This window comes from Orenia marismortui DSM 5156 (genome assembly GCF_000379025.1).
Lineage (GTDB): Bacteria > Bacillota > Halanaerobiia > Halobacteroidales > Halobacteroidaceae > Orenia > Orenia marismortui.
On sequence record NZ_KB900623.1, the window covers coordinates 161,677 to 247,226 of the forward strand.

At 31.2% G+C, this 85,550-nt stretch carries 76 protein-coding genes and 2 riboswitches; of the genes, 72 read left to right on the forward strand and 4 right to left on the reverse strand.

The window, feature by feature from the left end:
* Nucleotides 1-165 precede the first annotated feature (165 nt).
* The 28 genes from OREMA_RS0114480 to spoIIM all read left to right on the forward strand — a co-directional run bounded on the left by OREMA_RS0114480 (nucleotide 166) and on the right by spoIIM (nucleotide 29,707).
* Entirely contained in the window at nucleotides 166-843 is a 678-nt protein-coding gene (locus OREMA_RS0114480; RefSeq protein WP_018249966.1) for a fructose-6-phosphate aldolase, read from the forward strand.
* A gap of 542 nt (nucleotides 844-1,385) precedes the next feature.
* A complete protein-coding gene (locus OREMA_RS0114485) occupies nucleotides 1,386-2,321 on the forward strand; it encodes a sugar-binding transcriptional regulator (protein WP_018249967.1) in 936 nt (311 codons plus the stop codon).
* Nucleotides 2,322-2,475: 154 nt separating this feature from the next.
* Nucleotides 2,476-3,333 carry a bifunctional methylenetetrahydrofolate dehydrogenase/methenyltetrahydrofolate cyclohydrolase FolD gene (gene folD, locus OREMA_RS0114490; protein WP_018249968.1) on the forward strand — a complete coding sequence of 286 codons (858 nt, stop codon included), beginning with the start codon at nucleotides 2,476-2,478 and terminating at the stop codon, nucleotides 3,331-3,333.
* 1 nt (nucleotide 3,334) lies between these two features.
* A complete protein-coding gene (gene xseA, locus OREMA_RS0114495; RefSeq protein WP_018249969.1) occupies nucleotides 3,335-4,558 on the forward strand; it encodes an exodeoxyribonuclease VII large subunit in 1,224 nt (407 codons plus the stop codon).
* A gap of 502 nt (nucleotides 4,559-5,060) precedes the next feature.
* Complete coding sequence (locus tag OREMA_RS0114500; RefSeq protein ID WP_018247563.1) at nucleotides 5,061-6,131, forward strand: IS30 family transposase; 1,071 nt, start codon at nucleotides 5,061-5,063, stop codon at nucleotides 6,129-6,131.
* Nucleotides 6,132-6,363: 232 nt separating this feature from the next.
* Nucleotides 6,364-6,459: riboswitch (glycine riboswitch) on the forward strand.
* A gap of 153 nt (nucleotides 6,460-6,612) precedes the next feature.
* Complete coding sequence (locus tag OREMA_RS0114505; RefSeq protein ID WP_018249970.1) at nucleotides 6,613-7,986, forward strand: alanine/glycine:cation symporter family protein; 1,374 nt, start codon at nucleotides 6,613-6,615, stop codon at nucleotides 7,984-7,986.
* A gap of 402 nt (nucleotides 7,987-8,388) precedes the next feature.
* On the forward strand, nucleotides 8,389-8,625 hold the full coding sequence (locus OREMA_RS0114510; RefSeq protein ID WP_018249971.1) for an exodeoxyribonuclease VII small subunit: 237 nt from the start codon (nucleotides 8,389-8,391) through the stop codon (nucleotides 8,623-8,625).
* Nucleotides 8,625-9,506 carry a polyprenyl synthetase family protein gene (locus OREMA_RS0114515; protein WP_018249972.1) on the forward strand — a complete coding sequence of 294 codons (882 nt, stop codon included), beginning with the start codon at nucleotides 8,625-8,627 and terminating at the stop codon, nucleotides 9,504-9,506. The genes OREMA_RS0114510 and OREMA_RS0114515 overlap by 1 nt, the downstream gene beginning before the upstream one ends.
* A 159-nt stretch (nucleotides 9,507-9,665) precedes the next feature.
* Entirely contained in the window at nucleotides 9,666-11,540 is a 1,875-nt protein-coding gene (dxs, locus tag OREMA_RS0114520; RefSeq protein WP_018249973.1) for a 1-deoxy-D-xylulose-5-phosphate synthase, read from the forward strand.
* A gap of 1 nt (nucleotide 11,541) precedes the next feature.
* Entirely contained in the window at nucleotides 11,542-12,354 is an 813-nt protein-coding gene (locus OREMA_RS0114525; protein WP_018249974.1) for a TlyA family RNA methyltransferase, read from the forward strand.
* 46 nt (nucleotides 12,355-12,400) lie between these two features.
* Nucleotides 12,401-13,264, forward strand: coding sequence for an NAD(+)/NADH kinase (locus OREMA_RS0114530; protein ID WP_018249975.1), 864 nt, complete (start codon nucleotides 12,401-12,403; stop codon nucleotides 13,262-13,264).
* A 20-nt stretch (nucleotides 13,265-13,284) separates the two neighbouring features.
* Nucleotides 13,285-13,740, forward strand: a complete 456-nt coding sequence (gene argR, locus OREMA_RS0114535; RefSeq protein ID WP_018249976.1) for an arginine repressor — start codon at nucleotides 13,285-13,287, stop codon at nucleotides 13,738-13,740.
* 13 nt (nucleotides 13,741-13,753) lie between these two features.
* The gene (gene recN, locus OREMA_RS0114540; RefSeq protein ID WP_018249977.1) at nucleotides 13,754-15,451 is read left to right on the forward strand and encodes a DNA repair protein RecN; all 1,698 of its coding nucleotides are present in this window, start codon (nucleotides 13,754-13,756) and stop codon (nucleotides 15,449-15,451) included.
* A gap of 256 nt (nucleotides 15,452-15,707) precedes the next feature.
* Nucleotides 15,708-17,033 carry a SpoIVB peptidase gene (spoIVB, locus tag OREMA_RS0114545; protein WP_018249978.1) on the forward strand — a complete coding sequence of 442 codons (1,326 nt, stop codon included), beginning with the start codon at nucleotides 15,708-15,710 and terminating at the stop codon, nucleotides 17,031-17,033.
* A gap of 91 nt (nucleotides 17,034-17,124) precedes the next feature.
* A complete protein-coding gene (gene spo0A, locus OREMA_RS0114550) occupies nucleotides 17,125-17,910 on the forward strand; it encodes a sporulation transcription factor Spo0A (RefSeq protein ID WP_018249979.1) in 786 nt (261 codons plus the stop codon).
* Nucleotides 17,911-18,083: 173 nt separating this feature from the next.
* The gene (gene steA, locus OREMA_RS0114555; protein ID WP_018249980.1) at nucleotides 18,084-19,202 is read left to right on the forward strand and encodes a putative cytokinetic ring protein SteA; all 1,119 of its coding nucleotides are present in this window, start codon (nucleotides 18,084-18,086) and stop codon (nucleotides 19,200-19,202) included.
* Nucleotides 19,203-19,213: 11 nt separating this feature from the next.
* Nucleotides 19,214-19,807 (forward strand): copper transporter, encoded by a 594-nt coding sequence (locus OREMA_RS0114560; protein ID WP_018249981.1) that lies wholly within the window; start codon nucleotides 19,214-19,216, stop codon nucleotides 19,805-19,807.
* Nucleotides 19,800-20,471 (forward strand): glycosyltransferase family 2 protein, encoded by a 672-nt coding sequence (locus tag OREMA_RS0114565; protein WP_018249982.1) that lies wholly within the window; start codon nucleotides 19,800-19,802, stop codon nucleotides 20,469-20,471. The genes OREMA_RS0114560 and OREMA_RS0114565 overlap by 8 nt, the downstream gene beginning before the upstream one ends.
* Nucleotides 20,472-20,475: 4 nt before the next feature.
* Nucleotides 20,476-21,285, forward strand: coding sequence for a hypothetical protein (locus OREMA_RS0114570; protein WP_018249983.1), 810 nt, complete (start codon nucleotides 20,476-20,478; stop codon nucleotides 21,283-21,285).
* A gap of 139 nt (nucleotides 21,286-21,424) precedes the next feature.
* Nucleotides 21,425-22,942: a sodium-dependent transporter gene (locus tag OREMA_RS0114575; RefSeq protein WP_018249984.1), complete on the forward strand. Its 1,518-nt coding sequence runs from the start codon at nucleotides 21,425-21,427 to the stop codon at nucleotides 22,940-22,942.
* 1 nt (nucleotide 22,943) lies between these two features.
* Nucleotides 22,944-23,039, forward strand: a complete 96-nt coding sequence (locus tag OREMA_RS18950) for a MetS family NSS transporter small subunit (RefSeq protein ID WP_018249985.1) — start codon at nucleotides 22,944-22,946, stop codon at nucleotides 23,037-23,039.
* Between the two features lie 354 nt (nucleotides 23,040-23,393).
* A complete protein-coding gene (locus tag OREMA_RS0114585) occupies nucleotides 23,394-24,506 on the forward strand; it encodes a M20/M25/M40 family metallo-hydrolase (RefSeq protein ID WP_018249986.1) in 1,113 nt (370 codons plus the stop codon).
* Between the two features lie 187 nt (nucleotides 24,507-24,693).
* The gene (locus OREMA_RS18725; RefSeq protein ID WP_018249987.1) at nucleotides 24,694-24,855 is read left to right on the forward strand and encodes an aspartyl-phosphate phosphatase Spo0E family protein; all 162 of its coding nucleotides are present in this window, start codon (nucleotides 24,694-24,696) and stop codon (nucleotides 24,853-24,855) included.
* 652 nt (nucleotides 24,856-25,507) lie between these two features.
* A complete protein-coding gene (locus tag OREMA_RS0114595; RefSeq protein ID WP_018249988.1) occupies nucleotides 25,508-26,614 on the forward strand; it encodes a DUF3866 family protein in 1,107 nt (368 codons plus the stop codon).
* Nucleotides 26,589-27,125 carry an NUDIX hydrolase gene (locus tag OREMA_RS0114600; protein ID WP_018249989.1) on the forward strand — a complete coding sequence of 179 codons (537 nt, stop codon included), beginning with the start codon at nucleotides 26,589-26,591 and terminating at the stop codon, nucleotides 27,123-27,125. The genes OREMA_RS0114595 and OREMA_RS0114600 overlap by 26 nt, the downstream gene beginning before the upstream one ends.
* A gap of 1 nt (nucleotide 27,126) precedes the next feature.
* Nucleotides 27,127-28,293, forward strand: coding sequence for an endonuclease Q family protein (locus OREMA_RS0114605; RefSeq protein WP_018249990.1), 1,167 nt, complete (start codon nucleotides 27,127-27,129; stop codon nucleotides 28,291-28,293).
* Nucleotides 28,274-28,972 (forward strand): hypothetical protein, encoded by a 699-nt coding sequence (locus tag OREMA_RS0114610; protein ID WP_018249991.1) that lies wholly within the window; start codon nucleotides 28,274-28,276, stop codon nucleotides 28,970-28,972. The genes OREMA_RS0114605 and OREMA_RS0114610 overlap by 20 nt, the downstream gene beginning before the upstream one ends.
* Before the next feature lie 93 nt (nucleotides 28,973-29,065).
* Nucleotides 29,066-29,707: a stage II sporulation protein M gene (gene spoIIM / locus OREMA_RS0114615; RefSeq protein ID WP_018249992.1), complete on the forward strand. Its 642-nt coding sequence runs from the start codon at nucleotides 29,066-29,068 to the stop codon at nucleotides 29,705-29,707.
* Nucleotides 29,708-29,794: 87 nt separating this feature from the next.
* Here the strand turns inward: spoIIM and OREMA_RS0114620 are convergent, their stop codons facing one another.
* Nucleotides 29,795-30,106: a hypothetical protein gene (locus tag OREMA_RS0114620; protein ID WP_018249993.1), complete on the reverse strand. Its 312-nt coding sequence runs from the start codon at nucleotides 30,104-30,106 to the stop codon at nucleotides 29,795-29,797.
* 1,209 nt (nucleotides 30,107-31,315) lie between these two features.
* Entirely contained in the window at nucleotides 31,316-31,744 is a 429-nt protein-coding gene (locus OREMA_RS0114630; RefSeq protein ID WP_018249995.1) for a hypothetical protein, read from the reverse strand.
* A gap of 612 nt (nucleotides 31,745-32,356) precedes the next feature.
* Here OREMA_RS0114630 and OREMA_RS0114640 point away from each other — a divergent pair.
* The 3 genes from OREMA_RS0114640 (at nucleotide 32,357) to OREMA_RS0114650 (ending at nucleotide 36,031) form a co-directional block, all read left to right on the forward strand.
* The gene (locus tag OREMA_RS0114640; RefSeq protein ID WP_018249996.1) at nucleotides 32,357-33,532 is read left to right on the forward strand and encodes a phosphopentomutase; all 1,176 of its coding nucleotides are present in this window, start codon (nucleotides 32,357-32,359) and stop codon (nucleotides 33,530-33,532) included.
* 287 nt (nucleotides 33,533-33,819) lie between these two features.
* Nucleotides 33,820-34,644: a purine-nucleoside phosphorylase gene (locus OREMA_RS0114645; protein ID WP_018249997.1), complete on the forward strand. Its 825-nt coding sequence runs from the start codon at nucleotides 33,820-33,822 to the stop codon at nucleotides 34,642-34,644.
* A gap of 82 nt (nucleotides 34,645-34,726) precedes the next feature.
* Nucleotides 34,727-36,031, forward strand: a complete 1,305-nt coding sequence (locus OREMA_RS0114650) for a pyrimidine-nucleoside phosphorylase (RefSeq protein ID WP_018249998.1) — start codon at nucleotides 34,727-34,729, stop codon at nucleotides 36,029-36,031.
* 52 nt (nucleotides 36,032-36,083) lie between these two features.
* On the opposite strand, the gene OREMA_RS0114655 is transcribed toward OREMA_RS0114650, so the two are convergent.
* On the reverse strand, nucleotides 36,084-36,551 hold the full coding sequence (locus OREMA_RS0114655; protein ID WP_018249999.1) for a chemotaxis protein CheX: 468 nt from the start codon (nucleotides 36,549-36,551) through the stop codon (nucleotides 36,084-36,086).
* A 210-nt stretch (nucleotides 36,552-36,761) separates the two neighbouring features.
* Here OREMA_RS0114655 and OREMA_RS17910 point away from each other — a divergent pair, with 210 nt between their 5' ends.
* From OREMA_RS17910 to OREMA_RS0114840, 37 genes are all read left to right on the forward strand, one after another.
* Complete coding sequence (locus OREMA_RS17910; RefSeq protein WP_018250000.1) at nucleotides 36,762-39,731, forward strand: AsmA family protein; 2,970 nt, start codon at nucleotides 36,762-36,764, stop codon at nucleotides 39,729-39,731.
* A gap of 118 nt (nucleotides 39,732-39,849) precedes the next feature.
* Nucleotides 39,850-41,025: a D-alanyl-D-alanine carboxypeptidase family protein gene (locus OREMA_RS0114665; RefSeq protein ID WP_018250001.1), complete on the forward strand. Its 1,176-nt coding sequence runs from the start codon at nucleotides 39,850-39,852 to the stop codon at nucleotides 41,023-41,025.
* Between the two features lie 171 nt (nucleotides 41,026-41,196).
* Nucleotides 41,197-41,538: an anti-sigma F factor antagonist gene (gene spoIIAA, locus OREMA_RS0114670; protein WP_026189024.1), complete on the forward strand. Its 342-nt coding sequence runs from the start codon at nucleotides 41,197-41,199 to the stop codon at nucleotides 41,536-41,538.
* Nucleotides 41,539-41,542: 4 nt separating this feature from the next.
* On the forward strand, nucleotides 41,543-41,971 hold the full coding sequence (spoIIAB, locus tag OREMA_RS0114675; protein WP_018250003.1) for an anti-sigma F factor: 429 nt from the start codon (nucleotides 41,543-41,545) through the stop codon (nucleotides 41,969-41,971).
* A gap of 11 nt (nucleotides 41,972-41,982) precedes the next feature.
* Entirely contained in the window at nucleotides 41,983-42,759 is a 777-nt protein-coding gene (locus OREMA_RS0114680) for a SigF/SigG family RNA polymerase sporulation sigma factor (RefSeq protein ID WP_018250004.1), read from the forward strand.
* A gap of 132 nt (nucleotides 42,760-42,891) precedes the next feature.
* On the forward strand, nucleotides 42,892-43,065 hold the full coding sequence (locus tag OREMA_RS18955) for a hypothetical protein (protein WP_018250005.1): 174 nt from the start codon (nucleotides 42,892-42,894) through the stop codon (nucleotides 43,063-43,065).
* Entirely contained in the window at nucleotides 43,058-43,723 is a 666-nt protein-coding gene (locus OREMA_RS0114690; protein ID WP_018250006.1) for a stage V sporulation protein AA, read from the forward strand. The genes OREMA_RS18955 and OREMA_RS0114690 overlap by 8 nt, the downstream gene beginning before the upstream one ends.
* Before the next feature lie 11 nt (nucleotides 43,724-43,734).
* Nucleotides 43,735-44,166: a stage V sporulation protein AB gene (locus OREMA_RS0114695; RefSeq protein WP_018250007.1), complete on the forward strand. Its 432-nt coding sequence runs from the start codon at nucleotides 43,735-43,737 to the stop codon at nucleotides 44,164-44,166.
* A 365-nt stretch (nucleotides 44,167-44,531) separates the two neighbouring features.
* Nucleotides 44,532-44,978, forward strand: a complete 447-nt coding sequence (spoVAC, locus tag OREMA_RS0114700) for a stage V sporulation protein AC (protein ID WP_018250008.1) — start codon at nucleotides 44,532-44,534, stop codon at nucleotides 44,976-44,978.
* A gap of 13 nt (nucleotides 44,979-44,991) precedes the next feature.
* Nucleotides 44,992-46,095 carry a stage V sporulation protein AD gene (gene spoVAD / locus OREMA_RS17915; protein ID WP_018250009.1) on the forward strand — a complete coding sequence of 368 codons (1,104 nt, stop codon included), beginning with the start codon at nucleotides 44,992-44,994 and terminating at the stop codon, nucleotides 46,093-46,095.
* Nucleotides 46,096-46,098: 3 nt separating this feature from the next.
* Nucleotides 46,099-46,449: a stage V sporulation protein AE gene (gene spoVAE, locus OREMA_RS0114710; protein WP_018250010.1), complete on the forward strand. Its 351-nt coding sequence runs from the start codon at nucleotides 46,099-46,101 to the stop codon at nucleotides 46,447-46,449.
* Nucleotides 46,450-46,494: 45 nt separating this feature from the next.
* Nucleotides 46,495-47,082 carry a stage V sporulation protein AE gene (locus tag OREMA_RS0114715; protein ID WP_018250011.1) on the forward strand — a complete coding sequence of 196 codons (588 nt, stop codon included), beginning with the start codon at nucleotides 46,495-46,497 and terminating at the stop codon, nucleotides 47,080-47,082.
* Nucleotides 47,057-48,526, forward strand: coding sequence for a spore germination protein (locus tag OREMA_RS0114720; RefSeq protein ID WP_018250012.1), 1,470 nt, complete (start codon nucleotides 47,057-47,059; stop codon nucleotides 48,524-48,526). The genes OREMA_RS0114715 and OREMA_RS0114720 overlap by 26 nt, the downstream gene beginning before the upstream one ends.
* Before the next feature lie 26 nt (nucleotides 48,527-48,552).
* Nucleotides 48,553-49,473, forward strand: coding sequence for an acyl-CoA dehydratase activase-related protein (locus OREMA_RS0114725; RefSeq protein WP_018250013.1), 921 nt, complete (start codon nucleotides 48,553-48,555; stop codon nucleotides 49,471-49,473).
* A complete protein-coding gene (locus OREMA_RS0114730; protein ID WP_018250014.1) occupies nucleotides 49,474-50,571 on the forward strand; it encodes an acyl-CoA dehydratase activase-related protein in 1,098 nt (365 codons plus the stop codon).
* Complete coding sequence (locus OREMA_RS0114735) at nucleotides 50,568-51,518, forward strand: acyl-CoA dehydratase activase (protein ID WP_018250015.1); 951 nt, start codon at nucleotides 50,568-50,570, stop codon at nucleotides 51,516-51,518. The genes OREMA_RS0114730 and OREMA_RS0114735 overlap by 4 nt, the downstream gene beginning before the upstream one ends.
* A 248-nt stretch (nucleotides 51,519-51,766) precedes the next feature.
* Complete coding sequence (locus OREMA_RS0114740) at nucleotides 51,767-54,058, forward strand: TolC family protein (protein WP_018250016.1); 2,292 nt, start codon at nucleotides 51,767-51,769, stop codon at nucleotides 54,056-54,058.
* Nucleotides 54,059-54,076: 18 nt separating this feature from the next.
* Nucleotides 54,077-55,303 carry an efflux RND transporter periplasmic adaptor subunit gene (locus tag OREMA_RS0114745; protein WP_018250017.1) on the forward strand — a complete coding sequence of 409 codons (1,227 nt, stop codon included), beginning with the start codon at nucleotides 54,077-54,079 and terminating at the stop codon, nucleotides 55,301-55,303.
* A 16-nt stretch (nucleotides 55,304-55,319) separates the two neighbouring features.
* Nucleotides 55,320-58,472, forward strand: a complete 3,153-nt coding sequence (locus OREMA_RS17920; RefSeq protein WP_018250018.1) for an efflux RND transporter permease subunit — start codon at nucleotides 55,320-55,322, stop codon at nucleotides 58,470-58,472.
* A 57-nt stretch (nucleotides 58,473-58,529) separates the two neighbouring features.
* Nucleotides 58,530-60,371: a patatin-like phospholipase family protein gene (locus tag OREMA_RS0114755; protein WP_018250019.1), complete on the forward strand. Its 1,842-nt coding sequence runs from the start codon at nucleotides 58,530-58,532 to the stop codon at nucleotides 60,369-60,371.
* Nucleotides 60,372-60,483: 112 nt separating this feature from the next.
* Nucleotides 60,484-61,053, forward strand: a complete 570-nt coding sequence (locus OREMA_RS0114760) for a TetR/AcrR family transcriptional regulator (RefSeq protein ID WP_018250020.1) — start codon at nucleotides 60,484-60,486, stop codon at nucleotides 61,051-61,053.
* A gap of 574 nt (nucleotides 61,054-61,627) precedes the next feature.
* Nucleotides 61,628-62,011 (forward strand): RidA family protein, encoded by a 384-nt coding sequence (locus tag OREMA_RS0114765; RefSeq protein WP_018250021.1) that lies wholly within the window; start codon nucleotides 61,628-61,630, stop codon nucleotides 62,009-62,011.
* A gap of 131 nt (nucleotides 62,012-62,142) precedes the next feature.
* Complete coding sequence (locus OREMA_RS0114770; RefSeq protein WP_018250022.1) at nucleotides 62,143-63,081, forward strand: DMT family transporter; 939 nt, start codon at nucleotides 62,143-62,145, stop codon at nucleotides 63,079-63,081.
* Between the two features lie 82 nt (nucleotides 63,082-63,163).
* Nucleotides 63,164-63,337, forward strand: a riboswitch (Lysine riboswitch).
* Between the two features lie 107 nt (nucleotides 63,338-63,444).
* Complete coding sequence (gene lysA, locus OREMA_RS0114775; protein WP_018250023.1) at nucleotides 63,445-64,758, forward strand: diaminopimelate decarboxylase; 1,314 nt, start codon at nucleotides 63,445-63,447, stop codon at nucleotides 64,756-64,758.
* Nucleotides 64,759-65,137: 379 nt separating this feature from the next.
* On the forward strand, nucleotides 65,138-66,181 hold the full coding sequence (locus tag OREMA_RS0114780; RefSeq protein ID WP_018250024.1) for an extracellular solute-binding protein: 1,044 nt from the start codon (nucleotides 65,138-65,140) through the stop codon (nucleotides 66,179-66,181).
* On the forward strand, nucleotides 66,178-67,719 hold the full coding sequence (locus OREMA_RS0114785; RefSeq protein WP_018250025.1) for an ABC transporter permease: 1,542 nt from the start codon (nucleotides 66,178-66,180) through the stop codon (nucleotides 67,717-67,719). Before OREMA_RS0114780 ends, OREMA_RS0114785 begins: the two co-directional genes overlap by 4 nt.
* Nucleotide 67,720: 1 nt before the next feature.
* Nucleotides 67,721-68,380, forward strand: a complete 660-nt coding sequence (locus OREMA_RS0114790; RefSeq protein WP_018250026.1) for an ABC transporter ATP-binding protein — start codon at nucleotides 67,721-67,723, stop codon at nucleotides 68,378-68,380.
* 110 nt (nucleotides 68,381-68,490) lie between these two features.
* Nucleotides 68,491-68,937: a chromate resistance protein ChrB domain-containing protein gene (locus tag OREMA_RS0114795; RefSeq protein ID WP_166667941.1), complete on the forward strand. Its 447-nt coding sequence runs from the start codon at nucleotides 68,491-68,493 to the stop codon at nucleotides 68,935-68,937.
* Nucleotides 68,938-69,005: 68 nt separating this feature from the next.
* On the forward strand, nucleotides 69,006-69,758 hold the full coding sequence (locus OREMA_RS0114800) for a TolB-like translocation protein (RefSeq protein ID WP_018250028.1): 753 nt from the start codon (nucleotides 69,006-69,008) through the stop codon (nucleotides 69,756-69,758).
* A gap of 65 nt (nucleotides 69,759-69,823) precedes the next feature.
* On the forward strand, nucleotides 69,824-70,792 hold the full coding sequence (locus OREMA_RS0114805; RefSeq protein ID WP_018250029.1) for a hypothetical protein: 969 nt from the start codon (nucleotides 69,824-69,826) through the stop codon (nucleotides 70,790-70,792).
* Between the two features lie 2 nt (nucleotides 70,793-70,794).
* Entirely contained in the window at nucleotides 70,795-71,886 is a 1,092-nt protein-coding gene (locus tag OREMA_RS0114810) for a flagellar hook assembly protein FlgD (RefSeq protein ID WP_018250030.1), read from the forward strand.
* An 11-nt stretch (nucleotides 71,887-71,897) separates the two neighbouring features.
* Entirely contained in the window at nucleotides 71,898-74,912 is a 3,015-nt protein-coding gene (locus OREMA_RS0114815; protein WP_018250031.1) for a FlgD immunoglobulin-like domain containing protein, read from the forward strand.
* 75 nt (nucleotides 74,913-74,987) lie between these two features.
* The gene (locus tag OREMA_RS0114820) at nucleotides 74,988-78,743 is read left to right on the forward strand and encodes an RHS repeat-associated core domain-containing protein (protein WP_018250032.1); all 3,756 of its coding nucleotides are present in this window, start codon (nucleotides 74,988-74,990) and stop codon (nucleotides 78,741-78,743) included.
* 41 nt (nucleotides 78,744-78,784) lie between these two features.
* Nucleotides 78,785-79,303, forward strand: coding sequence for a hypothetical protein (locus tag OREMA_RS0114825; RefSeq protein ID WP_018250033.1), 519 nt, complete (start codon nucleotides 78,785-78,787; stop codon nucleotides 79,301-79,303).
* A 205-nt stretch (nucleotides 79,304-79,508) separates the two neighbouring features.
* On the forward strand, nucleotides 79,509-80,483 hold the full coding sequence (locus OREMA_RS0114830) for an RHS repeat-associated core domain-containing protein (protein WP_018250034.1): 975 nt from the start codon (nucleotides 79,509-79,511) through the stop codon (nucleotides 80,481-80,483).
* A 28-nt stretch (nucleotides 80,484-80,511) separates the two neighbouring features.
* Nucleotides 80,512-80,805: a hypothetical protein gene (locus OREMA_RS0114835; protein ID WP_018250035.1), complete on the forward strand. Its 294-nt coding sequence runs from the start codon at nucleotides 80,512-80,514 to the stop codon at nucleotides 80,803-80,805.
* Between the two features lie 13 nt (nucleotides 80,806-80,818).
* Nucleotides 80,819-81,049 carry a hypothetical protein gene (locus OREMA_RS0114840; protein ID WP_018250036.1) on the forward strand — a complete coding sequence of 77 codons (231 nt, stop codon included), beginning with the start codon at nucleotides 80,819-80,821 and terminating at the stop codon, nucleotides 81,047-81,049.
* Between the two features lie 158 nt (nucleotides 81,050-81,207).
* On the opposite strand, the gene OREMA_RS0114845 is transcribed toward OREMA_RS0114840, so the two are convergent.
* Complete coding sequence (locus OREMA_RS0114845) at nucleotides 81,208-82,257, reverse strand: IS30 family transposase (protein ID WP_018248379.1); 1,050 nt, start codon at nucleotides 82,255-82,257, stop codon at nucleotides 81,208-81,210.
* Between the two features lie 312 nt (nucleotides 82,258-82,569).
* On the opposite strand from OREMA_RS0114845, the gene OREMA_RS0114850 reads away from it, so the two are divergent.
* From OREMA_RS0114850 to OREMA_RS19085, 4 genes are all read left to right on the forward strand, one after another.
* Nucleotides 82,570-83,520: an RHS repeat-associated core domain-containing protein gene (locus tag OREMA_RS0114850; RefSeq protein WP_018250037.1), complete on the forward strand. Its 951-nt coding sequence runs from the start codon at nucleotides 82,570-82,572 to the stop codon at nucleotides 83,518-83,520.
* Between the two features lie 49 nt (nucleotides 83,521-83,569).
* On the forward strand, nucleotides 83,570-84,013 hold the full coding sequence (locus OREMA_RS0114855) for a hypothetical protein (protein WP_018250038.1): 444 nt from the start codon (nucleotides 83,570-83,572) through the stop codon (nucleotides 84,011-84,013).
* Nucleotides 84,014-84,176: 163 nt separating this feature from the next.
* Nucleotides 84,177-85,058 (forward strand): RHS repeat-associated core domain-containing protein, encoded by an 882-nt coding sequence (locus OREMA_RS0114860; protein ID WP_018250039.1) that lies wholly within the window; start codon nucleotides 84,177-84,179, stop codon nucleotides 85,056-85,058.
* Nucleotides 85,051-85,550 (forward strand): hypothetical protein (locus OREMA_RS19085; RefSeq protein ID WP_018250040.1); only part of this gene is annotated, 500 nt, incomplete at its 3' end. The genes OREMA_RS0114860 and OREMA_RS19085, both read left to right, overlap by 8 nt.

Genomic DNA, 85,550 nt, shown 5'->3' on the forward strand with positions numbered 1-85,550 from the left:
CAATTGCTGTCTAATTGTGATAGTTTAAGTGGTGAGATATCGTCGGTTCTAGGAGCTAGGTAAATAAATTAACTTGCCACCTGTTATTAGTCACTTGTTACTGTCACTTTATACCTGCTATATTCTATTTTAAAAATTGGATATTTATAAAAAGGAGGAGATTAAATGAAGCTTTTATTAGATACTGCAAATTTAGAAGAGATTAAAAAACTTGGTGATTTATATCCAATTGATGGAGTAACAACTAATCCATCAATCATTGCCAAAGAGGGAAGAGGTTTTATTCCATTATTGCAAGAGATAAGAGCAATAATTGGTGAAGATAAGATGTTACATGCTCAAGTATTAAGTACTAGTGCAGAAGAAATGGTGGAAGAAGCAGAGTTTTTAAATGATAAGATAGGTGGAAAGTTATATATTAAAATTCCTGTTATTCCACAAGGAATTAAAGCTATGAAGATTCTGAAGGAGAAAGAAATTAAGATAACAGCTACAGCGGTTTTTACAGCACAGCAGGCATTAATGGCAGCTAGAGCTGGAGCACATTTTGTAGCTCCTTATGTTAATCGCTTAGATAATATTGCTGCTGATGGTATTAATACTGTCAAGGAGATTATTAACTTATTTGGGATTTATAATTGTGAAACTCAAGTATTAGCTGCTAGTTTCAAAAATGTAAACCAAATTCACCAGTCTACTTTAGCTGGAAGCCATGCTATTACAGCAAATCCTGATCTTATTGATAAATTGATCTATCATCCAATGACTGAATTAGGAGTAGAAGGCTTTATTGCAGATTGGGAAGAAACTTATGGTAAAGGTAAGAAGGTTAATAATCTATAACTAAAGTATTAATTTCTTTTATTGTATATATTTTAGGTTGTTGAAAGAATATAAAGATATGTAGATTAATGGATGTATTGAGACATTTTTAGGTGATAGGAGTTAGGTTATAGGTGATAGTAAGGTCTTCCTACCTCCAATGTCCTAACGCCTAACTCCGAAAGTGTCGTTTTATCAATCTAATCTCTAAATAATAAAAGCTATATAAATAATAAGTTAATTATTCAACAAGCTCGTATATATTTAAAAATAGGGGAAACCATATATAGTATATATTTATTTGCTTTTTGCTACACAAAAATTAAGTTGATTGAAAGATTAGATAAGTAAATAATATATCTTTAATATAGTTCTTAAGGTTGATAAGAGAATTATTTATTGGAGATTACTAAGAGCGGACATCTTGTTCGCTCTTATATATTTTCTTGCTTGATATTTTAAGTGTAGGAAGAATATAAACTAAGATAAATATTTGACTAGACTTTAAAATTAATTAAAAAGGGCTTATAATAAGAGTAGATTGTATTAAGGAGTGGGTCGATATGGCGAGTTATGAACCAAAATTGATGGCTAAAGTAGCTGAATTATATTATAAGAATAATATGAGTCAACAAGAGATAGCCGATAGAATTAAGATTTCTAGAGTCAAGGTCTCAAGAGTGTTAACTGCAGCTAAGAAAGAAGGAATTATTGAAGTTAAGATAAATTATCCTAAAGATAATGCTACTAGGTTAGAAAGAAAATTTGAGGAATTATTTGGCTTAAAAGAAGCGAAAATCATTGTTAATCAAGATGCTTCTGAAGAAATTTATTTTAATGAAGTAGCTAAGACTGCTGCTAAGCATGTAAGTGACAAAGTTAGTGATGGAGATGTATTAGGAGTTTCTTGGGGGAGAACTTTACGTCGGGTAACTGATTATCTAGAACCTACTAATAAAAAGGTTGATATTGTGCAATTGATAGGTAATTTAGGTTCTAATGATGTAAGTGCTAATACTATTATCCATGATTTGGCTAGAGCTTTTGGTGGAGAATATAATATGTTATCAGCACCTGCTATTGTTGATAATAAAACAATTAGAGATGCTATAATATCTGATAGAAAGATAAAAGAAATTTATGAAATGATGAATAATATAACAGTAGGTATGGTTGGAATTGGAGGCTTAAGTCCAGTATCAACCTTTATCAAATCCGGTTATTTATTAGAAGAGGATATGGAGTTGTTAAGTGAGGTTGGTGCAGTAGGTGATATATGTGCTAGATTCTTTAATATTAATGGGGAAAGGTGTAATGCTAGCTTTGATAATAGGGTGATAGGTGTTGGCTTTGAGCAACTTGCTAAGATTCCTTATTTAATTGCAGTTGTTTCTGGTTCTCAAAAAGCAGAGGCTATTTTAGGTGTGATGAGAAGCGAGTTAATAGATGTACTGATAACAGATGAAATTACTGCCTTAGCTGTCTTAGAACTGATTTAATTTTTGTTCTCTAATTATTTCGCGGTAGAAGATATTAACTTAAAGTCAAAAAAGTAAGTATGGATTTTTAATATAGTCTTCTTATTTATTATTAAAGTTCTTTATGCTATAATATTTGTAATTAAAGATAGTATTTATCAAGGAGGGAATTAGAATGAGAGTAGGAGAGGATAAGATTTTAATTGGTAGAAAGGTTGCCAAAGCAGTTGAAAGTGATCTTAGTAAAGAAGTAGAAAGATTGAAAGATGTTGATATAAAACCAGGTTTAACAGTAATTTTAGTGGGAGATAATCCTGCTTCAGAAATATATGTTTCTTATAAAGAGAAGGCATGTAGGAGGGTAGGAATCAACTCTACTATAATTAATTTGCCTAAAAATATTAGTGAAAGCGATCTTTTGACAGAAGTTCAGAAACTAAATGAGGATGATCAGGTAGATGGGATTTTAGTCCAATTACCTTTGCCAGATCATATAGATGATGAAAAGGTAATTGCTACTATTAGGCCAGATAAAGATGTAGATGGTTTCCATCCGATAAATGTAGGAAAATTAATGATTAATAATAAGGGATTGCCATCTTGTACACCACGAGGAATTATGGAAATTTTAGCTAGATATAATATTGAACTTGAGGGAAAGAATGCAGTAGTTATTGGAAGAAGTAATATTGTAGGTAAACCTATGGCAACGATGTTATTACATCAGAATGCTACAGTTACTATTTGCCATAGTAGAACTAAAAATTTAGCAGAACATACTAAAAATGCTGATATTTTAGTAGCAGCAGTAGGCAGGGAGAAGTTTGTAACTGCTGATATGGTTAAAGAAGGAGCAGTTGTAATAGATGTAGGGATGCATAGAACAGAAGAAGGGTTATGTGGTGATGTTGATTTTGAAGGAGTAAAAGATAAAGTTTCAGCAATCACTCCTGTTCCAGGAGGGGTTGGACCAATGACAATTGCTATTTTACTTAAAAATACATTGACTGCCTGCAAAGAGAGAAGGGGCTAGAATGTGGGAAGAAAATAATTTTTTAGATAGGGCATGGTCTGTTACTCAAGTTACCAATTATTTAAAAGAGGTTTTAGAGACTGATCCAAATCTAAGTAAAGTCACGGTTAAAGGAGAGATTTCTAATTTTCATCATCATTCTTCAGGGCATATGTACTTTACTTTAAAAGATGAGAAAACACAGATAAGTGCAGTTATGTTTAAAGGTTATAATCATAAATTAGAGTTTGAGCCTGAAGATGGGATGGCAGTTATTGCTCAAGGGAAGGTAAGTATTTATCCTGCAAGAGGACAATACCAGATTTACATACATAATTTAGAGCCAGATGGAATAGGTAGTTTACATTTGGCCTTTGAGCAATTAAAGAAAAAGTTAGATCAAGAAGGATTATTTAAAGATGAATTTAAAAAGACAATTCCAAAGATACCTGCTAAAGTAGGGGTTATAACTTCACCAACAGGAGCAGCTATTAAGGATATTATCAGTGTAGTTAAAAGAAGATTTGCTAATATATCTTTACTGATTGCCCCTGCTGTAGTTCAAGGTGAAAAATCAGTAGCGAGTTTAGTTAAGGGCTTAGAACTTTTAAATAAGAGTGATGTGGATGTAATTATTATTGGACGTGGTGGAGGTTCAATTGAAGATTTATGGGCTTTTAATAAAGAAGAAGTGGCAAGGTCTATTTTTAAATCTAAAGTACCTGTGATTTCAGCGGTTGGACATGAGACAGATTTCACTATTTCTGATTTTGTAGCTGATTTAAGAGCCCCAACTCCTTCAGCAGCAGCAGAGCTAGTTGTATCTAATCGTGAAGAGATAGAAAGGTATGTGAAACGATTATATAGCAATTTAACAGTTGCTATAGAAAATAGATTAAATCGCTTAGGTGATAAGTTGAATAACTTAAAAGGGCGTAGAGCACTACAATTGCCTAAGGATCAAATTTTGGAATATACTCAAAAGCTAGATGAATTAACACTGAACCTTCAGGATAAATTTAAGAATAACTTGAGCAAGAAAAGAGAAAAATTAGAAAGTCTAGTAAGTAATTTGAATTCTTTATCACCATTAAATACTTTGGCTAGGGGTTATAGTTTGACTAGGAAAGCTGAAGGTGGTAGAGGTATCAATTCAATTTATCAAGTTAATAAAGATGATTTAGTTGAGATTTTATTAAAGGATGGTTATTTGTTATGTAATGTAGAGAAAATTTCCGAAAAATAAACTTTTAGAATATAGTTACTATCATAGTTGTTGCTGACTATGATTATTTTTTAGAGCATAAAGATATAATTAAAGATAAAATGCTTCGAATGTATTAAAAAGTAATAAGATAAACTATTATTTTTGATTTTTAATTGTTGAATAATATGAGTATAGTGTGACACTTTTAGGTGCTAGGAGTTAGGTTATAGGGGTTAGTAAGTTCTTCCTACCTCCTATTTTCTAACGCCAAACTCCGAAACTGTCGCTTTATCTTATATCTGTATATCCATTTGTTAAAGATATCGAATGCCATTAAGTTTTTAATTATCATACAAGCAAGAAATAAGTTTAAATAATTCTAAAACAAATAGAAAAGACTGTTTTGTTTATTTTATATAATTATTTTGAAAGGTGCATTGTATAATTAAATGCACGGATAGTTCAAAAAATAAAAAATGACACACATTAATACCTCATATATAATGTTAACTGACCAAAGCAAACATTGGAGGTATTAAATATGTGCCAAAATAATTATAACACAAAAAGTAGAAAAGGAAAACATTTAAAGTGGGAAGAGAGAAAGATAATAGAACATTTATATAATATACAAAACAAATCGAAGACAGCAATAGCAAGAGAGTTAGGGAGGCATAGGACGACAATAAGTCGAGAAATTGAAAGGGGAAAGCTTGTATTATTAAATTCAGATTACACTAAAAGAATAGAATACGATGCTGATATAGCTCAAAACTTATATGATAACAATGCGACTGCTAAAGGAGCTAAGATTAAAATAGGAAAAGATCATCAATTAGCTGAATTCATAGAAGAAAAAATAAAAGGAAATTATTCTCCAGAGGTAATTGCAGAGATGATTAAAGAGGATGATGGGTTTGAAATTAAAATACATTGGAAGACGATATATAATTATATAGATAAAGGCATTCTGTTTATAGATAGAGAAGATTTGGTTTATGGTAGATATAAAAAGACTAATAAATCTAAACAGAAAGAAAAAGAATCAACAAAAAGGAGAAAAGAGGGAAGAAAGATATCAGATAGGCCTAAGGAAGCTGATAAAAGGTCAGAAATAGGTCATTGGGAAATGGACTTAGTAGAGGGTAGGAAAGGTAAAGATGAGCCCTTTTTATTAGTTTTAACAGAGAGATATAGTCGCAAAGAAATAATAGAACTAATACCTAATAAGACTCAAGAATCTGTAATAAAAGGATTAGATCGCGTAGAAAGAAGAATAGGAGTTAGAAAATTTAGAGACTTATTTAAAACTATAACTACAGATAATGGTAAAGAATTCTATGATTATGAAGGGATAGAAACTTCCTTTACAGGAAGTGATATCTCAAGAACTAGTCAATATTATGCTGATGCTTATTGTTCTTGGCAAAGAGGTAGTAATGAGAATTTAAATAAAATGATTAGAAGGTTTTTACCAAAAGGAAGTAGCTTTAAGAATATTAGCAGAAATGAAGTTAAAAGAATTGAGCGATGGATAAATAATTATCCACGAAAAATGTTTGGGTTTAAGAATGCAAATTATATATTTGAAGAACAGTTAAAGGCAGCTTAAAATTTATGAGGTATTGAGTAATAAAAAACCGTGCATTTTATATTGCAATTTATATAATTATTTTGAAAAAAATAAATACTTGCTAAAATGACAAACATGTGTTATCATAGCTTTATAAAAGTGAATACGTTGTCGAAGGATTATTACAGGAGAAAAGTTTATGGCTTTGCCGACGGGGCAAATCTATAGTTGTCCGACTATAGATGAAACTCTCAGGTTAAATACTGTAATATGACGGCACTCTGGAGAGACTTATAAAAGAGCACCGAAGGAGTAACCTGAATAAATTTCAGGGTAATCTCTCAGGTAAAAGGACAGAGCAAAGGACAAATAGTAGTTGATTATTAGTTGCTAATTATTACTTCTTATCTAATGTTATGGAGCTAAGAACTCAATAGATCTATTTGTTTTTCTCCAGAGTCTAAACCTTAGGGTTTAGATTTTTTATTTTATAATTGAAATTTAAAGGGGAGGAAGAAGAATGGAAGCTTTATTGAATTTTTTTAGTGCAATGAGTAGTCTTGTCTGGGGACCACCAATGTTAATATTATTGTTGGGAACTGGAGTATATTTGACTATTAGGTTAAAAGGGATTACATTATCTAAAATTCCTTATGCTATAAGTTTGATCTTTAAAGAAGACAATGAGAGTGAAGGTGATGTATCAGCCTTTGAAGCATTGGCGACAGCACTTTCTTCTACGATAGGAACTGGTAATATAGCGGGTGTTGCTACTGCTATTGCTGTTGGTGGTCCAGGTGCTGCATTATGGATGTGGATTGCTGCCATAGTTGGTACAGCTACCAAGTTTGCTGAAGGTGTTCTAGCTGTAAAATATCGTGTTAAGAATGAAGATGGTGAAATGGCTGGGGGGCCAATGTACTATATTCAAGAAGGATTAGGAGAAAAGTGGAAGCCGTTATCAATCTTTTTTGCTGCTTGTGGTGTTATGGTTGCTTGGTTAGGAATTGGAGCTACAGTTCAAGCAAATTCAATGGCTGATGCTTTACAGGCTAACTTTGGAATTTCACCTATAGTTACAGGGGTAGTTATGGCTGCTTTAGTTGGAATGGTTGTTTTAGGTGGTATTAAAAGAATTGCTAAGGTTGCAAGTAAGATTGTTCCTTTAATGAGTGCTATTTATATTTTAGGAACTTTATATATTATACTTACTAATATTGTTGAATTACCAGCTGCTATTTCTTTAATTGTCAAATCTGCTTTTAGTGGTCAATCTGCTATTGGTGGTTTTGCTGGTGCAGGAGTGATGTTAGCTATAAGAAAAGGTATTTCAAGAGGTATCTTCTCTAATGAAGCTGGTCTAGGTAGTGCTCCAATTGCTCATGCTGCTGCTAAGACAAATAATCCAGTTCGTCAGGGGTTAATTGCTATGTTAGGAACATTCATTGATACAATTATCATTTGTAGCTTAACTACTTTGACAATTATTATGACTGGTGTTTGGAATAGTGGAGAGACTGGTGCTGCTTTAACAACTAAAGCTTTTAATGTAGGAATGCCTGGTCCTGGTGGTTTAGTAATTGGAATTGGAATCATATTCTTTGCCTTTTCTACAGCTTTAGGTTGGTGTTATTATGGTGAAAAATGTATTGAATATTTATTAGGGCATAAAGCTATTAAGCCTTACAAATTTATTTATATTTTATGTGTTCTATTAGGTGCTACTGTTAAATTAGAATTAATTTGGGCTATCTCTGATGTAGTAAATGGTCTAATGGCTTTACCTAACTTAGTTGCTTTATTAGGGTTATCGGGTATAGTTATTAGTTTAACTAAAGAATATTTTAATAACTTAACTACAAATGGAAAAGATCAAGCAGAGCATATAGCTTAACTAAATTCAAAGGTTGCCTTCGGGCAACCTTTTTGTTATTATAAAGTAAGATATTTGATTATGCTTAAGGTTATTAAGGAATATAGATTGATAATGCGACACTTTCGGAGTTAGGCGTTAGGACATGGGAGGTAGGAAGACCTTACTATCACCTATAACCTAACTCCTATCACCTAAAAATGTTTCAATACATCCATTAAGTTTTACTTTAAACTTGGATATATCACTTTCAAATAATGTAAATATAAATTATTATAAAATTAGTAATTTTAGGGATAATAAAATATACTTAACATCTAATTAAAAATAGTTATTTAAGTGGTAAGTTAAAGAGAGATGAAGGGAATAAAGATCGAATGTAGAAATATCTAAAGTGGATTAAGTATTAAGGAGTTGAGGCCTATGAGTCAGGAAATTAGCTTTGAAGAAGCATTAAAACAATTAGAAGATACTGTAGATAAATTAGAGCGAGGAGAACTATCTTTAGAAGATTCATTAACAGAGTTTGAAAAAGGAGTCAGGCTAACGAAATTTTGTTCAAATAAGTTAGATCAGGCTGAAGAAAGAATAGAAGTTATTAAAGAGGAGAATGGAGAAATAGGTGTAGAAAGTTATAATTATAGAGGTGAAGGAGAATAATGAATATTAAAGAATTTATTAATTGTAAGAGTAAAGTAATAAATAAAGAATTAGACAAGCATCTACCAGCTGAAGATATACACCCAATCCAATTAAATAAATCTATGAGATATAGTGTATTAGCAGGTGGAAAGAGGTTGAGGCCCATTTTGGCTTTAGAAGCGGCAAAATTAATAGGCGGAGAAGAGGAAGATATCTTAGCCGCAGCTTGTGCCCTTGAATTAATACATAATTATTCTTTGATCCATGATGATTTACCTGCTATGGATGATGATGATTTAAGACGAGGAAAGCCTACTAATCATAAAGTCTTTGGTGAAGCAATGGCTATATTGGCTGGTGATGCTTTATTAACTTATGCTTTTGAAATTATGACTAATATTGATAATGTATCAGTAGAACAAGTTTTGTTAGCGATAAAAGAGTTAGCTAAGGCTTCAGGATCTAAAGGTATGGTTGGAGGACAAGTTGCTGATATTTTAGCTGAAGGTCATCAAATAGATAGTAATGAATTAGATTATATACATAGGCACAAAACAGGAGCTTTATTAAAGGCATCTGTTAGAATTGGAGCTATCTTATCAGGGGCTAATGATGAGCAATTAAAGGCTTTGACTACTTATGCAGAAGAGATCGGTTTAGGTTTCCAAATTGTTGATGATATTTTAGATATTGAAGGAGATGCTAACAAGTTAGGAAAAGATGTAGGCAGTGATTTAGATAGGGATAAAGCTACTTTCCCAGCTATTTATGGTTTGGAAGAGTCTAAAAAGATGGCTTCTAAGACCTGTAAACGAGCAAAAGAAGCATTAAATATTTTTGGTGAAAAAGCAGAAGTCTTATTAAAGTTAGCAGATTATATTATACAACGAGACTATTAAGTAATAACTGACAATTGATAATATATAATATTCAGTGGGAAAAGAACTCCCCCATTCATGCTTCGCTACAATTAAAAATTTAAGTTCTTAAGATCTTAGTTTTAATCATAGATTGTCAATTGTACATTGTAAATTAGAAAAAGAGGGTGATATCTGATTATGGAAGAATTTTTGGCACAAATAGATTCACCAAAAGATTTAGAAAAAATATCAGCAGATAATCTATATAAGTTAGCTCAAGAGATTAGAGAAGAGATAATAGTGAATTTATCCAATACTGGTGGTCATTTAGCCTCTTCTTTGGGAGTGGTTGAATTAACAATAGCACTTCATTCAGTATTAAATAGTCCTAAAGATAAGATTTTGTGGGATGTAGGGCATCAAAGTTATGCTCATAAATTATTGACCGGAAGAAAAAATAAGTTTAACACATTAAGGCAGTTTAATGGTTTAAGTGGTTTTCCAAAACGTCAAGAAAGTATACATGATCATTTAGATGTGGGTCATAGTAGCACCTCAATTTCAGCTGCATTAGGTATGGCATGTGCTCGAGATATTAGGGGAGATGATGAAACTATTGTGGCTGTAATTGGTGATGGAGCTTTAACGGCAGGTATGGCTTTTGAAGCCTTAAATCATGCTGGTGATTTAGCTAAGGATTTAATAGTTATTTTAAATGATAATGAAATGTCTATATCAAAAAATGTAGGAGCTGTATCTAATTATTTAGATAAATTAAGGACTAATCCTAAAATACATAAGGCTAAAAAAGATGTAGGATATTTAATAAATTCTATACCTGCTTTTGGTGATCAATTGCTGAAGACGGCTAATAAAGTAAAAAACAGTTTAAAATATTTATTGGTTTCAGGACTTTTATTTGAAGAGTTTGGTTTTACTTATTTAGGACCAATCGATGGACATAATATTAAAGTATTACAAGAACATATAAAAGATGCTAAAAATATTGGTGGTCCAGTTTTGATACATACGGTGACAACTAAAGGAAAAGGTTATGCACCAGCTGAAAAAGAACCATCTAAATATCATGGTGTAGCACCATTTAATATAATGACAGGAGAGGCTAAAAGTAAAAGGACAAAAAAGACTTATACAGATATTTTTAGTCAAACATTAGTAGATCTAGCTAAAGAAGATGAGAGTGTTGTAGCAATTACTGCTGCTATGCCTTCAGGTACAGGATTAAATAAATTTGCTAATGAGTATCCTGATCGTTTTTATGATGTAGGTATTGCTGAGCAGCATGCATTAACTTTAGGTGCTGGTTTAGCTTTAAATGGTACTAAACCCTTTGTTACTTTATATTCTACTTTTTTACAACGCGGATATGACCAAATTCTTCATGATATCTGTATTCAAAACCTTCCAGTTAAATTAGCTATTGATCGTGCTGGATTAGTAGGAAGGGATGGAGAAACCCATCAAGGTGTATTTGATTATTCATTTTTACGCCACTTACCTAATATGACAGTAATGGCACCTAAGGATGAATCAGAATTACAAGTAATGGTTAGAACAGCTTTAAATCATGATGGGCCAATATCTTTTAGATATCCAAGAGGCGAAGTTGTAGGGGTAGAGTTAAGTGAGACTGATAATACTTTAGAAATTGCTAAGGCAGAAACTTTACGTCAAGGTAAGGATGGAGCTATTTTGGCTATTGGATCTATGGTACATCCAGCTTTGAAAATTGCATCTGACTTGGCTGAAGAAGGGATAGATTTAGAAGTAGTTAATATGCGTTTTGTAAAGCCTTTAGATAAGCAATTGATTAAAAATTTAGCTGATAGATTTAATCTTCTTTTTACAGTAGAAGAGAATGTCTTACAAGGAGGATTTGGTAGTGCTGTCGCTGAATTTTTAGTTGATCAAAACTTGAATGTTAAGTTAAAAAGAATTGCTTTGCCAGATGAGTTTATAGAGCATGGTTCTAGAGAAGAATTATTGGCTAAATACGGACTAGATATAGCAGGAATTAAAGCTAAGATTAGAGCAGTTATGCAGGAGGGGTAGAATGGCTAAAAAGGAACGATTAGATGTAATATTAACAGAACAAGGATTATTCAAGAGTCGTTCACAAGCTAAGAGGTCAATTATGGCAGGCTTAGTCTATGTTGATGATCAACAAGTAGATAAGGCTGGCACTAAGATAGATCCAGAAGCTAACATTAGAGTGAAAGGAGATTTGCACCCTTATGTTAGTAGAGGTGGTTTGAAGCTAGAAAAGGCAATAGATAGTTTTGAAATTGATCTTAAAGATAAATTAGTAATAGATATTGGGGCTTCAACTGGAGGTTTTACTGATTGTTCATTACAGAATGGAGCTCGTAAAGTATATGCAATTGATGTGGGCTATAATCAGTTAGCTTGGAAATTGCGTAGTGATGATCGAGTAGTTTGTATGGAAAAGACCAATGCTAGATATCTAAGTTTAGATGATATAGGAGAAGCTGGGGATATAGGTACTATAGATGTTGCATTCATATCTTTAACTAAGATATTACCTGCTTTAATAAATTTATTAAAATCTGATGGAGAGATTATTGCTTTGATAAAACCACAGTTTGAAGCAGGACCAGACAAGGTAGGGAATAATGGTGTAGTTAAAGATAAGACTGTGCATAAAGAGGTTATTAATAAAATTATGAATTTTGCATTAGAGATAGGATTAACTCCTCTTGGAATTGATTATTCACCGATTACAGGAGGTAAAGGTCATAATATTGAATATTTATCTTATTTTACTCTTGATCAAAGTAAGAAAGGTATTGTTGATTTAGATGAGAAGATTATTAATATTATTGATTCTGCTCATCAATCTTTATAGTTTTCTATGAATAATGATTTTTAATGAGTAGTTCTGGGGTGAATATATGGATAGAAATAAGGTTATTAAAAAAATAGGTTTAATTGCTAATATCAATAAAGCTCAAGCCTTTGAAGTTATGAATAAGGTTTGTGATTATTTGGATGGTCAGAATAAAAGTTATATTTTAGATGAAGCTAGTGCTTGTTTACTTGATAGAAAGGTTGAAAATAAAGCTTATGAAGTTTTAATTGATTTTGTAGATGTAGTAATTGTTTTTGGAGGAGATGGGACATTTCTAAAGGCAGCACGTACTTTTGCTAATAGTGACACCCCCATTTTAGGTATAAATCTAGGCCAATTAGGTTTTCTAACTGATATAGAAATTAATAGGTTGGAAGAAGGATTAAATAAGTTATTAGCTGGTCAGTATATTATTGAAGAAAGAATGATTTTAGAAGGAACTGTTATTAGAAAGGGTAAAGTGGTCAATAAGGTAATTGCTATTAATGACCTTGTGATTAACAAGGGTCCATTTTCTAGAATTATTAATTTGGAAAGTTATATTGATAATGAATATATTACTACATATCCAGGGGATGGATTGATAATAGCTTGTCCAACTGGTTCTACAGCCTATTCTTTATCAGCTGGTGGTCCAATTGTTAACCCTAAGATGAAATCTTTAATTATTACCCCAATATGTCCTCATACTTTGAATTCCCGTTCTATAGTAACTACAGAAGATGAGGAGATAATGGTTAAAGTAGATGCTGATCATAATGAAGTAATGTTAACTGTTGATGGACAAGATAGTTTTCCTATTTTGTCTAAAGATATTATAAAAATTAATAAGTCTGAATTAGTTGCAAAGATGATGAAATTAGAGGGCTATAATTTTTATAAAATTTTACATAATCGTCTACAATAATAAATTAAGGAGATAAATTAATGAAAAGTAAAAGACACATTAAAATCATGGAGTTAGTTGAGAATGAAGATATTCATACTCAAGATGAATTAACAACTAGGTTAGAAGAAGAGGGGATTGAAGTAACACAAGCTACTGTTTCTCGTGATATTAAGCAGTTAGGACTTATTAAGGTTCCTATAGAAGGAGGAGGTTATAAATACTATTTGCCGCCTCAACCTAAAGAGAAGGTTAATGTTACAAGTAGAATGAAACGTATGTTTGAAGATTCAGTAATAGATATAAATTTTAGTGAGAACTTGGTTGTAATCAATACATTACCAGGAACTGCACAAGCAATAGCCGCTTTATTAGATAATACCACTTGGGATAATGTAATTGGTACAATTGCTGGTGATGATACTATTTTAATGGTGGTTAAGCCTAAAAATGCGGTTGAGTCTGTAATTGATAAATTAGAGAATTTGACTGTGTAAGGAGGTAAAGTCAATGCTATCTGAGTTAGTAATTAGTAATTTTGCATTGATTAAGGATGTTAAGTTGGAGTTGAAGCCTGGTTTAAATATTCTAACAGGCGAAACAGGTGCAGGAAAATCTATTATTATTAAAGCTTTAGATATGTTGTTAGGAGGCAGAGCGTCAACTGACTATGTTAGATATGGTGAAGATAAAGCAATAATTGAAGGATGCTTTAATTTAAAAGATAATTTTCTTGCTAAAGAAAAAGTAGATGAATTAGGATTGGAACTATCAGATGACGAAAATATAATTTTAACCCGTGAGATCAGTGTTAATGGTAATAATAAATCCAGAATAAATGGACGCGTTGTAACCTTAGAGATGGTTAGAGGAATAACTCAATATTTAATTGATATTCATGGGCAGCATGAACATCAATCATTACTTAATGCTGAAGATCATCTTAGATTATTAGATGAATTTGGTGCTAAGGATTTAATGGAAGTTAAGGTTGGGTTAATCAATTTATATTCTAAGTTGCAAGAAAAAAAGAAGAAATTAGAGGAATTAAATTATGATGAGAGAGAAAGAGAAAGGCGAATCGATTTATTAGAGTTTCAGATTAACGAGATTGAAGAAGCAGAATTAAAGATGAATGAAGATGAAGAGTTGCTAGAAGAAAGAAAGAGGTTAAGTAATGCAGAGGAATTAAGTCAAACTATTGGTAAAGCTTATAGTCAATTATATCAAAGTGAATTTGAACAGAGTTCTATAATTGATCAGGTCAATCAATTATCTAAAGAGATTGATAGTTTGGTTAAATTAGATAATGAATTAGAGGAAGTTGCTGAAAATTTAAAAAGTATTAATTATGACTTAGAGGATGTTTCTTTTAAATTAAGAGATTATCATGATGAAATAGAGTTTAATCCTCAACGCTTAAATTTAATAGAAGAACGTTTAGATATTATTAGTAGGTTAAAGAGAAAGTATGGAGATACTATCTCTGAAATATTAGACTATCAAGATACTATTATTAAGGAATTAGACAATATAAAAAACAGCCAAATTAGAAAAGAAGAGCTAAAGGAGAATATTGATAAATTAGAAGAAGAATACTTAGCCTTGGCCAAAAAACTATCAAGTAAAAGAAAAGAGATGGCTAATATTTTAGAAAAAAATATTTCAAAAGAATTAAAAGATTTATCTATGATGCAAACAGTATTTAAAATAGATTTTAAAGAAAGAGATACTTATTCTAAGGATGGTATTGATAAGGTTGAATTTTTAATTTCACCAAATCCTGGTTCTAAGTTAAAGCCATTAGCTAAAATAGCTTCTGGTGGAGAATTATCTAGGGTGATGTTATCTTTAAAGACGATAACTGCAGATATTGATCAGATATCCACTTTAATTTTTGATGAAATTGATACTGGAATTGGTGGAAGAGTAGGAAAATTAGTAGCTGACAAGTTAGATTCTCTAGCCAAAAATCATCAAATAATCTGTATTACTCACCTTCCTCAGATAGCATGTATGGCAGATAATCATCATTTAATCATGAAAAAAATTGTTAATAATGAAACTGAGACAGTAATTCATCCTTTAAAAGACAATGCTAGAATCAGAGAATTAGCAAGAATGTTAGATGGTAGTTTAAGTGAGACTACATTGGATCATGCTGAAGAATTACTTAAATCAGCTATAAATAAAAAAAGAAATAAGTAAAGTAGAATTGAATAGATTTTATTTATCTAGGGCATCTTTATTAGTAAAGATGCTCTTTTTTAATTTCATATTCAAGAGAATTTTATAAATTCTTATATCTATAAAAGTATAACTATTTTTTAATTTATAGAATTCTCTTATTAATAGTAATGTCTTTTAATTTTACAAGTCTCTAATAGTTTATTAAGCAGATGAAAGTTGTAATTTGAATAGTTGGAAGATACTACACAGGTGGGGCTGTGTAGGAGTGTGGTTAATGAAAAATTATAAAAGAATAATCGGACTTAATTGTTTCTTAATAGTAATATTAATTTTATTAATGCCTCAGATATTAATTTTTTTAGGTTTACCAAATACTTGCCAAATTATAGAAGGTAATAAAGCATCATTAAAGATACATTTACCCTTTAATGTATCGGTTGAGTCTAATAATCAAGGAAGTTTAAAGGTTAATGGTAAAAATGTTTCTAGTCAAGAGTTAAATATTAATTTATCTAAGCCTTTAGCTTTGCAGGCATCTAATACGGGAAAGTATGACTTGAACTTTAAGTTGTTTGGTTTGATCCCCTTAAGAAAGATGGTAGTAAATGTTCTTCCGGAGATTAAAGTCATCCCAGGTGGACAAGCTATTGGAGTTATTCTAAAATCAGATGGAATTATGGTAGTTAGAAGTTCATATGTAGTAGATAGCAATGGGGAAAAACATTTTCCTGCTAAAGATGCAGGAATAGAAGTAGGAGATAGCTTATTAAAGGTTAATGATATTGGAATTAAGAATAAGTATCACCTGGCTAAATTAATAAATCAATATGGAAAAAATAGTAAGAAAATAAGATTTAAGATTAGAAAGCAGTCAGGTAAAGTTGTTTTTAAAGATATTCTTCCTATTAGAAATGAAGATGGTCATTATATGATAGGGATTTATGTTGATGATGGAGCCACTGGTGTAGGAACTATGTCCTTTTATGATCCCAATCAAGGTTATTATGGAGCTTTAGGACATATGATAACTGAAGCTAATACCCAATTAAAAATTGATGTAGGAGAGGGGGAGGTTGTTAGAGCTAATATTTCTGGTATTAACCAAAGTCAAAAAGGATTGCCAGGGGAGAAGTTAGGTACTTTTTTTAATGGGCAAGGGGTCTTAGGAAATATAATCAGAAATAATGATTTTGGTATTTACGGAAAATTATCAATTATTCCTAAGCATCCTTATTTTAATAAAGCTATACCTGTATCAAGCCCTTTAGAAGTTACAGAAGGTCCGGCAGAAATTTATACAGTTCTTCATGGTGGTAGTATTGAAAGGTTTAAAATAGTCATTGAAAAAGTAAAAAGACAGTATCAGCCTGCAGAAAAAGGATTAATTATCAGAATAACTGATCCTGATCTTTTAACTCAGACTGGTGGGATTATTCAGGGAATGAGTGGAAGTCCTATAGTACAAAATGGAAAATTGGTAGGAGCGATAACTCATGTCTTTGTGAATGATTCGACTCGTGGCTATGGGATATTGGCTCAATGGATGATCAAACAATCTGGTCTATTAGAAGAGAAAAACATCAAAAAATCTATTTCATAGATTTTTTGATGTTTTTTGTTTTTGAAAGGAGGAATTTGGAAATTAGCATAGAACTTCTAGTATAGAGTTACTATGAGGAGGAAAATTAAATATGAAAAAAGACATAATTAAGGTGTTGTTAGTAGATGATAATAAGGATTTCTGTAATCTGATTAAGGAGTATCTTAATCAGCAAGATGAGTTTGAAGTAGTTGGAGTAGCTAACGATGGAATTGCTGCTTTAGAGATGATTGAAGAAACTGAATTTGATGTATTGATATTAGATGTTATTATGCCACATTTAGATGGTATTGGGGTATTAGAAGAACTGTATAGTAAAGATTTAAGTAGTAAATTTAAAATTATTATGTTAACTGCTTTTGGACAAGAAGAATTAACCCAGAGAGTAGTAAATTTAGGTGCTGATTATTATATTCTAAAACCTTTTGATTTAGAAAAATTATCTGATAGAATTAGACAGGTAACCTTATCAAACTCTAATAGTAATACAGGATATGCTAAAAAAGTGCAACCGAATATCTATAAGAATGTAGAAGAGAGAATTACAGATATTATGCATCAGATAGGAATTCCAGCCCATATTAAAGGCTATTTATATCTTAGAAAAGCAATTTCTAAGGTAATAGAAGAGGTGGAATTATTAGGAGCAGTTACTAAAGAATTATATCCTTTAGTAGCTAAAGAGTATAATACAACTGCAAGTAGAGTAGAAAGAGCAATTCGACATGCTATTGAGGTAACTTGGGAACGAGGAAATACAAAGGCTATTAATAAACTTTTTGGACATTCAGTAACAAGTTCTACAGGAAAGCCAACTAATTCACAATTTATTGCTAAAGTTGCTGATAAATTAAGAATTGAGCTTAGAGTAAGTTAAAAATATTAAAATTAAGTTTGAACTCAAGCATCCTAACTAGGATGCTTTTTTATTTGAGACAATGAAGTTAGAAGTTCAATAATCAAGTTGACATTATTACCTTTAATTAGAAGTATGAGAGAGGATAAATCAAGCTATACTAAATATAGTAGTAAATTTAGGAGGCTCCCAAGATGCAATTAACTGGAAAAGTTAGATTAGGAATTAAGACAAAGAAATTAGTTAAGGAATTAGTTGAAGGGGAGATTGCAGTTATTGCACATAGAGATATTGATCAACTTGCTGCAGAGTCATTAATAGAGAAGAAAGTAAAGGCAATAATTAATCTCAATCCATCTATTAGTGGGAAATATCCTAATTTAGGACCTAGAAGATTATTAGAAGCAGGAATACCAATGATAGATAATGTTGAAAAAGATTTGTTTGAAAAATTAAATAATGGAGATTTAGTTCAAATTATTGACAATAAGATAATAAAGGATAAGAAAATAATAGCAGCAGGGGAAGTTTTAAATCAACAAAGGCTAGAAATAAAATTAGAGCAGACTAAAGAGAATTTGGAAGAAGAATTAATTAAATTTGTTGATAATACTTTAGATTATGCCAAGAAAGAAAAAGAGCTTATTTTGGGAATAGATATACCAAACATAGATACAGATTTAGAAAATAAAGATGTTTTGATTGTAGTTAGAGGAAAAGATTATAGACAGGATTTAGAAGCTGTAATTTCTTATATTAGAGAAACAAATCCTGTTTTAATAGGTGTGGATGGTGGAGCAGATGCCTTGGTAGAATACGGGTTTGAACCTGATATTATTATAGGAGATATGGATAGTATTAGTGATAAGATATTATCTTGTGGGGCAGAGATTATTGTTCATGCCTATCCTGATGGAAGAGCTCCAGGAATGAAGAGAGTAGAAAACTTGGGCTTAAAGGCTAAGCTTTTTCCTGCTCCAGGAACTAGTGAGGATATTGCTATGTTATTAGCCTATGAAAAAGGTGCAGAACTGATTGTGGCTGTTGGTACTCATACTACTATGATAGACTTCTTAGAAAAAGGTCGTCCAGGTATGGCAAGCACTTTTTTGGTCAGATTAAAGGTGGGAAGTAGATTAGTTGATGCTAAAGGGGTTAATAAATTATACCAAAGTCAGATTAAACCTAAATATGTTGCTGAAGTATTAATAGCTTCTTTAATTCCTATTATTGCTATTATAAGTGTCTCATCACCAATCCATCAATTGATAAAACTCATACTTATCAAACTAAGAATTAATATTGGTTTTTAGGAGGAGAAAAGATGCTAGTAGATATAAGATATCATATAATTACAGTTGTGATTATATTTGTTACACTAGCAATAGGAATTTTAATTGGTAGCAGTATGTTAGGAAATGATTTAATAATTGAAGAACAGAAAAACCTTGTTTCTAAATTAGAGGATGATTTTAGATATTTAAGAAGTGAAAATAAACAATTTGAAAGAGAGGTCAATACCTTAGAGGCTAGATTAGCAGATAATATAAAATTTCAAAAAATGATTATGCCTTTGGTTGTTAAAGGACAATTAGAAAAGCAGAGTTTATTATTAGTTGTAGGTGATAATATATCTTCTGATTTGAAAAATCAACTTATTAAAGCATTAAAATTAGCTAATGCAGAATCTATCAGCCTAGTAGATGGTATATCTGATATAGAAATAAAAGGTGAATTTAGCAGAGTATTATTTTTAGGACAAGTTAATAAGGAAATAAAAGATTATTACTCGAAGTTAAGTAAGGGGACTATAAAGATTAATTCTGATGAGCTAAATAATATTTCAGGATTGATTAAATTGGTATTTGAAGTTGCGTCAAAAGACTTAGCTGATATGAGAGGTGTGACTAGTGAATAAAACAGTTTCAGCTATAATCCCTGCTTACAATGAAGAAGATAGTATAGAGGCTACGATCAAAACTGTTAAATCTATAGATAAAGTTAAGGAAGTTATTGTTATTGATGATGGGTCAGAAGATGAGACCTATCAAAAGGCTATTAAAGTAGCTCATAAAGTAATTAGATTAGATGTAAACCAAGGAAAGGGCAGTGCTCTAAATTATGGCTTAAAAGAGGCTAAGGGTGATATTTTATTATTATTAGATGGGGATTTGGCTGAAAGTGCTTCTGAAGCTGAGAAATTAATAGAGCCATTGTTGGCTGATAGAGCTGATATGTCTATTGCTCAATTTCCTCCTAGCCAAATTAAAGGTGGTTTTGGTTTGGTTAAAGCTTTGGCAAATTGGGGTTTGAAGAAGATGACTTATCAGGAATTTTCAGCGCCCCTTTCTGGTCAAAGAGCATTATCTAAGGATGTAATAAAAAAGATAGATAGCTTTGCAGAAGGATTTGGTGTAGAAGTTGCTTTGACAATTGATGTATGCAAAGCAGGATTTAAAGTAGAAGAAGTTCCCGTTAATATGAATCATCGTGAAACTAAAAGAGATATTAAAGGTTTTCTTCATCGTGGTAAACAGTTTAAAGATGTGCTAAGAGTTATTCTTCTAAAAATGAGAAGGTGAGAAAATGATAGAATTAATACTTATAATTACTTTAAGCATTATCTTAAATAAAGTCAGCTTTAAATTGATTCCATCACTATTAATAGATGGTGATGCTGTTGCTAAAAATTATCGTGGTGAAGTAATCCCTCTAGGTTATGGTTTGGTATTTAGTTTAAACTTAGTTATCATTATGATAGTTGGAACTATATTTGGTTATTATGAAGTTTATCAGATTTATAATTTTATAATTCTGATTTTGGCTATGTCTTTTATTGGTCTTTTGGATGACACCATAGGAAATAAAGATAAACAAGGATTTAGTGGTCACTTTAAGGCATTATTATTTCAAAAAAAATTAACTACAGGGACAATAAAAGCCTTATTTGCTTTTATTGTTGTATTCTTTATCAATTTTTATATAAATCAAGATCTAAGTAATCTCATTATTAATGGAGTTTTGATTTTATTGATGACAAATTTTATTAATTTATTAGATTTGCGTCCTGGTAGAGCTTTAAAAGTGACATTGTTCTTTTTATTATTAATTTTAATATTGAGTTCAAAAAACCATTTATTAATCATACCTATAATAATAACGGTATTATTTGCTTTATCTTTTGATCTACAAGCTAAGGGGATGATGGGTGATATAGGATCAAATGTATTGGGGGTGATACTAGGTCTATTGATAGTTGGTAGTTTTTCTTTTATTTTACGGTTGATGATTATTAGTGCCTTAGTTTTTATTCACTTATATTCAGAATTTTATTCAATATCAGAATTAATAAAGCAGAATAAGATATTATCATATTTTGACAGACTTGGAAGGTGAAATGATTTTTATAAAATCTCATTATATTCTTGACTGAATAAATCAAAGCATATATAATAGACTAAAAGTTACTTATATGTGTCACGGTGAGTAGCTAGAAGTAGAGAAGAATGTAAAGATAAAAAGGAGGAGTTTGAGTATGGAGAAGAAAGAAACACAACGTGACCAATGGGGAAGTAGATTTGGTTTTATTTTAGCTGCCATTGGTTCTGCAGTTGGTTTGGGTAATATTTGGCGTTTTCCGTATATGGCATATGAAAATGGAGGAGGTGCCTTCTTAGTACCTTATTTCTTTGCTTTATTAACAGCAGGGATTCCATTATTAGTTTTAGAGATGGGATTAGGACATAAGATGAGAGGATCTGCACCTTTATCATTTAGAAAGATTAAAGAGAAATATGAAACTCTTGGATGGTGGACTGTATTAATTACTTTTGTAGTAACAGTATACTATTCTGTAATTATTGCTTGGGCAGTTAGCTTTGTTTTCTTTGCATTTAAACAAAGTTGGGGTGCTAAGCCAGATGAGTTCTTCTTTGGGGAATATCTAAAGATGACAAATTTCTGGAAAATTGGTGGTATTAGGTTTAATGTTTTAGCTAGTTTAGCCCTTGTTTGGGGACTGAATTATTTGATTTTATATAAGGGTATCAAAGAGGGAATTGAAAAAGCTAGTAAGATTTTTATGCCTTTATTAGCTGTATTAGTTGTTTTAATTACAGTTAGAGGTATTACATTACCTGGTGCTATTGAAGGAATCAATCATTTCTTAGAACCTGATTTTTCAGTTTTAAAAGACTCAAGTGTATGGGTTAGTGCATATGGTCAAGTATTCTTTACTTTAAGTTTAGGTTTTGGAATTATGATTGCCTATGCTAGTTATTTGCCTAAAAAATCTGATGTTGTTAATAATGCATTTATTACTGCCTTTGGAAATAGTGGATTTAGTTTCTTAGCTGGAATTGCTATTTTTGGGGTCTTAGGTTATATGGCACAAAGTCAAGGAGTTGCTTTTAAAGAGGTTGTAACTAGTGGAATTGGTTTAGCTTTTATTGCTTTTCCTAAAGCTATTAATTTATTACCTGGTTTTAATGGATTATTTGGAGCTTTATTCTTCTTATGTTTAGTTGTTTCTGGTTTGTCATCAACAATTTCCTTAATTGAATCATTTTCATCTTCAATCATGGATAAATTCCAAATGACTAGAAAGAAAGCAGTTACTATAGTATGTGGATTAGGATTCTTAGGAAGTGCAATCTTTGCTACTGGAATGGGATTAGTTATCTTAGATGTAGTGGACCACTTCTTAAATAACTATGGATTAGCTGTAGTCGGTTTAGTTGAATGTATTCTTCTTGGCTATTTCTGGGGATTACCTAATATCAAGAAGCATGTTAATGGAATTTCTGACTTTAAAGTAGGTGTTTGGTGGAATATAGCTATTAAGTCTGTTACTATTCCTATTCTAACTATTATGTTAGCTTTTAAATTTAAAGCTGAGGTAACTTCTTTGTATGGAGGATATCCTCTTAGTGCGATACTAACATTAGGTTGGGGAGTTGTAATAGGTTTAATTGTTCTAGCTTATGTTATGAAGAATATAAAATGGAATGAAGATGTATTATTAGATGCAGATATTGTAAAGGAGGAGATCTAAGATGTCAGCAGGAGCAATGGGAATGTTAGCTTTTGGAGTGACTGTATTATTTGGTGGTTTAGCAGTTTGTTTGAATATTGCTATGAAGAATAATTAATCTTAATATATATGAAATCCTAATTCGTATTTATGCGGATTAGGATTTTTAGTGTTTAAAGTAAAGTAGTATTAGTTTTATTTTTAAAAAGTATGATGATTTGAGTATAAAGTCATATTAAGCAGTGACTGCTTAACTTAGTTACTTGTTACTTAAGTATTATTATATTTATTGTCTTATGTACTTAATAATAGCTTAATTAACTGCAACTACATAGTTTATTTTTAAAATTTTAATTTTTTGCTTAAATAGAGGAATTATAATATTAATAATGTAATAAAGAAAAAATAGTGTAATCATATGCTAAGAGAATAATTGAAAATAATAAATCTGATATTTAAGGAGAGGGAGAAGATGAATCAGGATAGAATTGTGAATTTCTTTTTAGAGTTAGTTCAGATAGATAGTGTTTCTAAAGAAGAAGGTAATCTTGCTGAATATTTAGTAAAGGTTTTAGAAGAGCTAGGTTTAGAAGTTAGAAGAGATAATATTGCTCAAGAGGTTGGAGGCCAAAGTGGTAATATAATAGCAAAATTGGCTGGGGATCCTTCAAAGCCAACATTATTGTTAAGTTCTCATATGGATACAGTAACTCCTGGAAAGGGTATTAAACCAGTCATTAAAGATGGAGTTATTTATAGTGAAGGAGATACAATTTTAGGATCAGATGATAAAGCTGGTATTACAACAATTATTGAAGCTTTAAGAGTTATTAAAGAGGAAGAAATAGAACATGGAGATATAGAAGTTGTACTTACTATTGGTGAAGAGATAGGATTGTTAGGGTCCAAAAATTTAGATTATAATTTGATTGAAGCTGATTATGGAATAGTATTTGATTCTGGAGGTCCAATTGGTAGTATCTTTACTCAAGCTCCTACACAAGATAAGATTTATGTTAAGGTAAAGGGTAAAGCTGCTCATGCTGGGATGAACCCGTCATCTGGGATTAATGCTATCAAGGTTGCTAGTGTTGCTTTATCTAATATGAAATTAGGTCAGGTTGATGATGAGACTACAGCTAATATTGGAGTAATTAAAGGTGGTCAAGCAACTAATATTGTACCTGATCTGGTTGAATTAGAAGGTGAAGCCAGAAGTTTGAAAGAAGATAAATTGGATCGTCAGACTAAGCATATGTGTGATATATTTAATAAAGCAGCTAATAAATTTAAAGCAGAGGTAGATATTGATGTACAAAGAATGTATCCAGCTTTTGATTTAGCTAGAAATACTAAAATTGTTGATATAGCAATTAAGGCTGCTCGTAAGATTGGGATTAAGCCTTCGCTACAATCCACTGGTGGTGGAAGTGATGCTAATATATTTAATGGACATGGAATTCCAACAATTAATACTAGTGTAGGTATGAATGATGTACATTCAACAGAGGAGAATATCAAAATTGATGATTTAGTCTCTGCTGTTAAGTATTGTTTATCAATTATCGAAGAATCTGGGATATAATAGTAAACAAAACAAAAGATTACTTGATTTTTTTTACTTCTTTGTGTATAATTTATTTATATTGTTTAAAGAGGAAGCGTTTCCAAGATTCATTATATAATCTTATGATTCTTCTTTATAGGTGATTTATAGTATACTTCAATAAACAATATAAGGATGAGGATATAATTTTATAAGGAGGAACATAATGAATTGTTCAAGGATTTTACAATTGTCTAATAGAATTGATTACTTAAAAGAAGAGATGGATAGGTATAATCTCAGAGAAGATAAAGAAGAATTATTAGAGTTAAGTCAAAAATTGGATGAGTTAATTTTAGAATATATGAAAAATGGGATTCGAAATTAAATCTTTGTAGCCTCAGCAGTTAACTGCTGAGGCTACTTTATTCACAAATATATAAGTTGAACTAATAATTTTCATAAAAAACTTGTTTTGTTAGGAATTTAATCAATTTACACGAATAATTTAAAAAACTCAATTATATATAGAACATAAAGAATAATTTAAATTTAATTAGAAACAAATTGAAACCCTAAATTTTTTTAACGCTGATTAAAATCTAATTAGATTCTGACCTTGTTTATTAGCTAGTAACCGTTAGATAATAGCCAATAGCATAATAACCCAAGAGTACTTCTTCAGTCATTTCTCTTTGGGTTTGAACAGATTAACCCTTCGCAAGATTTTAATTCTTAAAAATTACTAGAATTTAAATTCTAAGTATATAATATAAAATCTTTATTAGTTGCTATATAAATTAATTCTTCAGTTCTTTATTCGTGTTAATTTGTGGTTAAAAGTTATTTTAGTAAGTACTTATGTTTTAATGAAATTCTTTAATTCAATCTATATAGATTGAATTAAAGAATTTTTTTTATTAAACTACAAATACTAGTTTAGGAGTTAGGATAAAGACTTCATTAATTTAATTGGATTATTTTGGAAGGTGTTTCTTCTTTTATGGTGAATTAATTATTTAGTTTATGGAGGATATTATATGTTAGAAATTAGACAAGGAAAAGTTATTGAAATTTTATCTCATAGAGATGGATTAACAGAAATAAGAATAGATATTAATGGTAAGGAAAAAAAGGGTATTTGTTATGATTATTTAAGTGGAAGAGTAGAGGTAGGTGATGAAGTTGTAGTTAATACAACTGCGACCTCTTTAGCTTTAGGAACAGGTGGTTACGATTTTGTGATAAATATTTTGGGCAAAGATAGTGAGTTAGAGGCTCAAGGCCATATTATGAAGATGAGGTATACTCCCTATCAGATACAAACCTTTAGTGTAGAGGAACAAGATAGTCCTTATCATGAAAGAATCAATAATTTTCATTCTTTAATAGAAACGCCAGTGATAGCAGGGACTTTGCATAGTATGTTAGTACCGATTACAGTTATGATTAAAAAGAAAGCTCCTCAGGCAAGAATAACTTATGTAATGACTGATGGTGCAGCATTACCTATTCAATTTAGTAATATAGTTCATTATTTGAAAAAAGAAGAGATTATTGATAATACTATTACCATAGGCCATTCTTTTGGTGGTGATTTAGAAGCAGTAAATATCTATTCAGCTTTAATTGCTGCTTATGAGATACAAGAAGCAGATATAATAATAGTATCTATGGGCCCAGGTATTGTAGGGACAGGAACTAAATATGGATTTACTGGGGTAGAACAGGCTGATATCTTGCATGCTACTAAAGTATTAGGAGGTAGACCAATAGCTGTACCAAGAATAAGTTTTTCTGATAAGAGAGAAAGGCATTATGGCTTAAGCCATCATAGTAGAACGAACCTAGGAGAGCTTGCTTTGATAAGAGCTAAGGTTGGTATACCTTATTTAACCCAAGAGAAGAATAGTGTCTTAGAGCAACAGTTGAGTGATTCGGAAATTATCAATAAACATGATATAATCTATCGTAAGGGAAAAGAGGTCTTAGAGGTGTTAGGGGAGCTAGATTTTGAAGTTACAACTATGGGCAGAAGAGTAGAAGAAGAACAGGAATATTTTATGGCTGCAGGTATAGCAGGAATAATTGCTAGTGAGGAACTAAGAAAGGAAGATGAGAATGGATCTAAGGGAGAAGACAGTTAATAGTAAGAAGATATACAAAGGGAAGATAGTCAATTTAAGGTTAGATGAGGTAGAACTGCCTAATGGTAATTTTTCTAGAAGGGAGATAGTTGAGCATAATGGGGCTGTTGCTATTGTACCTTATTATAAGAATAAGGTGATTATGGTAGAGCAATTTCGTAAAGCTACAGAGGAGATATTGTTAGAGATTCCTGCTGGTAAAGTAGAGAAAGGTGAAGATTTAGTTGAATCTGCTAAAAGAGAGTTAGAAGAAGAGATAGGTTATCAGCCTGCTAATTTGAAGTGGTTATGTAAGGCTTATACCAGTCCAGGTTTTACTAATGAAACTATAGATATTTATTTGGCAACTAAATTAGTAAAAACTGAGCAGAATACTGATGAAGATGAGTTTATAAATATAAGAGAATTTGATATTTCTACAGTTGGGGAAATGATGGCTAAAGGTGAATTTAGGGATGCTAAGACAATTATTGGGCTACAATACCTACTGGCTGATTTAAAGGAAGGATAAGATGAAAGAATATTTTATGGATTTGCACTTACATATAGGAAGAAGTAATTCAGGGCAAGCAGTAAAGATTACAGCATCAGATAAATTGACTATTGAGAATATAATTGATGAAGGAAAAGATAAAAAAGGGATAGATATCTTGGGGATTGTTGATGCTGCATCTCCAGAAGTAATTAAAGATATTGAAGTTTTGTTAGAGCAGGGTAAATTGATTGCTTTAGAAGATGGAGGATTAAGCTATAATCAAGAGATAACGATATTATTAGGTTCAGAGATGGAAGTGAAGTCAGAGTTTGGTCAGGCACATTTATTATCTTATTTTCCTTATTTAGAAGATATAAAGAAATTTAGTAGTATAATGTCTAATTATATTAGCAATATTAATTTAAGTACTCAAATGACCTATTTAACAGCTCAAGAGTTATTTGAAATTGTCGATGAATTAGGTGGAATTATAATTCCTGCTCATTCCTTTACTCCCCACAAGGGATTATATGGAAGTTATAGTGATAGTTTAAGCAGAGATGCCTTTGATAAGATAGCAGCTATAGAGTTGGGGTTGAGTGCAGATAGTGAGATGGCCGATCATCTATCAGAGTTAGCAGCTAAGACCTTTTTAAGTAATTCTGATGCCCATTCTTTGGGTAAGATAGGTAGAGAGTATAATAAAGTCTTAGTTAAAGAAGCGAGCTTTAAAGAGGTATTACTGGCCTTAAGAAGAGAAGGTGTGAGGAAGGTTTTGGCTAATTATGGGTTAAGTCCTAAATTAGGAAAGTATCATAGAAGCTATTGCTTAGAATGCAAGCAGAAATTAATAGCTAAGATTCCTGCTATAAAGTGTTATAATAATCCTAAGCATAAAATTGTTAAAGGTGTTTTAGATAGATTGATAGAAATAGCAGATAAAGAAGAGGCAATTCATCCAAAGCATAGACCAGCATATTATCATCAAGTCCCTTTACTGGATATACCAGGCATAGGACCTAAGACTTTAGATCAATTAATCGATTCTTTTGGTAGTAAAATGAATATTTTGCATAAGGTCTTTGATGAAGACTTAAAAGAGATTGTAGGGAGGAAGATTGCTAGTACAATAATTAAAGCAAGAGAAGGTCAACTAAATATTATTCCTGGAGGTGGAGGGAAGTATGGAAAGGTTAGCAACTAGTAGAGAATTTGCTCATACATTGAATATAACTTCGAATGCATCTGGGGCTGCTCAGGCTGCACGTAAAGGTGACATAATCGTAGTTGTAGATATTATTGATATGTCAACTACAGCTGAGTCAGCTTTAGATGCTGGAGCTTTAGAGGTTTTTGGGGCTAGTTCTGATAGGGTGTCAGTTCCAGTTACTGTTAATCCAGAAAAGATAGGTTATTTTGCAGGTAAGAAGGCGTTAAAGCATAATACCGAGTTAATAATAGTAGCTGAGCCTCGTTTGGGAAGTGAAGATGAGAGAATAGAGAATATTCAATTGGCTTTAGCTGGAGTGAAGCGGGCTGGGGCAAATATTGAAGCTATCTTGCCTAATGTAGGATCACAGGTATCATCTTTAGCAGATTTTAAGGATAAGGTAGTTTTGATTATAACTGATTCTGGTGGAGTTGCTTTTGATGCTGCCTATAATCATGGAGCACCTCAAGTGACTACAGGAACGATTGTAAGAACTATGAAGAAGAAAGGTATAAGACCGGCTAAAGACTCTGCTAAAAGGGCGATTAAATTGGCTAAAAAGTATAATACAGGGATTACCCTGGTAGCAGCTAGTTCTAACTCTTATGAAGATGTATTAGCTACAGAACATATTGCTAAATTAATTATAGAAGAGGGATTTTTGCAGGTATAATGTAATAAAATCATTCTTCATTAACATAATAATTAGTAATCTAGATTGATTAGCATTAGTTATAACATCTAAAGAGATGTTAGGAGGAGTAAAATGGCTAACTTTAGATATTTAAAGTTACAGCTAGAAATGTTCTTTAGAGATAATATCTTGATTTTGTTATTTATTATTATCTGCTTTATTGTCGGTGTGCTTGCTGGATCGATAGCTGCTAATACTTTAACTTATCAGCAAAAAGAGGTTCTGCTTGATTATTTATCAGGATTTATTACTGAGGTTAATCAGTTATTAACAGACCAACAGTCTTTGCTAGCTAAACAGGTTATTGCTGCTAATTTGAAGTTTGGGCTGTTATTTTGGATTTTAGGAATAACTATGGTCGGAGTAATAGTTATTCCATTTATTATTATATTAAGAGGTTTTATCATGGGTTTTACTGCAACATTTTTGATTAGAGAGATGTTTTTTAAGGGAGTGTTATTAGCTGTTACTTCAATCTTGCCACAAAATCTACTGTTGATACCAGGTTTTATCTTGGCTGGATTCTTAAGCTTTGTTTTTGTATTTAAGTTGGGGGCTGTAATGATGTCTAAGAGAAAGTATAATCTTAAATCGATGCTATTTCAATATTCCTTTTCGATGCTGGGAATTACTCTGGTATTATTCTTGGCAGCATTAATAGAGGTATATATAGTTCCGCCATTGATTAGATTGGTGGAGGGGATAATTATTTGAGCAGATGGGGAGTTTCCATCTGCTTTTGTGAGTTTAGAATTATTTATATTTTTTAGATTTGATATCTGCTATATAACACTACTCCTTTTATATTTCTTTTAATATTACTTGTTGAGCTGAAATCTTTGTTGCTGCATTACCAGTAGTATTTAATACTAAAAGATATTCATTTTCCTCAACTATTAAAATAGGATAACTTCCAATAGATTTACCTGAGAATTCACAATTCCTTCCCTCGCTTCTCAAGTGTTTAACTGTTTCTTTTGTTAACTTATCTAAATTAGCATACATTTCATCTAATTCCAAATTTATCGAATTTTTATTCCCAAAAGAAGTATGTAATAAGAAAAATATTTTTATCCCTTCTAAAAAATCAGATAAATCATCTTTACTAAGCATATAATCATCCTCCTAAATTAAATATTCTGCTAATATAACTGTCAATCTAAATATATTTAAAATGAAAATTAATTTTCTCAAGTAACACCCATTGATAATTATAAGTTGATTATAAAATAAATTATCTAATAAATAAGACTATTTTAAATTATATAACCAGATGTGTCTCAGGTTTGCAATGTTCTTATTTAGATAAAGGTATAAGAGGTACCCAATTTAAATATACAATTGAACTAGTTAAGAAACCAATTAGCAAAATTAATATTTCTAATAAAGGAAAAGCTATCAAGTGTTCTAGATGGTTTGAAATAAAAAATGGTAACATAGCAAGAAGTGATTTTTTAAATGGTACCCCTACTTTTTTTCTACAATTCTTACAAGTAGCTGGAAAAATAGGACCTAAACATAATTTTCTAAAAATTGAAATAGTTTTACCACAATGAGGACATTTATTATAGATATTTTTTCTCCTTTCTACTTATATATTTCAAAATTCTCTTTAAAATTTTATTAAATCTTACAATAAAAAATAGTTATATTAGATTTTGCTATGGTTTAATATAACTTATATATATCTATCTAAAGTCAAGCTAGATTTCTGTTAGTAGATGATACTTATACATTTCTAAACAATTTTTATTATTACTTAATGTATCCATTGTAATTTTTAGTGGTTTTATATAGATTATTGGGTAATCTTTTTCATCATAATGCTTACGTATTGAAAACGCTAACTGTTCTCTGTCTATAGAAAATTATGCATTAATACCTTCTTTATTACCTCTTGCACCTAATCTAATCCATTTGTTAATTTTTGATAAATGTACTACATTTAAAGCATGAATGCAGTAGCCTGTTTCTAGTTTTTATCCTAATATAAATCTTTGATAGCAAAAACCTGTTGGTATATCAATTCCTCTAAGTAATGCTGCTAATAAATTTGATTTTGCATAGACATATGCCTTCCTTATATTCTAATGCCTCTGAATATACCACATCTTGATTCTATCAGTTTAATTCCCCCTTTAAATTATTTAATTTTTTTTAAGATAATTCTATAGATACTTTTTTTCATAAAACATACTTTTTTTATACTCTAATATCAAAAATTATAACTATTTGTACTTGCACTTAGCGATTTCAGATAACTTAATTTAATCTCCACCAATCCCATCTGAATTACTAAATATAGCAATTTAATGATATCAATTAATCTTCATAAGATGAAACCAGTTCTCTTGTCATTTTCAAGTTAACAGGAATTCCACCTGAAGCAAACTCACAGTTATGTAATGGAACTATCATACACCATAGATTTCTACCATTCTGTGATTTTACTTTATCACTAATTGAAATGAAGGCATTAGTGATATCAGAAAATAGTTTCTTCTTAATCTCTTCATCAATTGCGTCTGAAAACAGGTGAATTTTTACTAAAGCTCTGTCATGATTTCCTTGTTCTCCCCCAACATAGAGGGAATTAAACTTCTTAATATCCAATAATGCAATTGATCTTGATATTGGATTGTCAAGCAAACCTTCAGTATCTAAAAGAATTTTCGTTAACTTCTTAGCAAGAATAGATTTTTCTTCCTCAGTGATAAGATTTTTAGTTATTGATACTTCTGCATAAGGCATAATTTTTTCCTCCTATCTAAATAAAAGATATAGATATATTAATTTAAAAATAAAAATTCAAATCCAAAGTCAAGATTATTAGCCACAGATAAGAGCATTAAAATATAAAAAGTACTTAAACTTAATTATTTAACCACTGGCTTTTGGCTAGTGGTAGAAGCTAGAATCTAGTAGCTGCTAAAAAATACTTTTATAGAAGTTATTTTTCTACACAAGCAAATAAATCCCTTGCCACAATATAAATATAATGTAAAATAATACAATGAAACTACAAAAGCAGGGAGAGAAGTTAACTTTTCCTTGAGTAAAAAATAATAGTGATGAAATTTATTTTTTTTCGCAATCAAGGAGGAGTTTCGAACTTAATCTAGAAATATGATATTAGAATTGGTCTGACGTCTAACGAAGTGAGAATAAAATTAATATTTGTGTAAAGATAGGTTAAACTAAGGTGTAGTTTATAATGTATAATTTACAATTTATAATTAAAAAATATCATTGGAGAGAAGAAAGTTTTAATTTAGAGGGAAAGCTAATTGGCCTATAGGCATCCTTGGATGAAGCTGTCTTGGGTTGGAAGCTATATAATTTTAAAAATAGAGGTGAAATTTAATGGATATTAAACGAGTAAATATAATTGTTTTGGATAGTGTTGGAATTGGGGCTTTACCTGATGCTGCTGATTTTGGTGATGAAGGGGCAGCTACATTACAGAATACTGCTAAAGCAGTAGGAGGATTGAACCTACCAAACTTAGAGAGCTTTGGCTTAGGTAATATTGAAGATATTGAAGGAGTAGCAAAGGTTGATAGTCCAAAAGCTGCTTTTGGTAAGATGGCAGAAGAGTCAAATGGGAAGGATACAACAACAGGGCATTGGGAAATAGCAGGACTTATTTCTAAAGATCCTTTTAGAACTTATCCTAATGGATTTCCTGATGAAGTGATGGATCAATTCCACGAAGCAATAGGAAGAGAGAGCTTGGCTAATAAGCCTGCTTCTGGAACAGTAATCATTGAAGAATTGGGAGAAGAACATATGAAGACTGGAAAGCCTATTGTTTATACTTCGGCAGATAGTGTATTCCAGATTGCAGCTCATGAAGATATTATCTCAGTTGATAAGTTATATGAGATGTGTGAAAAGGCTCGTAAGATATTACAGGGAGAGCATGCAGTAGCAAGAGTTATTGCTAGACCTTTTGTAGGTGAGCCTGGTAACTTTGAACGTACCGCTAATAGAAAGGATTACTCTCTAACACCACCTGAAAAGACTATTTTAAATCATCTTAAAGATGCAGGTCATAAGGTAATGGCAGTAGGTAAGATTGAAAATATCTATGCAGGCGAAGGAATTACTGATGCAGTCCATACTAAGCATAATATGGATGGAGTAGATAAGACTTTAGATTATTTAAAAAGTGAGAAGGAAGGTTTGATCTTTACAAACCTAGTAGACTTTGATTCTAAATATGGACATCGTAGAAATCCAGAAGCTTATGCTAAGGCATTAGAGAATTTTGATCAGAGAATGCCTGAGATTTTAGAGCAATTAGATGAAGAAGATTTACTAATTATTCTTGCTGACCATGGTTGTGATCCAACTCATAAAGGAACAGACCACACTAGAGAGTATGTGCCATTATTAGTTTATAGTAAGCAACTAGAGGGGGGAGCTGAATTAGGAGTTAGAAAGACCTTTAGTGATATTGCAGCTACTCTTGCAGAAGTATTTGGAGTTGAAGAAACAGGAAATGGAACTAGTTTCTTAAAAGATTTAACTAAGTAATATAAAAGCCAAAAATGATTGTTAGCCACGGATTAACACAGATGAAACACGGATAAATATCCAAGTATTAAATCATATTAAACAACACTTTGAAACCACGAATTGTCACGAATATACACGAATAAGAGAATTAAAGATAATAATTAATATTCTAAAAAGTTTTCAATGTTTGGGATCTTTAATTAGTGTTAATTCGTGTCCATCTGTGGCAAAAAATAATTAGATCTTTATAGGTTTATATACAGGTTTTAAAGGTTTTAATTATATAAAACAAGGGAGGAATTATTATGGCAAGTGAGACTATGAAGAAGATTCAAGAGAGTGTTAATTATATCAAAGATCAAGCAGGGATTACTCCTGAGATTGCTTTGATCTTAGGTTCGGGATTGGGAGTATTAGCAGATGAGATAGAGAATAAGACGGAAATACCATATGGAGATATTCCTAACTTTCCAGTATCTACAGTAGAAGGTCATGCTGGTCAGTTGGTATTAGGTGATTTAGAAGGCAAGAAGGTTGTAGCAATGCAAGGAAGATTTCATTATTACGAAGGGTATGATATGTCCTTTATTACCTTCCCAGTTAGAGTTATGAAGATCTTAGGTGCAGAGAAATTACTAGTAACCAACTCTGCTGGTGGGGCTAATCGTCACTTTAATGTAGGTGATTTTATGATTATTTCTGATCATATTAACTTCACAGGAACTAATCCATTAATTGGAGCTAATGAAGATGAATTAGGTCCACGTTTCCCAGATATGTCAGCAGCTTACAATAAAGATTTAATTGAATTAGCAGAAAGGGTAGCTGATGATAAAGGGATTACAGTTAAGAAAGGTGTCTATGTTGGATTTTCAGGACCAACTTATGAGACGCCAGCAGAGATTAGAATGATACAGGTCTTAGGTGGAGATGCAGTAGGGATGTCTACTGTACCGGAAGTAATTGTAGCAAACCATATGGGAATGGATATTTTGGGTATCTCATGTATTACGAATATGGCAGCAGGTATTCTGCCACAACCTTTAGGACATGAAGAGGTTATTGAGACAGCTAAGCGAGTTAAACCTAAATTTATTGAATTGCTTAGAGGAACAATAAAGAGTTTATAATTGATACTCTAGAATAAAAAAGATTAAATCTTTCAATTATCAAATTTGAATTATAAATTGTATATTAAGGAGGGGGTAAATAATGAGAGCTTATGATATTATCCATAAAAAACGTGATGCTAAGAAGTTGAGTGATCAAGAGATAGAGTTTTTAGTTAGGGGATATACAAAAGGTGAAATCCCAGATTATCAGATGTCAGCTTGGGCGATGGCTGTCTTCTTTCAAGGGATGGATAAAGAAGAGACTGCTAAGTTGACAGAGGAGATGGCAAACTCTGGTGATAATATAGATTTAAGTTCAATTGAAGGTATTAAGGTTGATAAGCATAGTACAGGTGGTGTAGGTGATACAACTACTTTGGTTTTAGCTCCCTTAGTAGCAACTTGTAGTGCACCAGTAGCTAAGATGTCAGGGCGTGGTTTAGGACATACTGGTGGTACAATTGATAAACTGGAGTCAATTGAAGGATTTAGTACAGCTTTGGCTATGGATAAGTTTATTGATAGTGTAAATCAGAATAAGGTAGCTATAGCAGGACAAACTGGGAATTTAGCTCCTGCTGATAAAAAACTATATGCTTTACGTGATGTAACTGCTACTGTTGATTCTATTCCTTTGATTGCAAGTAGTATTATGAGTAAGAAGATTGCTTCTGGAGCAGATGCTATAGTATTAGATGTTAAGACAGGTAATGGTGCTTTTATGAAAAGTTATGATGGGGCAGTAGACTTGGCAAAAACTATGGTGCAAATTGGTAAAGAAGTGGGGCGTAATACTATTGCTGTTGTTTCTGATATGGATCAACCTTTAGGATGGGCAGTTGGTAATGCTTTAGAGGTTGAAGAAGCCATTCAAACTCTTAAAGGTGAAGGACCTTATGATTTAACAGAGTTATGTTTAACTTTAGGTACTCAAATGTTATTGTTATCTGAAGTTGTAGATAGTGAAGAAGAGGCTAGAGAAAGATTAGAAAGAGCAATTAATGATGGTAGTGCTTTAGAGAAACTTAAAGAGTTGATTGCTAATCAAGGTGGAGATCCAAGTGTTGTGGATAATCCAAATCTATTACCACAAGCTCAATCTAAATTTGAAGTGAAAGCAAAGACTGCTGGTTATGTGCAGCGCATAGAAGCTGAAAGTGTAGGTATTAGTGCGATGTTACTAGGTGCGGGTCGTGAGACTAAAGAATCAGAGATTGATTTAGCTGTTGGTTTGGAATTGTCCAAGAAGGTTGGAGACAAAGTTGAAGTAGGAGAGGTTCTTGCTACTTTATATTACAACGATGATCAAAAATTAAAGGAAGCAGAGGATAAATTATTAAGTGCTTATCATATAGGAAGTGAACAATTAGAGATGAATCCTTTAATTTATGAGATTATCAGCTAATAAATAAGCATACAAATTAATATTAATAAAAAAAGTAAGAGGATTAATCCTCTTACTTTTTGTTTTCTTCTAAAGATACATTAATTTCAAAATCACCAATATCAGTTTTTAAAGGAATTACTAAGAATTTTCTTTGGTTTGTAGTAATTTGTACATTATCTCCATAGGTAATAGAAGGAGGGGTAATGTCACATTGATATCCTAGTTCAGATAAATTAGTAAGAGAATTTCCAGTAACTATATTAGCTAACTCTCCAATTGCAGAACTAACTAATTCATCAAACTTATCTGCTGACATACCTGCCATTTTAGCAAATACTTCTAAGGCTGTAGTATCAGCCATACTATAATAAATAAATCCCTTTAGATCTCCTGTAACTCCAATAGAAGCATTTACTTTTTGAGCTGCAAAAGGGCTTTTGCGTACTTCTAATTCACCTCGTTCAACTTCTACTTGTATCATATTCTGTAATACGCTTTTAGTAGCCTCAAATATTGGATTAATATATTCTTGTTTCATATTTTGCTGGCACCTCCTGGAATTTTAAACCTTGATTTTCTGCTATTAAGTAATGAATTCTATAAAAAAAATGATTATCCTCTATAATGTGAAAAATTATTATAAGTAGATATTATTTCAATTGATTTTATAAATTTTGAAAGAGGATAAATCAAAGCAAATGAGAATTTAATAGCTAAGTGTTACATTAATAGTGATAGGGGGATAGTTATGAAAAGTGAGTTGGAGAAAGATAAATTAAGCTTGAAAAAGATTAGTTTTTATTTGTGTATTATTATCTTTATTATGCTGTTGACAGGAGTCTTTTATTTAAAGAGCTATTTTGATTCAGATAAATTAGCAAGTTTAGTTATACCTAAATTAGAAGAGAGTTTGAGTAGGGAGGTTAAAATTAGAGATATAAAACTAAAGTTTATCGGTGGGATTGGTGTTAAGGTTGATGGAATTATTATTAGTAAGAGTTTAGATTTTGAGGAGGGTAATTTAGCGGAACTAGATAGCTTGAATTTGGACTTTGCTCTATTACCTTTATTAAATAAAGAGGTTAAGATTAAAGATTTAACTCTAGTAAGGCCCATTATTTATTTAGAGAAGGATAGAGTGAGCAAGACAAATCATAATTCTAATAGCGATATTTCAAAATCTAACTCTAAAAAAGGAGTAAACCCTGTTTTTAATTTAGATAAATTGGAAATAGTTAATGCTCAGATAAAGTATATAGATAGGCAGAAAGGTTCAGTAATTGAATTAGATAATTTTAGTTCTGAATTGACTATTAGCTTAGATCAGGATAATAAATTATCTACAGCAGGAAAATCAACAATAGGGAGGTTGAGTATTAATAATTCAAGTCAAACAGATTCAAATATTGAGGATCTAAATCTCTCTTTAAAGCATGATTTAATTTATAATCTAGCCAATAAGAAAGTAGAGGTTAGAAGATTTGATTTAGGCTTAGATCAATTAGATCTTAAAAGTCAATTTAATTTAATTCTAGGGAAGAATCAGCTGAAGATAGGAGATTTCAAAGCTAAAGCAGGAGATTCTAGCTTGAATTTTGATGCTGACTTACGTGAGACTGAAAACCCAAGCTTAGATATTAATTTAAATAGTGATATCTATTTAGAAGATTTGTTAGCAAAATTACCGATTGAATTTGCTAAAAACCTTTCTGGTAATATTAAAGCTGATTTGAGTCTTAAAAATATTAGAATCAATCAAGTTAAAGATAATCTCCAGAATATGAAATTATCAGGAGATATTAGCCTAGATAAGTTTAATCTAGATGATAAATTAGCTATCAAAGATATTTCTGCTCTCGTTCAGATTAGTGAGCAAGAAATTAAAAGTGATGATCTTAAGTTAGCTATAGCTAAGGATATAGTTAATGCTAAGATCAAGATAAATAAATGGAAAGAGCTATTAGCTGATATTTTAAATCAGAGAGAAGAAGTATCGGGAAGTATTAATTTAGATTTAGCAGCAGAAGGTCTGAATTTAGACAAAATCTTAGACAATAAGAAAGATAATCAAGCCAAAGTAGATCCTTCTAAGGCTGAAGAAAAGAAAGTCTATCTTCCTAAATTGAACTTATATTCTAAGATTAATATAGATAGCTTGGAGTATCAAGAAGATGAATATGAAGATATTATGGCTACTATAGAATTAGAAGATTCAATAGTCAATCTAGAAGAATTGAGCCTAAGTCAAGGTGATTCCAATTTACTTACTAGTGGAACTGTTGATTATAGTCAATTTAGTCTTACTAATGATTTTAAGTCGATAGATTTTGATTTAAATGTAAATAGTGATATCAATTTAGCTAAGATTAGAAGGAATCTGCTTAAAGTTGTGCCAAAGTTGAAGAGATATGATTTTTCTGGAAGATTAAATTCTGACTTAAGTGCTGAGTTTCTCTTAAGTGATATTATGGAAGATCCACTCTCTAATTTAGATAAGATAAATATATATGGCGATATAGCAGTGAGTGGAAATAATATTGAACTTCCTCAAATGGAAAATACCATAGAGAGTTTAAAGGGGAAATTTAAATTTAATAAACAGAGCCTTGAAGTAAGAGATTTCAATTTCAATTTAGCTAAATCGGATCTATCAGCCAAAGTTTCTATCGGAGATTGGCGGGATACTTTGCTAGTCTTATTAAAGAAGAAAGAAGCTACTAATTCAAAAGCAGTTATTGAATTAAATTCTAAATTAATTTCAATTGATGAGTTTTTAGCACTTCTATTTAATAATAGTCAAGGGGTCCAAAAGGAAGAAAAGGATAGCGGAGAAGTAAAGAAATCGACTCCAAAGATACCTATAATAATGCAGGCAGATATAGATGCTTTAAGGTATAGTAGCCTAGTAGTGAGTAATATTAATACTAAAGGAAGATTAAGTAATGAGTTACTTGAAGTTGATAAGTTAAATTTAGGAATTAATGGGGGAAGTATTACTGCTAAAGGTCAGCTTGATTTTAGCCCAAATAAGCCAGAATATCAAGGTGATCTGAAGATTGATCAGATTGAGATTAATCAAGTTTTAAGTCTATTTACCAACTTTAATAATAAATTATATGGAAAAACTAATTTAACTACTAAATTTGGAGGTAGAGGTTTTTCTTTGGAAGATATACTAAATTCTCTTACATTGCAAGGAACAGCTTTGATAAAAGATGGAGAGCTAAAAGGTTGGGGATTAGTTAATAAATTAAATAATAGCTTCAACCTTTTTGATGAAGAGAGTTTAGCTTTTAAGGATCTTCAAGGAAATATTGATTTAAGAGATGGGAGATTATATTTAGATGACTTTTCAGCCGATACTAAGCTTGGAGATATTAAGCTTGTTGGTTCATCAACTTTAGCAGGTAAAGTGGACTATCAATTAGATTATTTACTCTCTAATAAAGAGTCTAAGGAGTTAAATTTGAATCATAAAGAATTATTCTATGCTCCAGATACTACTAGAGTTGAGTTGAACTTTAAAATTAAAGGAAGCGTCTTAAAGCCAGAATTTAGATGGGATAAAGGTGATATTGAGAAGAAAATTAAGGAGAAGGCAAAAGATAAAGTAGAAGAAAAGACCAAAGAAGAGATAGATAAAGCTAAGGATAAAATTAAAAAGGAATTAGAAGATAAGAAAGACGATTTAAAGGATATTTTTAAAGGGTTATTTTAAAAGATAGGAGAAGAGGCTAAATTTAGCCTCTTCTCCTATCTTTTATCCTTTTTTTTACAATCATACTTCATAAGCTATAGTAATACATATTACTAAGAATGTGGGGTGAGTTTAATCTATGAAAAAATCTAAAAGGATTATAGGCTTAAGTCTATTATTAGTTTTTATTTTTTCTCAAGTCATTTTAGCTATAGATAAGCCTGAATTTAATTTAGAGTCTAAATCAGCAATTTTAATGGATGCTAAGACTGGTAAAATACTTTATGAAAAAAGTCCACATCAAAAGTTACCACCAGCTAGTATTACAAAAATCATGACTATGCTACTGGCTATGGAAGCAATAGATCAAGGAAGAGCAGATTGGAAAGATAAGATTAGTACCAGTGAATTTGCTGCACAAATGGGAGGTTCACAAATTTGGTTAGAGCCTGGTGAAGAAATGACTTTGCAGGATTTATTAAAAGCAGTAGCAGTGGTGTCAGCAAATGATGCTTGTGTAGCAATTGCAGAGTATCTTTATGGAACAGAAGAGAATTTTGTAAAGGCGATGAATGATAAAGCTAAAGAATTGGGAATGAAGAATACTTATTTTTATAATACTAATGGTTTACCACCAACAGATCCCAAGGTTGAAGGAAATCATACAACTGCCTATGATATATCATTGATGTCAAGGGAATTATTAAAGCATAAGAAGATACTCGAATTTACATCTATTTGGATAGATCATTTGCGTGATGGAGAAAGTTTTTTACGTAATACAAATAATTTAGTTAGATTTTTTAAAGGGGCAGATGGATTGAAGACAGGATACACTCAAGAAGCAGGATTTTGCTTATCATCAACAGCGAGAAAAGGTGGGATGAGATTTATAGCTGTGGTAATGAATGCCCCAAACTCAAAGTTACGTTTTAAAGAGGCGCGGGAGCTATTATCTTATGCCTTTAGTATTCATAAGTCGATCGATATTGTAGCTAAAGGGGCAGAGGTTACTAAAGTCAAAGTCTTCAAAGGTGAAAGTGAAGAGATAGATGCTATTGCTAAAGATGATTTACAGGTTGCTGTTATAAAAGGAGATGAGCAAGAGGTCGTAAAGCAGACTAGAATCAATAAAGATGTTGTAGCACCAGTCAAATCTGGAGATAAGGTAGGAGAGATTGTAGTATTAAAAGGGGAAGAGGTTCTAGGTAGAGTAGATCTTGTAGCTAAGCAAGGAGTAGAGAAGGCTAACTTCTTTAAGATTATAGTTCAGATATTTAAGAGGTTTATTAGTAAGTTGATGAATGTTTTTTAAGTTGATTTAGTAGTAATAAAGTTAGGTTAATAGTTTATAATGGCAGCTTTAGGGCTGTCTTTTTCTTTGGATTATAATTTATTAGTTATTCAAAGAGGAAAAATATTTTCAGTTAATAGCAGGAAAAAAATGGTTAATATTGAATCATTAATAGAGAAAGGAGTGATAATAATGAAATTATCCTTTAAAAAAATTAATAATAGCTTAATTATAAGATTGGAAGGAGAATTTGATTTACATACCGTTGATCATTTTAAAGAGAAATTAGAAGAGAAAATAAATGATAGAATTAGAAATATCATTTTAAACCTAGATGGTATTAAATTTATTGATAGTTCTGGATTAGGAGCAATTTTAGGGACATATAAGCGAATTACTAAAACTGGAGGAAGCTTGGCTATGGTTAAAGTCACTCCTCAAGTCGAAAGAATATTTGAATTATCGGGAATTTTGAAGATTATAAAGATTTATTCATCAGAAGAAGAAGCATTAGATAAAATCTTGGGGAGGTAAGAAGATGGAGAATAAAGCTAAATTAACTATAGATAGCTTATCTGATAATATTGGATTGGCTAGAGTAACAGTAGCTTCCTTTGCTTCACAACTAAACTTTACTTTGGCAGAGTTAGAAGAGATAAAAGTTGCTATTTCTGAGGCGGTATCCAACTCTATTATTCATGGATATGCAGAAGAAAGTGGTGAGATAGAAATAGGAATGAGAGTTTATGGGGAGCAATTAGAGATAATAGTTAAGGACCAAGGCTGTGGAATTGAAGATATTGAAGCTGCTTGTGAACCTGCTTACACTACAGCAGGAAGAATGGGATTAGGATTAGTTTTTATTGATTCTTTTATGGACAAGTTTGAGATAGAATCTAAAGTTGCTAAGGGGACAACTTTAAAAATGATAAAGATACCAGCTCAGGAGAAAAAACAGGTTAATTAGGAGCTGACATTATGAATAGCTTATTAAATGTAGATATCAAGAATCATAAATTATTAACTCAAAAGCAGATAAAAGAATTGATATTTAAGAGTCAAGAAGGTGATAGATCTTCAAAAGAATATCTAATTGAGAATAATTTAAGGTTAGTTTTAAAGATTGCTCATCGTTTTAAAAATAGTGGATATTCTTTAGAAGATATATTTCAAATAGGTACTATAGGATTGATTAAAGCAATAGAAGGCTTTGATTTAAATAAGGATGTGAAATTTTCAACTTATGCAGTTCCATTAATTATTGGAGAGATTAAGGTTTTTTTACGAGATGATAATGTTATCAAAGTTAGTAGAAGTATTAAGGAGACAGCTTATAAGATAAAGAAAGTTAAAGAAGAATTAACAAATAAATTAAATCGAGAACCTACAATTCATGAATTGAGTATAGAAGTAGGATTATCTAACGAAGAGATTGTATCTGCTCTAGAGGCTGTACAAGCTCCAACCTCAATTTACAAATCGGTTTATCAAAATGAAGGAAGTACTTTAGAATTGATTGATCAATTAGTAGATTCTAATAATCATTATGATGATAGATTAAATCAGCTAGCTTTGAATACTATCTTAAAGAAGTTAGATGACAGGTCACAGCTAATCATTAAATTGAGATATTTTCAAGAAAAGTCACAAATTGAGATTGCTAATATTATTGGGGTATCTCAGGCACAGGTTTCTAGGTTAGAAAAGAATATTCTAAAAAAAATAAAAGAAGAACTATTAGATAAGCACAGGTGATAATCCTGTGCTTTTTGTATTGAATTTAAATAATTTACATATAATAGATTTAGAAAATATAGATTAGTAAAAGAATCATTCAAACTTCACAAATATTCTTTATTTTTTATTCGTAAAGAAAGGAAGTGAACTATGTTTAAAATTAACCTCAAAAGGATAATCTATTTAATAGCTTTTCTCTTTCTTGTCATAATTAATTTTTATTTATGGACTAATATCTTTACAGAAGAAGAAATATCACCAAGAGCCAAAAAGGTCTTTAGTAATCAGGTTGATTTAGGTTTAAGAAGTGTAAATTATGAATAATACTAAAGATATTAAGGAAGAGATATTTTTAAGAGTTAAAAGGGTAATTAAAGCTCAGCCAAATCAAACACTATTAATAAATGACTTAGCAGAAGTGATTACAAATCAAGAATTACAGGATAAATTAGAAAAAATTCAGGTAAAAGAGGTTACAAAAAAAGCTGGACAATCTATGATAATTACTGCTTTAGAAATTGTACAAGCAATTAAAAGAGAGTTTCCTGAAGCAAGAATAGAACATTTAGGTGAAGCAGATTTAATTGTTGACATAGAAGATAATTCGCAACAATCCTTTAATAAAAATAAACCATCTAGATTATATGTTTTAGCAGTAAGTATAATACTATTTATAGGATCAGCAATGGCAATTATGAATTTTCATGCCGATGTAAGTATGGTAAAAGTTCATCAACAGATTTATGCATTAGTTATGGGGAAATTTACGAAACGTCCTTTATTATTACAAATTTCTTATTCAATAGGTCTAGGATGTGGAATGATTATCTTCTTTAATCAGATTTATAAATATAAATTTAATAAAGAAGATCCTAGCCCACTAGAGATAGAGATGTACTTATATAAAAATAAAGTTAATCAGTTTTCCTTGTATCAAAAAACTAAGCAGGCTAAGAAAGGAAATCAGAATAAACATTATTAGGTGGGGATTAGATGAAGGGGCTTATCTTACTTTTAATTGGGTTTTCAGAGGGATTGATAGTTGGAATAGCCTTAGTTGCCTTTTTAATGGTTTTAGATGTTATTCCTCGTCTAATACACCTTAGCAGATCAAAAAAATATAGTAGACTATATCAGATATCTATAATTTTAGGAGCTGTAGTTGGGACAATTATTGATTTTTTTAATTTGAATTTACCACAGCTTTTTTTTATTAATAAGCTATTAGTTATAATTCTAGGGCTAATATTTGGAATCTTTGTAGGGTTGATAGCAGCTGCTTTAACAGAGACCTTAAAGGTTCTACCTATTTTAAGTAAAAGGTTAGGTTTGAAAGATGAAATGGATAAATTACTGTTTATCATTATATTAGGTAAAGTAATTGGATCTTTAATTTATTGGTTCTTTCCAAAATTATGGTCCTAATAACTTTAATTGCTAGCTATTGATTAATATCGAATAGTAAAGAAGAATATTTAATTTGAAAATATAGATTGAAATAATTTTTTACATTTTAAAAGTGAAGCTTAATGGATAGATTGAGAGATTTTTCGGTGATAGGGGTTGGAGGTTATTAAGGTCTTCCTACCTCCTAAGTCCTAACGCCTAACTCCTGAGCTGTCGTAATCTATATATATTTAATTTTGATTTGTGATATCTGAGTCTAACAATCTTTTGATTTTATTCAATATTAATTTCTATAAATAGTGTGAGTATATCTTATATGAAAGCAATTACCTTAAGCAATGTAGAATATTAAAATTTTTTCTAGCAGTTATGGAGGGAATTAAATGGGAACAATAGATAAAACACCAGATGAATATCAAAAATTGATAAAAAAACATCAGCCTACAGATTCAAAGTTGAAGAACTTCTTTTTGGCTTATTTAATTGGGGGATTAATCTGTTTATTTGGGCAAATAGTCATCAATTATTTCACGAGTAAAGGTATATCTCTTAATGATGCTGGATCTTATACAACTATTCTTTTAATATTTATTGGTGGATTATTAACTGGATTAGGGGTTTATGATGAAATAGCGCAGTTTGCAGGGGCGGGAACTATTGTTCCAATTACAGGTTTTGCTAATGCTATTGTTTCACCAGCTATGGAGTATAAACAAGAAGGATATATTTTAGGATTGGGAGCACAGATATATTCGATAGCAGGACCTGTTTTAACATATGGGATGTTATCAGCATTCTTAATTGGTGTTATAAAATTATTAATAGTTTAGAGGTGTAGATATAATGGAAAAACAAGGAAGTCAGACGATAAAATTTAATAATCCTCCTCAAATTATTTCTGCTGCATCTATTGTTGGAGATAAAGAGAGCAAAGGTCCTTTAGGGGAATACTTTGATGAGATAATTAGTGATGGCTACAATAACCAGAAGACTTGGGAACAAGCACAGATAAAAATGGTAGAAGATGTTATAAATAATGTGCTAAAGAAGGTAAAGTTATCTGAAGATCAGATTGATTGCTTATTAGGAGGAGATTTATTAGATGAGACTATAGCTTCTAATTTTGCTGCCCGTAAATTTCCAGTTCCATTTTTAGGTTTATTTGGTGCTTGTTCTACGATGATTGAAGCTATGGCTATTGCTGCGATGATGATAGATGGTGGAGCTGCTAATAAAGTGATTAGTTTTACTTCTAGCCATTATCAAGCTACAGAAAGACAATTTAGAACACCTAATGAATATGGAGATAAATATCCACCTTATAAGCAACTAACTGTAACAGGTGCAGGGGCTACAATTTTAAGTAATCAGCCTGGAGGGGTGCAAGTAAGAGAAGCAACTTTAGGTAAAATAGTAGATTTAGGAGTAAAAGATCCAAATGATATGGGTTCAGCTATGGCACCTGCAGCTGCTGATACTATTTTGCAGCATCTGAAGGATACTAATCGTAGCCCTAAAGAGTATGACTTAATTGTAACTGGTGATTTGGGCAAAGTAGGTAAATCATTAACCTTGGAGTTATTATCTGAACAAGGATGTGATATTACTAAGAATTATGATGATTGTGGGGTAATGATTTACAACTCTAATCAAAAAGTAGGGGCTGGAGGAAGTGGATGTGGTTGTTCAGCTGTTGTAGTAGCTTCTTATTTATTACCTGAGTTAATGCATGGGAATTTTAATCGAATATTAGTTTTAGGAACAGGAGCATTATTAAATCCATTGACCTATTTGCAAGGAGAAAGTATTCCTTGTATTGCTCATGCAGTAACTTTGGAGGGAACTGGTCACCTAAGTGAAGGAATTGGCCGCCCAAGTATTAGAGATAATTTAGCTACAAAGATTGAAGTCCCAAGAATAGAAGATCTAACTGGAAGTGAGGGATAGAAAATGAACTTATTAATGGCTTTTTTAGTTGGAGGATTTATTTGTGGACTTGGTCAGTTATTTTTAGATTTTACAAATTATACTCCAGCCCATTTATTGGTATTGATGATTGTTATGGGATCTATATTAACTGGTTTAGGGTTATATCAACCTTTAGTTGATATAGGAGGGGCAGGAGTAACTGTACCAGTTATGAATTTTGGAAATATTTTAACTAAGGGAGTATTAACTGAGACAGACCGAGGCGGATTTTTAGGTTTATTCGCTGGAGTTTTAGAAGTAGGTAGTACAGGAGTAAGTGCCTCGATAATTATTGGTTTCTTAATGGCAGCTATTTTTAGACCTAAAGAATAGTGTATATTAATTTTAAAAATCCCAATAATAAGGAGAGAACATATATTGCAGAAAAAAAGAGTAATAATTGTTAGTGATGGTGATAAGACTGCCCAAAAAGCAGTAGAAGAAGCAAGTCAAAATTTGGGTTTAAGAGTAATTTCAAAATCTGGAGGTAATCCAACACCTTGTTCTGGTAAGGAATTAATAGAGATGATTCAAGAGTGCCCTGCTGATCCAATTGTTTTAATGGTAGATGATGAAGGAAATTTTGGTTATGGTAAGGGTGAAAGGGCTATGGAAAGAATAATAAAATCAGAGAAAGTTGATGTTTTAGGAATAGTGGCAGTTGCATCTAATGCTAAAGATGTTGAAGGTGTAAAGCCAGAGATTTCAGTAACTAGAGATGGAAAATTAGTCTCTGGACCAGTCAATAAAGGAGGAGAATTAGAAGCTAAGGGGCATCATATTTTAGAAGGTGATACAGTTGATATAGTTAACAACTTTGATGGAATAGTAATCGGAATAGGAGATATAGGTAAGATGTCTGGTAAGGATTATTTTGAAATTGGAGCTCCTATTACAACAAAAGCGTTAGAAGAGGTATTAAAGAGGAGTGGAGTAAAGAATGGACAAGAAAAAGAAGATCAGTAAGGAGTTAGGTGAAAATCTACAGGTTATTAAAGACATAGTAGATGGTCCTAAGACCTTTGATTTTATTAATCGAGATTTTAAGATAGGGGGCAAAGATGCTAGTTTAATATTTATTGATAGTATGATTAAAGGTGGTCTTTATAATCGTTTGTTAGAATATTTAATGGAAATAAAGAGAGAAGACTTAAGTGTTGATGTAATAAAGAAGATACTAGAAAGTAAGTTGCCATGGGTTGAGGTATCTACTGTAGACAATGTTAATGACTTAATGAATGAGGTTCTAGCTGGTCCTCAAGCATTATTAATTGATGGGGCAGATCAAGCAATTATTATTGATGGTAGGACTTGGATGTCTCGTGGTCCTGCAGAACCTGAGTTAGAAAAATCAACTCGTGGTCCAGAGGATGGTTTTATAGAGACTATGCTCTTTAATCTACAAATGATTAGAAGAAGGATTCGTGATCCCAAATTGCGGGCTGAAGCTTTGAGGGCTGGAAAGAGGTCACAAAATGATATTGCTGTAGTTTATATTGAAGATATTGCTGATCCAGAACTAGTAAAAGATGTGAAGGATAAAATTAAAGATATAGATGTAGATGGTCTGCCCTTAGCTGATAGAACTGTAGAAGATTTCTTAACTCGTAATACTTGGAATCCATTACCGACAGTTAGATACAGTAATCGTCCAGATGTGATCACTTCTAGTATTTTAGAAGGGAAGGTTTGTGTTATAGTTGATAATTCCCCAACAGCTTTAATTCTACCTGCTACTTTTTTTGACCATACACAGAATATCGAGGAATATCGTCAATCACCACTTCCTGGGACTTATTTAACTTTACTTCGCTTTGCTGCTGTTTTATTGTCTTTAATATTACCTCCATTATGGTTAGTTTTAGCTTATGGACCAGAATGGTTACCTAAAAGTTTAGACTTTATAGGAGTTAGAGAGATGGGAAAAATTCCAATAGGGATTCAATTTATTTTAGCTAGTTTTGGTATTGATTTAGTAAGGATGGCATCGATACAAACTCCCAGTTCTTTGGCAACGTCTTTAGGTTTAATTGGTGCTTTAATGTTAGGAGAATTTGCAGTTAAGGTAGGAGTATTTAGTACAGAAACGATTCTTTATATGGCTATAGCTGGAATCAGTAATTTTACTATACCTGGTTTTGAATTTGCTTTAACAATCAAGATTTTACGTTTAGGACTAATAGTTTTAGTAATCTATTTTAAATTGGCAGGATTGATTGGGGGGATAATATTAATCTTCTTATTATTTGCTATGAGCAATTCTTTTGGAACCCCATATTTGTGGCCTTTAATTCCATTTAATGCCAAAGCCTTGAAGAGTTATCTGATTAGGCAATCTATTTTGAACTTAAGTGATAGAAGGCCTAATATACGTCGAAGTAAAGATGCTGATCGTTTATCAGATGAATAATAGATTTTAATGTAGGGAGTGATTTGGTGAAAACAAAGATAGGTATACCACAAGCTTTGTTGTATCATAGATATTATCCTGCATGGAATAGATTTTTTAAAGAGTTAGACTGCGAAATTGTAAATTCTAAAGAATCTACTAAGAATACAGTAGATGCTGGAATAAGGTTAGCTGTAGATGAGGCTTGTTTGCCTGTTAAATTATTTCTAGGTCATGTACATTATTTGAAGGATAAGGTTGATTATTTATTTATTCCAAGAATTGTTAGCATAAACTCTAAAGAGTATTTATGTCCTAAGTTCATGGGCTTACCTGATATGGTTAAGTATAATATTTCAAATTTACCACCAATAATAGATACAACGATAAATTTGAGAAATAATAGGCTTAACTTAATTAAAGCAGCTAGAGAAGTTGGTGATATATTAGGTAAGAATTTTTGGCAAGTTAATTTAGCTCTTTGGAAAGCATGGAAAGAGTTAAAAGCTTATCGATGTCAGATCAGATCTAGAGTTAATGATAACTCCAAATATAAAATTGGAGTACTAGGCCATGAATATATTATTTATGATAAACATATTAGTATGAATTTGATTAATAAATTAAAGGATATGGGAGTAGAAGTAATAACTGCTGAAATGTTATCAGAGTCTTGTTTGAAAGATGGAACTTCTAATTTATCCAAAGATTTATTCTGGACTTTGAGTAAAAATATGATGGGAGCTGCTTATCATTTTTTCGATCGGAATGATATAGATGGTATTATTCAATTGACTGCTTTTGGATGTGGTCCAGATTCATTAATTGGAGAGATGATTGAAAGAGAAGCAAAACGAAGAAAGAAACAACCTTTTATGACTCTTAATTTGGATGAGCATACAGGTGAAGCTGGATTAGTTACTAGATTAGAAGCTTTTGTAGATATGATACAATGGGAGGGGGTATAGATGAAGGTTACTTTTCCTCATATGGGAACAATGTCAATTCCAGTGAAAACATTATTAACAGAATTAGGATTAGATGTTATTGTTCCTCCAGCCATTACCAAAAAAACTTTAGATTTAGGTGTAAAATATTCTCCTGAATTCGCTTGCTTACCTCTGAAATTAAATATTGGAAACTATATAGAATCCCTGGAAAAAGGTGCTGATACTATTATCATGGGTGGTGGTGTTGGTCCTTGTCGTTTTGGATATTATGGTGAGGTACAAAAGGATATATTAAATGATCTAGGTTATAATTTTAATATGATAATATTTGAGCCTATTCAAGGGCACTGGAAAGAGTTTTATAAGAGTTTGAAAATGTTACTAGGAAATATTTCTATAATGAAAATCAAAACAGCTTGGGAACGGGCTTGGGTAAAGGCTAAGGCTGTGGATCATATTAATAGATTAACTAATCAACTTAGACCTTATTTAGTTAATAGAAAAGAGGCAACAAAGCTTTACAATCAGGGATTAACTATGATTGATAATGCTAATAATATTGATGAGACTAGAAAAGTTACAGATAAGATAGAAAATAGATTGAATTCTCTAGAACAGGTTCAAGGTTATACTCCTTTAAAAGTAGGGCTAGTTGGAGAGATCTATGTCTTATTAGAACCTTTCACTAATTTACATATAGAGGAGAAGTTAGGAGAATTGGGTGTTTTAGTTGATAAATCGGTCTATTTAACAGATTGGATAGAAGAACATCTATATATATCAATTTTTAGAAAGGATAAGAATCGTCGTAGAATTGCGAAACTAGCTAAACCATATTTGAATTATTTTGTAGGAGGACATGGAGTAGAATCAGTAGGAGAAGCAGTATTATACTCTCAAAAAAATTTTGATGGAGTTGTTCATTTAGGTCCTTTTACTTGTATGCCTGAGATTATTGCACAAAGTATTTTGCCTACTGTAAGTAAAGATTTAGATATACCTATATTATCTTTGAGTGTAGATGAGCACACAGGGGAAGCAGGCTATATTACTAGGTTAGAAGCTTTTGTTGATCTATTATCTCGTAAAGATAAAAAGAAGGAGAAGATAATATGAAAGAAGGCTATATGGGAATAGATGTAGGTTCAGTTAGTACTAATATTGCGATTATTGATCAAGATAGAAAGGTATTAGAGAAATTGTATATTAGAACTGAAGGACAGCCAATTAGAGCTATTCAAGAAGGATTGATGAGAATAAAAGATTCAATAGATATAGAAATTCTAGGGGTAGGTACTACAGGAAGTGCTAGAAATTTAGCTGGAGTTATTGTAGGAGCAGATATAACTAAAAATGAGATAACTGCTCATGCAGTGGCTGCTTCAACAGTTGTACCTGAAGTTCAAACTGTACTAGAAATTGGAGGGCAAGATTCAAAAATAATAATTTTAAGAGATGGAGTTGTAGTTGATTTTGCTATGAATACAGTCTGTGCAGCTGGAACAGGTTCTTTTTTAGATCAACAGGCAAGCCGCTTAAATATACCTATCCATGAATTTGGTAAAATTGCTTTAAAGGCTAATAATCCTGTAAGGATAGCAGGTCGCTGCTCTGTTTTCGCAGAATCTGATATGATACATAAGCAACAATTAGGGCATAATTTAGAAGATATAATAGCCGGACTTTGTCAAGCTTTAGTAAGGAATTATCTTAATAATGTAGGTAAAGGTAAAGAAATTCTGGGTCCAGTTGTCTTTCAAGGTGGGGTAGCAGCTAACAAAGGGATTAAAGAATCTTTTGAAAGTGAATTAGGATTAAAGGTGATTGTCCCTGAATATCATGATGTTATGGGAGCAATTGGCTCAGCAGTTTTAGCTTATGAAGCAGTCAAAGAGAAGGGGAAAAGCAATTTTAAAGGATTTGATACATCTGATTTTAATTATCATGTATCTAGCTTTGAGTGTGAAGGATGTCCAAATCATTGTGAGATTATCAATATTCATCAAGAAGATGAGGTTATTGCTCGTTGGGGATCAAAATGCCCTAAGTGGGAAGCTGTATAAATATAATGTGTCTTGTATTTTTCAAAATGATTTCTAGATTATAAATTTCTTGACAATGGTACTATAATTATTTATAATATAAAACAACAGAACTGACTAGTCAGTTCTGTTGTTTTGATTAATTTTCTAGTTTGAAGTATATCTTCTATAACTTATATAAGACTGTAAGGGGTGAGATAATAGTGATATAGTTGAATTTTAATAAAGAAGATAACTAATAATTAAGATAAAATGGAGGTGCTCTTTTGATGAGAAAAAATATAGTATTAAGTCTAGTATTTTGCATGTTATTTAGCTTAATAATATCAAATTTAGCTTATGCAGAAGAAAGTTATCAATCTGAGTTTGATAAAGTAAATATTGGTATAATTTATGAAGGCAATGATAAATTTAATTTAAAATTAAAAAAGAGGATTGAAAAGGAGGTATTAGAATTATTATCTGATAAATATCAAGTTGAATTCAGTGAGTTTAGAGCTGATGATTTAGCAGTTCATAATATAGTAATGGATAAGTTATTGGCTAATCAGGAGATAGATGTTATTATCACAGCAGGAATTTTGGGTTCTTACTCTGCCATAAGTAGAGATAATTTTAGCAAAGCAGTTATAGCTCCTTTTATAATTGATGATGATACTGTCAATTTTAGTATCAAAGAAGATAAGAGTGGAGTTGAAAATTTAAATTTTATAACTGTTAATTCTTTTTTGAAAAGGGATATTAAGTTTTTTAAGAGATTAACTAATTTTGATAAGATGACTTTTATAACTCCTAAGAATCTTATTATGGGAAATGAAAAAATAGTGGAGCTATTAAATCAAGAAGCAAAAGAAAATAATATAAAGGTAGATTACATATATACAAACAATTCAAAAAAAGATATTATAAAAGAATTAGATAAGGTTGAAGTAGCTTATATTTTCCCACTTATATCAGAGGATAAAGGATCTTTGCTACTTGCTGAATTGAATCAACGAAAAATTCCTACCTTTACATTAGCAGATATTATGAGGTATAAAGAAGGATTTTTAGCAGGATATTCTCATAATAAAGAAATAAATGCAAGGGCAAGAGCTGCAGCACTTAATCTAGAACTGATCTTGGCAGGAGAAGAAGCTGCTGATTTACCGATTTATATTGATAAAAGTGATGAGGAATTTGTTATCAATATGAAAGTGGCACATGAGATAGGATTTTTACCTGACTGGGATATTTTAGAGACTGCTAAGTTAATTAATCAGGATAATTCAGTCAAAGAAGAATTAACTTTACAAGAATCGATAGAAACTGCTCTTGATAATAATTTAGATTTACAAGCAGCAGAAAAAGATTTAGACATAGCTCAAGATAATTTAAAACAAGCTAGCAACAAAAGAAAGCCGAAATTTGATTTAAATACTACCTATGCTCAGGTAGATGAAACTAGAGCAGGAAAAGGAATTGCATCAGAACAGAAGTTAACTGGTGGGCTAAAGCTTGAACAAGTCTTATTTAGTGAAGATCTAAATGCTAATATAGATATCAAGGGAGATTTATACAAACAAAGTAAAGTAGAGTTAAAGAAGAAGAAATTAGATTTGATTTTAGATACTATTAATTCTTATATTCAAACATTAAAGGTAAGGGCAGATATGAGGTTACAGGAAGAGAATATTCAATTAATTAAAGATAATCTAAATATAGCCAAAACTAAAAATGAAATTGGGGTTTCAGGACCTGCTGATATATATAGATGGGAAAGTCAACAGTCAGTAGGGTTAATGAACTTATCACAAGCAGAAAGTCAATTAAGGATGGTTAAGGATAATCTAAAAAGAACTTTAAACCTACCTTTAACAGAGGATATTGAACTAACAGAAATAGATCAACAGAACCTATTCCAAGAATTGTATAAAGAATTTAAAATTGATAATTCCTGGGAATTAGAAAATTTAAGTGAGAAACTGGTTAAAGAAAGTATTCAAAATTCACCAGAGGTAGAAAGTATAGATTATTTAATCAAAGTCAAAGAGAGAGAATATCAAATGAAGAAAAGAAGATATTACCTACCTCAAATAGGATTATCTGCACAATATGATACTTATTTAGAAGAATGGGGTATAGATGGTCCAAGTGGGGCAGATGCTCATGGTGAAGATGAGTGGAGTATTGGTATTCAAGCCTCTTTTCCATTATATGATGGTGGTAACAAGAAGGTAGAACTTTCTAAGGTTAAAAAAGAGATTCAACAGTTAAAAACAACTAAAAAATCTTTGGTAGATAAATTATCACAAAATCTTAGAAATAAACTAACAGTTGTTAATACAGAGTATAGAAAGAATAAATATGCTAAGGATGCAGTGGATACAGCATATAAAAATTTAGAGTTGGTTAAAGATGCTTATTCTAAAGGTCTTGTGTCAGTTGCTGAACTTTTGGATGCTCAATCAGCAGTAATAAATGCTAAGAGGCAAGAGTTTGTAACCAAATATAATTTCTTGAATTCAGTAGCTGAGGTACAAAGAGCACTTGGAAATTTTGATATTATTGATATTAACTAGTTTTAAAGGAGGAAGAAGATGAAAAAAATAAAAGCTTTATTAATATTATTAACATTAGCTGTTTTATCCTTGATAATAGCAGGATGTGGCAATAGTGTAGCAAAGGAAGCAGCAGTTAAGAAGGTTATCAGGCCCGTTGAGTATCAGAAAGTAGAATTAAAGAAGGTGGACTTCACTTACGGTTATTCTGGAACTTTAGAGCCAAATGTAAGTATTAATGTTAGTTTTAGGATACCAGGGAAGATAGAAAATATATTTGTAGAGGTTGGTAATAAAGTAGATGAGGGTCAATTATTAGCTGAGTTAGATAAGACCGATTATAAATTACAAGTAAAAGCAATGGAGTCTAACATAAGTCAAGCTAAAGCTGGAGTAAGTAGTTCCTTGGCAAAGGTTTCACAAGTAGAATCTGCGATAGCTAGTGTAGAAGCACAGTATAGTGAAGCAACTAGTAGCTTTAATAGAATTAAAAGATTATATCAAAATAATAATGTATCTAAAGCAGATTATGATAAAGCTAAAGCTGCCAAAGAATCTGTTGAAGCAAAATTAAAACAGGTTAAAGCTCAATTAGCAGAAGCTAAAGAAGGTGTGGAAAATGCTAGAGCAAGAGTTGATTCCTATCAAAGTCAATTGGAATTAGCTAAATTAAAGTTAAGCTATACTGAGCTAAAGGCACCTATGTCAGGAACTATTGTCAAGAAAGATTATGAACCAAATGAGAATATAAGTGCAGGTAGGCCTGTATTTACACTTGATGGTAATGGTGGATTTGAGGTAAAGGTATTTGTTGATGAGAACTTAATCTCCAAGATAGAGGAAGGTCAGCAAGTAGCAATAGAAGTTTTAGCTCTTAATAAAAGTAATTTGCAAGGAAGAGTAGATGAGATCGGAAGGCAAATTAAGGGTTATAAAGGAAACTATCCACTAACTATAAGAATCACTAAAGGTCTAAAAGAACTAAGAGCTGGAATGACAGCAAAGGTTTATTTTAGTTTTTCAGAGGATAAAAACAAATTGATTTTACCAGTATCAGCAGTAATTGCTAATGATGAAGGTAATTTTGTATATACATTAAGCAAATTTTCTGATGGATATGCAAAAGTAAAGAAAGTTAGAGTAGAGACAGGAAAACTTAACTCTAAAGGTATAGAAATTTTAAATGGATTAAAGATAGGAGAACTTGTAGTAACTAAAGGTGCAACTCAAATAGTAGACAATCAAGAAGTTCGATTACTAAACTAGAAGGGAGGGCAAATAAATGGGATTTACTGAATTAGCAATTAAGAAGAAGTATGTAACTTTTACTCTAATAGCCTTATTGATTATAGGTGGAGTTGGAGCTTATTTTAATCTGCCAAAATCTGAAAATCCAGGTTTTATTGTTAAAACAGCTACGATAATAACTTATATGCCAGGAGCAAGTCCTGATAAAATTGAAAATTTAATTTCTGATAAAATTGAGGAAGCAGTCAAGGAAATACCAGAATTAGATTATGTAGAAAGTACAAATAAAACCGGTTTTTCTTTAGTAAAAGTAAATATAGAGTCACAATATAAAGATTTGAGACCAATCTGGGATAGCATGAGAAGAAAGGTTAATGCAATTAAATCTCAATTACCATCAAATAGCATAGGGCCTATTATTAATGATGAGTATGGAGATGTTTTTGGAACTATAATCGGAATTACTGGAGAAGATTATAGCTATGCTGAGCTTGAAGATATGGTTGAAGATATGCGTGATGAACTCTTAACTATAGATGAGGTTGCTAAAGTAGATATAGTTGGACAGCAAGACAAGAGAATTTTCATAGAATATGATAATGATAAGTTATCTGAGATGAATCTTTCTCCATATCAGTTACAACAGATGTTAGCAGGAAGAAATATTATATTATCAGGGGGGAATATAGAATTAGGATCAGAAAGGATTCCTCTAGAGCCAACAGGTGATTATAATGATGTAGAAGAGATTAAAAATACTTTAATTTCACTTCCTGATGGTAATATGATTTATCTAAAAGATATAGCAGATGTTAGAGAAGGATATATAGATCCAGCTCGTGCTAAGATGAGAGTAGATAATAAGCCAGCTTTAGGATTGGCTATCTCTATGAAAGATGGAGGTCAAATTACTAAATTAGGAAAGAAGGTTCAAGACAAGGTAGAGTATTTCAAGACTCAGTATCCAATAGGTGTAAATTTTGATTTTATCTCTTTACAATCAAAATTAGTTGAAAAGAAGGTAAGTAGTTTTACTGCAAACTTAATTCAAAGTACCTTAACAGTTATAGCTGTATTACTAATATTTTTAGGATTAAAAGAAGGAGTTTTAGTATCTACCTTAGTTCCGGTAGTAATTGCTATTACCTTTCTTTTGATGTCAATCTTTGGAATAGGAATAGATACAATCTCCTTAGCAGCTTTAATAATATCTTTAGGAATGTTAGTTGATAACTCTGTTGTTATGGCAGAATCAATTATAGCTAAATTAGAAGAGGGAATGGGTAAATTAGAAGCAGCTATTTCTTCAGCTAAGGAGTTAAAGGTTCCATTATTAGTAGCTTCTTTAGTAACTTGTGCTGCATTCTCTCCAATTGGATTTGCTCAATCTAATGTAGGAGAGTTTGCTGGTGGAATCTTTAAGGTAGTAGCCTTAGCTTTAATGACATCTTGGGTATTATCTTTGACTATGGTTCCTTTGTTTGCCGTCTTATTTTTGAAGATTGATAAGAAAGAAGAGGCATATAATGGGAGAATATATAAAGGTCATGGTAAATTACTATTAAGTCTAATGAAGCATAAAGTGTTATTTGTAATCTTAATGATCTTCATAGTATTTTTAGGAGTTAAAGGAATGGGCTTAGTGCCTAAAGTATTTATGCCTAAAGATAAGAAGACTGTGATGACCTTTGAAGTTAAGATGCCTAAAGGGACTTCAATTAGAAGAACAGAAATGGTTGCCAGAAATATAGATGAGTATATAGAAGATAAATTAAAAGTAAAGCCAGAACAAGAAGAAGTAAGCTTCTTTAAACAGCTATTATCTGGTGGAACTACAGTAAAATATAAAGATGAGGGAATATTAAATTGGGGAACTTTTATAGGAGAAGGTGCTCCAAGATTTACCTTAGCTTATAGTGCTGAATTAAATAGCCCTGAATATATTTACTATTTAATTAACACAACTTCTGTAGAGGTAATTAAAGATTTAATTCCTAAATTAGAAGGATATACTATTAATAAATTTCCTGATAGCGAAGTTAAAGCTCAAGAATTAGAGATCATGCCTGTGGGAAAACCAATTCAAATTAGAGTCTCTGGTAGGGAAATGGATAAGCTTTATGATATAGTTCATTCTGTCAAAGATAAGCTTAGAACAATTGATGGAGTTGAAGACATTAGTGATGATTGGGGATTGAAAACTAAGAAACTAACTATAAATATAAATCAAGATCGACTAGAAAAAGCTGGTCTAAGTAATAGAGATGTAGCAATTTCTTTGCAAACAGTCTTAGATGGTATTCAGTTAACAGAATATAGAAAAGATAATGATATAATACCAGTATTATTAAGAGATAAGCAGAGTAAAAATATTGATATCTCTACTTTAGAGACTACTAAAGTTTATTCTCAAAGAACAGGAAAATCTGTTTCACTAAAACAGATAGCAGAAATCAAGAATTTATGGGAGCCTTCTATGATTTATAGAAGGGATGGTATTAGAACGATTACTGTCAAAGCAGATACGAAGGAAGGTTATACAGCAGCAGAAATTAATAATCAATTAAAACCATGGCTTGATCAGGAGAAATCAAGTTGGGGAAGAGGATATAACTATGCTTTTGGTGGAGAATATGAAAGTTCTACAGAAGCTAATGAATCTATTGGAGCACAGCTACCTATAACTGGATTAGTTATCTTGTTATTGCTTGTTATTCAATTTAATTCTTATAAGAAACCATTGACAATTATATTAATAGTACCACTTACAATTATTGGAGTAGCTATTGGTTTGCTAGTTACTGGAAAAGCTTTTGGATTTATGGAAATATTAGGGCTTATATCTTTGGTGGGAATAATTATTAATAATTCGATTGTACTCATTGATAGAATTGGTATAGAATTAGATGAATTTAATAGAAGTCCACAAGATGCTATTTTAGAAGCTGCTAAAAGAAGATTACGTCCAATCTTCTTGACTAGTGCAACAACTATTTGTGGTTTATTACCACTTTGGTTTAGTGGTGATGCACTATTTGGTGGAATGGCGGTATCTTTAATCTTTGGATTAGCCTTTGGGTTATTAATAACTCTTGTAGCAGTTCCTGTAGTTTATTCTATAGTTTTTAATATTAATTATAAGAACTATGAGTATAAGATTGATGATAATATCTCTATAGAGGGATAAATAAATCAGAAAAGAGACCTAGCTAGGTCTCTTTTCTAACATGGGGGTGATGTTATTATGTCAAAGAAGTTTAGAATATATTTAACTGTTTTATTATTAGTTTCTCTTAATTCAACTTATGTTTTGGCAAATATAAATGCAGATAGTAATTTGACTAGAGTGGTCAAAGATGAGGAAATATATTTAGTAGAAGATTATCAGCGCTTTAAATCATCTTCCCGTCCAAAAGTTGCAGTCGCATTGACAGGTGGAGGGGCTAAAGCTTTTTTTAATATAGGTGTGATTAAAGCTTTAGAGGAGGAAGATATTCCAATAGATTTAATTGTAGGAACTAGTATGGGATCGATTATTGGAACTATGTATGGTAGTGGAATTTCTATTGAGCAGATTGAAGAGATAGTAACAGAAGCTCCCTTTACTAATTTATTGGAAATGAATTTTATAGATAATGACTCTTTTTTTGAGACTGCTAAAGTTAATAAGTTTCTTGAGAATATAGCACCTTATAAGAGGTTAGAAAAATTTCCTATACCTACAGCCTTATTAACTTTAGAAGTAGATAGTGGGCATAAGTATATAATTACTACCGATAGAATATCCAAAGTAGTACAAGCTTCCTATGCTATTCCTCATTTCTTTCCACTTTATCAGATGGAGGATAAATATTTTGCTGATCCTGGTATTTTAGAAAATTCCCCTGCTAAGGCAGCTAAAGCTTTAGGGGCAGATTTTGTGATTGCTACTACGTATACAGCTGATAAAAGTCATGATAGTTATGAAACTCCAAATAAGATAATTAATCGATATGTAGATATAGTCTCAGAGAAGAATAATAAGAGAATACTTAACAATTATTCAGATATAATAGTTGAAGCTGATATTAGTGGTTACTCTTTTTTTGATTTTAGTAGTGCTGGTGAATTAATTGAAATTGGATATCAAAGCACTAAAGATCAGATTTCAAAACTAAAAGTGGCCTTAAAATCTAAAAGAATTCCTTTGAGAAAAAGAGTAGCTAGAAAGAAGTTAGCTTTAGATCAAGAGTTTAATGATATAAAATATGATAGAATTTTAGTTTCTTCTATTATATTTAATCCAGTTCTTCATTATGGGCAAGACTATTCTTTCTTTAAACAAGATTTGTTAAGAAGTTATTTAAATATTCCCCAATATGGCTTTGAGTTTGAAAAAGATAAGGTTGATTTTAAATTTCTAGCAACTAATAATGTTACTAATGATTTAGAAGCAGAACTTAGGTGGAAGAAGTTAACTCAAAACACTGATCTTATAGCTAAGACCAGAATTGAGTCTAATGAGACTGATGATGGAGAGATAGGGATTAGATATTATGAGGATAATTATTTTTGGAGTGCAGGGGTAGGAAGTATTAATAATAATAGTTATGTTTTTGCAGATGCTAAGTATGAGCTAGGTTTTAATAGATTAGATTTAGAAGGAGAAATTGATTTATTCTTTGATGAAGCTGGTAAAGTTCCTAAAATTTTAATTTCTAAGAAGACAGTTTCTAAATTAAGCGATTCTTGGCTTTTAAAACCGAAAGTAGTATTTAATAATAGTGAGCTTATAGAATCTCCTCTGATTTATCGAGGATCTACTCCAGATGATTTTAGTAGGTTTCAATTTTCTTTAGATTATGCTTATACCCATCAGTTTGTTAAAAGCATAAAATTGACAAAAATTATTGATATTAAAGATATTGGCGCTTATTTATTCACAGATTATTTAAATGATAAAGAATCCTCTCTAGCTTATGGGGTTGGTTTTAATGGAGATTTTTATTTATTGGGACTGAAACCCTTTAGGTTGGATTGTTATCTATCTTATGATCAGAATAATGAGGAGTCTATTATTAGGGCTAATTTAAATTATAACTTTTAAATTATCTTAATTTCTTTTATAATTTAATTAGTAGTAGTTTATTTATAATATAAAAAAACTGATTGTTTAATAATTTTTGTTAATTATAATTAAAAGTTAAGGAGTTGATATAATGCATCCCAAAAAAGAGAAGATATTTGAGGCTGCGATAGAGAAGTTTGCTAAAAAGGGTACAACTTCTACAACGATGCAAGAGATTGTGAAAGCAGCAGGTATAGGAAAAGGAACTTTATATCGTTATTTTGAAAATAAAGAAGATCTAATTTTTTCTTTGATTGAGTTTAGGTTTAATATAATATTTGAAAAGGTTAAGGCTGATATAATTAAATTAGATGATCCTATTCAAAAAATAGAGAAAGTAATAGATGCACATTTGAACTTTTGTGCTATTCATGGAGCAAATAAATTTTTAATCCGAGAAGTTTGGGGATATAAAAGTAAATTTAAGAATGCTATTCAAGAGATGATGTCGCTTTACACTGGATTTATTAAAGATATTATTGAAGAAGGGATAGAACAGGGTAAATTTAAAGAAGTAAATGCGCTTAATGCAGCTACTGCTTTAATTGGGATGATTGATATAACTATTATACGTTGTATGATGTTTGAAGAAGATTTTTTAACAAATAAAATTAGAGAAGATATTGTTGAAATTTATTTAAATGGAATGGTTATAGACTAAAAAAAATTTAACTTAATTATAATTTTTATTACAAGATATAGATTTAACAGAAAGCAGCTAATGCTTTCTTTTTTCTTATTGTTATTTAGATCTAATTATGTTTTAATATAATAGATAGATACTGATACAGTTCAGGAGATAGGGGATAGGAGATAAGAGATAAGAGATAAGAGATAAGAGGATCTTAGTAGGCATCAATCCTTAAAAAATTTATTGCAATAAAGCACTATAAAACAGCACATTTCTTAGATTATTTAATTATAATACAGGTGACCATCCTTATAAGAATTAATATATGTAGGGAATGGTCGCGACCATTCCCTACATATATTAATTTTTTATTTTGAATTAGACTTTGAAGAGAGTAATTGTAGCGAAGCGTTAATAAGACTTGACCTCTAAATCTGATCAATCAATTGTTGTCTAATTGCGATAGTTTAAGGGGGAAATATAGGTTTTATGATCTAGGTAAACAACTTAATTTATCACCTGTTACTCGTCATTTGTTACTGTTTCTTTATATTTACAATGTTTTAATAGAAATCTATAATAAAATAAGTGGAGGGATTAAGCAATGGCAAAAAGGATTATTAATACTGATAAAGCACCACAGGCTTTAGGAGCTTATTCTCAAGCAACTGAGCTAAATGGTACATTATTTGTTTCAGGTCAAATTGCTATTGATCCAGAAAGTGGAGAAGTAATTACTGCTAATGTGGGGATTCAAACTAGACAGATTATGGAGAACTTAAAGGCTATTTTATTGGAGGCTGGATATGATTTTGAAGATGTAATGAAAGTAGAAGTGTTCATCTCTGATATGGATGATTTTGAACAAATCAATGAAATTTATGGTGATTATTTTAAGCGAGAAGAACCTGCTAGAGCTTGTGTAGAGGTAAGTCGATTGCCTAAAGATGTAAAGGTAGAGATAGCTTTAGTAGCTATGAAGGGTTAAAAGTAGTAACGAGTGATGAGTGAGTAGTAAGAAGTTAGTAATTAGGAATAAAGAGTAGGGTCAAGTTGTTACTCGACCTTTAGTTTAATAATATAATAACGTATAATTTCTAGAAAGTAAGGTGCAAACAGATGGGAGAAAAGAATAGTTACCTGCCTATTTTGGCAGGTCTTGGAACATCATTTATCTTTGGGTTTTCTTTTTTATTTACTAAACAAGCTTTGGATTCTTTAGATGTATTTCATTTATTAGCTTTAAGATTTAGCTTTGCAGCAGTATTATTAACTATACTAAAGTTACTAAGAATAATCAAAATAGACTTTAAAGGAAAACGATGGGGGTTATTAATTTTATTGGGGTTTTGCCAGCCAGTAGCATATTTTATCTGTGAAACTCTTGGCTTAGAATTGACTACTTCTTCAGAAGCTGGAATGATGATAGCTCTAATTCCAGTAGTAGTAACTATTTTGGCTTCAATCTTCTTAAAAGAGATTCCTAATAGAAATCAGCTTCTATTTGTTATTATTTCAGTAGCTGGAGTTATTTTTATTGTTACTATGAAGGGGAATACAGAGGTTAATGGTAATCTACTAGGAATATTTCTGTTACTTGGAGCAGTATTTTCAGCTTCCTTCTTTAATATAATATCTAGGAAATCATCCTTGCAGTTTAAACCTGTAGAGATAACTTATATTATGATGATGATGGGAGCAATAATCTTTAATGTGATTTCATTATTTTCTCATATTAGAGATAATAATATTAATAATTATTTTGCTCCCCTAGCTAATTTGAATATATTATTTGCTATATTTTATTTGGGGATAGTATCATCAGTAATTGCTTTCTTTTTAGTTAACTTTACACTAGCTAAGATGGAGGCTTCTCGTTCAGCGGTATTTGCTAATCTTACTACAGTAATTTCTGTAATTGCAGGGGTCTTATTGAGAAATGAGCCTTTCTATTGGTTCCATCTTCTAGGAGGGATGATGATATTATTAGGTGTATGGGGAACTAATTATTATGGACAAAATAATAAAGCCTTCGAAGAGAATCAGATCGATTATTAAGGCAATTTTTAGTTTTGAGATTAATTCTCAAAAACCATTGACAATTATTAATAATTATGTTATTCTAGTTTCAAATAAATAATAAAATGATAGAGGAGCAATAATTAATAATAGCTTTACAGAGTTCGTGTAAACAAAGAAGTAAAGTGAAAGGGGTTATTGCCGAAATCTTAGAGTTAGCACAAGCTTTAAGATTGGGACTATGATTAATATTCATAGTACTGTCACTAGATTGTAGTGAAGAGCTATCTTATATCCGGATAAAATCTTAAAACGGTTATGGGGTGGACTCATAACCGTTTTTTTATAATATTTTAGATGAATAAATTATAAAATAAGAGTAGTGAGAGGGGAGAAATTAAGATGAAATTACAAGGAAATATGGGGATTAATGAACAAGGTCAATTAGAGATTGCAGGCCATAATCTAGTTGATATAGCAGAGGAGTATGGAAGTCCATTATATATTTTAGATGAGGAAGAGATTAGAACTAATTGTCGTGCTTATAGGGAAGCTTTTGAGAAATTTTATCCTAATTCTATGACTCTTTATGCTAGTAAGGCATTTTTAAGTTTAGCTATGGCAAGAATTATAGATCAAGAAGGATTAGGATTAGATGTTGTATCTGGTGGAGAACTATATACAGCTTTAAAGGCCAATGTTCCAGCTGATAAGATTTATTTCCATGGAAATAATAAGACTTTAGAAGAGCTGGATATGGCTTTAGAGGCAGAAATTAATGCTTTTGTAGTAGATAATAGATATGAATTAGATATGTTAAATCAGATGGCTGGGAAAAAAGATATGATAGCTGATATTCTAATTAGAGTAACACCAGGAATTGAAGCCCATACTCACAGTTATATTCAAACTGGTCAAACCGATTCTAAATTTGGTTTAGGTATTCAAAATGGTTTAGCTTTAGAAGCTATAAAAGAAGCAAAAGAGTTAGAGAACATAAATCTAAAAGGAATTCACTGTCACATAGGTTCACAAATCTTCAAGCTAGAATCCTTTGCTAAGGCTGTAGATGTAATGTTAGAGTTTGTAGAGGATGTTAAAGAAGAAGCAGGAGTTATTTTAGAAGAGTTGAATTTAGGTGGAGGAATTGGAATTCCTTATACTGATGCTGAAGAGAAGCCAGATATTGAAGAGTATGCTAAGATTGTAGCAGAATCTATTACGGCTAAGTGTGAAGAGTTGGATATTCCATTACCTAAAGTGATTAATGAACCAGGCCGTTCAATTATTGCGACAGCAGGTTCTACTTTGTATACAGTAGGTTCTATCAAAGAAATTCCAGGAATTCGTAAATATGTAGCTGTAGATGGAGGAATGACTGATAATATCAGACCTGCTTTATATGAAGCAGAGTACGAAGCAATTTTGGTAAATAAGGCAGATCAAGCAGAGGAAGAGTTAGTAACAATCACTGGTAAATGTTGTGAATCAGGAGATATCTTAATTAGAGATATTCAATTGCCTCAAGCAGAAGCAGGAGATTTATTATTAATTTCTTGTACAGGTGCTTATGGATATTCTATGAGTAGTAATTATAATGGAATTACTAGACCAGGTGTCTTGTTATTAAGTGAAAATAGTATTGATTGGGCTGTTAAGCCACAAAGTTATGAAGATTTAATTGCAAATGATGTAGTAGCAGAAAGATTGAAATAATAATCGAATAATATAATAATATCCCCTAATGCTTAGATATTAGTTCTAAGTATTAGGGGGTTTTTGTGTTTTTTGGAGTTATTAGGATAGAAAATATTTAAAATATATTTTTATTGATGTCGAAATTAGTCTTAATAAATGACAAAAAGAGAGATTTTGTAGAAATTATTAACATTATATCTTTTTATTTATTTATAAGGTTGAATTTTACTTAAAATTCTAGTAAAATCTAATTAGTATATTTCGAATGAATAATATACTATAATATGTAATTATATGTATTTTATAATTGTTGAAGAGAGGTGGATACTTGATTTAGAATTATTAATTTGCTAGCTTATAACAAACATCATTAATAATACTTAAAGGAGTGATAAATATGATGAATTTTAAGCACTATTTAACTTTAGCAATTTTATTCATTTTGACGTTTTCTATGATCGGTTGTAGTAATAATCCAGTAAGTAATAATCAAAATAGTAATGAGGTTGTTATTTATACTTCATTGGATCAAATTTATTCAGAGCCAATTATAAAAGAATTTGAAGAAAAAACAGGTATCAAAGTAAAAGCAGTCTATGATACTGAAGCTACTAAAACTGTAGGCTTAGTTAATAGATTAATAGCTGAAAAAAATAATCCTCAAGCAGATGTCTTCTGGAACTCAGAGGTAGGTCGAACCATTGTTTTAAAGAATAAAGGGATTTTGACCCCATATCAATCAGACAATGCTAAGTCTATACCAGAATATTTTAAAGATAAAGCTGGGTATTGGACAGGTTTTGCTACTAGATCAAGGGTTTTAATTTATAATACTAATCTTATTGATGAGAGTGAAGTACCTACAACCCACCAAGAAATATTGGATCCTAAATGGAAGGGGAAAGTTGTTATGGCTGATCCCTTATTTGGAAGTACAGCAACAGAGTTTGCTGCTTTTTTTAGTAGTTTAGGAGCAGAAAAAACCAAAAGCTATGCTCGAAAATTAAAAGAAAATGGAGTTGTATTAGTAGATGGTAATTCTGTAGTTAGAGATAAGGTAGGAGCTGGAGAATATCCAATTGGCTTTACAGATACAGATGATGCTAACTCTGGTATTGAAAATGGCCTTCCTATTAAAATGGTCTTTTTAAATCAAGAAGAGGGTCAAAGAGGAACTTTTGTAATGCCTAATACAGTGGCTATGATTAAAAATGGTCCTAACCCAGCAAATGCTAGAAAGTTAATGGATTATTTATTAAGCCCTGAGGTAGAACTTAAATTAGCTAAAGGTCCTTCTATGCAAATACCGCTACATCAAGGAATAGAAAGTGAAGGCACTTTATCTATAGATGATATTAAAGCTATGCCAGTTGATTTTGAGGCTATAGGAAATAAGCTAGAGCAATCAAGTCGATTTTTACAGGAGTTGTTCCATCAATGATAGGCAAATCATTTTATAAAAAAGCTACTATTTTAAGTAGCTTTTTTTCTCTTGCATACATCTTTTTTGATGAAAAATTAATAAATTTTGGTCATGATTTATTAAATATTATGAGTGATGAACGAGTAATTACTATTTATATGAGAACATTTTTAATGGCTTTATTTACTTCAAGTGTAACCTTTATTGTAGGAATAATCCTAACTTTTTTTCTTAATGAGGTTAATTTTTTAGCTAATAAATTTTATAGAAGAGTTTATTATTTACCGTTTGTTTTACCAACATATTTTTTACCTACTGCTTGGATTAGCTGGATTGGAGATATGGGATTGTTCAAGTTACTGAAATTTGATATTTATAGTTTTGGAGGGTGTTTATTTTTATTCACATTATATTATTTACCTTTAGTAATCATTGCAATAAGTAATACTTTATATAATAATAACTCTGAAATCAAAGAAGCTGCTTTATTGATGGGAGGATATAAAGGATATTTAAGAAAGATTTGGCTACCACAGATATTTCCTATTGCTATAAGTAGTAGTTTATTGGTATTTATTTTAGTTATTAACAATTATAGTATACCATCAATTTTGGGAGTAAGTACTTTTAGCACAGAACTTTATGCTGAATTTGGTGCTTTTTATAACTATTATAATGCTGTAGTTAAGACGACAGCAATTTTTATATTTTGTTTTGTTATATTCTTATTTATTAGAAAGTCTTTAGTCCGTACTTTTAAAAACCTAAGTTTTAGTTATAAAAATAATTTAAAGGAAGATAATCTGTTTTTGGGAATATTAGGGTCTATCTGTTGGGGTATTTTCTTCTTGTTAACTTTAGTTATACCGATTTTTGGATTGATACTTAAAATTGAATCTATATTTAATATTTGGGATGCTATTGTATTAGCTAAGGAGCAGATTGTTTTTAGTTTATGGTTTACTTTTCTGGCAGCATTTATAATTGTGATAATTGCTATTTTTTTGGCTTATATTTATCTTAGATATAATCTAAAGATGATTTTAAATTATTTAATTAAATTTTTAATTTTACCCCCGGTATTTATAGGAATTATATTACTTTTTCTTTTGAACAGAAGAGGTTTAGACTATTTATATTCCCAGGGAATATTGCTTTATTTGGGTTATATGATTCGATTTTTACCTTTAATCTTTATTCTCATGATACCAGTAGTTAATTCTATTCCTAAAGAACTAGAAGAAGCTTCATTGATGACAGGAAAGAGTTATTTAGAAACTAAATTAAGAATATTTCTTCCTCTTGTAATGCCTGGTTTGTTATTAGGTTGGATAATTACTTTTTTCTTCTGTCAAGGAGAAGCAGAATTATCAATCTTACTCTATCCGCCTGGAGCAGAGACAATATCAATTAGAATTCTGTCATTATTACATTATGGAAGTAGTGAAATTGTTAATGGACTTGTATTGTTGCAGATTATTTTACTGATGTTTGTAACTTTAATATTTTACTTAATTTATAAATTCATTTTTAAGTTTACAGAAATGAGGAGATAATTTGAAAGATAATCAGCAAAATATAGAAAAATTTATTTTAACTTTGAATATGATTAATAAGAAATTTGATGGTGTAGAGATCTTACGTGATTTTAATTTAAAGGTGAAAAGGGGAGAAATTCTAGGGATTATGGGGCCTTCAGGCTGTGGTAAAAGTACGTTATTGAGGCTAATTGCTGGGCTAGAAAGACCAGATGGTGGTCAAATTTATTTGGAAAGTAAGTTAATTTCTAGTAATGATAAAATTGTTCCACCCAATAAAAGAGAAATGGGAATGGTATTTCAGAATTTAGCACTTTGGCCTCATCTGACAGTAGAACAGCACTTATGCTATGGAATCTCTAATTTAGATAAAGATGTTCAATCTCAAAAGGTTAAAGAGATGTTAGACTATCTTGATTTGAGTAACTTAGCTAAGAGATATCCTGAACAATTATCAGGAGGTGAGAGACAGAGGGTATCTTTTGGACGGGCTTTAATAATGAAACCATTGATTCTATTATGTGATGAACCTTTTAATAGTCTTGACCGGGAATTGAGATGGAAGACAAGAGATCTATTTTATGAGATTGTAAAAGAAGAAGAAATAACTACTATATTTGTTTCTCATGATCCTGAAGATTTAATCGAAGTAGATCGAATCTATAGATTAGATAATTAATTATAAATTACTTGAATATTAACTGAGAAAATATTAAACAAATCATGGAGGTGGAGAGAATTTCACGTTATTTATTTTTGTTCTTAGTAATTTTTTTAATAGTGTTAAATTTGAATTCAGTTGTAATGGCTAAGAATTCTAATCAATATGTATTGTGGGAAGGATTAGAGCCTGACCAATGTGGTGTTGCTTGGTTAATTAAGAGGTTTGTTAATCCTGAGGCTAAATTTAAATTTGTTAAGAAGGGAACTATTGTTAAGGAGGGGATTTCTTTAGATACACCTTATTCCAAAATTCAACGGAAGCATAATCAACCTGCTTTTGAGGTGGCTATGAATAGATTTGAGTTAAAGGATCCAGTTTTGCAGAGGATAAGTAAAATTATTTGGGATATTGAGATAAATAAATGGGATAAGAAAGTGACTGATGAAGCAGCTGGATTGTCTGCAGTGATATATGGACTAGCAAAAGTTGAAAAAGATTATAATCAGGCTTTAAGCAAGAGTTTTATAATTTATGATGCTTTGTATGCTGGATTAGGAGGTGAAAAAAAATAAAGAAAATAATTATTACTTTAGCTATTTTTATGATTTGTTCTATTTTAACTTCTGCAAGCTACGCGCAGATGGGGAAAATTGTTTTCTCCCGCAATCTTAATAATAATTGGGATATCTGGATTTATGAATTCAATAGTGGCAAATTAGAACAAGTGACTTCTACAGTAGAGGATGAGGTTAATCCAGTTTGGTTAGAAGAAGGCAAGATAGCTTATTTAAGAAATGGTGATATATATATAAAGGATAAGCAAGAAATAAGAATTACAGATACTGGGAAATATCGTTATTTAACCTTTGATTATGATAATAATAGGTTATTATATTCTTATTATCATGAGGATGAAAGCTGTAACATAGGGTATTATGATTTAGAAACAAAGCAGGAAGGTATTTTATTTGAATTGGAAGGGCAACAGATTCATCCATCTATTGCAAACAATAGACTTTATTTCACACAGGCTTATACTGTTAAAGGGGAAATTCGCCAAGAAGTTTATAATTATTCTTCAAATAAAGGTATAAGACCGGTAGTTGTTGATGAAGATTATTATTTTTACCGACCAGCTATTTCAGCTAAAAGAAAAAGTCTTCTTTTTGGTAGTAATTCAGGCTTATATATAAGTAATAGTAGGGGTAAGAAAATTAAAAAGCTTAATTTACATAGGGATTATATTGAATACCCAGCGTGGGGTAGTGGAGATTATATTATTTTTACGACTTTTGCAGAAAATAAATTATCTCTTGCTATTTATAATTTGAGTTCAGAAAAAATGGAGATACTTGATATAGCAGGAGATTGTAGAGAGGCTGACTGGCAGTAGATTATTTAAGAAGAGATTTAAGTAATTATCAAATAGTAGTTGCAATTATTTATGGGGGTGAGAGTTTGAAAGGATTTTTAAATGTTTTTCTAATAATATTAATTATTTTGATAATACCTTGTCAAATAAGTGCTAAAGGGATAGAGGTATTGTGGCAAAAAAAGATGGATGAGGGATATCTGGGAGATTTCAAACTTGCTAATAATGGAACTATAGTTTTTTTATATAAGAAAGATGTTTTGGATAAAGTTGTTGATCTGGTAGGAAGTGATAAGGGTGGTTATTATTTTTGGTATAATCGGAATATTAATAAGATAACCGATTATAAAGTTTCTCCTACAGGAAGTAATATTGTTTATACTTATCTTCAGAAAAAGCAAGTAGGGTATCGACCAGTAGTCGTGTTGGTTAATAAAGGCCAAGAATTATGGGAGGTATATGGTGGTGAGTCTAATTTCTTCTCTCCTGATGAAGAGCGAATATTAAGTGTATCAGAAGGTGAATATTTTAGGGGAGTTTACTTATATGATGATGCTGGCAATATTATTTGGAAGGAAGATAAGCTGGCTTTAAAAGCAGGTAAGCCAGATAATGAAAGATATATTTATGGTGTTAGTGATTCTTGGGTTTATTTCATAGATATAAAATTAGATAAAATAGAACGATATAGTTATGATAAGAAAATTATTCTTCATTCTTTTGATCTGATTAACAATAAAATATTTATATATGACGGTGATAGTATTATTTGTTTTGAAAGAGGAAAAGGAAAGGTATGGCAATTACCGCTAGAGGAAGAAGTTTATAAGTTAAGGATTGATAGCGAAAACCGTAATATTCATGCTTATAGTACTGAAAAAAAGTTTGTTATTTCTTATGATGGGATGACAGTTTATAATCAAAAAAATAAAGAAGAGGAAATAATCAAGTCGATTATAAATTCAGATGTGAAGTATTCCTTTTCTAAAAATTTGAATTATCTAGCTACCTTTAAGAAGAAAATTTTGACTTTATATAGGATAGGAGGAGAGTGATTGTGAAGAGAGTAAAATTATTTTTATTATTAATTTTCTTAGTTGTGATTTATTCTAATCATATAATTGCAGCTGAAGAGATGATTACTAAAGTTCAGGTTAAGTCAAGCAATTTTAATCCTTCTTCAGGTGAAGAATGTCAGTTAGTTTATAATTTAGCAAAAGAAGCGAAGGTTTATGTTAATGTATATACAGCTGATTTTCATCTGGTAAATCAGATAGCTAGTGGGGTTTTTCAAGAAGAGGGTGAGCATAAGGTAAGCTGGGATGGCAGAGATATTAATAATCAAGTAGTAGCAGATGAAGCCTATTTTTTCTATATTAAAGCTAAGTTTGATGATGGTTCTGAAGCAATATATGATCCTACTACTTTTTCGGGAGGAGAAGAATTTGAAGTAACTGATGTAGACTATAATTCAGAAGAGGGAAGTTTTACATTTAACTTAAAAAGACCAGCTAGAGTACTAATGAGAGTGGGGATAGATAATGGTCCAATGATAAATACTCTGCTAGATTGGAAACCTCGACCAGCAGGGCATAATATTCTTTATTGGTCAGGTTTTGACAAGGATGGAGTTTTAGATGCTAGAGAATTCTCAGGATTAAAACTAGTAACCATTGGATTTTATTTGCCAGAGAGTAGTGTAATTACATATGGCAATAATAAGTCTAATTATTTTAAATATATTAATAGCTTAAAGACGAAGAAGAAAGTATTGAGAGAAGAGAAATTAAGGAAGGTAAAAATTTCTCCATATTACTACTTACAGTTAAGAGACTATAGAACACCACAGTTTAGTGTGGAATTACCTCAATATAATGAAGCTAACTATAATATTAAAAAAGATAGTAAATTACTGATTAGAATTCTAGCTAAGAACGAATTCAAGAGGTTATTAATGAAGAATAGATTTGAAGTTATTCTCTTTTTAGATGCTAAGTTTATTTATGAAGAAGAAGAAGGATATATACCTTTTAATATTCCTTGGAGTACTAAGGGGTTAGATCCAGGTGAACATTATTTAACGGTTGTTTTGGCAACATATAATGGACAGGTAGGTAGTAGAAGTTTAAAGATTAATATAAAAGAATAGGGGGGATTAGATTGAAGAAAAGAGCAGATAAGTATTTTTTACTTGTTCTTATTTTGTTAATTGGAGTGGTTTCGGTGGTGGATGTCTCAACTGCCCAAGAAAGCGATTCGGTAATTACTATCGGAGCATCTATCTTTGCTAAAGAAGGTAGCTTAGGATTATCAGGGGATAACTATGATTTTGATAAATGTATTTATTCTACTGGAGATTTAATTTATCTTAATAAGTGGGGAGATCCTTTTAAAGAGGATGAAGTAGTTGTTAATGTAGATGATAATGATCTTCCTAAACTGGATTTTGATTATTTTAAGAAGAATGCAGATACATATTCAGCTAGCATGGATGAATTCTTAGAAGGCTTAAAAGATGGTAGGATTAATTATCATCGTAAAATTCCTGGGGGAATACACTTCATTGATATACCTGAAGGTGTAGATTATCAGGAATTAAATCAAAGAGTTAGGTTAGATTGGGAAGTGGATAAGAATGATCCAGTTTTTCTAGTAATAAATGGTGATGTTGATATTAAAAGATTTTCTATTAGAGCATTAAATAATGTTAATTTTCTTGTTAGAGGTAACTTATCAATTGATACAACTTTTAGTTTAGGTTCAATACCTTTCTTTTATGATTATGGTAATTTAATTTACACTGAAGGAGATTTGAAATTTGTTAGAAATACCTTTAAATCTAGTCATGACTATATTTGGGGAGAAGACCTTCATAGGCACAATAGATTTAATAAATGGTTTAATGGAGTAATTATCTCAGGGGGAAATGTAGATATTGGTCGAGCACTTTCTTGGCGCTATATGAAACTAAATCCGATCACAATAGATACTGTTCAAAAAGCTATCAAAAAGAAAGCTGATTTAGTAGGAAGGGCTCCATTGAAAGTTTATTTTGATAATAATGCTGAAAGTGAAGTAGGAACTATAACAACATATAAATGGGATTTTGAGAATGATGGTAATTATGACTGGACTTCATATGTTTCCGATACTTTCAGTCATATCTATGATGAAGTAGGTCTATATGAAACTAAGTTAACAGTTTTTGATAATCAAGGAAATAGTGCTTCTAAAATATTTAAGCTAAAGATATTAGCAAAGCCAGCAGAAGTGGACTGGTCTGTCTATCCTTTGGAAGGTAGGGCACCTTTGAATGTTAACTTTGAGATAAAGGTTAGTGATGATATTAAGAAGTGTGTAGTTGATTTTGAAGGTGATGGAAACTATGACTACTCTAAGTTTGAAGAAATTCTTTCTTTTGATGAAGAGTATCAGAATAGTAATGATAATTGGATAGCTGAAGGTAGCTGGGGTAAGAGTGATTCTTTATACTATACAGAGCCTGATTCTTGGACAGATTCACCTGCAGGAAATTATGGAGATAATAATGATTCTAGTTTGATAATCAATGAGGTTGATTTAAGTGAAAGTGAAGATCCTGTTTTAGAATTCTACCATAGGTATAATGTTGAGTCTTATGATGATTTCTGTTTTGTAGAGATATCAGAAGATGGAGGTAATAGTTGGAATAGATTAAAACAATATACTGGTAGTAAACCATCTTTTGGGAAGGAAGAAGTACTATTAGCGGATTATGTGGGAGAGGTTGTTAGTATCAGATTTAGATTAGTAAGTGATGGTTATCGTAATTATGATGGTTGGTATTTAGATCAGATTAGAGTTTATGATAATAGAAGTGAATTTACACATAGTTATGAAGAAGTTGGAAGTTATAAGCCGACTTTGAAAGTGATTGATAGCTTAGGTAATGAATTTATTAAGACTAAAGAGATTAGAGTTAAAGATAGAGGTAGCACAGATTTAAGTGTTGGTATATCTGTGGATAAAAGCAAGGGGGATGCACCATTAACTGTTAATTTTGATGGTGTGATATATAGTTATGGCAGTGAAGTAGTTTTATATGAATGGGATTTTGATGGTGATGGTATGGTTGATTGGAGTGGTGAAGATAAAGAAGAAGCTTTGAATGCTTCATATACTTATGAAAATTCTGGTTTATATCAGCCAGAACTTAAGATTACTGATAATAATGGGAATAGTGCTAAGATGGAAGTTGAAATTAGAGTTAATCTTGATCTTTCTTTTGATAGTGTTGATAGATATTTCAATCCTTATCAGGATGAAAGTGTAAGAATTGATTATAATCTTGATGGACCGGCTGATGTTTCGATTGATTTAGTAAAGAGGGATGGAAGTATTGTTAGGAGTTTGCTTGAAGAAGCGAGTAGGAATGCAGGGCTAAATAGTGATAGCTGGGATGGTAGAGATGATAATGGTAATTTATTAGAGCCTGATGTTTATTATGTAGTTATTAAGGCTAATAATGGCTTTTCTAATGATATTGTTGATAATAGAGATCAGTTTGATAAGCTATCATATCCTGGAATTAATTTTTCTAATTCATTGACTCCATACATGAGTAAGTTCTGTGATGTTTCATGGTATATGGGAGAAAGAGCCTTAGTAACTCTTTATATTGGTGATTATAGAAGCGGAGAGAGAGTAAGGACATTTCTAAATAAAGAACCTCTTTTAGCGGGTAATCAAAGTCTTCTGTGGGATGGGATTAATGATAGTGGAGAAGTAGCAGCTGAAAATTCTTATGTCTTTGCTATTCATTTAGAGTCGATTCCAAAGACAGGTATTATTCTACAGCCAATGAATGCTTATGTGAAAGACTTTAAGGTGAGTCCTTATTACTTTAATGCAGAGGATAATCCCTATCAGGCAGTACCTGGAATGAATGAGACAGAATTTAGTATTACTTTGACTGAAGCTGCTAAGCTAAAGGTAGATATATATGATAAAAGTGGTAATAAGATTAGATCATTAGTTAGTGATAAGTATCAAAGTAATCATTTGTTGACTTGGGATGGAGTTAATGATGAGGGAGAAAGTCTTGCAGAAGGATTGTATAGTGTGGAGGTAAGACCTATCTCTGAAGCTGGTTTAGAATCAGAGACTTTTAAAGCTTATATTTATCTCTTTTATTAAAAAGAAGTGGAGTAATGAGTAATAAATCAGTAATAAGTATTGATATAAAATTAAGAAAGAGAGGTAAACTTAGTTATGAATAATAGAAAAAGTAGGTTATTAATAGGGATGATGGTGGTAGTTTTACTCTTATCCTTTTCTGTAATAGGGCAGGCATATAATAAACCCTGGGATCAGGGGCATAATGGTACTAATCTGGATGATGAAGGACCTTCTTCACCAGGAGATAAAGCTACAGATAAGAATAATGAATGTAAAAATGGAGATCCTGTTGATTTATATACTGGGAACTTTGATTATGATACTGTAGATTTTCAAGTGGCTAGTCGTGGTATAAATATGATCTTTCAGCGTTCTTATAATGCTGTAGATTATTATGATGGCCCCTTTGGTCCAGGTTGGAATTTCTCTTATAATATTAGATTAATAGAAATCCCCAAAAAATCATATAGAATAGAAGGAGAAAATGGAGAAGTTCGTATTGTTATTATCCCTAAGAAGGTTATTATTCGTCAAGGCAATAGCGATAGGCTGACTTTTGTAAAAGGCGAAGATAGTTATAGTTGTTTATCAAATGAATTTCAAGGAAGTTTAGAGGAAGAAATTAATGGAAGCTATATTTTGCGTCAAAAATCAGGATTATATCAAGTGTTTAGCTCTGAAGGTGTGATTAAAGAAGAGGCTGATAGAAATGGAAATAAGATTTCATTTAGATATGATGGAAGTGGTCGCTTAACTAGTATCAATGATACAGTAGGTAGAGTTTATAGTCTTATCTACAATAGTTCAGGTAAGGTGAGCAGGATAATTATTCCAGGTAATCAGAGATTTAGGTATAATTATGATAGACAAGGTAGGTTAACAGAGTTTGTAGAGCCAAATGGAGCAACAACTAGATATACCTATAAGGGTGATACAAGATTATTGACTAAAATTATCGATCCTGCTAGGGTAACTAGAGTAGAAAATCATTATGATGAGCAGGATAGGGTTTTAAAACAGTTTTATGATGGTGGTAATTTTAAATTTAATTATAGTAGCGGTGATTATCGTGAAGTGACAGATAGAAAAGGTAGTATAAGTAAATACTGGTTAGATGATGGAGGACGCCCATTAAAAAAAGAGGATCCGCTAAATAATAGAATCAAGTATAGTTATAATGGGGCTGGAAAAGTTAGCTCAATTATTAATCCTAAAGGTGCTACAACTAAATTTCAATATGATGATAATCAAAATTTAGTTAAAATTATTAATCCATTAGAGCAAAGTATAGGTATAGAATATAATAAATTTGGTGAACCGACAAGTCAGAGTGATTTAACTGGTGATAAGCAGATAGAGTATATCTATGATGAAGATGGGAATATAAGCAAAGTTAAGACAGCAGCAGGGGTAAGTAGTGATTATGAGACTAATGAATATGGTCAGGTAATTAAGGTGACAAATAATAATGGAGAGAGTTATCAATTTGAGTATGATCAATATGGATATTTAGATGCTGTCATTGATCCTCTAGGAAATAGAAGTGAGTATCAATATGATGCCTTAGGTAGATTAACAAGCCAGACTGATGCTAAGGGTAATGTAACTATTTATGAGTATGGTTACTATGGAGTTACTAAGGTAAGAGATGCCAAAGGAAATGAGACTAAATATGAATATGATAGTAAGGGTAATCTAATCAAAGTAACTGATGCTTTAGGAAATAGTACAGAGTATCAATATAATGACTGGGATAATCTAGTTAAGATAATTGATGCTTTAGGCAATACTGTGGTTAGTTATAGTTATGATGCCAATGAGAACCTAAAACAGATCACTGATGCTAAAGGAAATACAACTACTTATCATTACGATGAATTAGATCGAGTAATAAAAGTAGTAGATGCAGTAGGTAATGAGGTAGAGTATGGCTATGATGCTGTCGGAAATATGATTGAGTTTAGTGATACTAAGGATAATAGTTATAATTATGAGTATGATAAGTTAGGAAGGTTAATTAAAGAGGTAGATCCTCTTAATCATCAGAAGACTTACAGTTATAATGAGGAGGGATTATTGGATCTAGTCAATGAGGCTGATGGTGATATAATCGATTATGATTATGATGACTTTAATAGATTAACTCAAGTCGATTATTCAGGGGAGCTAAGTAAAAGCTATAGTTATGATAACTTAGGAAGAACAGCGAGTATCAGTCGAGGGATGGATAGTATCTCCTTTGCTTATAATAGCTTAGGGCAGGTAAAGGAAATAATAGATATGATGGGTAGAAAGCTAAGCTATAACTATGATGCAGTAGGCAATCGGACAGGGCTGACTCTACCTAATACTAAGAGCTTTGTTTATGCTTATAATCAACTGAATCGACTAACAGCAATTACAGCACCTAATGGTGATCAATTCAGCTATGAATATGATGCAATCGGTAGAAGAACGAAGTTAAGCTATCCTAATGGCAAGATAGCAAGCTATGACTATGATGCTTTAGGTAGATTGACAGAATTAAATAATGGAATCAATAATTATAGTTACAACTATGATGAAGTGTCTAATATTAAGAGTATAGTCTCTTCAACAGGCAGAACTAACTACAATTATGATAAGTTGAATCGCTTAACAGGAGTTACTTATCCTGATGGAGAAAATATATCCTATAGTTATGATGCCATGGGTAATCGTACTAGAATGACTACTGCTCAAGGTACAACCAGCTATAGCTATAATCAGTTAAATCAGTTAGTATCAGCAGGTAGTATAAATTATCAATATGATGGAGAAGGAAAACTAATTCAGAAGACAGACGGAAGTGAAACTTTTACTTATAGTTATAATGCTTATGATAGACTGGCTCAAGTAACTAAGAATAACACAGAGCTTGCTAGTTATGGCTATGACCCTATGGGCAGAAGAGTAAGTGTCACTGAAGATGGTCAACAGCGAGATTATCTCTGGGATGGGAATAGTTTACTTGCTACTTATCTAGGTACTTCGATGGAGAATCTCTATGCAGTAGGCTCAGGAATTGATGAAGTCTTAGGAGTCTATGGTGAGCAGAGTCAATATTTGCATAGTAATCACCTAGGTTCAATCACAGGTATTACTGGAATAGATGGAAGTGTGTTGGGTACACAGAGCTATACACCATATGGTATGGTGAGGAATACTACAGGTAACTTCCATACTAGACTAGGCTTTATAGGTCGTGAGCATGATACTACAGGACTGACTTACATAAGAGCTAGATACTATGATGCTAGTGTCGGTAGGTTTACGAGAGTGGATCCGGTGAGAGATGGATTGAATTGGTATGGGTATGCTGGTGGGAATCCAGTTAATTATTATGATCCTTATGGATTATTTTCTATGTCATGTCCAATCGTACAAAGTGCTCTAGAGCGACTGGCAATGACATGGGGGGCAGCTTTTGCTGAACCGACTTTTTTAGGTGAAATTGCTGCTATAGGAATTTCAGGTGGGATTATAATTAATGGTGCATGGGATATATATACTTATAATAAGGATAAAAGTGGTGAGGGTGATGAACGAAAAGGAAAAACCCCAGAAGATTTAATTGAGGAAGGATGGAAAGATGTAACACATCCTCAAAAAAAGAAAAATACTGATATGACTGATTTATCTAAGGATGGAGAAAAAATAGAACACCATCCTGGTAAACCAGGGAAACCAGGTTGGGAGGGTAAAGACCATTATCATAGGCATAATCCTAATAAAACTGGTAAAGGAGATTATTATCTTGATAAAAATGGAAATCCAGTTCCTAAAAATTCAAATCCGTCTCATCTTAATCCTTGGGAATTACCATTTTAGTTATATTGTTTATGTTACTTTTATGAGAGGAGATAGTGCAAATGAAATCAAATAAAGAAAAAGTTTTCTTTTATAATAAGATAAATAATGAAGATATAATTTTTTCATTTGACAATTGTAGTTGTTTAGAGTTTATTAAATTATTGCCTATGGATTTAAAATTAAAAATTGTAAATTTTAGTGGAAGTAAACTTTTTAATGAAGAAATTTATATTGGAGTTGAGGAAGTAAATCATATAAATTCTATAGAAAAAATGAAAGAATTTTTACAAACAAATATTAATTTACTTATAGATGATATAGATTTTATTTTGCAAGATGCTATTGAAGTAAGTATCCATGATGATTATGAAGTAAATTTAACTTTTTCCTTAACTTCTTTAAAAATAAAATATGATTCTTTTATTGAAAGTATTTTAAGAAAAATAGGATATAAATCTATAGCTTTTGATTATCTAAAACAAAATATCGGAAAATATGTTTTAATAGAAAAAGAAGCTCAGATTAAAAAAGTATATGATTCTTTTGATGATTATATAGATGATATTAGGAAGAAGTAATAGGGATTCCAGAAGAATTTATTTGTAAAGTAATCAGGTAATAATTATTACCTGATTACTTTATGTAGTAAATAAAAATAGTACTGAGATTGCCAGTTACGCTTATGACCCTATAGGCAGGAGAGTAAGTGTCACTGAAGATGGTCGACAGCGAGATTATCTCTGGGATGGAAATAGTCTACTTGCTACTTATGTGAGTAGTTCGATGGAGAATCTCTATGCAGTAGGAAGTGGAATCGATGAAGTCTTAGGAGTCTATGGTGAGCAGAGTCAATATTTGCATAGTAATCATTTAGGTTCAATCACAGGTATTACTGGAATAGATGGAATTGTGCTAGGTGCGAGAAGCTATACACCATATGGAATGGTGAGGAATACTACAGGAAGCTTTAATAGTGACTTAGGATTTATCGGAAGAAGTCAAGGTGGCATAACAGGACTGACTTACATAAGAGCTAGATACTATGATGCTAGTATGGGTAGATTTACTAGAGTTGACCCGATTAAGGATGGGTTGAATTGGTATGGGTATTGTGGTGGGAATCCAGTTAATTTTTATGACCCCACTGGATTGGTTAGATGGGGACAACTTGCATTAGGTTCATTACAAGCTGTAGGAGGCGGATTTGAGTTTGCTGCTGGTTTTGGTTCAGAATTTGGAAGTGGAGGATTATCAACACCTGTAAGTATTTTAGCAATGGCAGACGGAGCTTCTAATGTATCAGAAGGTTTTGCAAATATATGGGATTCATTTAGCGATTCAGATGTTAACACGGATAAATATAATCCAATTAAATATGGAATGAAAGAAGCTGGAGAATATGTTGGAGGAAAATATGGTAGATATAAATGGGGGAGTGAATGTGGCGAAAATGCAGGCAGAAAAATAGGAAGAGATTTAGGAGGTTTAGGATATACAATTTTTAATACAGGATTAAATGCTGCAGCAACTATTGATGGAGTAAGGAACTTTAGTGATGATTTACTTAGAAAGAGTCCTACTAGAACAATAGAAAATATTGGATCTTCATTATTTAATGCTAATAAAAGTGCTCAATCTGGTTGGATGGCAGTTGAACAGTCATATCATAAAGTCAGATTAGGAGGTCATATAGCTGGTTTTGTTAATGATTCATATGGATATGGTTCTTTGGGATATCATGCTTATAAAGGATACTAATATCTATTTATAAAAGGGATGTGATTATATGAATAAGAAAGCTTTAAGAATATCAGTATTAATGACAACGATTTTTATATTAATGTTAATGATTTCTACGAGAGAACCTTTTTTTTCAACAGTCATGTATATCCCTATTTTTTCCCTTGTTTATTTTAATGGTAAATATGTTCTTGAAACTAAAGATAATCCTAACATGCCTCCTATAAGTTTAGAAGCTTTGTTTAAATCTCTTTTAATAGCATTTTTATGGATAATGTTAATAATTTCAATCTCTTTAATATTAGAGAGACTACTAGGCAATAATTTATGGTTAAAATAGGGAGGAAATACAAATGAATTTAATAATTTCAGTTGGTAAAATAGATCTTAATTTCTTTAAAAGAGTTAACTTAATATTAAAGTTTTTTCCTTTAATATTGATGTTTATAGGTGGATATAGATTTATAAAAAGAAATTATGAACAAGCTGAAAATAAATTATTATTCTGGCTGATAGTGTTTATTGTAGTATTTGTTTTAATATCTCCCTTTATTGTTCTTCTTGTTACTGAACCAACAAAATAATTATAGAAAGGGAAGAATGAATGAATTTGGGTAAAGTTTTATATTATATCTTTAATTCTATAATGCTAATAATATCTATTAGATATTTTATTAAAAAATATTAATTCTTAAATTGCAATAATAAATTGAACATTTTCAAACTGTAATAATTTGGTTATTTAGTCATAAAGAATTTGTTTTAATTTATCTTCAAATATTTCATCAGGGGTTAGGTAATCTAAGATTTTTCTTGGTAAAGTATTGCACCAGTTTTGGACTCTAGCAATAGATTCAATAGAGAATTGGTTTAGACTATTACCTTTAGGGATAAAGCGTCTTATAAGACCATTATGACGCTCATTAGTTCCTCTTTCCCATGATGAATATGGATGTGCAAAGTATACTTTAGTATCACTAATTTGCTCTAAAAATGACATTTGAGCAAACTCAGAGCCATTATCACAAGTGAAGCTTTTAAATACTTTTGGAAAACAATCTCCTGCTTCATTAACGAGCTTTAAAATAGCATCTTGAACTGCTTGAGCAGTCTTGGCAGGGATTTTACGAATAATTTCTTTACGAGTCATACGTTCTGTCATAGTAAGTAAAACTGATTCATTTTTAGTCTTTTTGCCTATCATAGTGTCAATTTCCCAGTGACCAAACTCACTACGATTATTAATACTTTCAGGGCGTTGATCTATACTTGTACCAAGCTTCTTTTTATTATTTTTAGTGTGCTTTCTTTTTGAAGAACGCTTAAGCTTCAAAGGTAAATCAATGTTTTTAATTGTCAATAATCCAGCGTTGACGTAGTTATAAAGCGTTTTAGTAGATACCATCTCTGGCTTTGGAAATTTATTATGAAGTTTTGCTGCACCACATATAGCATCAAGAGAATGTCCTTTTTCGTAGAACTGTTCTATAACATAATCAATGAACTCTTCACATTGCAAAAGTTTAAATTTAGGACCACAATTCTTGCGATTAGATTCATAAACTCTTTGACCAGTGTCAGGGTAATAGACCATAATCTTTTTATTAGCTTTAATTTGAGAAACTGTACCACGTTTTAGTTCGTTTCTAATGGTATTAGAAGCTCTACCTAAACGTTTTGCAATAGCATTTGGATTCATTCCTTCGGAATGTAATAATGCAATTTGACCACGTTCATAAGCATTTAGGTGTTTATTTTTTCGGGATTTTGGTGTATCATTTAAGTAAGTCATAGTGTGCACCCTCCTGTAACTGGTTATTTTGTGGTGATTTAATTATATTACAGGTTGGTGCCCTATGGCTATTTTTATTTTGTTCAATTTGATTTTACAATGAAGCAAAAATATTAATTAAGTTATAAATAAAGATTAGCTAAAATGGCTAGTCTTTATTTATAGCAACTAATATAGAATTATCTATACTAGAAAGAATATAATTAAAAATTAAAAAATTCTTGAAGAATTTTTTGGTTAAGAAGGGATATTTTTATTTGCTATAATATAGAAAATAAAAAGTTATATAATTATTACAATAGATTATCAGCAGTGAATAAAAATAGTACTGAGCTTTCTAGTTACGCTTATGACCCATTTGGAAGAAGAACTAGTGTTACTGAAAATGGGCAGTCAACAAATTATCTCTGGGATGGAAATAGCTTACTTGCTACTTATGTGAGTGGTTCAATGGAGAATCTATATGCAGTAGGTTCAGGAATAGATGAAGTCTTAGGAGTCTATGGTGAGCAGAGTCAATATTTGCATAGTAATCACCTAGGTTCAATCACAGGAATAACAGGAACAGATGGAAGTGTGCTGGGTATGAGAAGTTACACTCCTTATGGAATGATGAGAAATACTACAGGAAGCTTTAATAGTAACTTAGGCTTTATAGGTCGTGAGCATGATGACACAGGGCTGACTTATATCAGAGCTAGATATTATGATGCTAGTGTGGGGAGATTTACTAGAGTTGACCCGATTAGAGATGGATTGAATTGGTATGGGTATTGTGGTGGGAATCCGGTTAATTACATTGATTTTACTGGTTTAAATATAGCTATTGTAGTCAATCCAGAAGGAGCAGGAGGTAATGGACACACATCTTTATATTTTCAAGATAGTAGTGGCAACTGGTATAAATATGATCAAGGAGCTACTAAAATACCGTTTTTAGGGAATATAGGTTTTATATCAGGTAGCAATGCCGATGCTGGAGTGAGTATTACCCCTGTTTCAGAGCCGCCAAAATGTGCTGAACAAATTGAAACAACCTCAAATCAAGATAGTCTTATTACTAAAAGTGCTAAAGCAAGTCAAAAAAGACATAATTCTGGGGAAGCTAAGTATAATATTTATACAAATAATTGTACTGATGCAGTAGTTGATGTGATCAATAATTCTGGGGCGGGAATTGAAATTCCTAATCCACCATTACCAGTTAAACCAAATAGTTGGAATGATATTTATCAAGACTGGCTTTTTAAAAATATAAAATAAAAGAGTAAGTTCATAAAATATTTGTTTTATAATAAGGAAGGAGTTGCTAATGAACATAATATTTAATAGTAAGGGTATTATTGTTTTTATGTTTTTTATTTTATCTTTTTTTATTTTATCTTCTTGTGATAATAAGAAAATGAAGATAGATAAAGTCTTGAATTATAGTAATGATAAAATAAAATTTACTGTTAATATAGAAAAAGTTATTTTCAAAAAAAATGATAATCGATTAAAAACATTTGTATATGGAAAAATAATAATTGATAATATTTCTAAAACAGACTCGATATATAGTTTAGAAGATATATTCTTGATTTTAGGAGATAATGAAATTAGTAGTAATGCTTATATTGATAGTGTAGGTTCAGTTATTATTCAAGATAATAATATAAAGAATGATAAGCAAAAAGAACATAAGGTATATTGGGTTTTTAATAGAAGACTAAATTTACATAGTATAAAGAATTTGAAATTATTATTTATAGACTAAATATATTTAATAACTTTTTTATTAATCACAAGTTTTATTATTTTGATGCAATTAAAATAGATTAATTGATTAAGTCGGGTTAAAACCTGACTTTTTTAATATCTAGAAAGAAACAGGAATTATATTACAATATATAGAAGATGTAACTTATGCTTACGATCCTATGGGTAGAAGTGTAACTGAAGATGGTCAACAGCGAGATTATCACTGGGATGGGAATAGTTTACTTGCTACTTATGTAAGTGGTTCAATGGAGAATCTATATGCAGTAGGAAGTGGAATCGATGAAGTCTTAGGTATCTATGGTAATCAGACTCAATATTTGCATAGTAACCAACTAGGCTCTATTACAGGAATAACAGGAACAGATGGCACAGTCCTTGGAACTCAAAGCTATACACCATATGGAATGATGAGAAATACTACAGGAACTTTCAATACTAGCTTAGGATTTATCGGAAGAAGTCGGAGTAGCATAACAGCACTAACTTACATCAGAGCTAGATACTATGATGCTAGTGTGGGTAGGTTTACGAGAGTGGATCCGATTAAGGATGGATTGAATTGGTATGGATATGCTGGTGGGAATCCAGTTAATTATTATGATCCTTATGGATTATTTTCTATGTCATGTCCAATCGTACAAAGTGCTCTAGAGCGACTGGCAATGACATGGGGGACAGCTTTTGCCGAACCAACTCCTATAGGAGAAGTTATAGCCATAGGTGTATCCGGTGGAATTATAGTTAAGGGTGCATGGGATATATATACTTATAATAAGGATAAAAGTGGTGAGGGTGAGGATAAGAATAAAGGTTATGACCCTGATAAAGGTGCATTAGACCAACTAGGAAAAGAATTAGAACATGATTATAAAAAGAAAGGAAAAGTAATTAGTAAAGAAGAGGCTGATATAATAGATGATTGGTGTGAAGAATATGATGTACCACAGCATCATGATTCTAATTATCCAAATAGTGGTGATCATTGGAAAGAAGGAAAAGATCATACTCATATAAGAAGGAGACATATTCCCTATGAATAAAAAATTAAAATTTTATAAAAATGGCTTTATAGTTAAAAGAGTAGATGGAAGTTATGGTAGAAAATTCGGTAATTATTTAGGGATAGAAGGTGATGTATGGCCATTATATAAAGATATTCAATTAATTGAACAAAGCAAATTAAAATATTTATGTGATTTTATTGATGAAAATGTTTTAAAATCCTATTTTGATAATAGTAGGGTAGATGTATGTTCCAATATTCAATTTTTAAATGAATATGTTTCTACATGTAATAAATTAGATTTTAATATAGAAATTTTATTATGTGAAACTTTAAGAAAAAAACCATATATTAATATTGAGGAGTACGTGATTGATAATCAGTTTGAATTTTTAGGTTATGATTATGGTTATCCGGGAGATAATTATTATTCGTGTGTTTATAATGACATAGGAAGAGTGTCAGAAATGGATAATATTAAACTAAATAAATATGGTTTATTTAATTCTGAGGAACAAGTTGTTAATTT

Excerpts from the sequence above, each read along its gene's own strand:
- OREMA_RS0114480 (WP_018249966.1), top strand. The coding sequence starts at position 166 with ATGAAGCTTTTATTAGATACTGCAAATTTAGAAGAGATTAAAAAACTT.
- OREMA_RS0114485 (WP_018249967.1), top strand. The coding sequence starts at position 1,386 with ATGGCGAGTTATGAACCAAAATTGATGGCTAAAGTAGCTGAATTATAT.
- folD (WP_018249968.1), top strand. The coding sequence starts at position 2,476 with ATGAGAGTAGGAGAGGATAAGATTTTAATTGGTAGAAAGGTTGCCAAA.
- xseA (WP_018249969.1), top strand. The coding sequence starts at position 3,335 with ATGTGGGAAGAAAATAATTTTTTAGATAGGGCATGGTCTGTTACTCAA.
- OREMA_RS0114500 (WP_018247563.1), top strand. The coding sequence starts at position 5,061 with ATGTGCCAAAATAATTATAACACAAAAAGTAGAAAAGGAAAACATTTA.
- OREMA_RS0114505 (WP_018249970.1), top strand. The coding sequence starts at position 6,613 with ATGGAAGCTTTATTGAATTTTTTTAGTGCAATGAGTAGTCTTGTCTGG.
- OREMA_RS0114510 (WP_018249971.1), top strand. The coding sequence starts at position 8,389 with ATGAGTCAGGAAATTAGCTTTGAAGAAGCATTAAAACAATTAGAAGAT.
- OREMA_RS0114515 (WP_018249972.1), top strand. The coding sequence starts at position 8,625 with ATGAATATTAAAGAATTTATTAATTGTAAGAGTAAAGTAATAAATAAA.
- dxs (WP_018249973.1), top strand. The coding sequence starts at position 9,666 with ATGGAAGAATTTTTGGCACAAATAGATTCACCAAAAGATTTAGAAAAA.
- OREMA_RS0114525 (WP_018249974.1), top strand. The coding sequence starts at position 11,542 with ATGGCTAAAAAGGAACGATTAGATGTAATATTAACAGAACAAGGATTA.
- OREMA_RS0114530 (WP_018249975.1), top strand. The coding sequence starts at position 12,401 with ATGGATAGAAATAAGGTTATTAAAAAAATAGGTTTAATTGCTAATATC.
- argR (WP_018249976.1), top strand. The coding sequence starts at position 13,285 with ATGAAAAGTAAAAGACACATTAAAATCATGGAGTTAGTTGAGAATGAA.
- recN (WP_018249977.1), top strand. The coding sequence starts at position 13,754 with ATGCTATCTGAGTTAGTAATTAGTAATTTTGCATTGATTAAGGATGTT.
- spoIVB (WP_018249978.1), top strand. The coding sequence starts at position 15,708 with ATGAAAAATTATAAAAGAATAATCGGACTTAATTGTTTCTTAATAGTA.
- spo0A (WP_018249979.1), top strand. The coding sequence starts at position 17,125 with ATGAAAAAAGACATAATTAAGGTGTTGTTAGTAGATGATAATAAGGAT.
- steA (WP_018249980.1), top strand. The coding sequence starts at position 18,084 with ATGCAATTAACTGGAAAAGTTAGATTAGGAATTAAGACAAAGAAATTA.
- OREMA_RS0114560 (WP_018249981.1), top strand. The coding sequence starts at position 19,214 with ATGCTAGTAGATATAAGATATCATATAATTACAGTTGTGATTATATTT.
- OREMA_RS0114570 (WP_018249983.1), top strand. The coding sequence starts at position 20,476 with ATGATAGAATTAATACTTATAATTACTTTAAGCATTATCTTAAATAAA.
- OREMA_RS0114575 (WP_018249984.1), top strand. The coding sequence starts at position 21,425 with ATGGAGAAGAAAGAAACACAACGTGACCAATGGGGAAGTAGATTTGGT.
- OREMA_RS18950 (WP_018249985.1), top strand. The coding sequence starts at position 22,944 with ATGTCAGCAGGAGCAATGGGAATGTTAGCTTTTGGAGTGACTGTATTA.
- OREMA_RS0114585 (WP_018249986.1), top strand. The coding sequence starts at position 23,394 with ATGAATCAGGATAGAATTGTGAATTTCTTTTTAGAGTTAGTTCAGATA.
- OREMA_RS18725 (WP_018249987.1), top strand. The coding sequence starts at position 24,694 with ATGAATTGTTCAAGGATTTTACAATTGTCTAATAGAATTGATTACTTA.
- OREMA_RS0114595 (WP_018249988.1), top strand. The coding sequence starts at position 25,508 with ATGTTAGAAATTAGACAAGGAAAAGTTATTGAAATTTTATCTCATAGA.
- OREMA_RS0114600 (WP_018249989.1), top strand. The coding sequence starts at position 26,589 with ATGGATCTAAGGGAGAAGACAGTTAATAGTAAGAAGATATACAAAGGG.
- OREMA_RS0114605 (WP_018249990.1), top strand. The coding sequence starts at position 27,127 with ATGAAAGAATATTTTATGGATTTGCACTTACATATAGGAAGAAGTAAT.
- OREMA_RS0114610 (WP_018249991.1), top strand. The coding sequence starts at position 28,274 with ATGGAAAGGTTAGCAACTAGTAGAGAATTTGCTCATACATTGAATATA.
- spoIIM (WP_018249992.1), top strand. The coding sequence starts at position 29,066 with ATGGCTAACTTTAGATATTTAAAGTTACAGCTAGAAATGTTCTTTAGA.
- OREMA_RS0114620 (WP_018249993.1), bottom strand. The coding sequence starts at position 30,106 with ATGCTTAGTAAAGATGATTTATCTGATTTTTTAGAAGGGATAAAAATA.
- OREMA_RS0114630 (WP_018249995.1), bottom strand. The coding sequence starts at position 31,744 with ATGCCTTATGCAGAAGTATCAATAACTAAAAATCTTATCACTGAGGAA.
- OREMA_RS0114640 (WP_018249996.1), top strand. The coding sequence starts at position 32,357 with ATGGATATTAAACGAGTAAATATAATTGTTTTGGATAGTGTTGGAATT.
- OREMA_RS0114645 (WP_018249997.1), top strand. The coding sequence starts at position 33,820 with ATGGCAAGTGAGACTATGAAGAAGATTCAAGAGAGTGTTAATTATATC.
- OREMA_RS0114650 (WP_018249998.1), top strand. The coding sequence starts at position 34,727 with ATGAGAGCTTATGATATTATCCATAAAAAACGTGATGCTAAGAAGTTG.
- OREMA_RS0114655 (WP_018249999.1), bottom strand. The coding sequence starts at position 36,551 with ATGAAACAAGAATATATTAATCCAATATTTGAGGCTACTAAAAGCGTA.
- OREMA_RS17910 (WP_018250000.1), top strand. The coding sequence starts at position 36,762 with ATGAAAAGTGAGTTGGAGAAAGATAAATTAAGCTTGAAAAAGATTAGT.
- OREMA_RS0114665 (WP_018250001.1), top strand. The coding sequence starts at position 39,850 with ATGAAAAAATCTAAAAGGATTATAGGCTTAAGTCTATTATTAGTTTTT.
- spoIIAA (WP_026189024.1), top strand. The coding sequence starts at position 41,197 with ATGAAATTATCCTTTAAAAAAATTAATAATAGCTTAATTATAAGATTG.
- spoIIAB (WP_018250003.1), top strand. The coding sequence starts at position 41,543 with ATGGAGAATAAAGCTAAATTAACTATAGATAGCTTATCTGATAATATT.
- OREMA_RS0114680 (WP_018250004.1), top strand. The coding sequence starts at position 41,983 with ATGAATAGCTTATTAAATGTAGATATCAAGAATCATAAATTATTAACT.
- OREMA_RS18955 (WP_018250005.1), top strand. The coding sequence starts at position 42,892 with ATGTTTAAAATTAACCTCAAAAGGATAATCTATTTAATAGCTTTTCTC.
- OREMA_RS0114690 (WP_018250006.1), top strand. The coding sequence starts at position 43,058 with ATGAATAATACTAAAGATATTAAGGAAGAGATATTTTTAAGAGTTAAA.
- OREMA_RS0114695 (WP_018250007.1), top strand. The coding sequence starts at position 43,735 with ATGAAGGGGCTTATCTTACTTTTAATTGGGTTTTCAGAGGGATTGATA.
- spoVAC (WP_018250008.1), top strand. The coding sequence starts at position 44,532 with ATGGGAACAATAGATAAAACACCAGATGAATATCAAAAATTGATAAAA.
- spoVAD (WP_018250009.1), top strand. The coding sequence starts at position 44,992 with ATGGAAAAACAAGGAAGTCAGACGATAAAATTTAATAATCCTCCTCAA.
- spoVAE (WP_018250010.1), top strand. The coding sequence starts at position 46,099 with ATGAACTTATTAATGGCTTTTTTAGTTGGAGGATTTATTTGTGGACTT.
- OREMA_RS0114720 (WP_018250012.1), top strand. The coding sequence starts at position 47,057 with ATGGACAAGAAAAAGAAGATCAGTAAGGAGTTAGGTGAAAATCTACAG.
- OREMA_RS0114730 (WP_018250014.1), top strand. The coding sequence starts at position 49,474 with ATGAAGGTTACTTTTCCTCATATGGGAACAATGTCAATTCCAGTGAAA.
- OREMA_RS0114735 (WP_018250015.1), top strand. The coding sequence starts at position 50,568 with ATGAAAGAAGGCTATATGGGAATAGATGTAGGTTCAGTTAGTACTAAT.
- OREMA_RS0114740 (WP_018250016.1), top strand. The coding sequence starts at position 51,767 with ATGAGAAAAAATATAGTATTAAGTCTAGTATTTTGCATGTTATTTAGC.
- OREMA_RS0114745 (WP_018250017.1), top strand. The coding sequence starts at position 54,077 with ATGAAAAAAATAAAAGCTTTATTAATATTATTAACATTAGCTGTTTTA.
- OREMA_RS17920 (WP_018250018.1), top strand. The coding sequence starts at position 55,320 with ATGGGATTTACTGAATTAGCAATTAAGAAGAAGTATGTAACTTTTACT.
- OREMA_RS0114755 (WP_018250019.1), top strand. The coding sequence starts at position 58,530 with ATGTCAAAGAAGTTTAGAATATATTTAACTGTTTTATTATTAGTTTCT.
- OREMA_RS0114760 (WP_018250020.1), top strand. The coding sequence starts at position 60,484 with ATGCATCCCAAAAAAGAGAAGATATTTGAGGCTGCGATAGAGAAGTTT.
- OREMA_RS0114765 (WP_018250021.1), top strand. The coding sequence starts at position 61,628 with ATGGCAAAAAGGATTATTAATACTGATAAAGCACCACAGGCTTTAGGA.
- OREMA_RS0114770 (WP_018250022.1), top strand. The coding sequence starts at position 62,143 with ATGGGAGAAAAGAATAGTTACCTGCCTATTTTGGCAGGTCTTGGAACA.
- lysA (WP_018250023.1), top strand. The coding sequence starts at position 63,445 with ATGAAATTACAAGGAAATATGGGGATTAATGAACAAGGTCAATTAGAG.
- OREMA_RS0114780 (WP_018250024.1), top strand. The coding sequence starts at position 65,138 with ATGATGAATTTTAAGCACTATTTAACTTTAGCAATTTTATTCATTTTG.
- OREMA_RS0114785 (WP_018250025.1), top strand. The coding sequence starts at position 66,178 with ATGATAGGCAAATCATTTTATAAAAAAGCTACTATTTTAAGTAGCTTT.
- OREMA_RS0114800 (WP_018250028.1), top strand. The coding sequence starts at position 69,006 with ATGGGGAAAATTGTTTTCTCCCGCAATCTTAATAATAATTGGGATATC.
- OREMA_RS0114820 (WP_018250032.1), top strand. The coding sequence starts at position 74,988 with ATGAATAATAGAAAAAGTAGGTTATTAATAGGGATGATGGTGGTAGTT.
- OREMA_RS0114825 (WP_018250033.1), top strand. The coding sequence starts at position 78,785 with ATGAAATCAAATAAAGAAAAAGTTTTCTTTTATAATAAGATAAATAAT.
- OREMA_RS0114830 (WP_018250034.1), top strand. The coding sequence starts at position 79,509 with ATGGAGAATCTCTATGCAGTAGGAAGTGGAATCGATGAAGTCTTAGGA.
- OREMA_RS0114835 (WP_018250035.1), top strand. The coding sequence starts at position 80,512 with ATGAATAAGAAAGCTTTAAGAATATCAGTATTAATGACAACGATTTTT.
- OREMA_RS0114840 (WP_018250036.1), top strand. The coding sequence starts at position 80,819 with ATGAATTTAATAATTTCAGTTGGTAAAATAGATCTTAATTTCTTTAAA.
- OREMA_RS0114845 (WP_018248379.1), bottom strand. The coding sequence starts at position 82,257 with ATGACTTACTTAAATGATACACCAAAATCCCGAAAAAATAAACACCTA.
- OREMA_RS0114855 (WP_018250038.1), top strand. The coding sequence starts at position 83,570 with ATGAACATAATATTTAATAGTAAGGGTATTATTGTTTTTATGTTTTTT.
- OREMA_RS0114860 (WP_018250039.1), top strand. The coding sequence starts at position 84,177 with ATGGGTAGAAGTGTAACTGAAGATGGTCAACAGCGAGATTATCACTGG.